The organism is Streptomyces sp. AK08-02 (assembly GCF_033795085.1).
Classification (GTDB): Bacteria; Actinomycetota; Actinomycetes; order Streptomycetales; family Streptomycetaceae; genus Streptomyces; species Streptomyces echiniscabiei.
On record NZ_JARAZV010000020.1, the window covers coordinates 57672 to 173014 of the forward strand.

92 protein-coding genes and 2 pseudogenes (2 of these 94 cut by a window edge) are annotated in these 115343 nt (G+C 71.1%); 38 read left to right on the forward strand and 56 right to left on the reverse strand.

Going from position 1 to position 115343, the window contains the following annotated elements; genetic code table 11:
* Together PV734_RS36085 and PV734_RS36090 are read left to right on the forward strand one after the other, a co-directional pair.
* On the forward strand, positions 1–1198 hold the 3' portion of the coding sequence (locus tag PV734_RS36085; protein WP_319293631.1) for an NCS1 family nucleobase:cation symporter-1. Its footprint begins 302 nt before the window's first position; only the last 1198 of its 1500 coding nucleotides appear in the window; its start codon lies beyond the left edge, outside the window; it ends in the stop codon at positions 1196–1198.
* A gap of 249 nt (positions 1199–1447) precedes the next feature.
* Positions 1448–2791 (forward strand): helix-turn-helix domain-containing protein, encoded by a 1344-nt coding sequence (locus tag PV734_RS36090; protein ID WP_319293633.1) that lies wholly within the window; start codon positions 1448–1450, stop codon positions 2789–2791.
* A gap of 101 nt (positions 2792–2892) precedes the next feature.
* Here the strand turns inward: PV734_RS36090 and PV734_RS36095 are convergent, their stop codons facing one another.
* Positions 2893–5076 carry a S1 family peptidase gene (locus tag PV734_RS36095; RefSeq protein WP_319293635.1) on the reverse strand — a complete coding sequence of 728 codons (2184 nt, stop codon included), beginning with the start codon at positions 5074–5076 and terminating at the stop codon, positions 2893–2895.
* A gap of 160 nt (positions 5077–5236) precedes the next feature.
* Positions 5237–5791, reverse strand: a complete 555-nt coding sequence (locus tag PV734_RS36100) for a hypothetical protein (protein ID WP_319293637.1) — start codon at positions 5789–5791, stop codon at positions 5237–5239.
* A gap of 486 nt (positions 5792–6277) precedes the next feature.
* Between PV734_RS36100 and PV734_RS36105 the strand changes: the two genes are divergently transcribed.
* The 8 genes from PV734_RS36105 to PV734_RS36140 all read left to right on the forward strand — a co-directional run bounded on the left by PV734_RS36105 (position 6278) and on the right by PV734_RS36140 (position 17553).
* Positions 6278–9664, forward strand: coding sequence for an ALF repeat-containing protein (locus PV734_RS36105; protein ID WP_319293639.1), 3387 nt, complete (start codon positions 6278–6280; stop codon positions 9662–9664).
* Positions 9665–9746: 82 nt separating this feature from the next.
* The gene (locus PV734_RS36110) at positions 9747–11681 is read left to right on the forward strand and encodes a DNA/RNA non-specific endonuclease (RefSeq protein ID WP_319293640.1); all 1935 of its coding nucleotides are present in this window, start codon (positions 9747–9749) and stop codon (positions 11679–11681) included.
* Positions 11682–11720: 39 nt separating this feature from the next.
* Positions 11721–12740, forward strand: coding sequence for a hypothetical protein (locus PV734_RS36115; protein WP_319293642.1), 1020 nt, complete (start codon positions 11721–11723; stop codon positions 12738–12740).
* A 134-nt stretch (positions 12741–12874) separates the two neighbouring features.
* Complete coding sequence (locus PV734_RS36120) at positions 12875–14110, forward strand: acyltransferase (RefSeq protein ID WP_319293644.1); 1236 nt, start codon at positions 12875–12877, stop codon at positions 14108–14110.
* Between the two features lie 350 nt (positions 14111–14460).
* On the forward strand, positions 14461–15456 hold the full coding sequence (locus tag PV734_RS36125; protein WP_319093037.1) for a permease: 996 nt from the start codon (positions 14461–14463) through the stop codon (positions 15454–15456).
* Positions 15453–16190 (forward strand): TIGR03943 family putative permease subunit, encoded by a 738-nt coding sequence (locus PV734_RS36130; protein ID WP_415924320.1) that lies wholly within the window; start codon positions 15453–15455, stop codon positions 16188–16190. Before PV734_RS36125 ends, PV734_RS36130 begins: the two co-directional genes overlap by 4 nt.
* A gap of 68 nt (positions 16191–16258) precedes the next feature.
* Positions 16259–16879 (forward strand): sigma-70 family RNA polymerase sigma factor, encoded by a 621-nt coding sequence (locus tag PV734_RS36135; protein ID WP_319293648.1) that lies wholly within the window; start codon positions 16259–16261, stop codon positions 16877–16879.
* The gene (locus PV734_RS36140) at positions 16876–17553 is read left to right on the forward strand and encodes a hypothetical protein (RefSeq protein ID WP_319293650.1); all 678 of its coding nucleotides are present in this window, start codon (positions 16876–16878) and stop codon (positions 17551–17553) included. The genes PV734_RS36135 and PV734_RS36140 overlap by 4 nt, the downstream gene beginning before the upstream one ends.
* 84 nt (positions 17554–17637) lie before the next feature.
* On the opposite strand, the gene PV734_RS36145 is transcribed toward PV734_RS36140, so the two are convergent.
* On the reverse strand, positions 17638–18273 hold the full coding sequence (locus PV734_RS36145) for a hypothetical protein (RefSeq protein ID WP_319093066.1): 636 nt from the start codon (positions 18271–18273) through the stop codon (positions 17638–17640).
* Positions 18274–18539: 266 nt separating this feature from the next.
* Here PV734_RS36145 and PV734_RS36150 point away from each other — a divergent pair, with 266 nt between their 5' ends.
* On the forward strand, positions 18540–19262 hold the full coding sequence (locus PV734_RS36150; protein WP_319093033.1) for an ANTAR domain-containing protein: 723 nt from the start codon (positions 18540–18542) through the stop codon (positions 19260–19262).
* A 33-nt stretch (positions 19263–19295) separates the two neighbouring features.
* Here PV734_RS36150 and PV734_RS36155 read toward each other — a convergent pair whose 3' ends face one another.
* A complete protein-coding gene (locus PV734_RS36155) occupies positions 19296–20321 on the reverse strand; it encodes a hypothetical protein (protein ID WP_319293652.1) in 1026 nt (341 codons plus the stop codon).
* 165 nt (positions 20322–20486) lie between these two features.
* Here PV734_RS36155 and PV734_RS36160 point away from each other — a divergent pair, with 165 nt between their 5' ends.
* Positions 20487–21506 (forward strand): nucleoside hydrolase, encoded by a 1020-nt coding sequence (locus tag PV734_RS36160; RefSeq protein WP_319293758.1) that lies wholly within the window; start codon positions 20487–20489, stop codon positions 21504–21506.
* A 112-nt stretch (positions 21507–21618) separates the two neighbouring features.
* Here the strand turns inward: PV734_RS36160 and PV734_RS36165 are convergent, their stop codons facing one another.
* Complete coding sequence (locus PV734_RS36165) at positions 21619–22566, reverse strand: LAETG motif-containing sortase-dependent surface protein (protein WP_319093031.1); 948 nt, start codon at positions 22564–22566, stop codon at positions 21619–21621.
* 337 nt (positions 22567–22903) lie between these two features.
* Between PV734_RS36165 and PV734_RS36170 the strand changes: the two genes are divergently transcribed.
* Positions 22904–24658 (forward strand): glycoside hydrolase family 13 protein, encoded by a 1755-nt coding sequence (locus tag PV734_RS36170; RefSeq protein WP_319293654.1) that lies wholly within the window; start codon positions 22904–22906, stop codon positions 24656–24658.
* On the opposite strand, the gene PV734_RS36175 is transcribed toward PV734_RS36170, so the two are convergent.
* Positions 24603–25337 carry a DUF4142 domain-containing protein gene (locus tag PV734_RS36175; protein ID WP_415924321.1) on the reverse strand — a complete coding sequence of 245 codons (735 nt, stop codon included), beginning with the start codon at positions 25335–25337 and terminating at the stop codon, positions 24603–24605. The genes PV734_RS36170 and PV734_RS36175 overlap by 56 nt on opposite strands.
* 111 nt (positions 25338–25448) lie before the next feature.
* On the opposite strand from PV734_RS36175, the gene PV734_RS36180 reads away from it, so the two are divergent.
* Positions 25449–25697: a hypothetical protein gene (locus tag PV734_RS36180; RefSeq protein WP_415924322.1), complete on the forward strand. Its 249-nt coding sequence runs from the start codon at positions 25449–25451 to the stop codon at positions 25695–25697.
* Between the two features lie 64 nt (positions 25698–25761).
* Here PV734_RS36180 and PV734_RS36185 read toward each other — a convergent pair whose 3' ends face one another.
* Complete coding sequence (locus tag PV734_RS36185) at positions 25762–26583, reverse strand: IclR family transcriptional regulator (protein WP_319093029.1); 822 nt, start codon at positions 26581–26583, stop codon at positions 25762–25764.
* Between the two features lie 296 nt (positions 26584–26879).
* Here PV734_RS36185 and PV734_RS36190 point away from each other — a divergent pair, with 296 nt between their 5' ends.
* The 8 genes from PV734_RS36190 to PV734_RS36225 all read left to right on the forward strand — a co-directional run bounded on the left by PV734_RS36190 (position 26880) and on the right by PV734_RS36225 (position 33561).
* On the forward strand, positions 26880–27668 hold the full coding sequence (locus tag PV734_RS36190) for a transporter substrate-binding domain-containing protein (RefSeq protein ID WP_319093028.1): 789 nt from the start codon (positions 26880–26882) through the stop codon (positions 27666–27668).
* Positions 27669–27702: 34 nt separating this feature from the next.
* Positions 27703–28437 carry an amino acid ABC transporter permease gene (locus tag PV734_RS36195; protein WP_319293656.1) on the forward strand — a complete coding sequence of 245 codons (735 nt, stop codon included), beginning with the start codon at positions 27703–27705 and terminating at the stop codon, positions 28435–28437.
* Between the two features lie 5 nt (positions 28438–28442).
* Positions 28443–29093 carry an amino acid ABC transporter permease gene (locus PV734_RS36200; protein ID WP_319093026.1) on the forward strand — a complete coding sequence of 217 codons (651 nt, stop codon included), beginning with the start codon at positions 28443–28445 and terminating at the stop codon, positions 29091–29093.
* Positions 29090–29857, forward strand: coding sequence for an amino acid ABC transporter ATP-binding protein (locus tag PV734_RS36205; protein WP_319093025.1), 768 nt, complete (start codon positions 29090–29092; stop codon positions 29855–29857). Before PV734_RS36200 ends, PV734_RS36205 begins: the two co-directional genes overlap by 4 nt.
* Positions 29858–29983: 126 nt before the next feature.
* On the forward strand, positions 29984–30967 hold the full coding sequence (locus PV734_RS36210) for a sugar kinase (RefSeq protein ID WP_319293658.1): 984 nt from the start codon (positions 29984–29986) through the stop codon (positions 30965–30967).
* Between the two features lie 161 nt (positions 30968–31128).
* Positions 31129–31332, forward strand: a complete 204-nt coding sequence (locus PV734_RS36215; RefSeq protein ID WP_006373337.1) for a cold-shock protein — start codon at positions 31129–31131, stop codon at positions 31330–31332.
* A 279-nt stretch (positions 31333–31611) separates the two neighbouring features.
* Positions 31612–33177, forward strand: coding sequence for a DEAD/DEAH box helicase (locus tag PV734_RS36220; RefSeq protein ID WP_319293660.1), 1566 nt, complete (start codon positions 31612–31614; stop codon positions 33175–33177).
* 96 nt (positions 33178–33273) lie between these two features.
* Positions 33274–33561, forward strand: a complete 288-nt coding sequence (locus PV734_RS36225) for an SCO5918 family protein (protein ID WP_006375774.1) — start codon at positions 33274–33276, stop codon at positions 33559–33561.
* 248 nt (positions 33562–33809) lie between these two features.
* Here the strand turns inward: PV734_RS36225 and PV734_RS36230 are convergent, their stop codons facing one another.
* Positions 33810–36914, reverse strand: a complete 3105-nt coding sequence (locus PV734_RS36230; RefSeq protein WP_319293662.1) for a beta-N-acetylglucosaminidase domain-containing protein — start codon at positions 36912–36914, stop codon at positions 33810–33812.
* A gap of 95 nt (positions 36915–37009) precedes the next feature.
* On the opposite strand from PV734_RS36230, the gene PV734_RS36235 reads away from it, so the two are divergent.
* Positions 37010–37942, forward strand: coding sequence for an NAD(P)-dependent oxidoreductase (locus PV734_RS36235; RefSeq protein ID WP_319093021.1), 933 nt, complete (start codon positions 37010–37012; stop codon positions 37940–37942).
* Positions 37943–37976: 34 nt separating this feature from the next.
* Here PV734_RS36235 and PV734_RS36240 read toward each other — a convergent pair whose 3' ends face one another.
* The 6 genes from PV734_RS36240 to PV734_RS36265 form a co-directional block, all read right to left on the reverse strand.
* The gene (locus PV734_RS36240; RefSeq protein ID WP_319093020.1) at positions 37977–38219 is read right to left on the reverse strand and encodes a hypothetical protein; all 243 of its coding nucleotides are present in this window, start codon (positions 38217–38219) and stop codon (positions 37977–37979) included.
* 123 nt (positions 38220–38342) lie between these two features.
* On the reverse strand, positions 38343–38918 hold the full coding sequence (locus PV734_RS36245) for a YdeI/OmpD-associated family protein (RefSeq protein WP_319093019.1): 576 nt from the start codon (positions 38916–38918) through the stop codon (positions 38343–38345).
* A 140-nt stretch (positions 38919–39058) separates the two neighbouring features.
* A complete protein-coding gene (locus PV734_RS36250; RefSeq protein WP_319293663.1) occupies positions 39059–39793 on the reverse strand; it encodes a hypothetical protein in 735 nt (244 codons plus the stop codon).
* Between the two features lie 181 nt (positions 39794–39974).
* Positions 39975–40193: a hypothetical protein gene (locus PV734_RS36255; RefSeq protein ID WP_319293665.1), complete on the reverse strand. Its 219-nt coding sequence runs from the start codon at positions 40191–40193 to the stop codon at positions 39975–39977.
* Positions 40194–40376: 183 nt separating this feature from the next.
* Positions 40377–40565, reverse strand: a complete 189-nt coding sequence (locus PV734_RS36260) for a hypothetical protein (protein WP_319093016.1) — start codon at positions 40563–40565, stop codon at positions 40377–40379.
* Positions 40566–40616: 51 nt separating this feature from the next.
* On the reverse strand, positions 40617–41039 hold the full coding sequence (locus PV734_RS36265) for a hypothetical protein (RefSeq protein ID WP_319093015.1): 423 nt from the start codon (positions 41037–41039) through the stop codon (positions 40617–40619).
* Positions 41040–41277: 238 nt separating this feature from the next.
* Here PV734_RS36265 and PV734_RS36270 point away from each other — a divergent pair, with 238 nt between their 5' ends.
* From PV734_RS36270 to PV734_RS36280, 3 genes are read left to right on the forward strand one after another with little or no spacing between them, the layout of a single operon-like run.
* A complete protein-coding gene (locus PV734_RS36270) occupies positions 41278–42456 on the forward strand; it encodes an ABC transporter ATP-binding protein (protein WP_319293667.1) in 1179 nt (392 codons plus the stop codon).
* Positions 42453–43175 carry an ABC transporter permease gene (locus PV734_RS36275; RefSeq protein WP_319093013.1) on the forward strand — a complete coding sequence of 241 codons (723 nt, stop codon included), beginning with the start codon at positions 42453–42455 and terminating at the stop codon, positions 43173–43175. The genes PV734_RS36270 and PV734_RS36275 overlap by 4 nt, the downstream gene beginning before the upstream one ends.
* A complete protein-coding gene (locus PV734_RS36280) occupies positions 43172–43837 on the forward strand; it encodes an ABC transporter permease (RefSeq protein ID WP_319093012.1) in 666 nt (221 codons plus the stop codon). The genes PV734_RS36275 and PV734_RS36280 overlap by 4 nt, the downstream gene beginning before the upstream one ends.
* Positions 43838–43918: 81 nt before the next feature.
* On the opposite strand, the gene PV734_RS36285 is transcribed toward PV734_RS36280, so the two are convergent.
* The 4 genes from PV734_RS36285 to PV734_RS36300 form a co-directional block, all read right to left on the reverse strand.
* Positions 43919–44518: a GTP-binding protein gene (locus PV734_RS36285; RefSeq protein WP_319093011.1), complete on the reverse strand. Its 600-nt coding sequence runs from the start codon at positions 44516–44518 to the stop codon at positions 43919–43921.
* Positions 44505–44939: a DUF742 domain-containing protein gene (locus PV734_RS36290; protein WP_319093010.1), complete on the reverse strand. Its 435-nt coding sequence runs from the start codon at positions 44937–44939 to the stop codon at positions 44505–44507. Before PV734_RS36290 ends, PV734_RS36285 begins: the two co-directional genes overlap by 14 nt.
* An 80-nt stretch (positions 44940–45019) precedes the next feature.
* Positions 45020–45496, reverse strand: a complete 477-nt coding sequence (locus PV734_RS36295; protein WP_319093009.1) for a roadblock/LC7 domain-containing protein — start codon at positions 45494–45496, stop codon at positions 45020–45022.
* Complete coding sequence (locus PV734_RS36300; RefSeq protein WP_319293669.1) at positions 45493–48744, reverse strand: ATP-binding protein; 3252 nt, start codon at positions 48742–48744, stop codon at positions 45493–45495. Before PV734_RS36300 ends, PV734_RS36295 begins: the two co-directional genes overlap by 4 nt.
* A 493-nt stretch (positions 48745–49237) precedes the next feature.
* Between PV734_RS36300 and PV734_RS36305 the strand changes: the two genes are divergently transcribed.
* Positions 49238–50197 carry an ABC transporter substrate-binding protein gene (locus PV734_RS36305; protein ID WP_319093007.1) on the forward strand — a complete coding sequence of 320 codons (960 nt, stop codon included), beginning with the start codon at positions 49238–49240 and terminating at the stop codon, positions 50195–50197.
* A 581-nt stretch (positions 50198–50778) separates the two neighbouring features.
* On the opposite strand, the gene PV734_RS36310 is transcribed toward PV734_RS36305, so the two are convergent.
* Entirely contained in the window at positions 50779–51192 is a 414-nt protein-coding gene (locus PV734_RS36310) for an SsgA family sporulation/cell division regulator (RefSeq protein ID WP_319293671.1), read from the reverse strand.
* Positions 51193–51397: 205 nt separating this feature from the next.
* Here PV734_RS36310 and PV734_RS36315 point away from each other — a divergent pair, with 205 nt between their 5' ends.
* Both PV734_RS36315 and PV734_RS36320 read left to right on the forward strand, forming a co-directional pair.
* On the forward strand, positions 51398–53347 hold the full coding sequence (locus tag PV734_RS36315; RefSeq protein WP_319293673.1) for a sigma-70 family RNA polymerase sigma factor: 1950 nt from the start codon (positions 51398–51400) through the stop codon (positions 53345–53347).
* A gap of 191 nt (positions 53348–53538) precedes the next feature.
* Positions 53539–55362, forward strand: coding sequence for a lysyl oxidase family protein (locus PV734_RS36320; RefSeq protein WP_319093004.1), 1824 nt, complete (start codon positions 53539–53541; stop codon positions 55360–55362).
* 240 nt (positions 55363–55602) lie between these two features.
* Here the strand turns inward: PV734_RS36320 and PV734_RS36325 are convergent, their stop codons facing one another.
* Complete coding sequence (locus PV734_RS36325; RefSeq protein WP_319093003.1) at positions 55603–56472, reverse strand: calcium-binding protein; 870 nt, start codon at positions 56470–56472, stop codon at positions 55603–55605.
* 299 nt (positions 56473–56771) lie between these two features.
* Here PV734_RS36325 and PV734_RS36330 point away from each other — a divergent pair, with 299 nt between their 5' ends.
* Complete coding sequence (locus PV734_RS36330) at positions 56772–58337, forward strand: carbohydrate-binding protein (protein ID WP_319293675.1); 1566 nt, start codon at positions 56772–56774, stop codon at positions 58335–58337.
* Between the two features lie 270 nt (positions 58338–58607).
* Positions 58608–59210, forward strand: a complete 603-nt coding sequence (locus PV734_RS36335; RefSeq protein ID WP_319093001.1) for a hypothetical protein — start codon at positions 58608–58610, stop codon at positions 59208–59210.
* A gap of 48 nt (positions 59211–59258) precedes the next feature.
* On the opposite strand, the gene PV734_RS36340 is transcribed toward PV734_RS36335, so the two are convergent.
* The 14 genes from PV734_RS36340 to PV734_RS36405 form a co-directional block, all read right to left on the reverse strand.
* The gene (locus PV734_RS36340) at positions 59259–59624 is read right to left on the reverse strand and encodes a hypothetical protein (RefSeq protein ID WP_319093000.1); all 366 of its coding nucleotides are present in this window, start codon (positions 59622–59624) and stop codon (positions 59259–59261) included.
* A 207-nt stretch (positions 59625–59831) separates the two neighbouring features.
* Entirely contained in the window at positions 59832–61172 is a 1341-nt protein-coding gene (locus PV734_RS36345) for an alpha/beta fold hydrolase (protein ID WP_319293677.1), read from the reverse strand.
* 192 nt (positions 61173–61364) lie between these two features.
* On the reverse strand, positions 61365–61922 hold the full coding sequence (locus PV734_RS36350) for a hypothetical protein (protein ID WP_319293679.1): 558 nt from the start codon (positions 61920–61922) through the stop codon (positions 61365–61367).
* A gap of 85 nt (positions 61923–62007) precedes the next feature.
* Positions 62008–63825: a hypothetical protein gene (locus PV734_RS36355; RefSeq protein ID WP_319293681.1), complete on the reverse strand. Its 1818-nt coding sequence runs from the start codon at positions 63823–63825 to the stop codon at positions 62008–62010.
* Complete coding sequence (locus PV734_RS36360; RefSeq protein ID WP_319293683.1) at positions 63822–66023, reverse strand: hypothetical protein; 2202 nt, start codon at positions 66021–66023, stop codon at positions 63822–63824. Before PV734_RS36360 ends, PV734_RS36355 begins: the two co-directional genes overlap by 4 nt.
* Positions 66017–68842 carry a hypothetical protein gene (locus PV734_RS36365; RefSeq protein WP_319293760.1) on the reverse strand — a complete coding sequence of 942 codons (2826 nt, stop codon included), beginning with the start codon at positions 68840–68842 and terminating at the stop codon, positions 66017–66019. The genes PV734_RS36360 and PV734_RS36365 overlap by 7 nt, the downstream gene beginning before the upstream one ends.
* Before the next feature lie 2 nt (positions 68843–68844).
* The gene (locus tag PV734_RS36370; RefSeq protein ID WP_319293685.1) at positions 68845–72369 is read right to left on the reverse strand and encodes a tubulin-like doman-containing protein; all 3525 of its coding nucleotides are present in this window, start codon (positions 72367–72369) and stop codon (positions 68845–68847) included.
* A 100-nt stretch (positions 72370–72469) separates the two neighbouring features.
* A complete protein-coding gene (locus PV734_RS36375; RefSeq protein WP_319293687.1) occupies positions 72470–74845 on the reverse strand; it encodes a VWA domain-containing protein in 2376 nt (791 codons plus the stop codon).
* A gap of 165 nt (positions 74846–75010) precedes the next feature.
* On the reverse strand, positions 75011–75598 hold the full coding sequence (locus tag PV734_RS36380) for a Pycsar system effector family protein (RefSeq protein ID WP_319092993.1): 588 nt from the start codon (positions 75596–75598) through the stop codon (positions 75011–75013).
* Positions 75595–76725: a hypothetical protein gene (locus tag PV734_RS36385; protein WP_319092992.1), complete on the reverse strand. Its 1131-nt coding sequence runs from the start codon at positions 76723–76725 to the stop codon at positions 75595–75597. The genes PV734_RS36380 and PV734_RS36385 overlap by 4 nt, the downstream gene beginning before the upstream one ends.
* A complete protein-coding gene (locus PV734_RS36390) occupies positions 76718–79237 on the reverse strand; it encodes a hypothetical protein (protein ID WP_319293689.1) in 2520 nt (839 codons plus the stop codon). Before PV734_RS36390 ends, PV734_RS36385 begins: the two co-directional genes overlap by 8 nt.
* Positions 79234–79995: a hypothetical protein gene (locus tag PV734_RS36395; RefSeq protein WP_319092990.1), complete on the reverse strand. Its 762-nt coding sequence runs from the start codon at positions 79993–79995 to the stop codon at positions 79234–79236. The genes PV734_RS36390 and PV734_RS36395 overlap by 4 nt, the downstream gene beginning before the upstream one ends.
* Before the next feature lie 150 nt (positions 79996–80145).
* Positions 80146–80898 (reverse strand): Crp/Fnr family transcriptional regulator, encoded by a 753-nt coding sequence (locus PV734_RS36400; protein ID WP_319293691.1) that lies wholly within the window; start codon positions 80896–80898, stop codon positions 80146–80148.
* Between the two features lie 223 nt (positions 80899–81121).
* Positions 81122–84349 (reverse strand): FG-GAP-like repeat-containing protein, encoded by a 3228-nt coding sequence (locus PV734_RS36405; protein ID WP_319293693.1) that lies wholly within the window; start codon positions 84347–84349, stop codon positions 81122–81124.
* A gap of 353 nt (positions 84350–84702) precedes the next feature.
* Here PV734_RS36405 and PV734_RS36410 point away from each other — a divergent pair, with 353 nt between their 5' ends.
* Positions 84703–85353 carry a hypothetical protein gene (locus PV734_RS36410; RefSeq protein WP_319092986.1) on the forward strand — a complete coding sequence of 217 codons (651 nt, stop codon included), beginning with the start codon at positions 84703–84705 and terminating at the stop codon, positions 85351–85353.
* A 133-nt stretch (positions 85354–85486) separates the two neighbouring features.
* Positions 85487–85855, forward strand: a complete 369-nt coding sequence (locus PV734_RS36415; protein ID WP_319092985.1) for a hypothetical protein — start codon at positions 85487–85489, stop codon at positions 85853–85855.
* 100 nt (positions 85856–85955) lie between these two features.
* On the opposite strand, the gene PV734_RS36420 is transcribed toward PV734_RS36415, so the two are convergent.
* Positions 85956–86684: a response regulator transcription factor gene (locus PV734_RS36420; RefSeq protein ID WP_319092984.1), complete on the reverse strand. Its 729-nt coding sequence runs from the start codon at positions 86682–86684 to the stop codon at positions 85956–85958.
* A 205-nt stretch (positions 86685–86889) separates the two neighbouring features.
* On the opposite strand from PV734_RS36420, the gene PV734_RS36425 reads away from it, so the two are divergent.
* From PV734_RS36425 to PV734_RS36445, 5 genes are all read left to right on the forward strand, one after another.
* Positions 86890–87366 (forward strand): GntR family transcriptional regulator, encoded by a 477-nt coding sequence (locus PV734_RS36425; protein WP_319293695.1) that lies wholly within the window; start codon positions 86890–86892, stop codon positions 87364–87366.
* A 4-nt stretch (positions 87367–87370) separates the two neighbouring features.
* Positions 87371–88303 carry an ABC transporter ATP-binding protein gene (locus PV734_RS36430; protein WP_319093061.1) on the forward strand — a complete coding sequence of 311 codons (933 nt, stop codon included), beginning with the start codon at positions 87371–87373 and terminating at the stop codon, positions 88301–88303.
* Positions 88300–89346, forward strand: a complete 1047-nt coding sequence (locus tag PV734_RS36435) for an ABC transporter permease subunit (protein ID WP_319092982.1) — start codon at positions 88300–88302, stop codon at positions 89344–89346. Before PV734_RS36430 ends, PV734_RS36435 begins: the two co-directional genes overlap by 4 nt.
* Positions 89347–89531: 185 nt before the next feature.
* Positions 89532–92879, forward strand: coding sequence for a S8 family serine peptidase (locus tag PV734_RS36440; protein WP_319293697.1), 3348 nt, complete (start codon positions 89532–89534; stop codon positions 92877–92879).
* Between the two features lie 138 nt (positions 92880–93017).
* A complete protein-coding gene (locus tag PV734_RS36445) occupies positions 93018–93392 on the forward strand; it encodes a hypothetical protein (RefSeq protein ID WP_319092980.1) in 375 nt (124 codons plus the stop codon).
* An 83-nt stretch (positions 93393–93475) separates the two neighbouring features.
* Here PV734_RS36445 and PV734_RS36450 read toward each other — a convergent pair whose 3' ends face one another.
* From PV734_RS36450 to PV734_RS36550, 21 genes and pseudogenes are all read right to left on the reverse strand, one after another.
* Positions 93476–94246, reverse strand: coding sequence for a phosphoribosyltransferase (locus PV734_RS36450; RefSeq protein WP_319092979.1), 771 nt, complete (start codon positions 94244–94246; stop codon positions 93476–93478).
* Between the two features lie 13 nt (positions 94247–94259).
* On the reverse strand, positions 94260–95144 hold the full coding sequence (locus PV734_RS36455; protein WP_319092978.1) for a DNA-processing protein DprA: 885 nt from the start codon (positions 95142–95144) through the stop codon (positions 94260–94262).
* A gap of 284 nt (positions 95145–95428) precedes the next feature.
* Positions 95429–96493: pseudogene (locus tag PV734_RS36460) on the reverse strand (arabinofuranosidase catalytic domain-containing protein); the annotation flags it as partial.
* 140 nt (positions 96494–96633) lie between these two features.
* Positions 96634–97512, reverse strand: a pseudogene (locus PV734_RS36465) (alpha/beta hydrolase family esterase); the annotation flags it as partial.
* Positions 97513–97768: 256 nt separating this feature from the next.
* On the reverse strand, positions 97769–98197 hold the full coding sequence (locus tag PV734_RS36470) for a VOC family protein (RefSeq protein ID WP_319293699.1): 429 nt from the start codon (positions 98195–98197) through the stop codon (positions 97769–97771).
* A 276-nt stretch (positions 98198–98473) separates the two neighbouring features.
* Entirely contained in the window at positions 98474–99382 is a 909-nt protein-coding gene (locus PV734_RS36475) for a GlxA family transcriptional regulator (RefSeq protein ID WP_319092976.1), read from the reverse strand.
* Positions 99383–99430: 48 nt separating this feature from the next.
* Positions 99431–100033 (reverse strand): isochorismatase family protein, encoded by a 603-nt coding sequence (locus PV734_RS36480; RefSeq protein WP_319293701.1) that lies wholly within the window; start codon positions 100031–100033, stop codon positions 99431–99433.
* Between the two features lie 69 nt (positions 100034–100102).
* Positions 100103–101191, reverse strand: a complete 1089-nt coding sequence (locus tag PV734_RS36485) for a Rieske 2Fe-2S domain-containing protein (RefSeq protein ID WP_319092974.1) — start codon at positions 101189–101191, stop codon at positions 100103–100105.
* Between the two features lie 75 nt (positions 101192–101266).
* Positions 101267–101983: a 3-oxoacyl-ACP reductase FabG gene (fabG, locus tag PV734_RS36490; RefSeq protein ID WP_319093060.1), complete on the reverse strand. Its 717-nt coding sequence runs from the start codon at positions 101981–101983 to the stop codon at positions 101267–101269.
* A gap of 92 nt (positions 101984–102075) precedes the next feature.
* Positions 102076–103680, reverse strand: coding sequence for an MFS transporter (locus tag PV734_RS36495; RefSeq protein ID WP_319293703.1), 1605 nt, complete (start codon positions 103678–103680; stop codon positions 102076–102078).
* Positions 103668–105125: an adenylosuccinate lyase family protein gene (locus PV734_RS36500; protein WP_319293705.1), complete on the reverse strand. Its 1458-nt coding sequence runs from the start codon at positions 105123–105125 to the stop codon at positions 103668–103670. Before PV734_RS36500 ends, PV734_RS36495 begins: the two co-directional genes overlap by 13 nt.
* On the reverse strand, positions 105122–107245 hold the full coding sequence (locus PV734_RS36505; protein ID WP_319293707.1) for an FAD/NAD(P)-binding protein: 2124 nt from the start codon (positions 107243–107245) through the stop codon (positions 105122–105124). Before PV734_RS36505 ends, PV734_RS36500 begins: the two co-directional genes overlap by 4 nt.
* Complete coding sequence (locus tag PV734_RS36510) at positions 107242–108171, reverse strand: NAD(P)-dependent oxidoreductase (protein ID WP_319293709.1); 930 nt, start codon at positions 108169–108171, stop codon at positions 107242–107244. Before PV734_RS36510 ends, PV734_RS36505 begins: the two co-directional genes overlap by 4 nt.
* Positions 108172–108176: 5 nt before the next feature.
* A complete protein-coding gene (locus PV734_RS36515; protein WP_319092969.1) occupies positions 108177–108764 on the reverse strand; it encodes a hypothetical protein in 588 nt (195 codons plus the stop codon).
* Entirely contained in the window at positions 108761–110479 is a 1719-nt protein-coding gene (locus PV734_RS36520; RefSeq protein WP_319293711.1) for a class I adenylate-forming enzyme family protein, read from the reverse strand. The genes PV734_RS36515 and PV734_RS36520 overlap by 4 nt, the downstream gene beginning before the upstream one ends.
* The gene (locus tag PV734_RS36525) at positions 110466–111314 is read right to left on the reverse strand and encodes a hypothetical protein (RefSeq protein WP_319293713.1); all 849 of its coding nucleotides are present in this window, start codon (positions 111312–111314) and stop codon (positions 110466–110468) included. Before PV734_RS36525 ends, PV734_RS36520 begins: the two co-directional genes overlap by 14 nt.
* Complete coding sequence (locus PV734_RS36530) at positions 111311–112558, reverse strand: beta-ketoacyl-[acyl-carrier-protein] synthase family protein (protein ID WP_319293715.1); 1248 nt, start codon at positions 112556–112558, stop codon at positions 111311–111313. The genes PV734_RS36525 and PV734_RS36530 overlap by 4 nt, the downstream gene beginning before the upstream one ends.
* Positions 112548–112895, reverse strand: coding sequence for an acyl carrier protein (locus tag PV734_RS36535; protein WP_319293717.1), 348 nt, complete (start codon positions 112893–112895; stop codon positions 112548–112550). The genes PV734_RS36530 and PV734_RS36535 overlap by 11 nt, the downstream gene beginning before the upstream one ends.
* On the reverse strand, positions 112892–113167 hold the full coding sequence (locus PV734_RS36540) for an acyl carrier protein (RefSeq protein WP_319092964.1): 276 nt from the start codon (positions 113165–113167) through the stop codon (positions 112892–112894). Before PV734_RS36540 ends, PV734_RS36535 begins: the two co-directional genes overlap by 4 nt.
* Positions 113168–113282: 115 nt before the next feature.
* Positions 113283–114671: a class I adenylate-forming enzyme family protein gene (locus PV734_RS36545; protein ID WP_319092963.1), complete on the reverse strand. Its 1389-nt coding sequence runs from the start codon at positions 114669–114671 to the stop codon at positions 113283–113285.
* A 6-nt stretch (positions 114672–114677) separates the two neighbouring features.
* On the reverse strand, positions 114678–115343 hold the 3' portion of the coding sequence (locus tag PV734_RS36550) for a 3-dehydroquinate synthase II family protein (protein WP_319092962.1). The gene runs 582 nt beyond the window's last position; the window shows 666 of its 1248 coding nt (coding positions 583–1248); its start codon lies off the right edge, out of view; its stop codon occupies positions 114678–114680.

Sequence of the window (115343 nt, forward strand, 5' to 3'; positions counted from 1 at the left end):
GCTGGCCCGCGCCTCCTTCGGCACCTTCGGCGCGAACGTCCCCGCCCTCGTCCGGGCCGTGGTCGCGACCTTCTGGTACGGCGCCCAGACCAGCGCGGCGGCGGGCGCGATCGTCGCGTTCCTGGTCCGCTACGACGGTCCCAAGAAGCTGCACGAGACGACCCACCTCTTCGACCACAGCGGCCTGGAGGTCATCTGCTACCTCGCCGTCTGGGCGGCCCAGTTGCTGATCATCAGCAAGGGCATGGAGACGGTCCGCCGCTTCCAGGACTTCGCCGGCCCGGCGGTCTGGCTGATGATGCTGGTGCTGGCGGTGGCCCTGTCGGTGAAAGCGGGCACGCTGTCCTTCACCGTCGACATGCCTGCCAAGGACCTGGCCGCGCTGGCGAAGAACGCGACCGGCCTGGACGTGACGCCGGGTTCGTTCGCCGCGATAGCGGCCATCGCCGCGACCTGGGTGACGTACTTCGCCGCGCTGTTCCTGAACTTCGGGGACTTCGCCCGGTTCGCGCCGGACGAGAAGACCCTGAAGAAGGGCAACGTCTGGGGTCTGCCGGTCAACCTGATCCTGTTCTCGCTGGTCGCGGCGGTGACAACGGCCTCCGCCAGCAAGGTGTACGGCGAGGTCATCCTCGAACCGGCGGCGATCTCGGCGAAGTTCGACAGCGCGTTCCTCGTCCTGCTGGCCGCCCTGACCTTCGCGGTCGCGACCCTGGGCATCAACGTCGTCGCCAACTTCGTCAGCCCGGCCTTCGACTTCGCCAACGTGGCCCCGAAGCACATCACCTTCAAGCGCGGCGGCCTCATCGCCGCCGTCATCGCCCTCCTCCTCTACCCCCTCCACCCCTGGGACAACGCCCCGAGCTTCGTCAACGCCATCGGCTCGACCATGGGCCCGATCTTCGGCGTGGTCGTCGTCGACTACTACCTGCTCCGCAAGGCCCAGCTGAACGTCCCCGACCTCTACAAGGAGGACGGCGAGTTCCGCTTCCAGGGCGGCTGGAACATACGCGCCTTCGCGGCGGCGGCAGTGGGCGCGATCTTCTCCAGCATCCTGCCGACGTACGGGCCGGCGGGTTACGGGGCGGCGCTCGGTCCGTACTCGTGGTTCATCGGGGTGCTCGTCGCGGGCACGATCTACTTCGGGATCAGCGCCGGGAGGAGCCGGCTGGTGGCCTCCGAGGAGCCCGCCGCCTGACCGGTAACGGCTTGGTGCGCCTGATGTACGGGTCCGGCCCGGTGCGGCTCCGCCGCTCGCGCCGGGCCCGTGTTCGCGGCGAGGATGAGTGTGGCGGCGGCGACGATCGCCGCGCAGATCGCCCTGGCGTGTGAGAACACGGCAACCTCGCAACCTCGCGACAACAGCGACGTATTAAGCACGCTTAACCCGTGGCTTAACGTAGAGCTTGACGGACCTCAACGGCAAGTGGGCGCAGGGGAGTTGGCGATGGTGGAGCGCGACGAGCCGGAGGTCATCGGGCGCAGGGTGCAGCGGCTGCGTATCGAGCAGGGGCTGACACAGAGGCAGTTGGCGGAGCCCGCCTACACACCCGCCTACATCTCCACCCTGGAGGCCGGACGCGTGCGGGCCTCCGACGAGGCGCTGCGGCACATCTCCGAGCGGCTCGGGGTGGCGTACGAGGAGATCGTGACCGGGCGCCCGGCCCGTCTGGCCACGGACGTCCGGCTCCGGCTCACCGACGCCCAGCGCACCCTCGCCACCGGCGAGACCGAGGCGGCGGCCAAGCAGTACCGGGAGCTGAGGGAGGAGGCCGCGCGGCTCGGGCTCCTCGCGGAGGAGGCCGCCGCGCTGCTCGGGCTCGGCGAGTGCGGAGTGGAGACCGGGGATCTCGGCGCCGCCCAGGAGTACTTCGAGCAGGCCGAACGGTGCCTGGCCGACGAACCCCTCACCGGCCGGGTCCCCGCCCTGCGCGGGCGGGCCGTCGCGCACTATCTCGCCGGTGAACTCCGTTACTCCGTATACCTTCTGGAGTCGACGATCGACGAGCTGAACCGCAGCGGACTGCACGACCCGGACGCGCTCCTCCCCCTCTACGCCAGCTCCATCGCCCCCTACATGGACATGGGCGCTCACGCGCGCGCGGCCCAGGCCGCCGAACTGGCCCTCTCGCTCGCGCCGCAGGTGCGCGATCCGGCGCTCATCGCCCGGATGCACCGACAGGTCGCCCGGACGATGCTCGCCGAGGGACGGTACGCGGAGGCCGACGCCTCGCTGGCGAAGGCCGCCGAGCTGTACCGGCAGCTGCAGATCCGTACCGAGCTGGCCAACTGCCACTGGATGCGCGGGTACCTGTACGCCCAGCAGGGCGAACTGGCGCGCGCGGAGGCCGAGTTGCGGGAGGCGCACGCCATGCTGTCCGCCAAGCGCGCCGCCCTCTACAGCAGCCAGGTCACGGTCGAACTCGCCGACGTACTGCACCGGCGCGGCAAGTCGGACGAGGCGGCGGCGCTGCTGCACGACGTACTCGGGGATCTGTCTTCGGAGCGCGGCGCCGTGCACTCGGCCGCCGCCCACCGGCTGCTCGGCATCATCGCCGAGGACGCCCGCGACACGGACCGGGCGGAGGAGCACTACGTCCGCGCCCTCAGCGTCCTGGAGCGCGCGGGCGCCGCCGGAGACCTCGCCGACCTGTGCCGGCTGCTCGGCGATCTGCTGCGCCGCACGGGCCGGGTCGAGGCGGCGCTCGACGCGTACCGGACGGGGCTGGGGCATCGTACGGCCCCCGGCACGACCACCCTGGGCCCGGCGCCCGCACAGCCTCCTCTTTGACAGCCTCCTGTCCGGCGGGCTTCTCTCCGGCGGGGCGGAGCCCAAAGGAAACCGGGTCACGTACGAAGACGTGACCCGGTGAACAGCGAGAGGTGAAGTGGCTAACGCATCACGACGCCGAACGACAGTCCTGCGGCGGGGAGGCCGTTCTGGCCGGGCTGATAGGTGGTGACCGCCCCGGTTGTGCCGACGCCCGCTGCCCACGGGAGCGCGTACACGGCGCCGTAGGTCGCCGGGCCATTGGGCATACCGACGTAGAGCTGGGTGCCGGTGGTGTGGATGGCATTGCCTACGAGCTGGTTCGCACCCGAGGTGCCCGGCAGGCCGCTGCCGGCCGCGAGCCAGGAATCGGCGTCGCCCGGAGCGCCGAGGAGCGAGAAGGTCTGCACAGCGCCCGCGCTCTTCACCGTGCCGATGGCCTCACCCGGTACTCCGACCGCCAGTCGCAGGCCGGCGGTGGTGCTCACCGCACCCGGTGCGGTGTTGACGGCGGACACCTTCGCGCCGAAGCGGTCACCGGTCTCGGTGGCGTCGGCCACATCGACAGCGTCCTGCCCGATGTCGGCGAGTTCGCTGAACGCTCCGGCCGCGGTCACCCGGAGCGTCACCACTCGTCCGGCGTCGGTCCGGTTGGCACCGTTCACCGAGATGGCCTCGCCGGGGGAGCCGACGGCGATGATCGAGTCGGTCGCGGCCGGGGCGCCGGAGGGCCGGTAGGCGACCGCGGAAACTGAATTGCCGAATTCGTCGTCGGCCTCAGCCGAGCCGCTGATGCCCGTGGTGTCCTGGTCGATGGCCGCCACGGGGGCCGGGATGCCGTCCGCACTCAGCGTGTGCTTGAGGACAGTGACGCTACCGGAGGCTGCGTTGGTGCCAACGCTCTCCTGCGGAGAGCCGACCACGATGTGATTGGGCGAGCCGCTGACCGAGGTGCCGAACCGGTCACCCTTCTCCGCCTCTCCCGGCACGCCGGGGCTGTCCTGGCCCACCGAGACGTTGACACTGCCGCGCAGATAGAAGGTGTTGCCCGCGTCCACGTTGGTACCGGTGTCCTCGCCGGGCACGCCGATGAGCAGGTACGGCTCGCCAGATGCGGTGTGACCGGCGGCGATGGCGTGGCCCATCCGGTCGCCGGCCTCCGACGCGGACGCCTTGACGGCTCCCGTGCCAGTGCCCTGCTCCAAGGTCAGGGCGGCCTGGCCCTTCGTCAGACCATCGGGTGCGCCGAAGAGCACGGTCACGCTGCCGGCGTCGGCGGTGGTGCCGATGTCCTCGGCCGGGACACCGACGACAAGGTCGGTGCAGCCGTCCTCGTTGCGGTCGAACACCGCGAGTTCCTCACCGAACCAGTCGCTCGCCTCGGCGGCGCCCGGCACGGAGTCGAGGTCCTGCGTGAGTTCCGCGGTGCCCTTGCCGCCGCCGTAGACCACCCGCACCAGTCCGGCGGTCGTCTTGCCGCCGACGGTCGCCTTGGGGTCCCCGACCGCGATGTCTTCGGCTCCGTCGCAGTTGAAGTCGGTGATGCGCGGAGCGCCTACCTTGGCGTCGACCCAGGCGCGTACGTCGTCGACACGGCTGTCGATCGCGGCAGTGCTGGTCACGGCCGCGTCGATGCCGTAACAACCACCCTGAGCGGAACGGCTGTTGACGGCGACCAGCTCGACTTTCCCGCCTGCTTCGCGTAGTGCGGGTCCGCCGCTGTCCCCCATGCAGACGGCAGCACCGTCCTTGCCGGCAACGCTGATCCGGGCAGCTTCCACCGTGTTCACCGTGAAGGCCCCGGTGTGCAGCTTCAAGGGGGCCCACTCGTCCTTCGTGCGGCCGTATCCGGCGACCCGTAGCTCCTCCCCGGCTGCGGGCGCGGTAGCACTGAGGGCGACCGGCGTGACGTTGGGAACGGGCCTGGCGAGCCTGGCGAGAACAAGGTCGCGGTCGGCGTGGGGCACAAGCTCGACAACGTCCCGCACCTGACCGTTCGTCGTGGTGAGATCCGTGCGGCCGATGGTGGCTGTGGTCTTGAGCGCGGGCTTGCCGGCGGGCACCGCCAGACTCGCGGCCGGGTTCGTGGCGAAGCAACTGGCGGCAGTGATGAGCCACTCCGGGGCGACCAGTGCCCCGCTGCATGCCTTGGTGCCGTTGCCGATGTCGAGGCGGGCGGTGAAGCCCAGCGTGTTGTCCGTCTCTGCCGGCCCGGTGACAGCGTGGGCGGGCAGAGCGGGAGCGCCGATCGCGGCGGCGGTGACAAGGGCCGCAAAGGCGGTTCTGCGCCGAGGATTTGTGCGCATGATGTGGGGTTCTCCGGTTACTTGCTCGTGCGGATCTCGCCGAGTACGAACTCTCGGGCCTGCGGATCAGTGGATTCCCCGACCGGCGTTCAGGCTGGGATTCAGGGGTTCCTTGCTGGAGGCGGGCCGCCTGCTGACCGGGGAGATGCCGGAACTCTGGCTACTTGGTGGTCCGGATCTCCACGAGCATGTGGTCGCGGCCCTCCGGGTCCGTGCTCTCGCCCACCGGGGTCCAGGTGTTCTTGGTGATCTCGTAGGACTTCTCCTCGGTGCCGACGGTCATGTCGATCGTGGTGGAGTAGTCGTTGCCCCTCATCGAGTAGACGGCGGGGATCTCCAGGGTCAGCCAGCCCTCGGTGCCGACGGTTTTGAAGCAGATCTTGTCGCCCTTGTCGCGGGCCAGGATTTCCAACTGCCCGGTTCCTGTCACGCAGTCGGCGAGCGTGATGTGGCCGTCGCCTCGCTTCAGAACAATGTTCTTCTCCGCCAGGATCTTGTCTGCCCGGGGGTAGTTGAAATCCTCCACGGCGTAACCGGGGGCATCGTCCGCTGCCAGCGCGGCGGTGTCGGCGGCCTCCGCGGTGCCTGTGCCTCCGCCCTGCGCGCCGCCGACCATCGCGATCCAGGTCAGCGCGCCAACGGCGGCGGCGCCGAGTACCTGTATCGCGAACCGCGTTCCACGCAGATTTCCGACATTGGTTTTGATTTCCTTCATTGAATCCCCAATTTCGTAGCCACCAGCCGGACTTGAGGACCACCAGCCGCGAAACCGGTCGCGAGCAGGGGGAGTCGCACACACGGAATGAAATCCCCCCTTGCGCGCCAGTGGCGCGCCTCCGCGACGCACTCTTCCAACCCTGGTGATCGTCGTCGGTCTTGGCATCCCAGCACGGCGATGCACCCACGTCCAGCGCCGCGAACAGCTCATATCCGAACATTGAAAACAATCTTTCCGTGACCCGTGTCACGCCGCAATAAGGTTGCACGGGCCGACATCACGATCACATAAAGAATGTGCCGATCCGTCAAATAGCCATGCCTGAATTACCCGTTCCGCTTTCGGCGGGATTAACTCATGCCAAATTCCTGCACAGTTGGTACTGTCTGCGACTCGTGGCGAACGCCGGCCCATGGGTCCACCGTCCGTCACGACGCGAAATCCGACACGTCAGCGCATTACTCGTAGGAGGGCAATTCCCGCATGCAGACAGCTTTCTGGAGCAGACGCCGCGTCCTCGGCGCGGTCGCGGCCGCCACCGCTGTCGCCGCCACCCCCTCGGTCCTGTGGCCGGCCACCGCCGTGGCTGCCGAGACCGCGGGCGCCGGCCCGGTGCCGCTGCCGGACACCGAGCGCGCCAAGGCCGTCCGGGCGTGGCTGACCGGCGGCAGGGGGGTCAAGGCCGCCGCGAGCAAGGCTCTCTACGGGACCGACGCCGAGATCCGGACCTTCCTCGCTCAGACGCTGCCGCAGCAGGTCGTGCAGGACAACCGTGTCGCGATCGTCCGCAGTCTGGACCGAGCGGGCAAGGGCCTGCGACGCGAGGCCGTCGCCGCCCTGGACAACGGCGACGGAGCGATAGCCGGGTTCCTCTCGCAGGGCTTCGCCGCCGCCATTCGGGAGGACCTCCAGGTCGCCACCAACATCGTCGCGTCCACCGGCGACAGGGCCGTGGTGCGCAAGGCCAACGCCGCCCTGAACGCCGGCACCGAGCAGGCCCTCATCGCCTTCCTCGCCGACGAGCAGTACGACGCGCGGCTGGAGGACACCCGGGTCCAGGTCAGCGCCATGCTGGCGACCGGTGGCCCGGAGGTGCAGAAGTACGCGGACCGCGCGCTCAGCGGCACCGCGAACGACGTCGACTGGTTTATGGAGACCGGCCAGCACATCGCGCGAGCCCGTGACCAGGAGTCGGCGACCATCGAGGAGCTGGTGGCCGTCGTCGAGCGCGAGGGCAAGCGCGCCGAGCGCGAGACGAACCTGGCCGTCGAGGCCGGGGCCCGCGCGGAGACCGCCGCCACCAAGGCCAAGGAGGCCGCCGAGAAGGCCGCCGCCGAGGCCGCCGCCGCCCAGAGCGACGTGCAGAAGTCAGGGGCCGCGGCCCGCAAGGCCGCGAGTGCGGCGAAGGGCGCGGCCGACGCCGCCCGCAACGCCGTCAACGCCTCCAACGCCGCTGTGAATGCCTCCCGTCGCGCCTCCTGGGCCGCCGTAGGCGCCGCTCAGGCCGCCGCGAAGGCCGGTAACGCCGCCGCGCGCGCCTACAACGCCGCGATCGCCGCGTCCAAGGACGCCGGCCAGGCGAAGGGCGCCAAGGACGCCGCGGTGGCCGCCCGCAACGCCGCCGCCAAGGCCCGCACCGCCGCCGCCGCTGCCGCCAAGGCCGCCCTCGCCGGCGACGCGGCCTCGGCCGCCGGCCTGGCCGCCGCCTCCGCCGCCCGCAACAGTGCCGCCGCCGCGACCGCCGCGGCCCAGGCCGCCGCCTCCGCCGGTGCGGCCCAGGCGGAGGCCAACGAGGCCAAGCGCCAGGCCGCCATCGCCACCAGCGCCGCCAACCGCGCCACCAACGCCGCCTCCGCCGCCCAGGCACTGGCGACCGCCGCCGCCAAGGCGGCCCGCACCGCCCGCGACGCCGCCAACTCCGCCGCCGACCACGCCGACAAGGCGGCGGACGCCGCCGAGGAGGCCGTGAAGCACGCCGGTCAGGCCGTCGACTACGCCAACAGGTCGACCGCCCACGCCGGGGAGGCCGTGAAGGCCGCCAACGTCGCCACCCAGGCCGTCAGCGACGCCATCAAGGTGGAGCAGGCCGCCCGCGCCGCCGAGGCGCAGACCCTGGAGCAGGACAAGCAGCAGGCCATGGAGGAGGCCCGGCAGCTCGCCGCCATCGAGCAGGACGAACTGTCCGACGTCCGCGAGAAGCGGCAGATGCAGGAGCGCACCACCCAAGCGACCAAGGACCTCATCTCCAAGGCGGAAGAGGCCCTCTACTCCGGCGACATGGCGGTCGCCGCGACCCTGGGCAGGCAGGCCGCGGTCGCTCTGATCGACGCCCGCGGGGCCAACACCCGGCAGGCCGCCCAGCACGCCCTCGCCGGCTCCGACGACGACGTCTGGGCCTGGATCGACCTCGACCGGGTCCTCGCCCAGTCGGAGGACGACCGCGAGACCACCCTCCACGTGGCGACGGTCGGGGGGCCGAAGGTCGCCGCGGCCGCCGCGGCCGCGCTGGAGAGCACCAGCTCCAAGGCCGTCGGCGACTTCCTCACCGGCGGCATGAAGCGTGCCTCGGACGAGGACCTGCGCGTCGGCATCAGCAAGATCCTCGGCGACAGCGGTACCGGCAAGGCCGTCAAGAAGGCCGGCAACAAGGCGCTCGACGAGAACACCACCGAATCCCTCAACCTCTTCTTCGACAATGACTACCCGCTGGCCGTCAAGGAAGACGATCAGGTCCGGGCCTTCGAGCTGATCAACATCGCGGGCGCCTTCACCAAGGCCTACGCGGAGGTCGCGCTCGAAGGACCGGCGTGGATGCTGCGCCACTTCATCACCGTGATCCAGTACCGGACGGCCCAGCTCGACTTCGACACCGCCACCCACGTCGCCGCCGTCCGCGGGGCCATCGCCGCCGCCGCCAAGATCGCGGAGAAGGCTCAGGAGGACGCGGCTCTCGCCTCGAAGGCCGCCGCCGACGCCCGCAATGCCGCCGCCGAGGCTCAGAAGTGGCAGCAGAAGGCGCTCGACTCCGCCGCCAAGGCCAAGGACTACGCCCAGCAGGCACGGGACAACGCCGAGGCCGCCGACAAGTCGGCCGCCGCCGCCCAGGCCTCTGCCACCAAGGCGAAGAACGCCGCAGCCACCGCCCGCGGCGCCGCCCGCTCCGCCAACTACTCGGCCAACAAGGCCGTCGACTCGGCGCGCGCGGCCCTCGCCTCCTCCGCCGAGGCCCAGCGCTCCGCCGCCGCGGCCCGCGCCGCCGAACTCGCCGCCTCCGCCGATGCGAAGGCCGCCGCCGCCGCGTACGCCCAGGCCAAGCAGATCGTCGCCGACAAGAAGCGGGCCGAGGTGATCGCGAAGGCCAAGGAGGCCGCGCGCAAGGCCCAGGAGCAGCGCGACGCCAAGCAGAACCCGGCCGACAACGACAAGAACAACCAGGTCAACCCGAACGGCACCGCGAACGGCGACGCCGACGAGTGGTGGAACGACGCCCAGTTCTACGCGGACGCCGCCAACGTGGTCAGCATCGGCGCCGGGTTCCTGTCGGCCGGCTGCGCCCTCGCGGCCTTCGTCTTCCCGCCGGCCCTCGCCGCGGCCGGCTTCTTCGCCGGCGTCTCCACGGGCGCGGGCGCCCTCGGCACCCTCTTCACGGGCATCGAGCACGGGTTCACCAGCGGCGCCTTCTGGGAGTCCGCCGCCGGCACCGGCCTGAGCCTGGTCTCGTTCGGCGCCTACAAGTGGGTCGGCGCCGCCGACAAGGCGCTCGGCGGCAGCCTCGTCAAGCCCGTCGTCGGCAAGATCACAGAAAGCGGCGAGGACCTGGTCTCCGGCATCACGAAGAGCCTCAGCGACATCTTTGCCAAGGCGGCCTGATCCCGCCCGTTCTCTCTCCCGGGGGCGGCGCACCAGGCGGCGCCCCCCAGCCCCCTTCCCCTTACGGAAAGTTCCTGCCTCCATGCATGGAATACCTGGCGGGCGCGCCGCAACGAGACGCGCCCGCTCGACGGTCCTGACCGTCCTCACCGCCCTGACCCTCGTCACGACAGCCGCGACGAGCCAGGCGGCCGAGCCATCCGCGACGACGAAGGCTCCGTCCACCACCAAGTCCGCGGCGCCCAGCGCGAAGACCACCGCGACCAGCAGGTTCGCGGCCGGCTCCGGTGAGGACTGCACCGCCACCGCGCCGGGCTCCGAAGAACGCCGCGCGGGTGCCGTCGAGTCCTGTGTGACGGTCACCCCCGCCCCCGCGAAGGCGAAGACCCGCGCGGCCGCAGCCGCTCCTGCCGCCTCCGCGGCAGCAGCCGCCGCTGCGGGAAGCTGCGACATCACCAGCCCCGGCAACTACGGCTACGAGCGCTTCTCGTACTGCGTGACCGGCATCAACGTCACCTACATCCTCCGCAACAGCAACGGTGTGGAGATCGGACGCGGCGTCCTGGCGATCTCCACCGGCGGTGACCTCTCCCCGACGGCCACGACCTGGAACGAGCAGGTCTCCGTCACCATGACCCTGGCCCAGGGCGACGTCAAAGCCCTGAACGCCAAGTTCCGCGCCTCGTGCGACGCCGGATGCACGGCCACCAAGACCGCCCCCTGGTTCGGCGGTGCCATCACCCTCAACCAGACCCTCACCGGCAACGTCACCTTCTCCTCGGCGCAGACGGCGGGCTCCTCCGCCTCCTTCTACACGGCCTACGCGATGTACGTGACGTCCCCGGGCGCGACGGCGACCGACCCGAACGCGTCGTGGAAGAACTCGCGTCAGATCAGGTGTGACGACGCGGTCGGCGGCACTTCGGTGGCGGGTTGTGCGATTCCGTCGATCACGGCAGAGCTGTCGATGAGCACGCAGGGCTCGGACCACGGCGGCGCGGTGGCGGCGTATCTGTGGGCCCAGAAGAGCCTCACCGACCGCTGGGGACTCAACAGCGCGCTGACCCGGTCGACGAGCGGCGTGGCCGGCCGTGCGAGCAGCACCTGTGGAAGCGGAGCGTCGGAGCCGTTCGCGGACGCCAGCGACCTCATACCGACCGACACCTGTGCCCAGTTCCCCTTTGCGGAGACGAAGGAAGGCGGAAGGGACGGCGCTGAGTGCGCCCAGCTCATTCCCTACTACGGCTCCGGCGGATGGGTCATCCACGAACTCAACGGGGGTCCGAGCCTCGACACCTCCCAGCGGTGTGTGCGCGCCCACGTCGCCGCCGCCGACAAGCAGTTCGCGGATGGACAGCTCGCCAACGGCTTCGCCGGCCAGCGGGTCATCGACGCCGACCAGTTCAAGCTGACGCTCACGACGTCGCTCGACGGCTCGTACGCGGAGTGCCTGGGGATCTCGCCGCCGGGCGCGCGCCCGGCCGGCAACGGCTGGATCCTGAACACCACCGAAGCAGTCCCGCACGTCAGGAAGAACGACGGGACGAGCGCGGCAGGCTACCGGGCGACCAAGGCCACCGCCTGTCTGGGCAAGGTGCCCGGCCCCGGCAGTGAAGCCGGCGGAGAGATCACCGGCTGGCTGGACGCGGCCGACTACGCCTCCGCGCACCATCTCACCGAGCAGCTCGCCCGGTGTCACCTGGTCGCCAACATTCTCGGCGGGCGGATCTCGAAGAACCTCGTGCCCTGCTGGCAGGTCGGGATGAACACCGGCGCAGGCAGCATGTGGGAGTACGAGGAGCAGGTCCGGGACGAAGTGCGATTGGCCTCGTTCAGTGAGGACGACGCGATCTTCTACGAGGTGACTCCCAGATACACGACCGCCGACAGCACGATTCCGGTGGGCGTTACGATCAGCGCCAAGATCGAGCGCGAGGACGGTTCAGTCGAACCGATGTTTGGGAACGTCTACATCCCCAACACCCAGACCGGCGGAGCGCACAGCCTCGGCAACTGATCCCTCTCCGTACCTCGTTCCGTGCCCTCGGGAGCCAGCATGAGTTTCACCACCCCGCCGCGGTCGGTCGACGTGACCGCGCTCTTCCCTCATCTGGCCCCGCTGGCGCGGACGGCGACCCGGCTGCACCCACGGCCGGGGTCGCCGACGGTGCACGACAGCTCTGTCGGCGGGCCGATTCTGTGGCCCGCCGACGAGCCGTGGCCGCTATGTGACGGACCACACGAGAGGGGTGCGACGCGCAGGGTTCTGTCCCCGGACGACATCCGGCTCCTCCGCCGTACCCACGCGGCGATAGCAAGTCGACGGCACATCGGCAGCCCGGCCTCCCGGCCCACGCCCGAGGAACTGGCCACCGAGAAGCGGATCCTCAAGGGCCGCCCCTGGCCCGAGGGCCCGGTTCCCCTGCTCCCTGTTGCCCAGCTGTACGCCTGTGACGTCCCTCTCCCGTTCAGCCCGCCCGGCACTGACCTCCTCCAGGTCCTTTGGTGCCCCTTCGACCACCCGACCCACCCCCGTACCGCGGTCTTCTGGCGCTCCGCCGGCACCGTCACCCACATTCTGGAAGCGCCGCCCGAACCGCCCGCGATCAAGTCCCAGGGCTATCTTCCGGAGCCGTGCCTGCTGGCACCGGAGCAGATCACGGAGTACCCCGCCTTCATGGAGCTGGACAAGGAGCTGCGGCAGGAGCTGGGAGACCCGAGCCGGTGGGATGGCTCCCGCCCCGCCGGCACGCAGGATTTCTACGAGAACGAGCTGTCCACTTCGCCCGGTTGGAAGACCGGTGGCTGGTCGCGCTGGGGCCTCTCCGACCCCATGCCCCGACACTGCCCGGAGTGCGGCACCGAGGCGCTCCCGCTCCTCACCGTCGCCACCCTCGAATGGGACGCCGGCAGCGACAGTTGGGCCCCCGAGGAGGAGCGGACGAACCCGACTCCACTCCCTCTCGGCACCCCGCCCGCGAACTTCACCCTGATCGGGATCGCCCGCGGCTACAGCCTCCAGCTCCACGCCTGCCCGGCCGACCCGACCCACCCCCACATCGAACTGGTCCAGTAACCGGCACACCAGGAGCCGACAGGACCTTCCAGGGCAACGAGACCTGGCGGCGGGTGATCGGCGAACAGCTGAACATCGACGGGGGAGGACACGTCATCACTGGTATGGGATCCCCACGCCACGCACCTCGACCGATGGAGGAGCTCAGCTCCGTTCGGAGGCCAGTGTCCGTCGCGTCGGCCGGTTTCTCGCGGCTGGGCTGGCTGGACGCGCTACGCGGCCTCGCCGCTCTCGTCGTGGTGTTCGACCACTCCTCGTACTCCTATATGGCGGAGTTCCGACAGGAGTTGATGCCGCAGTTCAACACCAGCCGCTACGGCATCATGGTGTTCTTCCTGGTCAGCGGCTACATCATCCCTGCCTCCCTGGAACGCAGGGGCAGTGTCCGGACGTTCTGGGTCGGACGGCTGTTCCGTGTGTACCCGCTGTGGGCGGTCGCCGTCACCGCTCTCCTCGCCCTCGACATGCTGGGCCTCGCGCAGCGGCGTGAGTTCGACGGGCAGAGCGTCGCCGCGGTCGCCCTCGCTCATGTGACCATGCTCCAGGAGTTGCTGGACACGCCCAATCTCCTGCTCGTCCTGTGGACGCTCTCGTACGAGATGGCCTTCTACCTGCTGGTCGTCGCGCTCTTCACGGTCCGCCTGCACGAGCGGTCGGCGGCGATCTCCGCCACCCTCGCCGTACTCGCCGCCACGAGCGTGACGGCGGGGGTCGCACTTCCGGCCTCCGTGGTCTCCGACACAGTCGGCCGGGGCCCACTGATCGCGCTCGCCGCCGTCGCCATGCTGCTCGCCATCTGCTGCGCGAGCTCGGCATCGCCCGCACCGCGTCTGCTCGGGGGATTGCTGGGCGGCGTACTGGCCCTCGTCCTCGTCGCCTTCAACGGCACCGTCCCCATGTGGGAGGGACTGGTCATCCTCGCCGTGATGTTCCTGGGCACCGCCGTGTACCGGGCCGAGCACGGCCAGAGCACATGGCGGCACGCGGCGTGCACGACGGTCGTGGTGCTGTGCTGCGCCGTAGGCAGCGCGTACTGGCACGGTGACACGTCCAACTTCACCCGTCGCGGCTGGATCACGGCGTTCCTGCTGGCCGTACTCACCTTCGGCGTGGGCCTGGCACTGCGCCACCGCCGGATCCCGCGCCCGCTGATCTGGCTGGGAACCATCAGTTACTCGGTCTATCTGATGCATCCGGTACTGCTGGCGGTGAGCGACGACAGGTTCGGGCGGTGGCGGCAGGACAACGTGGTGGCCGAAGTGGTCTTCTACGTGGCGCTGCTACCGGTGTGTGTGCTGACCTACCACTGTGTAGAGGTGCCGCTGCAGCGGTGGGGGCGTGGTGTGGCGCATCGGTTGGACCGGTTGTGAGGCACGTGACCAAGTGACGCCGGGCGACCCGAGGGCCAAGGAGTTCGGCCACGCGGACGAGTGACAGCCGCTCACCCTGGCCGGGCCGGGTCGAGGCGGCGCTGGACGCGTACCGGACGGGGCCGGGGCATCGTACGGCCCCCGGCACCACGACCCTGGGCCCGGCGCCCGCACAGCCTCCTCTTTGACGAATCGAGGGCAGCGCACAGCGGGGTCGGTTAGCCTTCGGCCGAACTGTGGGCATTTGGGTGTGTGGGTATGCGGGCATTCGACCTGGACGGTACGAGCGGGTGAACGGCGAGCACGACGTCGGCGGCGGAGGGTACGGCCGGCCCGAGGGAGGGTGGAGCGTGGCCGACGGGCTGCGGTCCGTCGCTCGCGCGTTCGTGTACGCCGTCGTCGGTGGTGCCGCGCTGATCGCCATCGCCACCGTCGCCTCCGTACTCGGGCCGACCCTCGCCCTCGACCTCTACACGCCCGCCGTGGCCGCCTGGTGGACGGTGTTCACGGCGGTCGTGGTGCAGGGAGTGCCCTTCCTGCTGCTGGGCACGGTGGTGTCGGCGGCGATCGGGGCGTTCGTGCCGGAGCGGGTGTTCACCCGGCTGCTGCCGCGCAACCAGGCGCTCGCCGTGCCGATCGCGGGCGCGGCGGGGGTCGTCCTGCCCGGGTGCGAGTGCGCGTCCGTGCCGGTCGCGGGGAGCCTGATGCGGCGCGGGGTGGCCCCGGCCGCCGCGCTCGCGTTCCTGCTCTCCGCGCCGGCGATCAACCCCGTGGTGCTGGTCGCGACCTCGATCGCCTTCCCCGGGCAGCCGAGGATGGTGCTCGGGCGGCTGGTGGCCTCCCTGGTCACGGCGGTGGTCATGGGCTGGCTGTGGGCGCGGTTCGGGCGGGACGAGTGGCTGCGGAAGCCCGCACCGGTGGGTGGGCCGTCGTCCTCCGGGCCCTCCGGTTGGCGCGGGTTCTCGGCCGGGCTCCAGCACGACTTCCTGCACGCGGGCGGCTTCCTGGTGCTGGGCGCGGGGGCGGCGGCGACCTTCAACATCGTCGTCCCGAGGTCCGTGCTCGACGTGTTCACCGGCTCGGCGTGGCTCGCCGTGGTGCTGCTCGCCGTACTGGCGGTCGTCCTGTGCGTGTGCAGCGAGGCCGACGCCTTCGTGGCGGCCTCCCTCAGCGGCTTCTCCCCCACGGCCCGGCTCGCCTTCATGGTGGTCGGTCCGATGGTCGACCTGAAGCTGATCGCCCTCCAGGCGGGCACCTTCGGCCGGTCCTTCGCCGTCCGGTTCTCGTCGGTGACATGGGTGGTCGCGGTGACGAGCAGTGTCGTCGTCGGGTGGTGGCTGCTGTGAGGGGGAGAGGGTACGGGCCCGCTGTCCTGTTGCTGCTGACGGGCGGGGCGGTACTGCGCATCGCGCTGTTCAGCGAGCTGTATCTGCGGTACGTGCAGGAGGGACTGCGGCCGTACCTCGTGGTGTCCGGGGTGGTGCTGGTGCTGCTGGGGGTGGTGGCCGCCCTGGCGCGGCGACCGGCCGAGGGCGACGAACACGATGACCATGGGCACGATCAGAGCGACGGTCACGGCCACGGTCACGGCCCCCGGGTCGCCTGGCTGCTCACGCTTCCCGCCCTCGCGCTGCTCCTCTTCCCGCCGCCCGCCCTGGGCTCGTACAGCGCGGACCGCGAGGCGGCTCAGCGGGCCGCGCAGGGCGTGGGTACGTTCCCCGCGCTGCCCGCCGGGAATCCGCTGGAGCTGACGGTCGGCGAGTTCGGCTCGCGCGCGATCTTCGACAGCGGACGGTCCCTGAAGGGCCGTACCGTCCGGCTGACCGGCTTCGTCACCCACGGGGACGACGGCACCTGGTACGTCACCCGCCTCCTCGTCTCCTGCTGCGCGGCCGACGCCACGACGAGCAAGGTCGAGATACGTGACGCCGACGCCCCGGTGACGGACACCTGGGTCACGGTCACCGGAACCTGGATGCCCAAGGGGAAGCTGGGCTCGGACGCGGCCTGGCCACCGGTGCTGGACGCGGGGTCCGTACGGACGGTCGCGGAGCCGTCGAACCCGTACGAGAAGCGCTGACCGTCACTCGTGACCGAGCGATGGTGAAAGGATTCCACGGGTGCCGGACAAGGCAGGTCGTGGAATCGATGACGGAGACGGAACAGAGGGCCACCCGGGATCAGCGGGCCCGCTTCGAGGCGCTGGCGCACGTCGTGACGGAGCCGCTGCACCGCTATCTGCTGCGGCGCGCCGAGCCCGACCAGGTCGACGACGTCCTCTCGGAGACGCTGCTGGTGCTGTGGCGCCGCATCGAGGACGTACCGGGCCTGGAGGCGGCGGGGCACGCCCCTGACCCCGACGCCGTACTGCCCTGGTGCTACGGCGTGGCCCGTGGCTGCCTGGCCAACGCCCGTCGCGCGGACCGGCGTAGACGCTCGCTGCTGGAGCGCCTGACGTGGACGGCGGCGGGCCCGGCGCGGGAGACGGAGGGCCCCGACCACACCGCCCTGCACACGGCGCTCGCCCAACTCCGCGCGCTGGACCGGGAGGTGGTCCTCCTGTGGGCGTACGAGGAACTGACCCCGAGCCGGATCGCCGAGGTGACCGGCCTGAGCGCGAACGCCGTGAGCATCCGGCTGCACCGGGCGAAGAAGAGACTGGCGGCCCAGCTGGAGCGAAAGACCGGCCCACGCCCCGGACATGAGACGGACGAAGGACAAGGAACCGGTACCGGAAACGGAAACGGAAACGAAAGGAGCAGTCGATGAACGACGACGAGTTGCTGGCCCACCTGAAGGCCACGGACCCGGCACTGACCTCGAAGGCTCCGCGACCCGACGTCACCCGTCTTGTGGAGGCCACGATGAACTCCAACTCCAACTCCAACTCCAACACCAACACCAAAACCGCACCTACGGATACGCGTACAAGAACAGTGGGCGCAGGGCCGCGCAGGCGCCTCGTCCCGGCTCTGGCGTTCACCGCCCTGCTGGTGGTGGGAGGCGGTGTCACCTGGGGGGCCGTGAGCGGTGGAAGCGGGACGGCTGACCACGCCGGCTCACGTACGGCGACGGCCGCTCCCCACGCCCGACCCCTGACCCTGACCCTCGCGGACAGCGGTTCGATCGCTCCCGCTTGCGTGGAACCCACGCCGGACTTCCTCCGCCGCCACCAACTCGCCTTCGAGGGCACGGTGACCGCCAAGGGGGGCGACCGCGTGGACCTGCGGGTCGACCACTGGTACCGCGCCACCACCGACCGCCCCGACGAGGTCCGCCTCACCAACGACGAGGGGTACGCGGAGGCCACGATCTTCGAGGTCGGCACCCAGTACCTGGTCACCGCGGACGACGGCGTCGTCCCGATCTGCGGCGGCACGAGCGTGGCCACGACCGAGGGACGGACCATGTTCCAGCAGGCTTTCGGGGCTCCCGCGGGCTGACACACGCCCATACGGACACATCGACGCCCTGCCGGGGAGGCGGGCGTCGCTGTGTCCCTATGGGGTAAGGCAGTTGAGGGGGTCTCAGTGCTTCGCGCCGCTGCGGTACGTCGAGATGCCCAGGGCCAGTAGCCAGTAGCTGAGGATCGCGCCCATCAGGGCCGTCGTGCCCCAGCCGTTCGCCGCGTAGAAGTGGGCCGGGGTGTTGCCGAAGAACAGGGACGGTACGAAGGCCAGGTTGATGCCTGCCAGGACGTACGCCGAGCGGGTGGTCCAGCGGGGGAGGAGGTTCGTGCGGGCGATCGTGTAGGCGGTCGCCGTCAGGAAGAGGGCGAGCAGGAGGCGGCTGATCGAGCCGTAGAGGATGTAGGTGCCGTTCACGTCGATCGTCGGGTCGATCGAGTGGTCGGTGGCGATCACCGCGCCGGCCTCCAGGCCCATGGAGACCAGGGTGATCGTCGCGTAGGCGAGGCCCGTCGAGCAGGCCAGCGAGGCCGCCCACTCGTAGGCCGGGTTCACCCGCTTCGCCAGTTCGCGGAAGCTCGTCACGAAGACGATCAGGAACGCCAGCGCGATGATCCCGGCCAGGAGACGGGCCAGGACGTTCGCGTCCGGGGGTGGGCCCGAGTAGATGAAGTACAGGGGCACTTCGACGATGAGGGCGACGGCGCTGGCGATACCCGCGACGCCGGTCAGGCGACGTGCGGTCCGCTCGCTCATGCCGGTCGGGTGGGGTGTCTCCGTGGTCTGCCGCGTTGTCTGCTGCTGTGTGTTCGTCGTCTTGTTCATGTAAGCGATCGTGCCGGTCGCGGCGCGCTTCGTCCCTGGCCCTGAGTGGCCGATGTGGGGGTGGTGCTACCTACACCTTGCCGCCCCTGACGGCCATGCCGACCTGGGGCGATCGATTTACAGCGGCGTGTGCATGCGTAAAGATCGGGCCGTGGGTACCCGGGGCTTTCGAAGGACTCGAAGGACTCCGGGAGGCGATGTCCGTGCGGTTCGGGGACGGTCGGCGCGACGGGGACGATCGGCGTCGTGAGCGGCTGGCTGACGCGATCTTCGAGCGGGTACGGGACTCCCGACCCGGCGAGATTCCCCGGCGGCTGTGCGATGTCGCCGTCGAGCTGCTGCCGGTGACCGGCGCGAGTGTCTCGCTGCGCGCCGACGGCGTGCCCCTACGGCTGACCGAGACCGACGCGCGGGCTGCCCAACTGGCCGAGATACAGGCGACCTTGGGCGACGGGCCCGGCCCGCGTGCCGCTTCCACCGGCGTTCCCGTGCTCGCGTCCGATCTGACGGCCGGCCGCGACGCGCGCCGCTGGCCGGTCTTCGCCCAGGAGGCGAGCGAACTGGGCGTGTGCGCGGTGTACGCGCTGCCCCTCGGCAGCGGTCGGATCTGCGTGGGCACACTGGACCTCTACCGTGACACCGTCGGGGAGCTGACACCCGGCGAGCTGGGGACCGCCGGTTGCGTGGCGAGGGTCGTGACGGTGTCGCTGGCCGACCTGTCCAGGACGGCCCGGCTGGGCGGGCTGGTCGCGGACCACGACGAGATCCACCAGGCCATCGGGATGCTCATGGTCCAGCTCGGCGTCGACGCGGAAGAGGCCCTCGTACGTCTGCGCGCGCACGCCTACTCCCACAGCCGCACGGTGCTCGCGGTGGCGCGAGAGGTGGTGGGGCGGCGGAGGCGGCTCGACAGGGGTTAGCCGCTGGGGTGGAGTGTCCGGGGCGCGGGTGGGTCAGTACAGGTCCTCCTCCGAGTCCTGCCCCTGGTCCTGGTCCTGATTCTGGTCCTGGTTCTGGCCCGGCACCTGCTCCTGTGCCTGCTCCGAGTTCTGTCCCTCACCGTTGCCCTCGCTCTGCTGCTCCTGGGGCTGAGGCCGGGGCGCGGGCCGGACCGGGCCCCGCGTCGGGCTCGGGCTCGCTGCAGGCGTCGGACTCTGGCTCTCGTCCCGCACCGGCGTCTGTGGCGGGACCGGGGTCTCCTGCCTGGTCTGCTTCAGGCGTTCGGCGCCGACCTGGAGGGCGTGGACCGTGTACTCCGTGCGCGGCTCGGCCAGGCCACCGTTGGTGAGGACGATCGCGTCGTCGCCGACCCGTACGGCGGCGAGATCCAGGGTGAGCGTGGCCGGGGCACCGTCCAGTTCGCCCCTCGTCGAAAGACGCAGCCCCTGCCGGGCGTCCCCCGCCTCGGGCAGCCGGACCTCCTTGACCCGCACCTCCTGGCGGGCGCCGCGCGGCCCGACCGCCGTGAAGCGGGCGCATTTCTGCGGCATCGTCCGCAGCCAGGCGAGCCGCTCGTCGACGTCGGCCCGGTGGGCGGCGCTGACCTGGTAGCGCAGCTGCCCGCCGTCGTCGTAGTCGTCGAACCCGGCGACGGCACGCGCGCCGGCCGGTTCGCCCAACAGCTCCTCCGTGTACACGGCGTCGAGGAGACGTCCGCAGTCGGTGTTGTCCGCCGTCGCCTTGAGCAGCGCGTCCCGCCAGAGCGCGGCGCCCTCGCTGGGCGTCCAGGGCGCCCCGAGGTCGGCGTCGGTGAGGAGCGCGCCCCGGGCCTGCGCGTCGGTGAGGGCCTGCGGGGCGGTCGGGGAGGGGGAGGCGTGCTGTGCGGGAGTGGGGGAGGCGGCGGCTCTGGCCTGCTTGAGTTCCGTGCCGCTCCCGGCGTGGTACCCGTCGTGGGTGCACGCGGCCATCGTCAGCAGGGTGCCCATCCCGAGGGCCGAGGCGAGCAGACGTACCGCGCGGGGCGAGGGCCGACGGGTCATCAAGGGGTTCCTCCAGAGGTGCCGTACGTCAGAGCGCTCCTCCGACGGCACCACCGCGAGCCCGGTCCCACCACCGGGCCGGGCCGTACGGGTGAGACGGCCCGGACTCTGAGAACCTGTGCAGCCGGGAAAGGAGCCCTCACCGTGACGACTGCGGAACCCAACATCCACGCCCAGCCCCATGTCCAGCCCCTTGGCCCCGACGCACAGCCGAGTTCGGATCTCCCCGTGCCCGTCATCATCGACTGCGACACGGGCATCGACGACGCCCTGGCCCTGCTGTTCGCCGTACGGCACCCGGGAATCGACCTCCGCGCGGTCACCTGCGTCGCCGGGAACACGGACGTCGACCAGGTCGTACGCAACACCCTCACCGTCCTCGACCAGGCGGGCGCCCCCGATCTGCCCGTCGCGCGCGGGGCCGAGCGGCCGTTGCTCGAGCCCGCGCGGCCCGCCGCCCATGTGCACGGACGGGACGGCCTGGGCGACCTCGGTCTGGCCGCGTCCAGCACCCGGACGCCCGTCGACGTGGACGCGGTGACCCTGCTGCGCCGCGAGATCCTCGGCTCGCCCCGCCCGGTCACGCTGATCCCGATGGCCCCGCTCACCAACATCGCCCTGCTCCTGCGTACGCACCCCGAGGTGACCGCCAACATCGAGCGGATCGTCTTCATGGGCGGCGCGGTCGAGGTCGGGAACGCCACTCCCGTCGCCGAGTTCAACGTGTGGCACGACCCGGAGGCCGCCGCCGTGCTCCTCACCGCCGGGGTGCCGATCACGATGTACGGCCTGGACGTCTTCCGGCGCGTCGTCGTGCCGTGGGCCGATGTCCAGCGGCTGCGCGCGAGCACGGAACCGGGTGCGCGGCTCGCCGGTGAGCTGCTGGCCCACCGTGACCCGGCCGCCACCGGCGACCCCACCCCCACCGGGAGCCTCGGCGACGCGGGCGCCGTCTGCTCGGTCGCCGACCCGGCCGGGCTGACCACCAGCCTGCTGCCGGTCGAGGTCTCCCTCGCTCCGGGCCCGGCCCGCGGCCAGACGATCGTCGACCGCAGACCGCGCCCCGGCGAGTCCGAGATCCACCACGGCGCCCGTGCGCGACCGCTGGTGGACGTGGCGCTGGACATCGACGTGGACCGGTACGTGGAGCTGTATCTCCGGACGGTGGAGGGCCGGAACCCGTAGCAGCGTCCCGTCGACGACGTCCGCCCCGGTGCCGCTCGCGAGGAGCCGCACCGGGGCGGACGTACATCAGGCCCTGCTCAGGACATGCTCACCTTCGTGAGCATGTTCGTGATCACGAATGGGCGCGACCCGCCTTGCGTCGCTTCGTCGCCATCACGATCGCCGCGCCACCGATCAGCAGCGCGGCGGCACCGCCCGCGATCGGGCCGGTGGCGCTGCCGCCGCCGGTCTCGGCCAGCGGGGGCTGGGTGCCCTCGGGGGTCGTCGGCGTGGCCGGCGGGGTGGACTCCGGCGTCGACTCGGACGGAGTCGGCGTGCCCGGGGTCTCGGAGGCGGGCGGGGTGGTCTCGGACACGGGCTCGGAGGGAGTCGGCGTGCCCGGGGTCTCCTCGGCCGGAGGCGTCGGGGTCGGGCTGCCCGGGGTCTCCTCGACCGGCGGAGGCGTGGTCGTGCAGTCCTTCGTACCGCCGTTCCAGGCGGCGATCAGCTTGTCCTTGATGACCGGACGGTCCGGGCCCTTGGGCAGGTCGCCGTGCTCGAAGCCGTCGTTGGCGTCGAAGTCGCCGTCGAACTTGACCTTGCCGCGGTAGAGGTCGATCTGCGCGAAGCAGCCCGCGTCCGGCACCGCGATGTCGAGCGAGTCGGTCTGACCCTGCGTGACCGTGACGGTGTCGAAGTCGACGAAGACCTGCAGCCCGGAGGTGCCGAAGGTGGGACCGTGGGCGATGTAGGAGGCCAGGGAGGCGGTGCAGGTGCTGGCGTCACCGGCGGTGCGGACCTTGACGTGGACCTTGCCGTCGTCGGTGGGCTTGAGGTTCTGGTCGTCGACGCGTACCGAGTCGAAGAAGTTCTGCCCGTCGAGGGAGAACTGGCAGCGGTCGGTCTCGGTCTTGGTGCCCGCGCCGGCGCCGGGCTTGTAGCCGCCGGTCTTGGAGCCCCAGCCGTCACCGCCGGGCGTGCCCGTCGCCCAGGCCCCCGAGGCCGAGGCCGCGCAGAGGGCGAGTGTGGCCGCGCCCGTTCCAAGGAGGTGCAGCGCGGTTACACGACTCAGTATGGACATGCGGATCCCATCTTCGCGTGTGCGAGAACCCGGGTTCGGCGGGAGGACAGCACGTCGCTGCCAGGCCGTACCGGGGAGAGTGTGGTGGAAGGAACGCCAGGCCCACTGGTCATATGCGCCACAGCGTTCGCACATCGTGAATCGTGCGGCCCGGGGTGTCAACTTGGTGGAATGCAAAGGATGTTCGCGCTTAATTACCATTTCGCCACACAAGGACGGGTGTGTTCCGGGGGCGCGTAGGTTCACGTTCCCGGCGAAGTGGACAGTTTGGGTTCTGGATTCGTCTTCCCGCCGGTGAAGAGCCACAGCAGAAGTGCCACAGCAAAGGAGACAACGAGTGCCCGAACCGACTCTCGACCTTTCCTCCCAGGACCCCGACTGGTGGCGTCAGGCCGTCTTCTACCAGGTGTACCCGCGCAGCTTCGCCGACGCCGACGGCGACGGACTGGGTGACCTCAGGGGCGTCACCCGGCGTCTGACGCATCTGAGCGCGCTGGGCGTGGACGCCCTCTGGCTCTCCCCCTTCTACCCCTCCGAACTCGCCGACGGCGGCTACGACGTCGCCGACTACCGTGACGTCGACCCCCGGCTCGGCACCCTCGACGACTTCGACGCCATGGTCGCCGAGGCGCACCGCCTCGCCCTCAAGGTCATGGTGGACATCGTCCCCAACCACACCTCCCGGCGGCACGTGTGGTTCGAGGAGGCGCTCCGCTCGGCGCCCGGCTCCCCGGCCCGCGACCGCTATGTCTTCCGGGACGGCAGGGGCGCGCACGGCGAGCTTCCGCCCACCGACTGGCAGTCCGTGTTCGGCGGCAGCGCGTGGCAGCGGGTGACCGGGGACCAGGCGCCCGACGGCCAGTGGTACCTGCACCTCTTCACGCCCGAACAGCCCGACCTCAACTGGGCCAACGACGAGATCCGCGCCGACTTCCGCACCACGCTCCGCTTCTGGTCCGACCGGGGGGTGGACGGCTTCCGCATCGACGTCGCCCACGCCCTGGCGAAGGACCTGGACGTGCCGCTGCGGGACCTCGGCGCCCCGGAACTGAGCGGTGAACAGGCCCTCGCCGCCCTCCCGCCCGGCACCCACCCGTTCTTCGACCGCGACGAGGTCCACGAGATCTACCGCGACTGGCGCAAGATCCTCGACGCCTACACCCCGCCGCGTATGGCGGTCGCCGAGGCATGGGTCCCGGGCGCCCGTCGCGCCCTGTACGCCCGCCCGGACGAACTCGGCCAGGCCTTCAACTTCGAGTATCTGCAGGCGGGCTGGGACGCGGAGGAATTGCGCCGGGTCATCACGGACTCCCTCGCCACGGCCCGTTCGGCGGGCGCCTCGGCCACCTGGGTCCTCTCCAACCACGACGTCGTACGCCACGCCTCGCGCCTGTCTCTCCCCCCGGGCACCGACCTGAACGCCTGGCTCCTGTCGGACGGCACCACCCCGCCGGTCGACGAGGCCGCCGCCCTGCGCCGGGCCCGGGCGGCGACGCTGCTGATGCTGGCGCTGCCGGGTTCGTCGTACGTCTACCAGGGCGAGGAACTGGGCCTGCCCGAGGTGGCCGACCTGCCTGCGGCGGCCCTCCAGGACCCGATCTGGGAACAGACGACGCACACGAGCAAGGGCCGCGACGGCTGCCGGGTGCCGCTGCCGTGGACGACGACCGGTCCGTCGTACGGGTTCGGCGCGGGCGGCGCCTGGCTGCCGCAGCCGCCGGTCTTCGCGTCGTACGCCGTCGAGGCACAGGACGGGGCCGAGGGCTCGACCCTGGAGCTGTACCGCACGGCCCTCGGCCTCCGTCGTCGCCTGCTGGACGGCGAGGAGCTGACCTGGGCGGCGGAATCCGTGCCCGGTGTCCTCGACCTGACTCGTACGGACGACTGGCGCTGCGTGACGAACCTGTCGGCCGCGCCGGTCGAACTGCCGCCCGGGGACGTCCTGTTGAGCAGCGCGCCGCTGGAGCCGGACGGACGGCTGGGCCCGGACACCACGGTCTGGCTGGGCAGCCGCCTGGACCTGTCCCAGCCGGTGCTCACCCTGCCGTGGGACTCGGCGCCGGATAGCCGGCGACGTCCGGCGGCGGGGTGAGGACGACGGTCGGGGAGCCCGGCTGCGGGACGGGCGGGGTGACGTCGGAGGCGGGCAGCTTCGGCGGGGTGGTCTCCTGGAAGAGCACCGTGTCGAAATTGACGAGCCCCGTCTTCTCCATGACCGTGATGTGGTCGAGGACGGTGACGTTGGCCTGGTCGGCGAGGGCGCGGACCAGCGTGTTCTTGGTGGTCGACCGGATCTTGGCGACGGTGTTGAAGATCGACCCGTGGGTGATGCGCAGGATGTTGGCGAAGTCGCTGTCGAACTGGGTCCCCCTGCTGTCCGCGGTCAGCGTGGAGATGAACCCCTGCTGCTGCGGACTGGGCAGGTTGGGAATGGTGACCCCGAGCTGCGGGGCGATCCGCCGCACGGTCGCGTCCAGTGCCGCGTGCCCGGAGACGAGATGCTGCCCGGCGGTGATGACCGCCGGTGAGGTCCCCTTCGCGATCGCCATCTGCCCGACCGGGTACTCCCAGAGCCCGGCCGCCCGCACCTTCACCACGAAGTCGCGGTCGGCCTCCGTCAACGGGCCGAACGAGGTCTGCGCGACGATCCGGGTGGGCGAACTGGACACAGTCTGGACACCGAGCATGGCGGGGTAGGCGAGCGCGGCCAGGGTCAGACCCAGCGCGCCACCCACGAAAAGGGTGCCGGTCGAGCTCCGGGTGAAACGCACCTTGCCTCCTGAAGCGACGGGAGTCGTCGAGGAGGTATACGGAGAGGAGCGGTGCCCGGAACCTTTCGTCTCCGTATGGCCCGCGCAAAAGCTGTGCCATGAACTGACAGGATGTCGGGTGTCACGGGCCCGGAACCGAGGGCCCTGGAGCGGGGGAACAACATGGAGATACTCGTACTGGTCGGCATTCTCCTGCTGGTCGTCGGAGGCTGCGTCTGTGTCGTGTGGGCGTCGCGGGGCGGGCCCTGGTGGGTGCGCGGGGTGGCCAGGCTGACGCTGGCCGCGGGCGAATCGATGCGCAAGTCGTCCCGTTCCAGCCGGAGCTCGGGCGGTCAGAGCTCCTCGGACGACGGTTCCTGACGGCTTCGCCCCGCTCCTGACCCTCTCCGCTCCCGCCCCTCCCCGGTCCGGTCTCGCGGCGGCTTCACGCCTCCGCGGGTCGCCCCGCCCCGCCCAGGCTCTCCGTGATCGTCGCCGTGGCCGCCGCCAGCAGTGCGCCCAGTTCGGGGAGGCGGTCGCGGGTGACGCGGGCCGCCGGGCCCGAGATGCTCACGGCGATCGAGACCTCGCCCTTGTGGTCGTACACGGGGGCCGCCACGCAGCGGATGTCCTGCTCGTTCTCGACGTCGTCGACGGCGTAGCCGAGGGCGCGGATGCGGGCCAGTTCGTCGTGCATGCGCTCCGCGGTCGTGATGGTGGCCGGGGTACGGGCGGGCATGCCCGCAGCGATCACCTTGTCCACCATGTCTCCCGGGCCGTGGGCCAGGAACACCTTGCCGGTGGCCGTGCAGTAGGCGGGCTGCCGGCTGCCCACGCGCGAGTGCATCCGGACCGCCTGCGGGCTCTCGACCTTGTCGATGTAGACGATCTCCGGCGGGTCGAAGGTGACGAGGTGCACGGTCTCACCGCTGTCCTCGGCGAGCTGGTGCAGCACCGGTGAGGTGATCTGCCGGGTGTCGCGGCGCTCCAGGTACGCGTGGCCGAGCAGCGCGTTCTGCGGGCCCAGCCGGTAGCGGCCCGACTCGGGGTCCTGGTCCACGAGCCGGGTGTCCCGCAGAGGGCCGACGAGGCGCAGGACCGTGGACTTGCTCAGCTCCAGCCCGGCGGAGAGGTCGGTCAGTGTGGCGCCGTGCGGATGGCCCCGGTCCTCGGCCAGGTACATCAGGATGCCCAGCGCGCGGCGCAGGGACGACGAGGCGTTGCGGCGGGCCGGGGGTGTCTCGGAGGACTCGGGTGTCTCGGTCACCCAGGCATCCTAGCGTGCTGCATAGCAAAACGGGATGTCACATATTGAAATCGCCCATTGACGACCGCGAAGAGCCGGGGCTAACTTCTGCCCAACGTTCCGCATCGCACTATGCGAAATGAAGTTTTGCATAGCAAAACAAGGCGTCCCCGTACGCCCCATCTCCGGTGACCGTCGACGTTCGCCGCCTGTCTTCGTCGCCCGTCCTCGCCGCTCGGCGTCGCAGCCCTCCCCGAAGGAAACCCCTGATGAGCCTTCGTCACCGTACTCGCCCTCTGATGGTGATTTGTGCCGGTGTGACCAGCGCCGCATTCCTCACCGCGTGCAGCTCCGCCACCGGCTCCACCGGGTCCGGAGCCGCCTCCTCGACGCTCCAGGCGGTCATCAAGCGCGGCACGCTGAACGTCGCGAGCTGTCTGACGTTCCCGCCGTTCGGTTCGCTCAGCAAGGACAACAAGCCCCAGGGCTTCGACGTCGACGTGGCCACCGCCATGGCCAAGGCGCTCGACGTCAAGGTGAAGATCGTCGACACGACGTCCGCCAACCGCATCCCCAACCTGCAGACCAAGAAGGTCGACGCGGTGGTCTGCAACTTCACCACCACCGCCGAACGCGCCAAGCAGGTCGCCTTCAGCGATCCGTACATCGTCGCGGGCGAGGTCATGCTGGTGAAGAAGGCCGGCGGCATCTCAACCCTCGCCGACCTGACCGGCAAGAAGGTCGCCGTCACCAAGGGCTCCACCAACGGCGACGCGGTCAAGGCCGGCAACCCCAAGGCCACGATCCAGGAGTACGACACCTCGGCCGCCGCCGTCCTCGCCGTCAAGCAGGGCCAGGCGGACGCCATGGTCGAGGACTCCAACTTCCTCAACTACCAGGCCAAGACGGACCCCTCCCTCAAGGTCACCAAGGACTCCGTCGTGCCGCTGGAGTACAACGGCATCGGCGTCCAGGCGGGCGACCCGACCTGGCTCCAGTGGGTCGACACCTGGCTGCGCGAGTTCAACACCTCGGGCGAGGGCGCCGCCCTCTACAAGAAGTGGTTCGGCGTCGAGCGCCCGTTCCCCCTCAACCCCTCCTACTGACAGCCCCTGTCGACCTGTTGAGGAGGACCCCGACGTGCTCACCGACTGGAACTACGCCCTCCAGGACTGGCCCACCTATCTCGACGCGGCCTGGCTGTCCCTGCGCCTGTCGCTGGCCGCGTTCGCCCTCGCCTGCGCTCTCGGCCTGCTGGGCGCCCTCGCCCGCAGATCCCGGTACGCCGTCCTGCGCGCACCGGCCGCCGTGTACGTCGAGGTCATCCGCAACACCCCCGTCCTGCTCCAGATGTTCGTCGCATACTTCGCCCTCCCTTCGGCGGGCCTGCGCCTGAGCCCCGTCCAGGCCGGCGTCCTCGCGCTCGGCGTCAACGTGGGCGCGTACCTCACCGAGATCTTCCGGGCCGGCATCCAGGCGGTACCGCGCGGCCAGAGCGAGGCGTCCCGCGTCCTCGCCCTCGGCCCGGCCCGCACCTTCGCGCACGTCGTCCTCCCCCAGGCGCTGCGCAACGTCTACCCGGCCGTCGTCAACCAGCTCGTGCAGATCATCCTCGGCTCCTCGCTCCTCTCCGCCATCTCCGTCCCCGAACTCACCGGCACGGCCACGGTCATCAACTCCCGCACCCTGCTGACCGTCGAGGTCTTCGGCATCGCCGCCGTCCTCTACCTCGTCCTCACCAACCTGGTGGTCCTCGCGGCCGGACTGATCGGCCGCGTGGCCTTCAAGCCCCCGCTGCGCCCGGCCGCCGTACGACCCCGCCCGCTGGACGCCGTACGCCGGCTCCTGCCCGTACGTGTGCGAAAGGAGGCCTGAGCCCCATGGACTCGTCGGTCATCTGGTCGAACCGCGAACTGTTCACCTCGGGCCTCTGGGCCACCGTGCGGCTGTCCGCCGCCGCGATCGTCACCGGCACCCTCGCGGGCCTGGTCGTGGCGGCCGTACGGACGAGCCGGGTGCCGGTGCTGGCCCAGCTCGCCCGCGCCTATCTGGAGGTCTTCCGGGGCACCCCGCTCCTCATCCAGATGCTGTTCATCTACTTCGGCGCCGCCTACCTCAACCTCGCCGGAATCACCGTCTTCGGCGCCGCCCTGCTCGCCCTGACCCTCTACCAGGGCGCCTACATCGCGGAGATCTTCCGCTCGGGCATCGAGGCCGTACCGAAGGGGCAGTGGGAGGCGGCCCGGGTCCTCGGGCTCGGGCGGGTGCGGACCTTCGTCTCCGTGGTGCTGCCGCAGACCCGGGCGATCGTGCTGCCGCCGCTCGTCGGGCAGTACCTGTCCCTCATCAAGGACACGTCGATCGCCGTCGTCATCGGCTACGTCGAACTGCTGCGGCAGGGACAGGCCGTCATCGACCGCGCGGGCGACCCGGCCACCACGTATCTCGCGGTCGCCGTCCTCTACTTCGTCATCTGTTACCCGCTGTCGCTCGTCGTGCGGCGGATGGAACGAAAGGCTGTCCTCGCATGACGACCACCGCCGCCCACCCCGTGGAGAAAGCAGCCGCCGGGATCTCCCTCACCGGCGTCCACAAGCGCTTCGGCACGCTCGACGTCCTCAAGGGCGTCGACATCGACGTCGAGCCCGGCGAGGTCGTCGTCCTCATCGGCGCGAGCGGCTCGGGCAAGTCCACGCTGCTGCGGATCATGTGCGACCTGGAACGCGCCGACAGCGGGGAGGTGTGGGTCAACGGCGTTCCCCTTCACGACGGCAAACGCGCGCCGGAGATCTTCGGCCACGTCGGGATGGTCTTCCAGCAGTTCAACCTCTTCCCGCACCGGACGGCCCTCGGCAACGTGACGCTGGCCCTGCGCAAGGTCCGGAAACTGGACAGGGCGGCGGCCGAGGAGCGCGGGCGGGCCGTTCTCGAACGGGTCGGACTGTCGGAGAAGGCCGACTCCTACCCGGCGCAGCTCTCCGGTGGACAGCAGCAGCGCGTCGCCATCGCCCGCGCGCTCGCCATGGACCCCGCCGTCATGTTCTTCGACGAACCCACCTCCGCACTCGACCCGGAGCTCGTCGGCGAGGTCACCGGCGTCATGCGGTCCCTCGCGGAGGAGGGGATGACCATGGTCGTCGTGACGCACGAGATGCGGTTCGCGAAGGACACCGCGGACCGGGTCGTCTTCATGGACGGGGGTGTCGTGCTCGAACAGGGGCCGCCGGAGAGGGTGTTCGGGTCTCCGGAACAGGCACGTACGCAGCAGTTTCTGCACAGGGTGCTGGAAACGTAGGTTCGGGCGGTTGCCCGGCCGCGGGCCGGTGGGGGCGGACCGCGCAGTTCCCCGCGCCCCTTGGGCTCATGAGCCCCGCGCCCCTCTTCGCAGCGACCGTGTCCGCGTTCAAGGAGCACACCCTTCGTGTTTGTCCTGCCCTCGCGCAACTCCTCTCACCGTTCCGATCACCGTTCCGATGTCGTCTGTGTCGGGGAGACCATGGCCGTGCTCAGCCCCGCTGACGACTCGGCGCTCGAACGGCAGAGCCGGCTCTCGTTCGGGGTCGGTGGGGCCGAGTCCAATGTGGCCTGTGGGCTTGTCGCTCTGGGGCATCGGGCGGCCTGGGTGAGCCGGGTCGGGGACGATCCGTTGGGGCGGCGGATCGTCGACGACCTCGCCGGCCGGGGCGTCGACGTGTCCGCCGTCGAGATCGACCCCGACCGGTCCACCGGCGTCTACTTCAAGGACCCCGCCGCCGACGGCACCCGCACCTACTACTACCGCCGGGACTCCGCGGCCACCCGTATGGGCCCCGAACTGGCCCGCCTGCCTCTGCTGGCCTCGGCCCGGCTGCTGCACCTCTCCGGCATCACCGCCGCCCTCTCCGACAGCTGCGCCGAACTGCTCACCGCCCTCCTCGTCCGGCGGACGGTGCCCGGCCCCCTCGTCTCCTTCGACGTCAACCACCGCCCCGCCCTCTGGCGCCACCGCCCCGCCGACGCGGCCCCCACAGCCCTGCTGGAGTTGGCCCGCGCCGCGGACATCGTCCTCGTCGGCCGGGACGAGGCCGAGGCCCTCTGGAACACCGGCAAACCCGAGGAGATCCGGGACCTGCTGCGCCCGGCCGGCGTGATCGTCGTCAAGGACGCCGGGCACGGAGCGACGTCGTACGCGAAGGACGGCACGGAGACCTTCGTACCCACCCCCGTGTCGCGCGTCGTCGAGCGGGTCGGCGCGGGTGACGCCTTCGCAGCCGGATACCTCGCCGCCCTCCTCGAAGATCGGGACGCCACGGCGGGGCTGCGACTGGGGCACCGCATGGCCGCACTCGCCCTGGGCACCCGCGAGGACGTCCCCATGGCCCCTGACCTGGGTGAGCTTGCGCGGCTATTCCCGCCGGACGTGTGACATTGCCGCACGTCCGTGGGGCCAGGTTCTGTGCTAGCGTAGTTTTCAGTTGCAGTTGTGGTTCCCAAAGATTTCCGGTGTTAGTTCCGGCGGGGCGATCATTGCGGCGACGCGGGGTCCGCACGGTGCGGGCCCCCGAGCATGCCCCAAGGAGATTTGACATGGCCACCGGTACCGTGAAGTGGTTCAACGCGGAAAAGGGCTTCGGCTTCATCGAGCAGGACGGCGGCGGCGCCGACGTCTTCGCTCACTACTCGAACATCGCCACCCAGGGCTTCCGTGAGCTCCACGAGGGCCAGAAGGTGACGTTCGACGTCACGCAGGGTCAGAAGGGCCCGCAGGCGGAGAACATCCTCCCCGCCTGATCCGCGTGAACCTGGCGGTCCACTAGTGGACCGGCAAACCACGTGATTGTGGCCGGGGCCCGCACCTAGGGGTGTGGGCCCCGGCTCACAGTTTTTTCGGGACGCTTTCAGTACCGGACACCGGTCGCCGTCCCTGATTCTCGGGGGTATCCCCCCTTCACCGCTCGTTTCCTTTCGGCCCGTCCCCACGGCCCCCTTGTCCTGTGTGCTGCCGCTGTCGCGGCGGACGCTGAGCGCTGCCGTGATTCTGTCGACGTGCCGCATTGAGGAAGGTTCTGCATGAACCGGTCGTTCGCCGACCTGGGCCTGCCGCCCTCGCTGCTGGCCTCCCTCACCGTCGAGGGCATCACCGTCCCCTTCCCGATCCAGGCGGCCACGCTGCCGGACACCCTCGCGGGTCACGACGTCATGGGCCGTGGTCAGACCGGCTCGGGCAAGACCCTGGCCTTCGGCCTGGCAATGCTGGCCCGACTCGCCGGACAGCGCGCCGAGACGGGACGCCCGCTGGCCCTCGTCCTCGTACCGACCCGTGAACTCGCCCAACAGGTCGTGGACGCGCTCACCCCGCACGCCCACGCCATGAACCTGCGGATGACGACGATCGTCGGCGGTCTGCCCATCTCGCGTCAGGCCCGAGCGCTGAGCGCCGGCACCGAGGTCGTCATCGCGACGCCCGGCCGGCTCCGCGACCTCGTCGACCGCCGCGACTGCCGCCTCGACCGGGTCTCCGTCACCGTCCTCGACGAGGCCGACCAGATGGTCGACATGGGCTTCCTGCCGCAGGTCACCTATCTGCTCGACCAGGTGCCGCGCAAGGGCCAGCGCATGCTGTTCTCCGCCACGCTCGACGCGGACGTCGGCCGGCTCGCCCGCCGCTACCTGCACAACCCCCTGGTGCACGAGACCGACCCGCACGCCGGCGCCGTCACGACGATGGAGCACCACGTGCTCTACGTCGACGACGTCGACAAGAAGACGGTCGCCACCGAGATCGCCGCCCGTGACGGCCGCGTGCTCATGTTCATGGACACCCGGCGCAGCGTCGACCGCCTCACCAAGCACCTGCTGAAGAGCGGCGTCCGCGCCGCGGCCCTGCACGGCGGTCGTTCCCAGCCCCAACGCACGCGCACACTCGCCCAGTTCAAGACGGGCGAGGTCACCGTGCTGGTGGCGTCCGACGTCGCCGCCCGTGGCATCCACATCGACGACCTCGACCTGGTCGTCAACGTGGACCCGCCCGGCGGCGCCAAGGACTACCTCCACCGCGGCGGCCGTACGGCGCGTGCCGGGGCGTCCGGCAGCGTGGTCACCCTGGTCCTGCCCGAGCAGCGGCGCGAGATGCGAAGCCTGACGCGGGCGGCGGGCGTCGACCCGAACACGGCCAAGGTCTCCCCCGGTGCCGCCGAGCTGACCCGTATCACCGGTGCCCGTACGCCTTCGGGCATACCTGTGGTCATCCCGGTTCCGGCCCCCACCCCGCCGGCCGCCCCCAAGGGCGACGGCTCCGGCGGCCGGTCCAGATCCTCGCGGTCCCGGTCCGGTTCGGGCGCGGGTTCCGGCTCGGGTTCGGGTTCGGGTTCGCGTTCCCGCCGGGGCTCCGCCGAGGGCGGTTCCGCCACGGCGCGCACCGCGGGCGGTGGCGCCGCGGGCAAGGGCCGTACGGCGGGCGGCGGCGGTGCCAAGAAGGCGTCACGTCCGACCGGTGGCGGTGCCAAGCCGCCGCGTGTGTCGGGCGGTAACCCGTCCGCCCGTACGGAGCAGGACTCCGCCGGTGAGCCTCGCGGCCGCCGACGCAGGGCGCCCCGTAATCGGCGCCCGGGTTCCGACGCCCGTCAGGCCGGCTGACCCCCGCGCCGTCCCAGCTCCACCCCAGCCGGTCGGTTTCAGGCCGATCGGCGCCAGAACCACTGACCCCGGACCCTTCTGACCTGCGGAGGCACCATGCGTTGTGTGATCGCCCGATTCCCGTTCGACCTGATCATGAGCGAGGTCACGCACAAGATGGACGGGGTAGCTCCCGAGCCCATCACCAGTGCGGCCGTCGGTATCGGTGGCGTGGACTACCCCGTCAAGCAGGTCGGCGCGGTGATCACGCGCCTCGACCGGCGGGACTTCACCGAGAAGGAGATGATCGCCGCGCTCAACCGGCTCGGGTTCACCTGCCGTCCGGCCGCCGCGCCGGCACCGGCCCGGCCGGCGGTCATCGACCCTTGGGCCGAGATGCAGTAGCACTCCGTTCGGTTGGGCGGTGTGTTGGCTGGCGTTGCTCTTTGGGTGCGGGTGCGTTGGGGGTTTTGCGCAGTTCCCCGCGCCCCTTTGAGGGTGGTGCGTTGTTGGGTGCGGGCCCGTGGGGGCTTGTCGCGCAGTTCCTCGCGCCCCTTTAGGGGTGGTGCGTTTTTGGGTGCCGGTCTGTGGGGGCTTGTCGCGCGGTTCCTCGCGCCCCCGGACAAGACGGGGGCGCGGGTGGGGCGGTGGAGTCAGGTGACTGGGACTCCCGTTGTCGTTGTGGCCAGGGGGTAGGCGCCTGTTTTCAGGGGGGTGCCTACCTTTCCTGTTGCTGTTGTCACCGGGACCAGGGTGTTCGCGTCGGCTGTCGTGACGTAGGCCGTGGTGCCGTTCCAGTCGAGGGTGACGTCGAAGGCCGAGCGGCCGACGGTGACCGGGGTGCCCGGAGCGCCGGTCACCGTGTCGAGCGGGGTGATCGTGTCACCGTTGCTCGCGCTGACCCAGAGGGTGCGGCCGTCGGGGGAGACCGCGAGACCGTACGCCTGGCCGGTGACCAGGAAGGTCGGGCGGGTTTCGTCCGTGGTGGTGTCGATGGGTGTGATCGTCGAGCCGCCGGAGTTGGACACGTACACCGTGCGCCCGTCGGGAGCCGTGACCACGTTGAACGGGTTCGGTCCGACCGCGATCGGTTCTCCGGCCGTGGTCGTCGCCAGGTCCACCGGGCTCACCGTGCTGTCGTGGATGTTCGCCACGTACAGGGTGGTGCCGTCCGGGGTGATCGCCATGTTCTCCGGGCCGTCGCCCACCGGGATCTTCGCGCCCGCCGTGCCGGTGGCGAGGTCGATCGGCTGGACCGCGTCGTCGGAGTAGTCCGCGACCCAGAGGGTCCGGCCGTCGGGGGTGAGGGCGAGGCCCGCGGGCACGTCCCCGACCGCCACGGTCGACGTGACCTTCGCGGCGGCGACATCGATGACGCTCACCGTGTCCGAGCCCTGGTTCGCCGCATAGGCGGTACGGCCGTCCGAACCGACCACGATCTCCCCCGGGTTGGCGCCGACCGGAATCTCCGTCGACACGCCGGAGGTCAGGTCCACCGAACTGACCGACGCCCCACTGAAGTTGGCGGTGAGAGCGCGTTCGCTGCCGCCGACGACCCCGGTTATCCGTACGGGAATCGCCCGGCTGACCAGGTTGTCTCCGGTGACGGCGACCGACCTTGTGCCCGCCCTCGTCCCGCTCGCCGCCGTGAAGGTCAGAGTCGTGGTGACCTTGCCGCCCGCCGGGACGGTCACCGAGCCCGTGGACGGGGTGACCGTCAGGCCGTCAACCGCCTTGATTTTCCAGGTCGTTGTGCCGGTGGTGGTGGCTCGGGCGTCGGCGATGGTGAGGGTCGCCGTCGTGGTGCCACCGGGGGACAGTGACAGGGACGTGGGGCTGAAGGAGGCGTCCGGGCCGGGGTCGGGGGCGGCTCGCAGGGTCGCGTCGAACAGGAAGCGGTCCAGTACGCCGGGGGCGATCTGCTGCGGGACCGAGTCGAGTTGCCTGCGCTGCGACTGGAGGCGGGCGTAGAGAGTGGCCACCGCGTCCGAGTCGCCGTTCGCCTGCGCGAGCATCAGCCGTACGGCGGTACGGCCCGCCTCTCCGTAGGCGCCGAGCTTGTCGAGCCAGGCCGAAGTCTCGCTCAGGAAACGTGGGTTGGCGAGGTTCGCGCGGAGGTCTGCGGGGGCGGCGGCCATCGCCGCGAAGTAGGTGGTGAGGGCGCGGGCCGCCTTGTCGAGGCCTTCGCCGCTCTCGTACGCCGTCGTGAACGCCTTGAGGAGGGGGGTGAGGGTGGGTGACTCGGTGGCGTCCAGGAGGGAGGAGTAGTTGTTCTCCGCGAAGACGCGGAGGGCGGCGGCCGTGGACGCGTTCGCCGCGAAGTCCTTCACCGAGGCCAGGAAGGCCGCTCTCGGGTCGTACGCCTTCGGGTTCCAGGCGTAGGACGCCGAGGTGAAGAGGGCGAGTTTGCTGGCCTCCGCCTGGATCATCGGGTTGGCGGTGATGCCCGTGACCTGGGTGGCCACGCCTGCCTCTCGGCCCGTGTAGGGGCCCAGGAGGAGGCGGCTGGTGGTGTAGTCGTTCACCGGGTAGTTGTCCCAGATGAGGATCGGGTGACCGAACAACTCCCTTGCCTGGCGGGCCTGTTCGGTGCTGATCGACGGAGCGATGACCCCGACGCCCGTCCATTCGACGATGACCGAGGGGTCCAGCTTCTCCCGCAGCGCGGTCTTGTACGGGGAGTCGGCGAGGTCCGAGTACTCGGTCGGGACCATTTCGAGAGGGGTCACGTCGTCGTGCGCGGCGACGAAGTCCTTGACGACGGCGTTGAGGAGCGTCGACTGAGCGGTGCCGGCCGCGCCGCCTCCGGTGCCGAACTCCCGCTCGTCGGCAGGGCAGTTCCACGCCGTGTAGCTGATGTCGTCCAGCGGTACGGCGAACGAGCGCACGCCGATCGCGTACAGCGACTCGAACTTGGCGACCAGGGCGTGGATGTCGGCGGCCGAGGAGTAGCAGACCGACAGACCGGGGGAGAGGGCGTAGGTGAAGCGGACGTGGTTCGCGGCTGCCCGGTCGACCAGTTGTCTCAGGTTGGCCAGTTGGGCCGGCGGGTAGTCGTCGCGCCAGTTCGCGCGCAGATACGGGTCGTCCTTGGGGGAGTAGACGTACACGTTCTGCTTCGTGCGGCCGTAGAAGTCGAGTTGCGAGAGACGGTCCCGCTGGGTCCAGGGGGCGCCGTAGAAGCCCTCGATCACTCCGCGCAGGGCGGTCGTCGGCCAGTCCCGGACGGTCGTGGCGGGGACCGAGCCGTGGGTGATCAGCTGGCGGAGGGTCTGGGCGGCGTAGAACGTGCCCGTCGCGTCCACGCCGGACAGGGCGATGGTGCCCTTGCCGGTGGCCAACGTGTAGCCGCCGGAGGGGAGTTGGGTGGGGGGCTCGGCGTGCAGGCGCTTGAGTGCCCGCGCTGTCGCCGGGTTCTCGGTGGGGCCGCCCACGTAGACGGTGAGGGCGGCGGGTGGTGTCGGGCGGCCCGCCGTGACGGTACGGATGGTGCGGGCGCCGGCGTCACGCAGGACACGCTCGACGAGGGCGCGGGCGGCGGGGTCGGTGGCGTGGCCGATGACCTCGACGACCTGCTTCGGAACCGGTTGGGCGCCGTGGCCGGGGCGCGACTGCTGGGGGGTCGGCCAGATGTGGGGGACGGAGGCCGCGGTGGCGGAGTGGGGCGTCGCCGCCGCGGCGGGGGCCGGGGCGGTGCCCAGCACACAGAGGGCCAGTGCGGCCAGGAGGCCGCTCGCTGACTTCAGTGCCGGGGTCACGGCCGGCTCCGGTTCAATATTTTATCCATCGTGCGGAATCTTGGTGGATGGATTCACCCGACGGCAAGACCCCGTCCACTTGCTTTACTGAGCCCATGACCGACATCGAGACACCCGCTCTGTCCGTCGCCGTGCTCGGCACCGGCATCATGGGCGCCGCCATGGCCCGCAACCTCGCCCGGTCCGGCCACACCGTCCGGGTGTGGAACCGGACCCGGGCCAAGGCCGAACCGCTGGCCGCCGAGAACGGCGTCCAGGTCTGCGACACGCCCGCCGACGCCGTACGGGACGCGGATGTCGTCCTGACGATGCTCTACGACGGTGACGCCGTCCGGGATGTCATGCGGGAGGCCGCGCCCGCGCTCCGTCCGGGAGCCGCGTGGGTGCAGTCGACCACCGCGGGGGTGGACGCGATCGGCGGACTGGGCGCGATGGCGAGTCAGTGGGGGCTCGCCTTCTTCGACGCGCCCGTGCTGGGGACCCGGCAGCCGGCCGAGGCCGGGCAGTTGCTCGTGCTCGCCGCCGGGCCCACGGAGCACCGGGCTGCCGTCGTGCCCGTCCTCGACGCGGTCGGCGCCCGTACGGTGTGGACCGGTGAGGAGGGCGGGGCGGGCAGCGCGACGCGGCTCAAGCTCGTCGCCAACAGCTGGGTGCTCGCCGCCACCAACGCGACCGGTGAGGTCCTGGCCCTCGCCCAGGCTCTCGGTGTCGACCCGCGGAGCTTCTTCGACGCCATCGCCGGCGGCCCGCTCGACATGGGCTACCTGCGAGCCAAGGCCGGCCTGATCCTGGACGACAAGCTGACTCCGGCGAGTTTCGCGGTGTCCACGGCCGCGAAGGACGCCCGGTTGATCGTCGAGGCGGGCGAGCGCAACGGCGTACGGCTGGACGTGGCCGCCGCGAGCGCCGAACGGTTCCGGCGTGCCGTCGAACAGGGGCACGGGGACGAGGACATGGCGGCGGTGTACTTCGCCTCCTTCGACGAGAAGTCCGACGGGACGGGCGAAGGGAAGGTCGCGGAGAAATAGGCGGGCCTTCGTCCGGCCTCGTGCTGATCCCGCTTCAGCCGACCCGTACCTTGCGGCTGCCGCAGACGCCGCACACGGCGTCGGTCAGGGGGGAGTGCATGGCGCGGCCCTCATCGTCGACGTACTCCAGGGGGTTCAGGCACCCGGCCGGGTCGAGGAGGGGGACGAGGTCGAAGGTGCGGTTCCAGGTCGCGTCGCAGTCGAGGCAGACGAAGGCGAAGGTCTCGGTGAGGGCGTCGGAACCGGGCGGGCCGGGATTCTCGTTCGGGCCGGGCATACGGCTGCTCCCTTGCTGACGGGCGGGGGTCCCGGGCCGGCGACCCCGCCGCCGGGCCACCACCGGCGAGGGCTGTCCGGGCGACGACGGCCGCTCCACCGTCCTCGTCGGACGGCGTGCCGACTACGGGTGGAGTTTCTCGCCCTTCGCCAGCATCTCCACGTACGTCCGGATCCGGCGGGCGCGGGTCTCGGGCTTCTTGGCGTCCTGGATCCGGAACAGGATCGAGAAGCGGTTCTGCCGGTCCAGCGCCTCGAAGAACGCCGCCGCGGCCGGGACGGCCTTCAGGGCCGCCGCGAGGTCGTCGGGCACTGTGGCGGTCCTCGAGCTGTCGTACGCCGCATCCCAGCGACCGTCCGCCTTGGCCCGCTCGATCTCCGCGAGCCCCTGGGGGCGCATCCGGCCCTGTTCGATCAGGACGGCCACCTTGCCGCAGTTGATCTTGGACCATCTGCTGCGCGGCCTGCGCGGAGTGAACCTCTGGAGCCACCACTCGTCGTCGAACGCGGCCTTCTGGCCGTCGATCCAGCCGTAGCAGAGCGCCACGTCGAGGGCCTGGGCGTAGTTCAGGGCGACGATTCCGGGACCCTTTTTGCGCAGCTTCAGCCAGATGCCGGGCGAGGCCGTGTGGTTCTCACCGAGCCATGCCTCGAAGGCCTCGGGGGATTCGAACTCGATGGTCTCCAGGTCCTGAGTCACCCCGGCAGCGAATCACATGCGGGCGAGGTCATGGGCACGGATTCGCCGCGAACCGGGCCCGTCCCGACGACAGTCGACGGGACGGGCCACAGGGTCGTCCGGCTATCCGGCTGTCCAGCCATCGGGCTGGCGCGCCCGAGTCACTGAACCATGTCGGCCATGTCCTCCGCCGTCATGTATCCCGCAGTCTCGTCTTCCGCCGTCAACGGCGCGGGCAGCGGGGCCGGGGGCAGTTCCAGCGGGGGGAGCGCGACCGGGGGCAGGTCCACCGGGAGGGGTGGCAGGCTGCCCAGGAGGCCTCCGAGGAGGTTGCCGAGGGTGTCGAGGAGGCCGCTCACCAGGCCCGTGACCGTACCGAGCAGGCCGCCGACCAGGCCGGTCACCGTGTCGAGGAGGCCGCTGAGCGTTGCCTGGAGCTGGTCCAGGAGGTCCGAGACCGGGTCGGCCATGGCTGCCGCGACCCTGTTCGTCCTGCCGGTGCGGTCCGCGAGGCGCTGCTTGAGGGAGGCCTTCGCCGACTCGACCGCCTCGGCGAACCCGGCCGCCTGGGTCGCGGTCAGACGGCCGGTGCCCGTCTGCCTGGTGAGGTCGGTCAGGACGTTCAGCACCGGGGCGAGCACGTCGCTCCGGTCGGCGCGGTCCAGGGCGCCGAGCCGCTTGAGCATCCGGTCCGCGTACGGGGAGGCCGTGGAGGACGCCACGGACGCGAAGGACCACGAGGTGCGGGCGCCGATGGAGGCGTAGGCGTCCCGGCTCGCGTCGCTGACGGCGACGGCCGTGCCGACCGGACCGAATATGAGTGCGGCACAGACGACGGACGACGGGAGGAGGAGCCCGCGGGAGCGGGGGCCGGAACGGGATACGAGGGCGCGCATGCGCAGTCCTTTCGAGAGCTGCTCTCTTTGGGCCCAGAGTGGGAAGCCCCACCACCGCTCGCAACCGCTCGCCGACCCTCAGTAACCGCCAGGGTGCCCCTGGCACGCTGCTGACCTGCGCGTTTTGCCCCTACAGCCCCTGCTGCCCCGGCCGGCGCCATTCGGCTGTCAGGGGAGGAGTTCAGATCCGCTGCCGGTGCGCCCCGCTCACCCGCCGGTCCTGCTGCCGTCCGCGACCCTTGAAGAGGCTGGCGCCCGCGCCGAGGGATACGACCCCCATGCCGACGGCGGTCATGACGCCCTGCGAGCCGTCGACGACGAACGGCGCGACGGCCGCGACGGCGAGGTTGAACAGGAACAGGAACCAGAGGACCGGCTTGGAGGCGAGCAGGGACTTCATGGGGTGTCCTTCCAGGTGGACCGTAAAAGACCAGGTGGGAGAGGCGAGAGAGGTTGATCTGGGAGGCGTTTGCTTCCGAGGTCAACGATCCCGGGAACGCCGCTCCGCCACGAGGGAGTGGCCTCCCGAACCCGGGGTGTAGTCCGGTACACCTGGTGGGTCGCTTCGTGCCGCGGGTTCCGGCTAGCGTTTCAGCGCCCTGTACCGCTTGAGCAGTGCCGTGAGCCGGTCCTGGTCGGCCGCCCCGTTGAGCTCGGTGAGCAGGTCGTCGGGGCACAGCTCGTACAGGTCGCCCCACCAGCGGCGGCCCCGGTTGTCCCAGATCCGGTAGCCACCGGGCACGCCACGGGCGACGTAGCGCCTTCTGCTCACTCGCTCGCCCTTCCCTCGCACCTCACGCCCCGCACCCTCATGACTCACACCTCACAACTGCCCCCGCCACCAGGGCTCGTCGGGATGGTTCACCCGGAGGATCCTGGCGCGGTCCAGGATCGTTCGGTCCAACGACCTGACGAGCGCGCGCAGTTCGCGGGCGCTCTTCCTGGGCAGGGCGTGCAGTACCTCTTCGAGGTGGTCCCGGAAGTAGCCCGGGCGGCATCCGCATTCGGGGATGCCGCACGCGTCCGCCGGGAACGGCTCCGCGAAGCGGCGCAGCGGGCCGTGCGCCAGGAGCCGCCACTGGGAGAGGGCTGTCGCTGTCGACTCCGGCCACCGGCGGGCCAGTTCGAGCCGGCGGATGTCCGCGACGCAGGAACCGGAGAGGCGGTCGACGGACGGGTCCCGCTGTCGGTTCCGGCTCCGCGCGGGAACCTCGCCCCGCAGGGCGGACGGGCGCCTACGCGGCATCGCCCTTTCGGCTGTCGTTCTCGGTCACGGGACGGAACGTACAGGTCGGGGTGGCCGGTTGCCACGGGATTTCAGCGGTGCGGGGTGCGAGAAGCGGGGTGTCGGCGGGGGCGTGTGTCTCGATGCCTCCCGTGGAAACGTCCGAAACGTACGAGGCTTAGACTCTCCCCGCAACGGCCCGGAACTCGGCTGGTCGAGAGTGGGCGGAAACAGCCAGACCCGAGGGGTATTCGGCGCTTTGATACGGATAGATTCAGTCACCAAGCGATACCCGGACGGCACGGTGGCCGTCGACGGGCTCTCCCTCGACATACCGGATCGTTCGATCACCGTCCTCGTCGGCCCCTCGGGCTGCGGCAAGACGACCACCCTGCGGATGATCAACCGGATGGTCGAACCCAGCGAGGGCACGATCCTCATCGACGGTGTCGACAGCCGTCAGCAGTCGGTCAACACCCTGCGCCGGGGGATGGGTTACGTCATCCAGAACGCCGGACTCTTCCAGCACCGGACGGTCGTCGACAACATCGCGACCGTGCCCCGGATGCTCGGCTGGAGCAAGGACAAGGCCCGCACGAGGGCGCGGGAACTGATGGAACGGGTGGGGCTCGACGCCTCGTTCGCCAAGCGGTACCCCTATCAGCTCTCCGGCGGCCAGCAGCAGCGCGTCGGTGTGGCCCGTGCCCTGGCCGCCGATCCTCCGGTGCTCCTGATGGATGAGCCGTTCTCCGCCGTCGACCCCGTCGTCCGTAAGGGGCTTCAGGACGAACTCCTGCGCATCCAGGCCGAGTTGGGCAAGACCATCGTCTTCGTCACGCATGACATCGACGAGGCCGTCAAGCTCGGCACGATGGTCGCCGTGCTGCGCACCGGGGGCAGGCTCGCCCAGTACGCGCCGCCCGCCGAGCTGCTGTCCGACCCCGCCGACGCGTTCGTCGAGGACTTCCTCGGCGCCGACCGGGGAATCCGGCGTCTGTCGTTCTTCTCGTCGGGCGGACTCGAACTGCTCACCACCCCGATCGTCGCGATCGACGCCACCGCCGAGCAGATCGCCACGCGTGGCGTGACCGAGGCCCCCTATCTCCTCGTCACCGGCCTCGACGGGCGTCCGCTCGGCTGGAGCGAGCCCGGCGGGCTGACGGCAGGACAGGTCGACCCCGGCCGACTGCTGCCCTACGGGCGGCCGTTCGTCGCCGGGCAGGACTCCCTGCGCGCCGCGCTCGACTGCGCCGTCCTGTCGCCCACCGGCTGGGCGGTCGCCGTGGACGCGGAGGGACGGGCCGCCGGAGTCGTGTCCCAGGCGGCCATCGGCGAGGCCATCCGCGGCGCCCACGCCCACGCCGCAGGCCGTGCGGAGACGCCGACCTCAGGCGGCACCGGCGGCAGCGGGGGCAGCGGGCAGAAGGTCGTCAGGTGAACTGGAACCGCTTCTTCGACATCCCCAGCGATCTCCAGCACGACTGGCTCGGCCTCATCGGGCTCCATCTGCGCGAGGCCCTGCTGCCGGTGCTGGGCGGGCTGCTGCTGGCGCTTCCACTGGCCCAACTGTGTGTGCGACTGCGCTGGTTGTACCCGCCCGTGCTGTGGGTGACGACCGTGCTCTACGCCATCCCCTCCCTGGCCTTCTTCGTCGTCCTCATCGACTACACGGGTCAGACCGAACTGACGGTGATGATCCCGCTCACCGTCTACAGCCTGGTCGTGCTCGTCCCGGCGATCGTCGACGGGGTCCGTTCGGTCCCGCAGGAGACCCTCGCCGCCGCGACCGCCATGGGTTTCGGACCCGTACGCCGTTACGTCCAGGTCCAGTTGCCGATCGCGGTGCCCGCCATCATCGCCGGTCTGCGGGTCGCCACCGTGTCCAGCATCAGCCTCGTCAGCGTCGGCATGCTGATCGGCAACCAGGGCGCGCTCGGCAACCTGCTGCACGACGCCCAGATCTACAACCGGCCGGAACTCGCCTGGAACTCCGTGATCACCAGTGCCGCTCTCGCGGTGCTCGCGGACGCCGCGCTGGTCGTCGTACGCATCCTGCTCACCCCCTGGATGCCGAGCGCCGCGCGCGGCGCCAAGTCCAGGCCCGCCGGGGTCCGGCCCGAGCCGGCCGTGCCCGCCCTTAAGGACGCCGCCCGGTGAACGTCATCAACTTCATCCACGACTTCTTCGGCGACAGCGCGCACTGGCAGGGCTACGACGGGATTCCCACCCGCCTGTGGGAGCACGTCCAGTACTCCCTGGAGGCGCTCGCCCTCGCCGCCCTGATCGGGCTCCCGGTCGGCCTGGTCACCGGTCACTACGGCCGTGGCGGCAACGTCCTCTCGCTGGTGGCCACCGCCGGTCGCGCACTGCCCACCTTCGGCCTGCTGGTGGTGACGACCCTCGCGCTCGGGTTCGGGATGCTGCCCGTGATGATCCCGCTGGTCGTCCTCGCCGTACCGCCGATCCTGGTCACCACCTACGAGGCGATGCGCTCCGTGGATCCGTCCCCCGTGGACGCGGCTCGGGGCATGGGTATGGGCGAGTCCGGCATCCTGCTGCGCGTCGAACTGCCCGTCGCGCTGCCGCTGATACTCGGCGGCCTGCGTTCGGCGGCCATCCAGATCGTCTCCACGGCCACCATCGCCGCGTACGTCAGCCTCGGTGGCCTCGGCCGCTACATCGTCGACGGTCTCTACCAGCACGACTACGAGAAGGTGGTGGGCGGCGCCACCCTGGTCGCCGGTATGGCCCTCGCGACGCTGGGGCTGTTCTGGGTGGCGGGCCGGGCGGCGGTCTCTCCCGGCGTACGCCGGGGTTGAGGGGCGCGGGGAACTGCGCGACCAGCCACTACGGGCCCGCAGTTCCCCCACAACCGCAAGTACTCGTATCTGTACCTGTATTTACCCGCCGCTCCGGGCAAGAGCCTGTTCCAGCACAACCAGCAGAGCGTCCCGCACCGAGCCGCGCTCCCGTGCGTCGAAGACGAGCAGCGGTACGCCCTCGGACACGTCCAGGGCCCAGCGGACCTCGTCCAGCGTGTGCGCGGTCTGGCCGTCGAAGGCGTTCACGGCGACGGCGAACGGGATCTGCTTGTGCTCGAAGTAGTCGACGGCGGCGTAACAGTCGTCGAGACGGCGGGTGTCCACGATGACCAGGCCGCCGATCGCGCCCTCCACGATGTCGTCCCACATGAACCCGAACCGCTCCTGTCCGGGGGTGCCGAACAGGTACAGCTTCAGTGTCGGGTCGATGGTGATGCAGCCGAAGTCCATCGCGACCGTGGTGGTCGTCTTGGTCGGGGTGTGGCTGAGGTCGTCCACGCCCGCCGCCACCTCGGTGATGGCCGCCTCGGTGGTCAGCGGCTCGATCTCGGAGATCGAGCCCACGGCGGTGGTCTTGCCCACGCCGAAACCACCCGCGATCACCAGTTTCACCGGCAACGGCGGCCGTACGGCGGCCTGTCCGGCCGAGGTGCGTACCAGCGGTTCAGTCGGTGTCACGGAGTACCCTCCGGGAGTCGGGGATGGCCCGCAGGCCATCGATAACCCTGCGCAGAACGGATGCGTCGTGGGTGATGCCGGAGTCGGGCATGTGCACCGACAACTGCCCCGCCGTCCGGAGGTCCTCGGCGAGGACCCGCACCACGTTCAGGTGCAGCCGCAACCTGGCCGCGATCTCCGCGATGGACTGCGGCACGCGGCAGGCGGCGACGATGTCGTGCTGTTCGAAGGAGAGCCGGTCGAGCGCGGCGAGGCCGCCGGTGGTGGCCACCAGCTGGGTCTCCACGGGCATCGTCCTGCCGGACGACGCCTCGCCCGCGCCGCCCGCCACGCGGCCGGCGGTGACCAGGAAGGGCCGTACGGCGGGTACGGGGACGACATCGTCCTCGCCGGCCCCGCGCGGTGTGCGGCCGTCCGCCATCGGTCTTCGCTCTCTCTATGGTCTCTCCGCGGCTTTCTGCGGCTTTCTGCGACTATCTGCAGCTTTTGTGGTGGCTCGCGTCAGTGCAGACGTGTGGCGCCGACGGTGTTCTTCAGTTCCAGGACGAGCTGCGGGCTGAGCGCGCTGCCCGCGCGGTTGGCGAACACCGTCATCTCGTAGGCGATGTTGCCCAGTTTGGCCTCCTTGCCGGTGACCACGCCGAGCACGGCGCCGCTGCCGATCGCGGAGACCAGGACATGGCCGCCCTCCAGATCGATGATGACCTTGTTCAGGCCGCCCAGGCCGTAGTTGCCGGAGGCGCCGGCGGCCAGGCTCGTGATGCCCGAGACGATCGCGGCCAGCCGCTCGGAGTCGGCGTGCTCGCGCAGCGCCGACACGGCGATCAGCAGCCCGTCGGAGGACACGGCGATGGCGTCCACGACGCCTGCGGTCTCGGTGGCGAAACGGTTTAGCAGCCAGGTGAAGTCGTCTGCGGCGGCTCGCAGATCGGTCGGCCTGGCGTCTCCGGCGGGAGTCTCACCTGTCGACGTGTTCACTGCTCGGCTCCTTCCGGAAGGTGGTTCTGGTGATGCGGGCTGTCCCTGACGGCGATCGGGTCGGACGGCTCTGTCCGGTCGCTCGGGACGGTCGGGTCGGACGTCGGGTCGGGCGAGACGCCGGGACGGTGGTCGCGCTGGTGGTCGGTCCGGCGAGGGGTCAGGGCTTCGGCGAGGCGGGGGTGTTCGCCGGTGTCGCGGTGCGCGCGGGCCACGGCCGCCTCGAACTCCTCCAGCGAATCGCGCACGGCGTCCGCGTCGGCGGGACGGGGGGCCTGGCGCGCGGCCTGCTGGGCGGCGGTGTCGGCGGTCGTCCGCAGGGTCGCGCCGCGCACCCTTCGACGGAGCGGACGGGAACCGTCGGGACCGACGGCGAACGGGTCGGCTGCGGCCGGCGCGGCGCCCTGTCCTGTACCGGCCGCACTGCCTGTATTGGTCGTCCCGGCTGTTCCGTGTACGGAGTCACCGGGGCCGCCTGCCGCGGAGGCGAGGCCGCTCTCGGGGCCGGCCGGATAGGTGTGCGTGGAGGGCTCCGTGGTGCGGGCGGCGGGCCGCGACCCGGCCGGGTGGGCGGGCAACGGCTCCGTCGCGGCGGCGGGGGCGACGTGCTCCGCCGTACGGGAGTGGGCCTGGGCCTCGGTTCCGTGCTCCGCGCGGGCGTGGAACGTCGGCTCGGAGGCGCGGGACGCCGGGATCCCGGCCTCGGTCGAACTCCCCGGCTCGGCACCGGCGTTGGCCCAGGGGGCGATGGAACTGAGCGCGGACGTACGGCTGGTGGAGCCGGTGTCGTCGACGTCGCCGGTGTCACCGTTGTCGCCGGCCAGGGCGGAGAGACCGGGCTCGGCCGGGTATCCGGCGGAACCAGCCGCAGCCGTACGGCTGTTGGGGCCGGAGTCGCCCGTGACGGCGCCGGCGAGACCGGTCGCGTAGGTGTCGGTGGACGCGACGGTCGTGGCCGTGACCGTGTCGCGCGCCGGGTCCGGCAGGTCCGGCAGGTCCGCCGGGGTCGTCAGGTTCCCGGTGGCGGATGCCGAAGGCAGGGGGGCCAGTGGGGCCCCGGTCTCCTGGTCGTCGGGGGTCGCGTCGCGGCGGGGGACCCGGCGGGGGAGGGTGGTCGCCTCGTCGTCCTCGGGTGTGGCCCAGGAGGGGACCGTGGACGGGATCGAGGATGACGGGGAGGGGCCGGCCGCGGGGGCCGACGGAGCGGCGAGCGCGGCGGGCGGGGCAGGTGCGTCGGAGGAGCCGAGACGGCCCGCCGCGGCCAGTTCGCCCGGCGTCAACAGCAGGGTCGACGGGATCAGCACCTCGGCCGTCACACCGCCGCCCGGGGTACGGGAGAGGTTGACGTCGACGTCCCAGCGGCGTGCCAGCGCACCGACCACGAACAGGCCGAGCACCTTCGTCGGGACGACGTCGAGGCGTTCGCGGCGCACGAGGCGCGAGTTCTCCTCGGCGATACGCGCGGCGCTCATGCCCAGGCCGTGGTCCGCGACGGTGATCGACGCGTTGTCGTGGTCGGAGCCGACCACCACCTCGACGGTGCTGTCCTCGGGCGAGAACGACACGGCGTTCTCGAGGAGTTCGGCGATCATCAGCGTCAGGTCGCCGATGATGTCGGGCTCCACCATGGCCTCGGTCGCGGCCCGCAGCCGTACCCGCTGGAAGCCCTCGATCTGGCCCAGCGCGGCACGTACGACGTTGGTGAGCGCGATCGGCCCGGAGTCCAGCACGGTCTCGCGGATGCCGGCCAGCAGCATCAGGCTGTCGGCGTTGCGGCGCAGGCGGACCGCGATGTGGTCGATGGAGTAGAGACGTTCGAGCAGCGCCGGGTCGGTCTCGCCGCGCTCCACCGCGTCGATCAGCGCGAGTTGACGAGTCGTCAGGTTGCTCACGCGGCGACCGACGTTGCCGAACATCTCGGCGACGTTGCGGCGGCTGAGCACCTGGCGCTCCAGCAGCGCGGCGGCGGTGGTCTGCACGTTGTTGAACGCCTCGGCGAGTTCGCCGATCTCGTCGTCCGCGGTGACCGGCAGCTGGCGCAGGCGAGGGGAGCCGGACTCCTCGGCGTCGTCGTCGGCGACGCGGGCGAGCTCGCGGCCCGCCACGTCGGCGACCTCCTGGGCGGCTCCCGTCAGCGCCAGCACCGGGCGGACCACTGAGCGGCGGACCAGGATGGAGAAGGCGATCCACAGCGCGAAGCAGAGCAGCGCCAGGCTCAGCAGCAGGATCGCGCGCCACTGGGCGCTGGAGGCGGTGTCGTCGGCCCGGTCGGCGATCTGGTCGATGAGCGACGCGGTGATCTTCAGCCGGGTCTCGGCCTGCTTGCTGTACTCGGGGTAGGAGGCGAGGGCCGTGCGGAACGCGGCGCGGATCTCGCCCTTGGACTCGGCCTGCAACGCGCTCGGATCCACGGCAAGTTCGGCGTAGTGCTGGTTGATCGAGGCCTGCGAGGCGTTGTGTTCGATGCCGCCGAACTCATCGGTCTGCGCCTCACCGGCGAACCGGCCGAACCGCTCGGCCTGGTAGTTGAACAGGTCGTAGGAGCCGACGGCGCCGGTGAACTCGATGAGCGCGTTGCTGTCGCCGGTCCGCGCGGAGAACACGCCCGTCTCGAACGCGCCGTGCGCCGCGTCGGCGCGCAGCAGCGAGTCGAGGAGGTTACCGGTGAAGGTGGTCGCGAGGTCGGAGTCGCGGTCCAGGCCCAGGCCGTCGATGAGGCCGTCGGCCGCGCCCGAGTACGCCGGGTCGATGTTGCTGGCGGGCAGATAGCCCTGCTCGATGGTGGCCCGCAGACCGGTCAGGCCCTGGACCTCCTTGAGGGCCTGCAGCTCGGTGTCGGGCAGCCGGTCGCCGAAGGCGTCGACCACCTTGCGCACCTGCGCGTCCACGGCGGCCTGTGCCTTGCGATAGCCGTCGGTGGAGGGGGCGACACCGGCCAGGGACGCCTCGTGCCGCACGGAGAGCAGAATGGCCTGCTGGTGTTCGGCCTGGAGTACGGCGACGAGCTGTGCGACGTGGGAGCTGTCGCGCACCAGCCGGGCGGCGTCCTCGGCGCGGTTGGACTCCTGCACCAGGTCGACGATGAGGTACGTCAGCAGCAGCGCGATCACCGTCAGCGGGATACCGACGAGTACGTTCAGTTTGCGCTGGAAGGGCCATCGGTCGGCGAAGCCCCGCAGGCCCCGGCGCGCGTACGTCGGCGCCGAGGATGCCGGCCGGGGGGTCGCGTCCACTTCTTTCGTGGACACCGGGCCTCCTTCAAGAAGGTGTCGCAGGCGTGCAAGGGGGGTTCCCGCGTATGCCGACCTGCTGCACACGCGTGTCCGCATACGAACGAGTCCGACTACGAACCTGTCCGAATGTGAACGATACGGAAGCGGCCCCCGCACACCGCTGCGGCCCCCGCCTACCGCTGTGACGGACGCCAACTCCGGCGAGACTATCCCCTCTTCGAACGGGCTAGCGCGTCGCCCTAAGTCAAGAATCCATTACGAAGCGGTACTCGGAGGCATACGGAGGGCCTCTCGGGCAGTACGCGGGTGATCTCCCGACCGGCCCGGGCGGTCGGCCCGGGTGGTTGGTCCACGTCACCGGCTCAACGATCGTCCCGAGTGGCGAAAGTGATCACGGATCGAAGTCAATCGGTGACCAGGATTCTCTTGACTGATCAAGAAGTGGCTGGATTGGATCAGGGGCAGCGTGTTTGATTCTTCATCAACCCCCAAGCCCGGAACGGGAACCGTGACCACCAACGCCCACAGCAGCAGGTCCCTCAGGAACCACCCAGGTGTGGCGGTCGTCGCCCTCGGGGCGGTGACGGTCCTGCTGGCGGGATGCTCCTCCTCGTCCGACGACAAGTCCGACCCGCTCGCCGGCGACAAGGCGGCCGGTGACACCGTGGTCGTCGGCTCCAACAACTTCGCCGAAAGCATCCTGCTCGCCGACATCTACGGCGAGGCGCTGAAGGCCAAGGGCATCAAGGTGTCCTACAAGCCCAACATCGGCAGCCGCGAGACCACTTACGGCCTGCTCAAGAACGGTTCCATCACCGTCCTGCCGGAGTACAACGGCTCGCTGCTGGCCTACCTGGACGCGAAGGCCGCGCAGACCTCGCTCGCGACCGTGAACGCCGCGGCGAAGGCCAAGCTCGACTCCAAGCTCACGCTGCTCGAGTCCTCGCCGGCCGAGGACAAGGACTCCGTCACGGTCAACGCGGCGACCGCCAAGCAGTACAACCTGACCGCGACCTCCACGCTCGCCGACCTCAAGGACATCGCGCCGAACCTGGTGCTGGGTGGCTCGCCCGAGTTCCAGACCCGCCAACAGGGCATGCTCGGACTGGAGTCGGAGTACGGGCTGAAGTTCAAGTCCTTCAAGGGGCTCGACGCGGGCGGCCCGCTGACCCAGGCCGCGCTGAAGAAGAACACCGTGCAGGCCGCCGACATCTTCACCACGGACCCGACCATCACCAAGGAGAAGTTCGTCGTCCTCCAGGACCCGAAGAACCTCTTCGGATTCGCGAACGTGACGCCGCTGGTCTACAAGAGCGGGCTCTCCGAGGAGGGCGTCGCCGTGCTCAACGCCGTCTCCGCCAAGCTCGACACGAAGGCCCTGCTCGACCTTGACTCCCAGGTACAGCTGGAGAGCAAGGACCCGCTGGACGTCGCCAAGGCGTGGCTCAAGTCGGCGGGCCTGGGCTGACGTTCCGCCGCACTCCCTGAAGCGCTCGAACCGCGAAGGCCGCATCCGTTTTCACGGGTGCGGCCTTCGCCATGACAGGGAGAACCTCGTAAGACGTGCGCCTCGGTGGACATCGTCACCTTGGCCGCGTCGGCCTTCGCGCGGCCGGCGAAGGCCCCGACGATGCGGATGCGCTGCCGTAAGGGAGTTGATGAAGGCGAGGCTCGCCACGGCCTCCTCGTGGCAGACCGGCACGGTTGGGCGTCCTCGTTGAGGCGATGGTGATGGTGCTGGGGGCGCGGCCGCGCGCGATCCGCGGCGCACTGTGCCCGCCCGCCGCGAGAAACGGCTGCCGGCCCGCTCGGGCAACGGCTGCGGCCGGCAACGCGGTGAGCTCCGGCTCGTCGTCGACGATCGGCACACGAACAGTGCCATCGGAAACCACGGCTCCGGAAACCGCGGCTTTGGGGTTCACGATCCTGGGGTCCACGGTCCTTGGGTCCACGGCCTTGGGAGTGTCAGTGATGCCGGCCATACGCCGAGCATTCCTGAGGAAGCCGTTGGGCCGCTGTACGTGAACCGAGCGGCGGTCTACGCGGAGTTCAGACCCCGCCGAGCAGGAGGGCGAGGCCGCGTTCGACGGCCGGTGCCAGATCCTCCATGCCCGGCGCGACAACCCCGTACGAGCGGTGGAGGAAGCGCTGGAGCTGCGCCGTACGGAACCGGATCACGGCCAGCCCGTAGGGCGAGTGGAGTTCGATGACCGTGCGCGTCGGCCCACACGGCCACAGGTGGACCTCACCGATCCCCGCCGGGTTGTCCAGCCCCTCTTCCAGCAGCAGCCGGGAGAAGGTCCACGTCACTCGCTCCCCGTCGACCGAGACGTCCTCCGGGAAGTCGAGGTGCACGGCGAGGGGGTCGGCGGAGTCGTAGCGCAGGGTGACGACCAGTGGAAGCTCCTGGTAACCGGGGGTTATCAGGCGGGCGCGTGCGGACTGCTCCAGGGTTCTGTACATGATCGTCTTCCCGTCCGGGTGAGGCCTTGGGCCGGTTGTGCCGAGCTGCCCCCTCGACCTCCGGTAGTGCCCTGGCATTACGCCAATACCGGAGTTACCCCATGTGACGTGCGTCACTTTCTGTAATTACTTGAGTTTTTTGTCATCTAGCCTTACAAACTCATCCTCAATGTCCCATCCGCAGGTAACTGGAGCGTTCCTGCCCATGATTGACAACACCGCCACCGCGACCGACGCCTACGCCCGTATCTACGAGGAACAGCAACCGCGCCTCGTCGCATACGCGCGTTCGCTCACCAAGAGCAGCTGGGCCGCCGAGGATCTGGTCGCCGAGGCGCACTTCCGCGTGTGGCGACGGCTGTCGGCGGGGCACGAGATCGACAACGTGCCCGCCTACCTGATGACGACGGTCCGGCATCTGGCGGCAACCGTGGGCAGCAACTCGGCGCGCGAGACCCCGCAGGATCCGCAGGGCGGTTCGGAGCGGCCGGAGCGGGTCGTCTCGCAAGGGCGTCACGTCGACGACCCCGCCGAACAGGTGTCCTCGGTCGACCTGTTGGTGCGGGTGCTGGGCCAACTCCCCGACCGCTGGGTCAAGGCTCTGTGGCTGGCGGAGGCGGAGGGCCAGCCTCTGGCGGCGATCGGCCCGCAGATCGGCACCGGGACCAAGGAGGGCGCCACGGCGGTACTCCTCCACCGCGCCCGCGAAGGCATGCGGCAGGCCTTCCTGCGTGAGCAGCCCGGCGTCCCCGACAACACGGCGTGCGAGCCGTACTGGGTCCGCATGCCCGCGTACGTGCGCGGCACCGCGACCCGTCGCCAGTCCGACCAGATCGTCACCCACACGGACACGTGCGACGACTGCCGCCATCGACTCGCTTTGCTGATGCGCACGAACGACCGCCTGCCCGCGCTTGTCGGCCCCGCCCTGCTGGTGCTTCTGGTGGGCGGCACGGGGAAGTACCTGCTGTCGCTCGCGGCGTCGTCCGTCGGTGCGTCGAGCGCGGCCTCCGCCGCGGCCGGGCACAGTGGCGGGGCGGCGCACGCGGTACACGCTGTCCATGCGGTACGTCGTGTCGTGACCGCCGGCACGAAGGCGCCCAAGGCGCTCGCGTTGGCCTCCGGGGCGGCGGCAGCGGCTGTCGCGATCACCATCGCGCTCACCTCTCCGCAGGTCGAAATGCAGGAACGCACCCGGGTTCCGCTGGCGGGCAAGCCAGTGGCACCGGCGCCGGCACCGGTGGCGGACGTGCCGGTGACGGTGCCTGTGCCGCTGAAGGCGGGCCCGGCGCCCGAGGTGATGCCCGAGCGGGCCCCGACCGAGGTACGGGTCGCTGCTTCGGTGGTCACGGTGGCTCGGGGGAGCGGTACTGGTACCGGCACCGGTGTTGGCACGGGTACCGGCACGGGTGCGGGTTCCGGACCTGGGGCTGGTGCGGGCACGGTGACGGCTGTGCCGCCTGTGCCTGCTCCCGGTGCGCCGGTCGAGCACGAGCCTTCGGCGCCGAAGCCCCCGGCCGAGGAGCCGGTGCCGCCGGTGATCGAGACGCCTGGGGTGTATGTGCCTCCGGGGCCGCCTGTGGTGGAGCCGCCTGTGGTGGAGCCGCCTGTCGTGGATCCGCCGGTTGTGGCGCCGCCTGTTGTGGATCCGCCGGTTGTGGACCCGCCGGTTGTGGCGCCGCCTGTTGTGGAGCCGCCTGTCGTGGATCCGCCGGTTGTGGCGCCGCCCGTTGTGGCGCCGCCTGTTGTGGAGCCGCCTGTCGTGGATCCGCCGGTTGTGGACCCGCCCGTTGTGGCGCCTCCCGTGGTGGAGCCGCCTGTCGTGGCGCCGCCGGTTGTCGAGCCGCCTGTTGTGGAGCCGCCTGTCGTGGATCCGCCGGTTGTGGACCCGCCCGTTGTGGCGCCGCCTGTTGTGGCGCCGCCTGTTGTGGCGCCGCCGGTTGTGGCGCCGCCGGTTGTGGCGCCGCCCGTCGTGGAGCCTCCCGTCGTGGAGCCGCCCGTCGTGGACCCGCCGGTCTATGAGCCGCCCGTGGGTCCGGTCGTGGATCCTGCCCCTGACCCGGAGCCCGAACCGGATCCGGCCCCGGTCACCCCAACTCCCGTGGATCCCGGCCCTGTTGATGAGGCCCCGGTTCCTGACCCCGGCGGCTGCTGACCCGGCGATCGAACGAACCGCTTTCGGTTGAATTTTTCCTCGTCGAGCAACCTCGTCACGACTTCCCCTGTCTCACAGGTTGCTCACAGGTCGGACCTGGACGCGTTGGGGTGCGTCCGTACATGGGTCGGCCGGTCGTGGGCTGTCCAGTCCGATGCCACTTGACCATGGCACTGGCAGACGAGGAACCGATGACCACTCAGCAGCACAACACCACCAGCAGTAGCAGTAGCAGTAGCACCAACAACACCAGCACCAGCGGCAGTCGGCGCGACAACAACCGCCTGAAGCACTCCGCACTCGCCGCGGGGGCCGCGCTGGCCGTCGTCGTGTCGGTGGCCGGAGCGGCTCCGGGAGCCGGGGCCGCTCCGAGCGCCGCGCCCACGAAGCCGAAGCTCAGGCTCGTGGCCGCGACGGACTCCGTGACGGGCGAACGCTGGGAGGGGGAACCCGGCGTCTACCTGGACCTCGGTACGTATGTCACGGTGGACGACGTACCGCTGGAGTTCAAGGTGACCCGGAAGTCGTACAAGGACCCGGTGATCGCCGAGCAGATCATCCGCAAGGGCGGCAAGGCGCAGGCGAAGAGACTGCCTCCCGGGATGGTGAAGGACTTCGCGGGTCTGCCGGGCTTCCTGGAGGTGTCGTTCAGGAACGCCGCCGGTCAGGAGGTCGCGAAGAGCAAGGGCGCGTTCTGCCCGAACAACGCCTCCGGACGCATCCGCCCGGACGCCCCGGCCACCTCGCACTTCCCGGAGAGCTGCTCCACCAACCCCTTCACGCTGGGCAGCGTGTGGGGAGTGGAGAAGGGCTGGGCCACCAACGTCAGCTCGGTCGACTACGGCAACCCGGTGGATCTGCAGGCGGGGGAGTACACCGCCAAGGTGTCGATCGGGAAGATGTACCGCGACTTCTTCGGCATCCCCAATGACCAGCCGACCATCAAGGTGACGGTACTGCCGCGGAGCGACGGCGGCGAAAGTGGCGGCGGTGGCGGTGGCGGCGGAGTAGGGCTGGCGGCGCGATCCGCCGCCCAGCAGGGCGGGGGCCACGGCGGTCACGGGGGCCATGCGGGCCACGGGAGTTCCGGGGGTGGCGCAAGCCACGGGGCCCAGCCCTCCACCCCGACCGTGTCGCATCACTACGGTCCGCGCGGCGCGGACATGCCCACCCTGCCGGCCTTCCCCAACGCGCTGGTCGACCTGGGTAGGGCGCACCACCTGGGCGACGGTCCGGGGCACACCGACGGTTCGCGCGTCGCGCCCCCGCTGAAGGCCGCCGCCCAGCGGCCCACGGGCAGGGCGGGCGTACCGGCCAACGTGCCGAAGCCGGACCTGCGTTCGCTGCCGGCGTGGGACATCGCGGTCACGGACGGCGAGGACGGGGACGTAGCCGGAAAGGACTACCTGGCATTCAGCGCGAACGTCTGGAACGCCGGTCCGGCCCCGCTGGTCGTCGACGGCTTCCGCAAGCCGGGCAAGGACCTGATGGACGCCTACCAGTACTTCTACGACGCGAACGGCAAGCAGGTCGGCTACACGCCGACCGGCACCATGGAGTGGGACCCGCGCATCGGCCACGAGCACTGGCACTTCACCGACTTCGCGAGCTACCGCCTCCTGAGCGCCGACCAGACGAAGGAGGTGCGCAGCGGCAAGGAGGCGTTCTGCCTCGCCAACACCGACGCGATCGACTACACGGTGAAGAACGCCAACTGGCACCCCTTCAACACCGATCTGTCGACCGCCTGCGGCGAGAAGAGCTCCCTCTCGGTCCGTGAGGTGCTGGACGTCGGCTCCGGCGACACGTACACGCAGTACCGCCCGGGCCAGTCCTTCGACATCACCGGCCTCCCGAACGGCACGTACTACATCCAGGTCATCGCCAACCCGGAGAAGCGCCTCCAGGAGACCAACCTCAACAACAACGTCGCCCTGCGCAAGGTGATCCTCGGCGGCACCGAGGGCGCGCGGACGGTGACGGTACCGCCGCACGACCTGATCGACGTGAAGTAACCGGCCGGCTCATCCAGACCGGGTGCCGCACCTCCGGGGGGAGACCATCCCCCTCGGGGGTGCGGTGCGCTACACCGCCGCACCACGCAGGCCTTTCATCGCCTGGCCGAGGCCGCGGCCTGATCTCGTACATGGGTCGTACGTCCGACCAGGCCGGCACCTGCACCAGAGGCCCCGGAGATCCGGGGCCTCTCATGTGTGCGCACCGGGCCGACTCAGCCCCGTGACGTGCTACGAACCTCAGTCCTGGCGTACGACGTTGGTGCCCGCGCCGCCCGAGAGGATGTCCTGGCCCGCGCCGCCGTACAGCTTGTCGTTGCCGCTGTTGCCCCAGATGTAGTCGATGCCGGCGTTGCCGTACAGGACGTCGTTGCCCTTGCCGCCGTACATGTGGTCGCCATCGGCTCCGCCGTAGACCGTGTCGTTGCCGTCGTCACCGCTCAGGTCCTGGGCTCCGGCGCCGCCGCGGATCACGTCGTTGCCCTTGCCGCCCTGGGCGATGTCACCGGAGGTGGTGATGGTGTCGTTGCCGTCACCGCCGGCCACGAGCAACGCGTTACCCGCGCTGATGGTGTCGTCGCCTGCCTCACCGAGCACGAAGTTGCCGGCGACGTTGCCCCGGCCGGTCAGCTTGTCCTTGCCCGCGCCGAGGACGAACGCGGTGGTGAGGTAGGTCTCGTCGCTCTCGTTGGTGAAGTCGACCACGTCATTGCCGTCGCCGAGGTTCATCCGCATGATCTGGTACGGGCTCTGGCTGTCCACTGTGACGACGGTGCACGCGACCTTCGTGTGGTCGGTGGCGCTGGGGTAGACGCACCCGCGTCCGACACTGATCGGGACGACGTCGTCGACCACGAAGGTGATGTCCGTGGCGTTGGCGTAGGACTCGGTGACGGTCACCTTGTTGGTCTGGCCGGCGGCGGCCGTGTAGGTGAACTCCCGGTCGTTGAAGCTGACTTCGGCCTTGGCGGACGGTGTCGCGGCACCGGCGGTGCCGGCGGCCAGCAGAAGCGGAACGGTCGCCAGCCCGGTACCGAGGGCCAGCGTCAACGCCAGTGCCGATGCGGACGCGGTGCGGGTCGTGCGGCGGCGCGTGGGGGAAAAGGGCATGCGAGTAACCTCCAGGGCCACATGGGCACTTGAGAAGATTTCAGGAATCAGTGACGCCCTGTGAGACGGCCGAGGTGCGCTTCGGGTTGTGGTCGGCCGCCCAAGCGGAAGGCCAAGCGTTCGGGCAGGCGGAGTAGCCCCAACCTCCACCCCTCGTCCATCCATGTGAACAACGATCAAGTACGCGACTATTGACGTGTCCAGGACCACCCCTCTAACTTCCGAGAGAAAGCGCTTTCCAATCCGGTCCGGCAGCAGATCCTCCGCTTCGTCCAACCGTCTGGAGATGGAGAACCACGATGCAACTGAGACCCGTCATCGCGTGCGTCAGCCTGCTGGCAGGCACCCTCGTCGCGCTCTCCGGCACCACCGCACAGGCCGCGACCACCCGCTACGAGGCCGAAACGTCACCGGCGGTCTGCACGGGCACCATCGACTCCGACTGGACCGGCTACTCCGGCAGCGGATTCTGCAACGGCACCAACTCGGCCGGATCGTATGCCCAGTTCACCGTATCCGCACCCGCATCGGGCACGGCGACACTGGGTGTCCGCTTCGCCAACGGCACCACCACCGCCCGTGCCGTGAACGTCATCGTGAACGGCACGACGGTCTCGACGGCGTCGTTCGAGGGCACGAGCACCTGGACGGCGTGGACGACGAAGACCCTGACCGTGCCGGTGGTCGCGGGCAACAACACCATCCGCCTCAACCCGACGGCCGCCGCGGGCCTCCCCAACATCGACTACCTCGACGCGAACGTCCCGGACGGCGGCACCACACCACCCCCCACGGCCTCCGCCCTCTATGTGTCCCCGGCCGGCACGGACAGCGCGGCCGGCACGTCGTCGGCGCCGACGACCCTCACCTCCGCGATCGGCCGTATCACGGCGGGCGGCACGATCTACGTACGCGGCGGCACGTACAACTACGCCTCGACGGTGACGATCCCGGTCGGCAACAACGGCACCGCGTCCGCCCGCACGGTCCTGGCCGCCTACCCGGGTGAGACCCCGGTCCTCAACTTCTCTGCGCAGACCGAGAGTTCCTCGAACCGGGGGCTCCAGCTCAACGCCAACTACTGGCACATCAAGGGCCTCGTCGTCGAACGGGCGGGTGACAACGGCATCTACGTCGGCGGCAGCAACAACGTCGTCGAGCGCACGGTGACCCGCTTCAACCGTGACACCGGCCTTCAGCTCGGCCGTATCGCCTCCACCACGCCGGCCGCCGACTGGCCCGCCAACAACCTGATCCTCAGCGCCGAGTCGCACGACAACGCCGACTCGGACGGCGAGGACGCGGACGGCTTCGCGGCGAAACTGACGACGGGCGCGGGCAACGTCTTCCGCTACGCCGTGTCCCACAACAACATCGACGACGGCTGGGACCTCTACACCAAGACGGACACGGGCCCCATCGGCCCGGTCACGATCGAGGACTCGCTCTCCTACCGGAACGGCACCCTCACCGACGGCTCCCAGGCCGGCAACGGCGACCGCAACGGCTACAAGCTCGGCGGCGACGACATCGCCGTCAACCACATAGTCCGGCGCAGCATCGCCTACAACAACGGCAAGCACGGCTTCACCTGGAACAGCAACCCCGGCACGATGGCGGTGTCGGACAACGTCAGCATCGACAACACGGAGCGCAACTTCAACTTCGACGGCGGTACGTCGGTGTTCCGCACGAACACGTCCTGCCGCAGCGCCGCCGGCACGAACGACCGGATCGTCGGCAACTCCGACACGTCGAACCAGTTCTGGTCGGGCACGAACGGCGCGCGCTGCTCGTCGTACGCGGGCGCCCTCCACTGGTCGTTCGCGTCGGACGGGCGGCTGGTGGTGACGTTCGGGGGGTAGGGGGCGCGGCGCGTCTCTCGTGCGGGGGTGAGCCGATCGACCAGGACCGCCACCCCCGTCCGACACCCTCAGGTCGCTGACCTGGGGGTGTCTGCCGTTCGCGCCTCCGTGATCCCCTTTTGAGGCAACATCGATGTTAGTAACTCAACGACCGTCCGGCGTCGCCTCACCTTGAGCGTCCGCATGGATGTCGACCGGCGCAAGAGCCGCTGCGACGAGGCCGACCCAATTCAGCTGTCGACGCGACCTACTTGGCGTTAGCGTGCACCGGTGATCAGTGAAGAGGGAATGCGTCTGGGCGCGGAGGCCGCACGGCGGCTGGCGGGGACAGGACGCTACGAGTTCGAGGCGGGACTGTCGGACGCCGAGTTCGCGCGGATCGAGGACGAGTACGGCTTCGAGTTCGCGGACGATCACCGCGGGTTCCTCGCCGCGGGCCTTCCGGTCAACGTTCCGCCTGAGGAGGGGCAGACCTGGTCAAAGCCCTGGCCGGAGTGGCGTAGCGAGGATCCGACCGGTCTGCGGGATCGGCTCAACCGGCCGGTCGAGGGAGTCCTCTTCGACGTGGGGCACAACGGGTTCTGGTACGCGGCCTGGGGTGAGCGTCCGTTGGACGACGTGGTCGCCGTTGCCACAGCACGGCGTCATCTCGCCGACGTGCCGTTGCTCGTCCCGGTGTATGCCCACCGATACCTTCCTGCCGGGCGGGGGAGTTTCGGGCATCCGGTCCTGTCGATGTGGCAGACCGACATCATCTACTACGGGCTGGACCTCGTCGACTACATGCACCAGGAGTTCGACGACGCACGCGGCGACGTCGACGACGGGTGGGACCCCCGAGCGACGGTGCCCTTCTGGCGGGACCTTCTCTGACTGGAGGCCGTAGCGCACCGCCGGGACGGGCCCGTCCCGGCGAGTTCGTCACGGTCGGTCGGTGATGTGGAACTCCATCCATTCGATGCCCGGGATGGTGAAGTGGGCGCCGGTGTTGGCGGCGGCGATGCCCTCGAACTCGTGGTGGGTGCCCGGGCCTTGGGTGCCGAGGCTCCAGGGTGTCGCGATTTTCCACGCGCTCTCCAGAGCGGCCAGCAGCGCTTGTTCGGGAGTGGGGCGGCCGAGCGGTGAGGCCAGTCGCAGCACGGCCAGTTCGGGGAACCTGCAGTATCGCTCGTAGGTCTCCAGCTCGACGGAGCGATCCAGTCGGGCTGCGAGACGCCCGACGACGCGCTCGGCGGCGCTGCGGTCGTTCGCGTGTACGTGACAGCGCCAACGGATCGTCTCGAACATGCCGAAACCATACGGCCAGGCGTGGGGATTTGTGGGCCGAACCGGCGTCCGAGCCCGCCGGGTCGGTTCTGCGCCTTCGCTGACGAGAGCGGGTCTCGTCTCGTCGTCACCTGCCACGCGGGTCACCATGGCGGTCACCCTGGCGGTGGCGGCAGCTTTGTCATAGCCGTCGCCACCGCCCACGCACGGGGCTACCCGTTCACCCGCTCACGGCAGGATCGGCAGCAACCCGCAGTTCGAGGTCGCCGGCTTTCCCGACAGGCGGTCCGTCAGCCAGTCGACCGCGCTTCCCTGGTCCGCGAGCAGGGGGGTGACGTGGTTCAGCAGGGGGCTGATCACGTCCGGCAGGATCACCGGCACGTACGTGATGTCCGCGCCCTTCGCGCACCAGTCCTTGGCGAGGCGGCGGGCCTGCTTGTGCGGGACCAGGTTGTCGCTGGTCCCCGTCGCGACGCGTACCGGGCCCGAGGGGGTGAGGGTGCCGATGCGCTGGCTGTTCAGGAAGGTCTGAAGGGCCGGGGTGGACGCGATGATGTCGGAGAGGGACGCGCCGTCCGTCGTCCACTTCGTGCTCTTCGTGTAGCCGTAGTGCAGCAGGGCGTCGCCCACGCACATCGTCGACAGGTCGGTCATGGCCGCTTTGCCCGCCGCGTTCAGGTGGGCCTCCGCCAGTGGTCTCAGCGTGGGGTCCGACTGGAGGAAGCCGTTGAGGGACCAGCCGAGCGCGCCCGCCAGCTCGCTGCCGTCGATCGCCTTCGTGACCGACTTCAGGTCGGCCGGTGGGGCGCCCGAGTAGGTGCCGGCGAGGGTGGTGTCGGGGGCGTAGGAAGGCTGGAGTTCCGCTGCCGCCGCCGTCGCTCCGCCGCCCTGGCTGTAGCCGAACAGACCCACCCTGGACTCGGACGTGACCGAGGTGCCGGGGAGGGAACGGGCGGCGCGTACGGCGTCCAGTACCGCGTGGGCCTCGTCGAGCCGGTTGACGTAGGTGTGGAGTCGGTCCGTCGCGCCCAGGCCGGCGTAGTCCGTGACGACCACGGCGGCGCCGGTCGCGAGGAGGCGGTAGATCGCCACGTCCTCGTAACCGACTGACACCGTACGGCCGTTGAGGAGCAGGGGGTGCTCCAGGCCCATGGACGCAGCGCACTGGTCGCCCTGGCCCATCGTGCCGGGGGCCACCGCAACGAGCGGACGGGCACCGCCGCCCTTCCAGGCCGCCGTCGGTTCGATGTACGCGCCGGTGACCGCCACCGGGGCGCCGTTCGAGTCGGTGGACCTGTACATCAGGCGGGTCGCCCGGCCGGGCAGCGGCCCGTCGAGGGTGGGGAGGGAGATGGCCAGGGGGAGTGGTTCCGAGCGGACCACCGCGCCGTTGGCGGCGGGGAGCGTGGCCGGGGGCGTGTAGAACGCCGGGATCTCCACACCCCCGGACACGACCGTCTCCGTCGAGGAGGCGTCCGAGGCCGTGGCTGTCGTGTACGAGAGAACCTGAGCGCCCAAGCAGGTCGCGGCGGTGAGCGTCGCGGCCAGGAGCCGTCTGCGTGCGGGCATGGCGAACCTCCTGTGAAGTGGGGCAGGAAGCAGAGAGGAACCGGGAGACGCCAAGAGGCCGCCTCTCCCTACTGATTGGTTCGCCAGGACCGTACCTACTGGTCGGTTACTTCGGGTAGCAGTCGGAAGATTACGGTTGAGTAACTTGACTCACTGTCTAATTGGGGGGAACCGGACGTCACTGGTCGCCGGTCAGCAGCCGGTGGACCTCGGGTCGAACTTCAGGGGGGCCAGCCGGTCGGCGGCGACGGCCTCGTTGTAGGTCGCGTGGGTGACCTGGAACCAGACGGCGTCCTTGGTCTTGTCGCCGTTCACGTCGTCCAGGCTCACGCACCAGCGTTCCTGCCGCACGACCCGCGTGTACGTCTCCGTGCCGCTTCGAACCTTCGTGCACGTCTGCGAGCTCTCGGTGGTGTACCAGGTGCGCGTCTTCTTCTTGCTGCCCGTGCCCGTACGCGAGGTGTGCTTGACCTTCTCGGTGGTGAGCGCGCACTTCTTGACCAGGTGCGGGCGGGTGGCCTTGGCCGTCTTGCGGGTGATGTGGCGGACGTTGCCACGGAGGCCGGAGACGGTCGTCGGCTCCTGAGTGGGCTGCGGGGCGCTGCCGTTGTCGTACTTGCCGCTGCCGCTGCCGTTGTTCCCGCTGGCGGAGGAGCCCCGCGAGGTGTCGTTCCCGCCTCCGCACGCGCCGAGTCCGGCCACGAGGACCATCGTCAGACCGGCCACCATCAGGCGTTTCCTGCTGGGCATGTTGGGTTCCCCGTTCGCTGCTGTCTCAAAAAAGACGGTCAGCGTACCTTCCTCGTCCGGGTACTTCCCTCCCCCGGTACCTCACTCACATGGCGATCACCGCGATCGTGATGAGTACGACGATCACCGTGACGCACGCCCCGATCACACAGCCCACGTCGCTCGTCAGCTTGTCCAGGCCGGACAAGGGGGCCGGGGACTGCGGTGTGGTGGTGGGTGGCGGAGGGAGAACGGTCGGCTGTGATCCGGCCGGGCGGACCAGCGCGTCGCGCAGGATCTGCTGCCAGACCGACGGCGGCAGATCGGGGACCTCGCCGTTCGTCGGCGAAACAAGCGTCCGGGAGAGCCAGTTGGTCCAGACGGGATGCGGAGCCCGGACCATCGTGTACAGCATTTCGTGCAGGTCGTGCAGATACTCCTCCTCGCGGGCCAGTGGGGCCACGGCCCAGGAGAAGAGATGCGCCGCCCGGTCCGCGAGGGCCGCACCCGACATGGACTCCCCGGTCTGTCCGTGCGGTGTCAGGTAGAGATGGTTGCGGAGTACCTGCGCGCACAGGTCCTGTCGCATCTTCCGGGGGCGCGTCTCGCGACGCTGGGGGTTTCCCAGCTCGGTCAGCAGCAACCCCACTGATCTCGGGGGGAGTTCGTCGGCCTGGAGCAGCTCGCGGAACAGTACGTCGTCGGGTGCCTTCTGCAACTGCGCCATCAGGATGCGGTGTTCCACCTGGTCCCCGCGCTCATCACCGCGCAGGTCGTCATGGAGCTGGCGTTGCTGGTGTTGCTGGTAGGCGGACGAGGGTTGGGACTGAGGCCGGGGCGAGGGCTGGGACTGAGGCTGGGACTGGGGCTTCTCGTACGTCGTTTCGCGGTGCGGCTCCTGCTGCGGCTCTGGCTGCCGCTCCCGTTGACGTTCCTGTGGCGTTTCCGTACGGGGGCCGGACGGCCGGTGTTCCGTGCGCAGGATCCTTCGCAGAAGATCCCGTCGCCGCTCCCAGTCCATTGTCGCGCCGTCGCGCAGTTCCTTCGTCAGCTGGGGCACGCCCGGGGGAGCCCCCCGGTGGGCGAGGAGGTGATCGACCAGACGGGACGCCGCCTGGTGTTCGAAACGGGCGTCCACCGTCCTGCCGCCCATCACCCTGGCCAGCGGGCCGGAGCCGCCGGTCTCCTGTTCCCAGCGAGGGACCGACGTCAGGCGCAGGGGGTGGGTGTCGACCGTGTCGTAGGTCGCGAACGTCCAGTCGCGGCCGGGCCAGTCGTCGAAGAGGAGGAACAGGCCCAGGTAGACCAGCGCGGCCTCGTCCTGGTTCGGCCAGCCCGCCGGCCGCTCCTCGCCCACCAGCAGTGACACCCGTTGGGCCGGGTCGCGCAGCCACTCCGCCGTCGCCATCATCAGCGCGCCCCGCACGTTCTCCAGCCGGGCCTCCATCCTCGGCAGCCGTTCGTGCGCGAGGTCGTCGAGGTGCGCGCAGTCGATCACCGGCTTCGGGCCCGCGGCCCGTTCCGCGAACTCCCGGGAGCTCCAGCCGCCGTACGCCAGGCCCAGGCACCGGAGCGTGCTCAGGGTGGCGGGGGCGCCGGTCAGCACGTGGCTGGCTGTGCTGGGTCGGCCCGTACGGTCCGTTGTGGGCCAGCGCCCGACAAGCAGGACCTCGCCGTCGCGGGACAGGGTGCGCACGACGCTGGGGCGGGCCGCGCCCGGGCCGGACACCCACAGCAACGGGCCCAGTTCGCGGCCCAGTTGCTCGGCCCGCTCGGCCGAGCAGGAGTGGGCGACCGCCTTCATACCGGTGCCCTGACGGCCCTGGTTGCCCTCCCACCGGAAGACGACCTGATGTACGGAGGGCGCCGACAGTATCGAGGACGACGTCTCCTGGGATTCGTTGTATTCGTTGTATTCGCTCACTTCTCTTCTCCTCCCCGCTCCCGTTCCTTCTCCCGTTCCCGCTCCCGCTGTCGTCCGGGTCCTCCGGCTCCCCGCGCCCCGGGTACGCGCAACTCCCCGTCCGCCGAACCCTCCGTGGGTACCGCCTCCCAGGCCGCCGCCTCGCCCCTCGCGAACGCGTCGGGGCCGCCCGGGACGTCGATCAGGCCGTGCATCGCGAGCAGCGAGAGCAGCGGTTCCAGCACGCGCCGGGGGGCCGCGCCCGCCGGGTAGCGGCCCTGGTCCTCCTGGCCGCCGGTGGCCGACGCGACGTGCAGGGTGCACCGGCGGATCGCGTCGAAGGGGCGCAGCCAGGCCTGACCCGCGTGCCGGCGCAGGTACGCGTGGACGTCCTGGCTCTCCTCGCGCAGCACGGCGGGGTCGAGGGTGGTGCGGGCTCCCCGGGCCAGCCAGCGGTCGACCGGGGACTGGAAGCGCAGCAGGTCCGCCTTGCCCAGCACCATCGTGGCCGCCACCTCCAGGTAGGGGCCCGTCTTCGGGAGCCGGTCCAGGACCGTCGCGAAGGCGAGGTCGCCGTCCCGGTTCACCTCGACTCCCCCGCGTTCCCTCGCGTGGTCCAACTGCGGTACGGGGAGCGCCAGAAGCGGGTCGACGACGAAGACCAGGGCGTCCACCCCGAGCAGGAACCGCAGGGCCGCGTCCGTCCGTACGAGGTCCTCGCCGCCCAGGTCGAAGAAGGCGACGGGACGCACCTGGCCGTGGGCGTCGGTGATCAGGAGGGACTCGACGAAGCGGGCGAAGCCGTCCAGGCCCACGCCGGTGGTGTGGTCCAGGACCTGGCCGTTGCGCAGGGGCTGCACCCGTTCCCGTACGAACCGGGCATGCTGTTCGGGGTTGACGGACTGCCAGGAGAGGCCGAACGGTTCGAGGCCGCCGTCGGTGATCTCGGCGATCATCTGGGTCAGCAGATGGCTCTTGCCGGTGGAGGACTGGCCGACCATCGCGACCGTCAGCGGGCGGCCGTACGTCAGATACGGCACGGGGATGAAGTGTTCGGGGAACCCCGGGTCGGCCGTGCACTTCTGGACGGCGCCCCGCAGCACGTCCTGGCGGCGCAGTTTGCCCAGGCCCGCGAGGTTCAGGGGCTGGTACTGCATCCGGCTGTCGGTGACGTACAGCGCGCTCAGGTCGAGCTGGATGGTCTCCAGGCAGTACGGGCAGGCGACCTCGCTCTCGGACCGGCCGGTCGCGGGGCCGACCTCCGAGGGGGGTGCCAGGGGGGCCTGTCGTTTGGCGCGCAGGGCCTGCTCGAAGGCCTCCCGGTCCTGGCGGGTCTCGTCGGGGGGCGAGAGGAGGGTGGCCCGGCGGGAGGTTCCGGGGGCCAGCAGGTCGAGGAGCTGGGCGGGGGAGGGGCGGGCGGTCGCCCGGGGGGCGAAGGCGTCGCGCAACGTCTCGTCGAGGACCCGGTGTTCGGCCAGGTCGGCGGGGGACCGGTCGGGGTGGCCGGGGCGGCCGGTCACCAGGCGGTAGAGGACCTGGGCCGCGCTCCACACCGCGTCCCGGGAGTCGACGAGGCCCTCGCCGCGCCGCTGTTCGGGCGAGGAGTAGGGGGCGCGGCCCCAGGCCGTGCGCGGCCGGCCGGCGTCGGCCACGCCCTCCAGTCCCCAGAGTTGGAGGGAGGCGCCGTCCCAGAGCACGGTGGCGGGTGAGATGCCGCGCGGGACGAGGCCCTGGTCGTCCAGCAGGCACAGGGCGAGCATCAGGTCGCGGGTGAGGACGCGTTGGTCGGTCGACGACATGACGTGGGTTCTCGCGGCGGTGGCGCCGCGCGGTGGGTCGTACAGGAGGAACGGCTCGTCGGTGTCCAGTTCGTAGCCGATGAGCCGGGGGAAGAGCGGGGCGAACTCGGTGCCGTCGACCAGCCGGTGGAGTCGCAGCGCGGTGCCCGCCTCGGTGTCGAGGAGGGCGCGGGCGGCCGGGGTCGTCGCGTCGGCGGCGGAGAGCCGGACTTGTACGCAGCGCTGCCCCTGGCGCCTGTCGTCGAGCAGGGCGTTGCGGATGAGCGGGGGGAGTTGCGGGTCGCGCCGGGACTCGGGGCCGAAGCGGACCCGGGCGACGCGGCGGCGGCCGGAGGGGGTGCTGAAGCCGAGCTTGGCGTCGGCGGGGCCCTCGGGGCCCGGCGGACGCTCCGGCCCGGGGTGGGTGGTGCGGGTCACCATCGGTCGCCGTCCGCTCGGTCGTAGGAGCCGTCGTACGGACGGTCGTACGGGCTGTCGTCCATGCCGTCGTGCCCGTCGCTGTCGCTGTCGCCGTCGTCGCGGGGGCGGAAGGTCTCCACCACGCCGGGGCGCAGCGGGGTGAGCCGGAGCAGGCCCGCGTACCGTCCCGACGACGTCCACTCCACCTCCTGCGAGCGGTCCGAACCGTTCGCGCGCCAGGCCTTCTCGACCTCGTCGCGTACGGCCAGGGGCGCGAACCTGATCCAGACCGCCGCCGCCGGGTCGCGGCTGAGCAGTGTGCTCTGGTCGGGCGAGGACAGCTGGACCACGGCCTGCCGGCCGGTCTCCGCGCCGACCAGTTCGGCCAGCCCCTGCGGGTCGGTGCCCAGCAGGTTCGCCGAGGTGGCGCGGGCGCGGCGGGGTGCGGCGAACGGCGGCGGGGCCAGGACCCCGTTGTGGCGGAGATGCCTGCGGGCCGTCGACAGGAGTTCGGCGACCCGTCCCTCGATACGGGTCGCGGCGAGCGTGCCGGCCTGGCCGCGTTCCACGGCGCCCCAGTAGGACCGCATCGCCTCCAGTGCGGCGTCGGTGAGGTCGGCGGCGAGCGTGGCGACCAGTTCAGGCCCGCCCTCGCCGGTCTCCCGGTCCAGCCAACGCGGCGTCCCCCCGGCGCCGTTCGCCGTCGGGGAGTCCGGCGAGTCCGGCGGGGCGGGGTGCGGTGTCCGGGCGGACGGGGACACGGGGGATACGAGGGGCTCGTCGGGGTCGGCGGCCGCGTCCGCCGGGTTGGTGGCGTCGGTGGGGTGGGCCGGGTCGTGGTCCCAGGGTGGGGCGTCCGGCCAGGCGTAGGCGCTCATCCAGTCGTCGTGGCCGTCCTTCTCGTCGGTACCGTCGGCCGTACCGTCGCCGGCCCCCGAGAACGCGTCCGGCGTGCTCGACAGCCAGTCGTCCGCCGCGGAGCCCGGGGCGCCGTACGTCCCGTGCATGCCGTTGCCGCCCCCGACCGTCGTCCGCTCGGGTTCGGGTACCGCCTCGGCCTCCGCCGCCGCCGCGGTCGCCCGCAGCACACCGGCGACGGAACGGGCGGCGTCCGCGCAGTTCAGGCGCTCCTCGACGGCCCAGTGTTCCCGGACGCCCTGGGCCAGCAGGGCGTCGAGGCCGGCGAGGGATTGGCGGAGTGCGGCGGTGGCGTGGCCGGGTGCCCAGGTGTCGGCCGCCGTACGCCAGAGACGGCGGGCCGTCTCCGCCGCCGCGCACAGGCCGAGCAGCAGACCGGACGTGCTCAGCCAGGGCGCCGGGTGGGTCGCGTACGCGAGCAGTGTCCCGGTCAGGGCGCCGCCGAAGGCCGCGATCCGGGGGGCCAGTGCCCAGTGGCCGGGACGGCCGGAGCCGTGCAGGCGGGACGTGCCCAGCTGTGCCATGGCGATGAAGAGGAGGGGGATGAGGAGGGCGAGTGGTTGCAGGGGGGCTTGCCAGAGGGCGCCCAGGAGGGCGGCGGTGAAGGTTGCGGCGGGTGCGCCGGGGGCGACGTCGTATGCCGGGTGCGGGTCCGTCGTGGCTGGTCGCGCAGTTCCCCGCGCCCCTGGGGGGGTGCTGTCGGGTGTCGGGTGCGAGTTCGTTGTGGCTGGTCGCGCAGTTCCTCGCGCCCCTGAGGGGGCGACGTCTGAGGGGGAGCTGAACTCGGCCAGTTTTCTTGCCAGTGCTGAGCTCGGTACTGGTTCCACTCGGCCGGCCAGGGTGGTGAAGCGTTGGGCGACCGAGCGTAGGGGGAGGCCCTGGGCGAGGAGTTTCTCGGCGTACTCGCGCAGGCCGTCGCCGATCCGGTCGCGCATGCCCTCCGCCGTGGGTACCCGCAGGCCCAGGTCGGTGAGGCGGGCCGCCGCCTCGGCGGTCGAGGACGTCGTGCCGGTGCCGCTGCGCAGCGCCCTGCCGACGAGGGACCGGTAGGCGTCGAGGGACCGGTGGGCCTGGTCGAGGTCGGCCTCGAAGGCGCCGCGGCGCGAGGGGCGCAGCAGCCCGGGGAGGGTACGCAGGCCGGCCAGCGCCTCGTCGGCGTAGTCGAGGGCGTCCGCGCAGGCCCGGTAGGTGTCCTCCGCCGTGCCGTTCGGCTGCCGGTGCCGTTGGTCGCGGCCGCTGCGCCCGTTCGCCAACGCCCTCAGCGGGTCCGGGAGATCGGCGCCGGATCCGGCGGCCGTCGGCGGCGCGTGGTCGGTGTCGTGGCCCGCGAACCGGGTGAGGGCGTCGCGCCAGGCCCGGTCGCGTGTCTCCGGGGGCAGGTCCTGCTCCAGCAGACGAACGCCGGGTGCGGCGACGGCGTCGGGCAGCGCCGCCACGTCCTTCAGGACGCGCCGGTAGACGTCCGGGACCGACAGGACGTCGACGAGGACGGCCAGCGCGTCCGGGTCGTCGGGCGCGGGATTCTCCAGTGCCGTACGCGATGAGCGCAGGTCACCGGCCCACAGGACGGCCGCACGGTCGGTGCGCAGTACGGCGGGGCGCAGCAGCCGCCGGTCGGGCCGGAACGCCTCGCCCGCACCGGCGTACGAACCGGGCGCGCTGCCCACCAGCAGGACCAGGATCCTGACCTCCCCCACGGCCCGGTGGGCGGCGAGGAGTTCGTACTGCCGCTGGTGGTCGGTGAGCCCGGCCGGGGTGTCGGTCACCAGGAACATCGGGTCGTCGGGCTCCGGTTGACCTGCCTGGGCGAGACGGCGGGCGACGCGGGCCCGGAGTGCCTGGGGGGTGTCGAGTGCCGCCGCCCCCGAGCGCAGGTCGAGCGGGACCACCACGGGGCCGAAACCCTCGAAGCTCGCAGCCATGCTCACCGGGCGTCTCCGTCCCAGGGCGAACTGTCGTTGTCCCGGCGGCCGTACCGGCGTTCGTCGGGGTCGTCGTCGGGCTGGTCCCAGGGCGCGGAGGGGCGCTCGGTGCCGCGCGGGGAGCCGTTGACGCGCCCGTCGCCACGCCGGCCGGCACCACCGCGTCCGTCGGCGTGGCCGTACCCGTCCGGGTCGCGGTACTTGGCGCCGTACCCGGTGTCGTCCCTGATGTTCCTGTCGTCGTCATCGTTGTCCCGGTCGAGGTCCGGCCGGTTGTCCTCCGCGTCGGACGACTGGCGTGCCGTACCCCAGTCGTCCTCGTCCTCCTCGTCGGCGCGGCGCCTGGGGGCCTTCGGCTGGGGGAGGCGGCGCAGGGGCGGGGTGCCGCCGCGGACGTGTTCCAGGAGGGTGCGCAGGGTCGGCTGGACCGCGCGCTGGTCGCCGAACTCGGTGTCCAGGGCGGCCGGGAGGGTCTCCGCCCAGAACTCCCAGAGGGGGCGTACCCAGCCCTCGACGCGTTCGCCGTCCCGTACGCGGCGCTCCGCGAGCAGCTCCAGCTGGCGCGGGGCGGTCTTCTCGACGAGTTCGACGAACAGGGGGTGCGGGTCGCTGCCGCTTCTGGTCAGGCCGGTCGGCTGGGCGCCCATCAGTTCGCGGCAGTAGTCCTCGACCGTGCGCTCGTCGTCGAGGACGGTCCAGCGTTCGTAGGAGCGCAGGAGCTCCGCCCAGCTCGACACCCCGCCGGGGAAGTCGCCCAACCGCAGCCGTACGCCCGGGACATGGGGCCCCGCCTCGGGGTGCAGGCGCAGCCGGACGCGTTCCGGGGACGCGCTCTCGCCGTCGACGATGTCGACCTGGCCGTTCCACATGCAGCACAGCAGGCGGTGCAGGATGACGCGGCGGTCCTCCTCGCCGCTGACCATCCAGCTGTCCCGGTAGCCGAGCCGCTGGCGCCAGCGCAGTACGTCCTGGGCCTGCTCGCTGTCCTTCGCCCTGGCCCACTGGCGCAGCACCTTGCGGGCCTCGGGGACCTGGGTGAGGCTCATCTCGCTGCGGAACAGGACGACCGTCACCGAGTCGCTCTCGACTCCCCGGTACTCGACGGAGTTCCGGGCGTCGGACGGCAGCCGCAGGGCCTTGCCGAGGTACTGCTCGACCTCGTCCACGGCCTCCACCCGCGGGTAGGTGACCAGCACCCGCAGGGGGCCGGTGCCCTCCGGGGTGAAGCCGACCGGCAGCAGTCCGGCCAGCTTGCGGCCGAACAGGTCGAGGGCCTCCTTGCTGACCTGGTCGGCGGCGTCGGAGTCGCCGGCCGCGGCGGCCAGCAGGGTGCTCATGGACGGCAACAGGGGCCGTTCCTCAAGTCGTTCGCCGCCCTCGGCGAACAACCGGGTGATTCTGCCCTCAAGTTGGGCCTTCACGACCGACACCGCGCCGTCGGGGCTGCGCCGGCTGAGGCCGTGGACGTCACGCCAGGTGTCGCCGGCGACCAGCTTGAGCAGCAGTGCCGCCGCGTCCTCCGTCTCGCGCAGTCCCTCGCGGCGGATCAGCCTGGTCACCACGTCCTCGTAGAAGTGGTTGAGGGTGCGCTGCGGCGGCAGCAGGTACGAGATGCCCGTACGGTCCTCGTACAGTTCGAGGCCCTTCTGCGCGGAGACCTTGCGTTCCTGCTCGCTGTGCGCACGGAAGGCGTTGACGAGCCGGGCGATGTCGGCGCCCGCGGTGTCGGCGGGGGCCCGCCAGTGCTGCTGCTGTTCACGCCAGGCCTCGTGCCAGATGGTCCGGCAGCGCCACTGGTACCAGGCGTCCTGTTCCCGGAGCACGGCAGTCACGTCGTCGTCGCCCCAGCGGGGCGGTGAGACGCCGGCCAGTCTGCCCTTGATACGGGGGATCTTGGGCGGCTGGTCGGTCATGCCGGCGGGGCGCTGCGGGGCGCGGGAGCGGTTGTCCAGCATGCCGAGGAAGCCCAGTTTGGCGATCGGGTCGTCGTTCTCCGGCATGCCCCGGACGACCCGGTCGGCGTGGAAGGGGTCGACACTCAGGAGGAGTTTGTCGATGGCGGGGCGCGGCGAGAACCGGTCGGCCATCGTGGCGGCGGTGCGGTCGGCGATGGACCGCAGGTCGGCGAGGAGCCGCTGTATGTCGGAGATCCGCTCGCCGAGCGCCGCCTCGACGGCCTTGCTGCCGCGCGGCAGCGGGTCGGGGTCCAGGACGGGCAACTGCCTGCGTTCCCACAGTGCTTCGAGGTGCGAGTCGGCGAACAGCTGCCGGATCATCGGCACCGTGCTCTCGCGCAGCGCGGGCCGGGGGCGTTCCACGAGGTCGGTGACCGCCTCCCGCAGCATCCGGCCGGCGACCAGGTCGGCGAGCTGGTCCATCGGCACGGTCATCGACGCGACCAGGCTGGTGGAGACGCCCTGGCGGCCGATGCCGGTGGGGGAGAGGGCGCTGCGGTGCACACCCCGGTTGATGAAGCTCGCGGCGAAGGTCTGGAAGTCGTCGTCGCCGCCCGTGCTCCGGCCCCGGGTGCGGGTGTCGCCCAGTTCGGTGCCGATCAGCGACATCACCAGGGAGACGATGGAGCGGCGCAGGTCGTCGGGGCGGATGCCGGCGGTCGGGCTGAACAGGAACGAGGTGGGCAGGATGCCGGTCCGCAGCCGGATCGGCTGGGTGCCGGGGTAGCGGACACCGAGTCCGGCGGTGTGGTCGAGGTCGCCGATCTCGGCGCCCTCGGTCGGCGCGTTCTGTCCGTCGACCAGCCGGAACAGGTCCACGAGGGCGCGGGCCGCGTTGAGTTCGGCCTCGCGTCCGCCGCCGGTGGCCGAGGAGAACGACGACGGCATGACGACCAGCGGGTAGATCTTCACGCCGTTGAAGCCGCGCAGCTGGAAGGCGTGGTTGATGAGGTGGAGGTAGTCGAGGAAGATCCCGGCGCCGGTGCCGCCGGCCACCGAGAACGCGACGAACACATCGCAGCCGGTGACCTTTCCGCCGCCGAGCTCGGCCAGTTCGCCGCCGGCCCTGGCCATCGAGTCGATCGCCTGGAGCAGCGGGGTGAGAACGGGCCCGAGGCCGTGCCGGAGCGTGGCGAACAGGGCGGCGCGGCCGACGGTGGGCAGTTGTCCGGCGCCGTTGTGGAGCGGGGTGACGCGTGGTTCGTCGGTGCGCGGCGGCAGCCAGCCGGCGACCTCCGCGCGCATGCTGGCCCGGAGCATCTTGGTGACCTCGGGCGAACTGTCGAAGTTCGGCAGCAGGTCGTGGGTGGCCCGTGACGTACGGGAGTAGGCGGCGCGCAGTGACGCGTCGACGTTGAACTGGGGCAGCCGCATCAGGTCCGACTCGCTGTAGTCCGCGTACACGAACTGGAGGCAGTCGGGCAGTTGGTAGGGCGCGTTGCCGCTGAGCCGGCTCAGCGCCGAGCCGTCCGGGCCGCACAGCTCGGCGCGCAGTCTGCGCTCCAGCTCGGCGCCGACCAGGCCGCCGGTGCCGCCCAGGCCGACGAAGAGCATCGGCTGGAAGATCTTCATGGGTTTCCTCCCCGCTCACGGCCGCCGGGCCGCGTGGTCGTGCTCGAAACGTTCGTGTGGGTGGGTGTGGGGGTGGGTGTGCGTGTGGGTGGTGCGGGTGTCACAGGTACGTCTCGTCGTAGGCGCTCGTGCTGCCCCGGCCGTCGGGGTCGGTGCTGTGCGGGGGACCGGCGGGACCACCGGAGGACGGCGAACCGCCCCTCCAATTACGGGAGTTGCGCGGACTGCGGGCGCTGCGGGCCTCCTCGCCGAGGGCCAGGCTCAGTCCCTCGCTCAGCGGGGCAGGGCTGTTGGCGGACAACGAGGCCCGGCCGCCGCCACGACTGCGCAGCACCGCACCGCCGTTGGGGTTGCGCCGGACGGCGTACGGGCCGTGTGTGCGGCGCTCGATGCGGGGGCTGATGTGGGCCTCGGCGATACCGAACTCGTACCACTGCTTGTGTCCGTGCCCGGCGACGTGCGGCTCGCCCGGCAGGGGCTCGCCGTGCTCGTCGAGCAGCCGCAGGACCAGGCCGTACGGGTCTCGGCGGGCGCGGCGCAGCCGGATCAGGGCGAGTACCGTCGCGACGGACCCGGCGATCAGGACGACGCCGGTCAGGACCGCCCACCACCAGACGCTCCAGAACTCCTCCCAGGCACCTGGCGTCGGCGTCACCTCCACCGACAGCGGGCTCTGGACGAGGCGGCGGCCGTCGTCGGTGGTGTCCACGACGGTGACGTCGCCCGCGAGGAGCAGTCCGTCGTCGGTGAGGCGGTCGCCGAAGACGTCGGCGGGGGCGACCTCGACCGTCACCTCGCGGGTCCCGGACTCCCCTGCCTTCAGGGTGAGTTCGGCCGGGGACACCGTGAGCAGACCCGCCTTGAGGTCGGTGACGGACAGCCTCAGGGTGTGCGCGGTGCCGCTCGTGTTGTGGACGGCCAGTGTGCCCGTGACCCTGCCGCCGGGGTGGGAGGCGGCGGCGGGCAGGTCGAGGGCGGTGGTGACGGGCAGCTCACCCGGGGCGACCAGACCGCCCTCGCTGCGGGTGTCGGCGCTCAGGCCGGCGGCGGTCAGCGTGGCGCTCACCTTCAGAGCCCCGTCGGCGGACGCCGGGATCCTGGTGGTGCCGGTGAACGAGCCGTCGCTCGCCTTCGCGTCCCTGCCCCTGCCGTTGTCGGCGAGGGTCAGCGGGAGCGGGTCGAAACCGGCGCCGGTCAGCTCGCTCCGGACGCGCAGCCCCTCGTAGTCGCGCGGGTCGCTGATCTGGTAGCCCTCGCGGGTCTGGAGCCGCATCGTCACGGTGACCTGGTCGCCGGCGCGAGGGGACGGCGGGTCCATGGTGATGGCGCCGCGCAGTTCGCCCTGCCACAGCACACTGACGGCGACGGGCCGAGAACGGTGCCCTTCCGGCGCCTCGGCGTGCACCTTCCACACGCCGGGCAGCGGGTCGACGATCTTCAGCGCCTCCACGGTGCCGGTGCCGCCCGCGAGTTCGAAGCGGGACTTCCGGTAGCTGCCGGAGGTGGGCACCTCGTGTCCGGCCGGGTCGGTGTAGGTGATCCGTACCTCGGGGTCGCCCTTGTCGACGACGATGCTGCCCACGGTCGCCAGCGGGGAGATGCCGATGCTCAGGGTCGCGGGCGGGCGTTGGGCCGCGGGGCCCTCCTCGTGCCGCATGCAGTGCGCGGCGGCGAAGATCCGCTCCAGGGTGACGCCGATCTCCTTCGCCCCCTCGACCTTCTCGGCCTTCGGCCTGGCGGAGGGCAGGGCGACGCACCCCTTCTGGTAGCCGCCGGCCGCGATCCGGGCGAGCTGCTGCTCATCGGGCGTCGGCCCGAATCCGAGCGGCCAGATCTGCACGCCCTTGGCGGCGGCGTTCGCCAGTTCCAGCGCCAACTGCCGTTCGCCCTCGGCCTTCCGGTGCGCGGGGTCGCCGTACTGGGGGCTGTCGTCGACCTCCATGATCCCGTCGGTGAGCAGGAACAGCACCCGGGGCGCCGAGGAGTCCGTCTCGGTGGTGAGTTCGTGGACACCCTGCCGGATCGCACTCGGGAAGTCGGTGCCGGTGCCCTCGCCCTCCTTCCGCTTGCGCAGTTTCCCGACGCAGGCGCCGACCGTCTCGCGGCCCGCCGCGTCCAGCGTGGTGCGCGGGCACACCGGGTCCACCGCGCTCTGGCCCGCACCCTCGGCGGCGGCGAACCCGAAGACCGTGATCCGGGACTCGGAGGACACGTCACCCAGGGCGATCCGTGCGGCGGCGGCCTTCTCGGCGGCCATGTCCGCGTCCGTGAGACTGGCCGACTCGTCCACGGCGACCGCGTAGTTGACCGCCGGGAAGGCTGGTTCGGACTCCGCCACCGGCAGGACGTCCCGCCCGGGGTGCCGGCCGGGGGGCGCCGACAGGGATATGAGCACCGCGGCGGCGCCCAGCACGGCGAGCGCGGTGCGCCGCGCCCGGCCCCTTCTTGTCCTTCGTACTCCGTTGACTCGTCCCACGGCCGTCCCCTGTTTCCCGTTTCTCCGGTGTTCCTGGATCGTCGCTACTAGGTGCGCGCCGGTTGCGTGGTGCGCGCGGATACGTCGTGATAGGTGAAGTTCCGGTCCGTTTCCGGCCCTTGGCGCGCCCTGCCGAGCGCCCCCCCCGAGCGCCCCCGCCCGGCCTCAGCGCGCCGTCAGGCTCCAGGCCAGGGCCAGCGCCGCCGAGGGGGCGAGCGAGCCGACGCCCCAGCGGATGGCCCGGTACTTGGCGGAGAGGATCGCGCTGACGTCGACGGCCTGGACGAGCAGCCACCCCGCGGGATCGCGCCCCGCCTCCGTGACCCGGGCGGCGAGCGTCGCCAGGTCGTGGCGGGCGCCCACCAGATCGCCGAAGTACGTCACCTCGTCCCCTCCCACGTCGCTCTCCCGGACCGTGCCGGTGCGGGGCATGAGCGCCCCGACCAGCGCGGTCACCGACACCGCCCAGAGCAGGCCCGCCAGGATCAGCGTCACGTCGGCGGGTCCGTGCCAGCCGGGGGCGCCCTGCCAGCCGATGAGGAAGGCGGGCAGCGCGAGCGTCCCCGACAGCAGCACCGCCGCCTTCGAGTCGGCCCGCCCGAGGTCTTCCCTGACGGTGCTGAGCAGCCGCTCGGCGACCCGCTCGCTCACACGTTCCCCGGAGCGGTCGGGCCCGTGCCGACCCCCGTACGGCTCGGGCCCGACCTGTCCTGTGGTCCCCCCGGTTCCGCCGACGCCCCCGTTCCCGGTCATCGCCCTGACTCCTCCCCGGCTCCGGCCCCGGCCCCGTGGTCGTCGCCGTCGCCGTTTCCGTCGACCCAGCCCCAGCCGTCGTCGCTCGGGCGCCCCCGGTGCGGCGGTTCGGGGGCGTAGGTGTCACCCGCGTAGGGGTCCGCCGGGTAGGGATCACCCGGGTAGGGGTCCTGGCGCCGGGGGCGGACGGGAGGGTGGTCCGCCACCCAGTCAGGGGTGAACGGTTCGGCGTCGGACGGCTCCAGCTCGGGAGCGGGTGTACCGGCGCGGCCGTCGCGGCGGGCGGGAAGCGAGCCGATCGGCCCGGTGATCCCGCCCAGACGCCCCTGGTTGAGGAGGTTGAGGGCCTGTGTCTCCACGTCGTTGGACTGGATCTGACCGCTCTCCACCATGTCGAACAGCCGGTCGACGCGCTCCTTCTCGTCCTGCCGGCCCTCCTGCCGGATCTTCTCCAGGAAGTCCTTGGCCTCCGTCGGCTCGGCCGCCAGCATGTAGCTGAGCTGCTCCAACTGGCCGCCCTGCAGCATGGATCTGAACCGCGCCTGGTGCACCCGCGTCAGCTCGGCCGAGGCATGCGCGTCCCGCATGCCGTTCATGTACTCGATGGCCCGGTCGTCGACCCGCAACCGGACGTACAGCCGTACCTTCAGGCCGAGTTCGACCCCCAGTTCGCCCCAGCGCCCGCCCGCGCACTCCCGGGTGATGGCCCGGTTGGCCTGCTCGGCCTCGTGCACCCGGTAGGTCGAGGTGACCTCACGCAGGCGCTCCAGAACCGGCGCGGTGAGCCGTTTCTCGACGTCCGTCACGACCTGGACGGCGGCCTGATGCGGGTCGTCCACCGTCCAGTGGATGTCCACCTCGGCCTTGAAGAAACTGGTGCCCCCGGCCGCCGGCAGCTCCAGCTCCAGCGCCGTCTGATAGGTGCCGAGCGCGATCTCGCAGATGTTGTACGGCCGCGCCAGCGCCCGCTTGTCCACGTGCCGGGTCCCGGTCACCGTGACCACGCTGTGGCCGCCGTTCCGGTAGAACAGCACCAGCGCCTTCTGAGCGCTCACCTGCGGCTGGACACCGTTCGGCGCGTACTCGGTCAGGAACGGGCCCGCCGGTCCTGCGTCGTTCTCAGCCATGGCTTCTCTCCTCCTGGCCGCTCCGGTCGCCCGGCCCGACGGCGAGCCACCACAGGGAGCGCGCCAGGGTGTCGGGGAACGGGTCGTCCGGATCGTTCATCATTCGGCGCAGCAGCCAGTCCAGCCGCCGCCGGTCGCTCTCCTCGGCGGCCAGCGCGGGCAGCAGCGCCGCCAGCCCGGGCCGCGTCCACTCCGTGCCGTCCTTGCGTACGGCGGTGCGCAGCATGCTCTCCAGCGCGTCCATGGCCACGTCCTTCGAGCGGGCCGTGTTCAGCGCCGTCCATATCAAGTCGGCCATCGGCGAGGCGAGTTCGGGCCGGTCGGCGGCCAGGGCGAGCGCCAGGGGCCAGTCGCCGCGCGCACCGAGCGAGGGCTCCGGCTCGTCGATCAGCAGCTTGTCCACCCGGGTCGAGGCGAGCCAGACGGTGGCCGCGAGGCCGAGGGTCTGGTATCCCTCGCGCTTGTGCCGGATCCAGTCGCCCATCCGCCCCAGGACCGTCACGGCCCGCTCGCTGTCCGGCAGGGCCAGCAGCCGTACGACGTTGAAAGCGGCGGCGGCACCCAGCGACTGGCCTCCGCCGTCGCGGACCCCGATCCGGGCCAGGGCGTCCAGCGTGTCGTCGGCCGAGTCCGCGCAGTTGCCGAAGCCCAGCGCGGCCGCCGCGGTCGAGCGCCGGCTCCATGTCCCGGACCGGCTCCAGTCCTCGACCAGTTTCCGTACGGCCTTGCGGTGCGAGGCGTGTCCGGCCACCTGGTCCAGCATCGTGGCCGCGAACAGCCTGCGGTGGGCGGTGCCCTCGGCGAGCGGCCGGATCAGCTCGGCGAACCCGTGGTCGAAGTCCCGTACGCACAGCTCCCCGGCGGCGACCGCCGCGCGCACCCACACCTGGGGGCGCCGGTCGTCCGCCAGCAGCCGCAGCCAGCGCACGACGGGCGCCCGTACCGGGAAGTGCCGGTCCCACAGCTCGGCCAGGACCGCCGACGGCAGGGCGCCGCCCCGGTACCAGATCAGCCGCGCCGCCACCCTGGCCCCGGCCACCTCGACCTCGCCGTCGACGAGTTCGGCGCGGGAGAGGGCGACGTCGGCCTGCGGATCGTCGCAGAACAGGGGCCGGGCGGGGGTGTGGTCGGGGTCGCACTGGACGGACAGTTCCCAGGTCAGCAGATGGGCGGCGGAGGACACCGTGCTGTGCGAGGCCCCGCCGAGAACGGCGAGCGCGATCCGGAACGCCACGGGGTGGAACAGGGCCGCGGTGCCCGGCCGTTGCGGGGTTCGTGTCCCGTCCTCGGCACCCTTTCCGGCCGGTGCGACGAGCGCCCGGTCCACACCGGCGAACCACTCCTGGGCCTGGTCGGCGGCGAGAGTGCGACACCCGGCCAGCAGCTCCGGCTGCGACAGATCACCGAGCAGCCGTCCGGCCAGCAGCGAGGCGAGCAGCCCGGCCTCGGCGGGCCGCAGGTCCGTCAGCCCGACCGCGTCAACGACCTCCGCGCTCCGCGCCAACTCCTCGGCACGGGCGAGCAGTTCCTCCCCCGAGGCTGCCGAAGGCACCTGGGGTGCTGGGGGCACCAACCCGCCCTCCAGCCGTTTCTCCAGCTGTTCCCGCAGACGGGTGGTGAGCAGCTCCTGGGTGGGTGCGGGCGGGCAGAGCATGCCGTAGCGCCCGGCGAGCAGCGGGCCGGCCGCCGAGCCGACGGTGACGACGAGCACGGCGAAGGCCTCGAACCGGGCCAGGGAGGCGGCCAGTTCGTCGAGGTCCAGCTCGTCCGGGGGCAGCGCGCCGGGCCGGGTGAGGAGCAGTTCCAGCAGGTAGCCGGTGCGGCCCGGGAAGTCGTCCTCGCCCAGCCTGCCCGCCAACTGCCGTACTCCGCCGTCCGGATCGACCCGGCGCACCGGCGAACCGGCGGCGGCCTCACCGCCGTTGGCCTCGGGGGCGTCGGCGGTGACCTCCGCGAGAAGGGAGAGCGCCGTACTCGTACGGCCGGTGCCGGGGGCGGCGCCGAGCACCAGCAGACGGCGGGCGCGGAGCGCGTTGCGCAACCGCACATAGCCGTCGGGGACCACGTGCGCGCGGCGGAGCGCGCGCAACTCGTCGGCGGGTACGGGGCCGCTGCGCAGGGCGGGGCCGTGCGGCCGGGTGTCGATGCCGAGGAAGATGTCGCCGAAGTGGGCGCTGTTGAAGAACGAGCGGTCGACGCTGGTCAGGTCGCGGCCGGCCTCGAAGAGCGTCCGGGTCGCGCGGCGCGTACGGGAGGCGGAGGCGAGGTCGGTGGGACCGTCCTCGCCCTGCTCCTCGGCGAAGGGGGCGCGGGTGTACGCCTTGAACTGCTCGGCGGCGAGGGCCCGTTCGTTCTCCTTGTCGCCCCGTTCGCCGTCCTGCTGATCCTGCTTGTCCTGCCCGTCCTGTTTCCTGTCCGCCGCTTCGGGGCCGTCCCCGTCGCGGGGCCCGCCCTCGGGCCGGTGCTGGTCGGGAGTCCCGGGGGCGTCGTCCGACTGCTGGTCGTCGCTCATTCGTCGCCGCCCTTGGATTCGAAGCGCACGTCCCGGTAGGTGTTGTCGTGGTGCACCTGGATGTCGCGCCGGGCGTTGTAGGTGGTCCTGGCGTCCGGGCCGCCGACGTGCGGCGGGATCCCGCTCGGCTCGTCGGGGCGGGGGCCCGGGTCGGGCGGGGCGGGGGCGGCGACGGGCGGCCGGGGCGCCGATCTGCCCGGCAGATGGAACCAGGCGGTGGTCTCGCCCTCCTTGAGGGTGAGGCGCGCCGAGACGTAACGCTCGGGCTCGATGAACTTGCCACCGCCGCTCACCACGTCCTCGTACAGGGAGCCGGAGGTCACGAGGACCAGGTCCGCGCCCTCGGCGTCGAGCAGTCGCCGGGCCTCGGCGGAGTCGGCGAGGCGGCAGGCCAGGTCGACGGCGCGTCCGCTGATCCCGCGCCCGTCGTGCCGGACCGGACCGACGTGCATACCGATCCGCAGGCCCAGCGGCACCCGTAGCGCCCGGTTCTCGTCCCGCAGGTTCTCGTGCAGCTCGACCAGCCACAGCCCCAGCAGCCGGGACACCGGAATGCCCGCGGACACCGACAGCAGTACGCCGTCCCCGCGGTCCTCCATGTGCACGGCGTCCCGCGCCACCTTGGCGTGCGTGAACGCCGTCTCCACCACCCGGTATATCCGGTCCCGCATCCGCGACTTGTCGATGTCGTCGTACTGCCCGGACCGACGGGCGTCGATGCTGATCACCAACTCGTAGCGCGCTTCCGTGAGTTCCATGAGATCCATGGCGTCGCCGGCCACCCCGTGCCCCCTGTGGTGCGTGCGATCGTCGTCGATCGCTGTTCGGTCACTGTTCGGTTGCCCCTTCAGAGTCGGGCCCGGGGCGAGGGGCGTCTGTGGCCGTTTACACACGGAGGGCCGGAGGTTCTACGCCTGTTGCGCCTCCGCGTCCGTGTGGCCGTCGGCGAGCAGGGCGAGCAGTCCGGGGTCGAGGATCTCCACGACCCGGTTGCCGGTCCGCACGATCCGCTGGGTACGCAGCAGCCGCAGGCTCTTGGCGACGGCTTCCCGGGTGGCTCCTATGCTCGCGGCCAGCTCGTCCTGGGCCAGCTGGACCACGGAGGAACCGGACCGGGCCGACGGAGCCGAGGGAGTCTGCGGAGCCGGCGGGGCGTACGGGCCACGGGGTGCGCCGCCCGACCCCGACAGTTCGGTGAGCCGTCCGGCCAGGCGCTGGAGGACGGTGAGGGAGGCGAGCGCGGACCGCTCCTGGTCGGCGCTGCGGAGGCGGAAGGTGAGCTGGCGTATGACCAGCCCGCTCACCCGGGGATGCTCGGCGAGGAACCTGCGGAACGCGTCCCCCGCTATGACCTGGGCCTGTGTCGGCCCCAGCGCGCGGACGGTGGCGCTGCGCGGATGCGGGTCCAACGCGGCCATCTCCCCGAGGAGTTCACCGGGACCGCGTAACCCGAGTATCAGCCGGGTGGCTCCCCGGTCCGTCGCGACGGAGACGGTCACCCACCCCCTGACGACGATCAGGACATGGCTGGACCGGTCGCCCTCGGTGAGGAGATGGGCGTCGGCCGCGAAGTGCTTCGGGTTGCCGAGGGCCATGACACCCTCGCGTTCCTGGGCGGTCAGCGCCTGTGCGAACGCCAGCTCATTGCCTAGCAGTCCCATGGCACGCCCCCCCGCCGCGTTCCGGACCCCTGGTTTTGCGATGGCGTTGATGGTGACAGAGCGAAGCCCTGAGTTGAGCGGTTTCCGCCATATTGGGGGTACCGCCCGGTAATCCCTGCTAATCCCCGAACGGCACTTGGAAGGCATGTAAACGACCCGGACGACGGCGGCCCGGCAGTCCCTCGTCGAGGACTGCCGGGCCGGCCGGGGGAAGTGCCAGGAATCAGCTGACGGCCTTGTAGCCCTGCCAGCCCGTCGCGATCCTCGTGCGGGCGCCGAACACACCCTTCCCGTTGCCGTTCGTGCGCCACAGGCCCCCGGCGGTGTCCCGGGACACGAGGTCCGCGCGGCCGTCGCCGGTGAAGTCGCCGACGCCGACGACCGAGTTGTAGGAGGCGCCCCAGTCGGCCGCGACCTTCACCCGCGCCCTGAAGGCACCGGTACCGGTCCCGTCGAACCGCCACAGGGTGTTGGCGCCGTCCTGGGCGACGAGGTCGCCGCGACCGTCGCCGTTCAGGTCTCCGGCGCCGACGATCTTCTTGTAACCGGTCCAGCGGGCGCCGATCCTCGTGCGGGCGGAAAGCTTGCCCGCGCCGGTGCCCTTGAAGAGGTAGACGTCCCCGGTCGAGGCCTGACGGGCGACCAGGTCGGGCCGCCGGTCACCGTCGACGTCGCCCGGCGAGGTCAGCACGTCGTACTGGTTCCAGCCGGTGCCGAGCGAGGTGTACGGCGTCGTGGGTGTCGGCGCCTTGCCGCAGGCCGGCCGGTACGCGCGCAGGGTGCCGTCGCTCAGCCGGACCAGGACGTCGTTGCAGCGGTCGCCGCTCAGATCGCCGTACGGCACGAACTTCGCGGTGACCGGCCAGCCGGCGCCGGTGACCTTGGCGCCCAGGGTGCCGGTGCCGGTGCCGCGCTGGACGGTGAGCGTGCCGTTGGCGGAGAGGGTCAGGAGGTCCCCGACGCCGTCGTTGCCCGCGTAGTCGCGCGGGGCCGCCGAGCCGGCCGTCACCCTGGTGGTGCCGGAGAGGGTGAGGGCGGCGCCCTGGCCGTCGGCGGGCTTCGCGCTGAGCGTCCAGGTGTAGGTGCCGTTGGCGACGAGTCGGCCGGCGGTGTCCTTGCCGTCCCAGGCCGTCGTCAGCAGACCGCGCGCGGTGGCGCCGGCCAGGGTGCGGACGGTGGCGCCGGACGCCTTGTCGCGGACGGTGACCTGCCAGCCTGCGGCGGGCTTGGACAGCCACCAACTGCCGGACCAACCAGTGGAGTTGATGGTGAGGGTGGAGTCGATGGCGGTCAGCGCGGAGGCGGGGACGCCGGTCTGCACGAGGTGGACGCGCTGCTCGTCGTCGGCGTAGGCGACGGGGCCGCCGAAGCGGTCGACGGTCCAGGTGGTGCGTGCCCCGGTGTTGTCCCGGCCGAGGTCGGTCCAGTCGGCGAGCCTGCGGCTCGGCAGATCGGTGTGGGCACCGCCGGCCGGCAGTCCGCCGTGCAGGTCGAAGAGGGTCAGGCCACTGCCCGACGCGGTGCCGGTGACACGCTGGACGAGGTACCCGTCGCCGAGGAGGACCTGGCCGACCGGTGCGGTGACGGCGCGCCTGGCCGTACGGTCGTAGATGCCCGCGCCCTTGACGTCGCCCCAGTAGTCCACACATGCCCAGTACACCCAGCGGCCCACGGCCTGCAGTTCGGAGGGGGTGCAGCCGTTGGTCGTGGTGAAGGACTCCACGGCGGTGCCGGCGGGCAGCCGGGTCGCGGTGACCTTGCCTCCGGTGGCGTCGCCGCTCCACAGGGTGTTGCCCCAGACGGCGGCGGCGACCCGCTCGCGCTTCTGGAGGACCTTCCCGGCGGCCCCGGCGGAGAACTCCCCGATGTACTGCTTGGACGAGGAGGCACCGTCGACGACCGCGTACCGGCCGGAGAGATCCGCCAGTTCGGGAGAGTCGTCGCCCGTGTCGACGGTCGGGCCCCAGTTGGTGGCGCCGTTGGCGTACAGCATGGTCAGGCCCGACTCGGTGGCGTCCTGACGGCCGTGCAGACCGGTGCCGTCGGCGAACATCGGGATGCAGCGGGGCGTGGAGGGGTTGGTGCAGAAGCCGTCCCGCCCGCTGACCAGCCCGTCGACGGTGGCCCTGGTGACGGCCGGGGCGGTGCCCGGGGCGGGGGTGGTGAGCCAGGTGCTGCGGTAGGCGCCGATGATCGTGCCCGGCTCGTAGAGCGTGCTGTTGTCGGCCCTGGTGAGGATGCCGCTGCCCAGGGAGAGACCGTGGAGCTGCGCGGGATACGGCTGGACGGCGGTCAGCCGGTCGCGGGTGACGGTGCCGTCGGCGGCCTGGGAGACGCGGTACACACCCCAGTCGAGGTCACCCTGCTCGACGAACCGTGCGGCGCCCGCCACCAGGACGGAGCCGTCGGGTGCCTGGACCAGCTGATGGGCGGCCGGGTTCATGACCTCGGTCATGTCCGTGTTCGCGTCCGGGTCCGCGGCGTCCTTCGTGAGGGCCCAGAGGGGCTGGCCCCGGTAGAGGTTGTTGCCCGGCCACACCGGCTCCACGCCGAGCAGGGTGTCGCCCACGACACCGAACTCGGCCTGGTAGCTGAGGGAAGCCGTGTCGAGGGTGCGGGTCGGCGCGGTCAGGTCGCCGCGCTCGTACACGTCCGTCTTGCCTCGCGAGGAGCGCAGCCGCACCACCGAGTCGGCGCCCAGCCGGAAGCCGGACACCTCCCAGCCGTCGTCGGAGGAGTCCACCCGGTCCGGCAGCGCACCGAGTTCGCCGGTGGCGAGGTCGACGATGCCCCAGTGGCCGCGGCTCTCCGAGCTGTCGCCCGTGTAGTAGTGCAGGATGACGGACCGTGCGTCGCCGTCCTCGACCACGACATTGCCCGCGCCGTCCGGCAGCCCGGTCACCGGTGTCTCGGTGACTCCGCCGCCGTCCTGGACGCGCCGCAACTGGTAGGCGTCCGGGTTCCCGTCGACGCCGCTGGTGCTGGTGAGAACAGTGCCGCCGAAGGTGCCCTGGTAGGCGTGGCCCTCGGGCACCGGCACCACGACGGCACCCCCGGAGGTGCCGTCGCCCCTGAGCAGGGTGACCTGGCTGTCCTCCTCCGAGTACAGCGCGACGGTGTCGGAACCGTCCCCGTACCAGCCCGGGTGGAACGAGGCGGCCTCGCTGAAGTAGCCGCTGTCGATGTCGTACTTCAGCGGCAGGGGCAGCCGCTGCTCCAGCGCGCTCGTGGCGCCGCTGGCGTAGTCCGTCCAGAGGAGCCGGTCGTCGCCCTCCTGCGCCCAGAGGAAGCCGCTGACACCGGCGTTGAGGATCTGTGTGGCCCTGGGGACGGCCCGCTGGGCGGCGGGCAGGACGAGTTCTCCGGCCGCGGCGACGGCCGAGGGCGTCGCGGGCGCCGCCGCAGCCGGCAGGGCACCCAGCGGGAGGCCGAGGCTCAGTGCCACGGCCACGGCGGCGGTGGTGGTACGTACGGGTCTGTGTCGACGTCGGCCGGGTCGGGCCACCGTTCCTCCAGGAAGGCGAGAGGCATGGTGGGACGGGCGTACGTACGACAGCGCCCCGACTTCTCGCTCGGCCCCCCGGCCGTGCCCCCCATGCACGCGTGTGACCGAGCGTAACACCCTGCCCATGGCTGTCTGTCAACGTTTTCTCGCGGGCCCTGATCCGACTCCGATGAACCCCCCAGGAAACTCTGGGCCACCTTCTGATCGCACATTGATCAACCGAACCGGCCCCGAATGTGGAATGGGCTCAGCCGGTGGAACTCCCCCACAGGCATCAGCTCTCCGGAAGGAAATGGGCCATGGCATTCTCACCTCGCAGCCTCGTGTCCAGGAAGGGCCTGCCCCGTACCGCCGGGGCGGTCGCCGCCCTCGCTGTCGGCGCCACTCTGCTCGCGGCTCCGTCGGCCAGTGCCGCGAACAACCCGACCGTGAAGGAACTGCTGGCGGACTGCAACGTCAACACCAGCCTCTGCGTGTTCCACCCGCAGAGCTTCCAGGAGTACACCGGCCCGAGCCACCACCTCGGACCGACCGTCTACAACTGCGCGTCGAACGCGAACACCCTCACCGTCGGCGGTGAGGAGACGGTCGGGTCCTCCGACTCCGTCGGCCTGACGATCACCGCCTCCGCCGGGTTCGCGAAGGTCTTCGAGGTCGGCCTGGAGACGAGCTACAACCGCACGTGGGAACGCAGCCACATGGACAAGGTCGAGTTCGGGGTGAGCGTCCCCTCCGGCTACAAGGGCTGGGTGGAGCGGGGTACCCCGAAGCGCAAGGCCACCGGCTGGTACGAGATCCAGTACAGGAACCGCCACTGGGGCCACTTCGACTGGTACGTCAACAACTACACCGAGGCGGGCTGGGACGTCGGCAAGTCGAACGGCGGCTACGCCAACTTCAAGGACGCGCCGATGACCCAGCAGGAACGCAACGAGCACTGCGGCCGCTGAATTCCGCCGCTCCAGCAATTCCTCCCCCTGCGTTTCCCCCCGCGTTTCCCTCGCATTTCCCCCTTCTCTTCCGCCGGGCATGCCCGAAAAGGTGTGCCCGGCCCGCGAAACAGACAGAAACGGTGGCAGTTCCATGAACGGAATCAAGCGGAAAGTCACAATGGCGGTCCTCGCCGGCGCAACGGTCGTCGGTGCTCTGGCGATGCCCGCGACGGCTTCGGCGGAGGGCGGAAAGTCCCTCCAGCTCAAGGTCTGCAGCGGGTCGACCGAGACGGTCAAGTTCTACTTCGTCGGCGCCAACGACCACGGTGACTGGGTCGGCTCGCGCTTCTGGGAGATCCCGCCGAAGGGCTGCACCACGGCCTCGGACTACTGGTGGCTGGCCGGCCGGTCCGTCGAGTTCCACCACCGCAAGCCCAGCACGGGCTGGCGCTGGGAGCAGCGCGTGGTCCCGTCGAACGGCCAGAAGAACGGCGGCACCTACCAGCTCTGGATCGGCTGAGAACCCGGACGGACCTGACGAAAAGGGGTCCGCCGGCCGCGTGCGAGACGCGGCCGGCGGACCCCTTTTTTCTGGTTGCTCACCTGCGCCGTCCGTCCGGTCACGTCCCCACCGGGTCCGCGTGCACGATGTACCCCGCGCCGCGCACCGTCCGGATCAGCGACCGGCCCGAGTCGCCCAGCTTGCGCCGCAGGTAGTAGACGTACGTCTCGACCACCCCCGACTCGCCCTGGAAGCCGTAGTTCCAGACCGTGTCCAGGATGTGCGCCTTGGAGATCACCTGGCCGGCGTTCTCCAGCAACACCTTGAGCAGCGCGAACTCGGTCGCCGACAGCGGTACGGCCGTACCGTGCCGCCACACCTCCCGGGTGCCCGCGTCCAGCTCGACGCCCGCCACGCACAGCCGGCGCGAGGGTGCGGGGGCCGAGCGGACCGAACCCCGGGCGCGTCGGATCAGGGCCCGGATGCGCGCGCTGACCTCGGTGAGGTCGAAGGGCTTGGTGACGTAGTCGTCGCCGCCCGCGGCCAGGGCGTGGCACTTGTCCTCGACGGCCGTACGGGCGCTGAGGAAGATCACCGGAGTGTCGATCCCGGCGGCCCGGAGCCGTCCGCAGATCTCGGTGCCGTCCAGGTCGGGAAGGGCCAGGTCCAGCAGTACCGCGTCGGGCTGCCGACGTCGGACCTCGTGGACGGTCTCGTCCCCCGTGGACACGAGATGCGCGTCGAAGCCGAGGAAGCGCAGCGCCATGACCAGCATGTCGGAGGTGCCGGACTCGTCCTCGACGACGAGGACGGAGGGACGCTCGGGTGCGGAAAGATCTTGGTTCACGCCGGAGGCACTTTCTGTGGGGGCGGCCGTCGGGTGGATCACTTTTTTCCCGGCCTTCGGTTGCGAGGCCTGCACCCAGGCTGACCACCGAAACGTTGTCCAAGAAGCCCCTCCGGTCACTTCGGACAACCCGGCCGCTCTCCCGGAGCGCGTTGACAACCGCCCTCGCACCCCTCCATCATCATTCCACTAATCAAGTAGTGGAATGATGATGGAGGTGGTGGTGACCGTGGAGTTCCGGATCGACAGACGGAGCGGGGTCCCCGCCTTCCAGCAGATCGTGCAGCAGACCAAGCAGGCCCTCCGGCTGGGCGTACTGGTGCCGGGAGACCGGCTGCCCACCGCCAAGGAGGTCGCCGAGGTCAGCACGGTCAACCCGAACACGACCCTCAAGGCGTACCGCGAGCTGGAGCGCGAGGGCCTGGTCGAACCACGGCCGGGCCAGGGCACCTTCGTACGCCGCACGCTGGCCCGCCCCGAGACGGGCACCGACTCCCCGCTGTACGCGGAGCTGGTGACCTGGATCTCGAAGGCGGCCGGGGCGGGTCTGGAGCGGGAGGACGTCGCCGCGCTGGTCGCGGCGGCGATGGAGAAGCAGTTCGCCGCCGGGACCACGGCGGCGACGGGGGCCGTGACAACGGGGTCCACGGGGGCCACGACAACTAGGAGCACAGGTGAGTGACGGTATGTACGTGGGGGAGCCGGCGCTTGAGGCGTACGGGCTGGGGATGCGCTACCGGCGGGGCTGGGCGCTGCGGGACTGTTCCTTCCGGCTCCCGGCGGGCCGGATCTGCGGGCTGGTCGGACCCAACGGGGCGGGCAAGACCACGCTGCTGAGCATCGCGGCCCATGTCCTGGAGCCGACGGACGGCTCGATCAGCCTGTTCGGCGAGGCGCCGGGCTCGGCGGAGTCGGGCCGGCGCACCGCGTTCCTCGCCCAGGAGAAGCCGCTGTTCCGGCGCTTCACCGTGGCGGAGACCCTGCGGCTGGGCCGGGAACTGAACCCCGGCTGGGACCAGCGCGCCGCCGAGGACATCGTCCGCGCGGGCAACGTGCCCTTCGACGCGAAGATCGGCACCCTCTCCGGCGGCCAGCGCACCCGCGTCGCCGTCGCCCTCGCCTTCGGCAAGCGGCCCGACCTGCTGCTGCTCGACGAGCCGATGTCGGACCTCGACCCGGTCGTGCGCCACGAGATCATGGGCACGCTCCTCGCCGAGGCCACCGAGCACGGTACGACCGTACTGATGTCCACCCACGTCCTGGCCGAACTGGAGAACGTGTGCGACTTCCTCGTCGTCGTCTCCGGCGGCGGAGTACGCCTGGCCGGTGACGTGGACGAGCTGATGTCCGTGCACACCGTGGTCACCGGGGCCAGGGAGGGCGAGGGTCTGCCCGCCGGCCTCGGGCACCACACCCTCGTCGAGTCCCGGAACAGCGGACGGCAGTTCACCGCGCTCATCCGCCCCGAGGGCCCGGTCACCGGCCCGTGGGAGGCCGACGCCCCGAACATGGAGGAACTCCTGCTCGCCTACCTCCGCTCCCCCGACGCCCCACCGCTGATCACCCCCACCGCCCAGGTCCATGGTCAGGGGTTCGGCATCGGGACGGTGGCGGCATGAGCACCTTCACCCGCACCTCGACCTCGACCGACGCGAAGAACGGGACCATGAACGCGACCACGAACGCGGCCACCGCGGAGGCCACCCGGCGTCCCCGCCTCAGCGGGATGACCTGGCTCGTCTGGCGCCAGCACCGGGCCGCGTTCTGGACCGTCCTCGCCGCCGCCGCGCTCTCCGCGGCCTGGATCGTCTACCAGCGCGGCCAGATGGTCGACTTCCTCGACGGCTACGGCTATCCCGGCAAGGGCCTCGCCGAGGCGGGCGGCAAGTTCCAGCAGTACATCGACGCGTTCTCCTTCGTCGCCTTCGGTCTGCAGGCGATACCCATCCTGCTCGGCGTCTTCCTCGGCGCCCCGCTCATCGCGGGTGACCTGGAGAACGGCACGGCCAAGCTGGTCGCCGCCCAGTCCCTGAGCCGGAGCCGCTGGCTCGCCACGAAGCTGGGGCTGGCCGGGCTGGTGGTCGTGGTGAGCACGGGCGCGCTGTCTGCGGCCTTCGGCTGGTGGTGGAACCCCGTCAAGTCCGAGGTCACGGTCCTGGACTGGACCTCCGGCGAGGCCTTCAACACCACGGGCCCGGTGCCCGTCGCCCTCACCCTGTTCTCCGTGTTCGGCGGGGTGGCGATCGGCGCGGTGCTGCGGCGCACGCTGACGGCCATGGTGGTCACCTTCGGTTTCACCGTCCTCCTCCAGCTTGTCTGGGGCTACTTCATGCTGTCGCTCGGCGACGTCATCACGGTCACGACGAACAAGGGTGTCCAGGCCGAATCGTCCCCGTCCCTGCCCACCGGTGCCTACCAGATCGACGAGTGGTACCGGACCGGTAGTGGGGACCTGCTCGGCTGGAGCACCTGCTCGAACATGCCCACGGACAAGGCGCGCGAGGTGTGCCTGCAGAAGGCCGATGTCGTCGGGTGGTCGGTGGACTATCTGCCGATGTCACAGATGAACGGCATGCAGTGGTTCGGGGCGGCGATCCTGCTGACTCTCACGGCCGCCGTCACCGTGTTCCTCTTCGTCTGGGGACGTAAGCGGCTCGTCTGAGCAGTTGTCCGACCGCGGCGCCCCTCTCTTGCCGCGCTCGCGCCCGCGCCCGTGTTCGGCGCCAGGCGCCAGGCGCCTCCCGCCCCCGTAGGGGCGCGCTTCTCCTCCTTTGTTCCATCGTCTGCTCCACCGTCCCGTCAGCCGGGCTGCTTCGCCGTGCCCGGAAGTCCGAGAGAAGGCATGTCGTGAACCACCGCAGAAAACGAGCAGGTGAGGCCACGGCGCTCACCCTGCTCACCGCCGCCGCCGTCACCGCGAGTCTGCTCGGCGCCCCGGGATCCCAGGCAGCGCAGACCGCCATCGGTACGGCCGGCGCCCCCGGCAACGCGAAGATCGTCACCCTCGTCACCGGGGACCGGGTCACCCTGGACGCCGCCGGGCAGGTCACCGGAGTGCGGGCCGCCAAGGGCCGGGAGGGCACGACCTTCCGAATATCCCGCAACGCCGACCGCACCTATGTCGTCCCGCGCGACGCCGAGCGGCTCCTCGCGAACGGCACCGCCGACCGACGGCTGTTCGACGTGACGCAGCTGGTCAAGTGGGGGTACGACGACGCGTCCCGCCCCGACCTGCCCCTCATCGTGACGTACGCCAAGGGCCGCGCCCTCGCGCCGAGCGCGCTGTCCGCCGCCGGTGCCCGGGTGAGCCGGGACCTGCCAAGTGTCGACGGGGACGCGCTGAAGGCCCGTAAGTCCGAGGGCGCCGACCTGTGGGAGGCGCTCACCGGCAGCGGCGGGACGGCGTCGGCCAGGTCGGCCGCCGCGGACCGGGTCGAGAGGATCTGGCTCGACGGCAGGGTCGAGGCGGCCCTCGACCGGAGCACCGCGCAGATCGGCGCCCCCGAGGCGTGGGCGGCGGGTTACGACGGTGAGGGCGTCAAGGTCGCCGTGCTGGACACCGGGGTCGACGACACCCACCCGGACCTGAAGGGCCGTGTCGACGAGGCGAAGAACTTCTCCGAGGCCGCCGACACCGTCGACCGGGTGGGCCACGGCACCCATGTGGCGTCCACCGTCGCGGGCTCGGGCGCGCACTCCGGGGGCAAGTACAAGGGAGTCGCGCCGGGCGCCCGGCTGATCAGCGGCAAGGTGCTCGACGACGGAGGCTACGGCGAGGAGTCCGGGGTCATCGCCGGCGCGCAGTGGGCCGTGGCTGAGGGCGCCAAGGTGATCAACCTGAGCCTGGGCGGCCCCGACAGCCCCGGTGAAGACCCCGTCGAGCAGGCGGTGAACGAGCTGTCCGCCTCCTCGGGCGCCCTCTTCGTGATCGCGGCCGGCAACGACGGCCCCGCCACCGGCACCGTCGGATCGCCGGGCAGTGCCGCCGCCGCGCTCACCGTCGGCGCGGTGGACCGCGTCGACGCGATGGCCGACTTCTCCAGCCGCGGCCCGACCGCGGACGGTTCCCTCAAGCCCGACCTCACCGCCCCCGGCGTCGACATCGTCGCCGCGAAGGCCGCCGAGGGCACGGAGGGCGACCCGGCCGCCGACGGTTACGTCTCGATGAGCGGTACGTCGATGGCGACCCCGCATGTCGCGGGCGCCGCCGCGATCCTCGCCCAGCGCCACCCCGACTGGACCGGCGAGCGCATCAAGGCCGCGCTCACCGCGTCCGCCAAGCCGACGGCCGGTGTCTCGGCGTTCGCGCAGGGCACGGGCCGTACGGACATCGTCCGCGCCCTCGACCAGCAGCTCACCACCAGCCCCGCCACCCTCGGCTTCCCCGCCCAGCAGTGGCCGCACACCGACGACACCCCGGCCACCAGAACCCTCACCTACCGCAACGACGGCGACCGCCCCCTCACCCTCGACCTGACCACCGAGGCGTACGGCGAGGACGGCAAGCCCGCCGCCGAGGGCATGTTCGAGGTCTCGCCGAAGCAGCTCACCGTCCCGGCGGGCGGCACCGCGACCGCCCAGGTCACCGCCGACACCAGCGCGGGTACGGCCGACGGGGTCTTCGGCGGCGCGGTCACCGCGACGGACGGCGCGGACACCACCGTACGGACCGGCATCGGCGCACAGCGCGAGGTCGAGTCGTACAACCTGACGGTCAAGCACCTCGACCTCAAGGGGAAGCCGGCAAGGCGTTCGGAGACCGGGGTGCAGGGCCTGGACAACGAGATCTGGAACGACTACTCGGACGACACGGACGCCGAGTTCACCGTACGGCTGCCCAAGGGCCGTTACAGCCTCGAAGGCCGTATCGACACGGGCGCGAACCCTGACGCCGGGGGGCTGGCCCTCCTCCTGAACCCGAAGTTCTCGCTCACCCGTGACACCACCCTCGTCATGGACGCCCGCAAGGCCGAGCCGGTCCGGATCACCGTGCCGGACAGCAAGGCCAAGCAGACCGACGCCACCCTCAACTTCGGCTTCGACATCGGCCGGAACCAGAGCATCTCCACGTACATGCTGAGCAGCTTCAGCAAGCTGCGCGTCGGGCAGTTCGGCGCCCGGCTGCCCGCGAACGAGGCGTTCGCGCAGTACAACGGCACCTGGACGCACGGCAGTACGAACTACCGGCCGGCGATGAACCGTACCGGCGATCTGTCCGGCTTCACCGTGAACCTCAAGCGCGCGCAGTTCGCCAAGGTCACCATCCCCGTCGGCGAGCCCGCCAAGGAGCGGACGGGGTCGCTCGTCGCGGCGCCCCTGACGCCGGGCGGCTCCTGGTTCGACTTCTTCCCGACCGAGTTCTCCCTGCCGGCCACCCTCACCGAATACGTCCTGCCGGGCGTGAAGTGGGAGTACTACGTCTCGCAGAAGGGCGGCAAGGACGCGGACGGCGAACCGGTGTGGGACGCCAGTCAGTGGACCGCGAAGCCCCGTGCGTACAGCGCGGGCAAGCAGTACACCGAGCGGTTCAACACCGGAGTCTTCGGCCCGCACCTCACCGGTCCGCTGGACAACAACGAGGACCGTCCCGGCGCGGTCCGCATGGGCGACACCTTCCTCGTCTACCTCCCACTGTTCTCCGACGGCACCGGCCATGTCGGCAACTCCCGCTACAGCAAGGCCAGGAGCACGCTGTACGCGGGCGGCACGAAGATCTTCGCCACGGACACCGACCTGGACGGCGCCTCGCACGATCTCCCCGCCGCCAAGCGCACGTACCGTCTCACCACGGACGTCTCCCGCCCCACCACGCTCTCCTCGGTCAGCACCCGCGTCACCGCCGAGTGGACCTTCACCTCCGCGCACGTCACCGGCGTAGGCCAGCGGCTGCCGCTGTCGGTGGTCCGCTTCACGCCCCGGCTGAGCTCGGCGACCACGGCCAAGGCGGGTACGAGCTTCTCGGTGCCGTTCACGGTCGAGGGCGCGGCCACCGCACGCACCGCCCGCAAGCTGGCCTTCTCCGTCTCGTACGACGACGGCCGCACCTGGCACCCCGCGAAGGCGATCGACGGCAAGCGCCTCGACCTGCGCCACCCGGCGAAGGCGGGCACGGTCTCCCTGCGCGTGGCCCTCACGGACGCGTCCGGCAACACCCTGAAGCAGACGATCCACCGGGCCTACCGGACAGTCAAGTAGACGCCTGAACAAGCGAGTTGACTGAGTGCCCGAGGCGACTTCGGTCGGCCCGGGCACTCCTGCCGTGCACCGGGAACGGCCTCCGTCCGGAGGCCGGTAACGACCTGAGGGCGTGTGACCGTCGGGCAGGATGGCCCCATGACAAAACTCCCCGAACGGTCGCCCGGTTGTGCCTCCTCCGGTTCGGTGCTGTCGTTGTGGTCCCAGGACTCCGTCCTGTCGATCGGGTCCGTGGGCTCGGTACTGTCCGTGGGGTCCGTCGGTTCGGCCCTGTCGGTCGGCTCGATCGGCAGCGCCCTGTCGGTCGGCTCGATCGGGTCCGCCCTGTCCCTGATCTCCACCGGCTCGTGGCTGAGCACGGGCTCGCTGTTCTCCGCGCAGTCACGGTGGTCGGTGCTCTCCTGGCGATCCTCCCGCGGCTTCCTGGCCGCGGGCGCGGCAGGCGCGGCGACGGCCGGAGGCGCCTTGCTACTGGCCCAGTTGCTGTCGAGGACCGAGACCGGCACGGGGTGACCGGCGCGGCCCGCTCGATCGCATGGGGGTGTTCGACCTGACCCTCTGGCAGCCCGGATCTGCCGTACCCAGGTGTACAGGCATCAGACCTGCGGCCCGGCGTTCGATGTATGGCTCCACGGCCGGATCGCGCACAGGTTCCAGGCGAAGCGGCGTAGTCGCGCCTGCTCGACGTACGTGGCCGTGTCACCGAAGCTGATGTTGAGGTGCCGTCCGAGGACGACGGTGGCCACGCTCCCCGCACCGGCGGCCTTCAGGGCTGTGGACGCGGACTGGGCGTGGTTGCCGGTGGTCCAGGTGTCGTCGACGAGCAGCACGTTCTCGCCCCAGAGTGCCGACGACGTATAACGCTCTGCTGAGACGGCGCGGCCGAGCGCTGAAGCATCGGCCGTGGGCGTGAGGAGGTCGCGGTAGCGGTCGCGGGTGACGCCGACCATATCGGCGACCATGTCCCGGAGGGGATGGTCGGTTCGGCCGCTGGTGCTGGGCACGGTGGTGACGGTGTCGAAGCCGGATACCCCACACTGGTCCGCGACGCACTCTTCATGCAGGGCGAGAAAGCGCCATAGGACAGCGGCCAGTCCCATGCGGAAGTACTGCTGCTGGGGGCCGACGGTGTTCTTGTAGCGCCACAGCTCGTTGGCGTACTGCTCGCCTTTCAGGGCCAGGCTCAGGGGGACGACCACATCGGCGACGCCTTCGCCGAGAAGGTCGCCCGCCTGCTGGCATCGCAGGCAGGCGGGGTAGCCGGCGTTCGCGGTGCCGCGGCAGACCTGGCAGACGCCAGGGCCGGGCAGCAGGGGGTGGACGAGGAAGTTGGCGTAGCGGGCGGACAGCCCGACGACGGTTGCCACCCCGGTCCGCCTGTTACGCCCAGGTGAGCTCGCCCGCGGCGGGGACGAGGGAGTCGAGTTCGGCGAAGACGTCGTCAGGGCCGTCGATGACGGTGGTGTTGGGCCTGGTCGCGTACTCCCGCGCCCATTCGTGGGTCATCAGCGAGCGCATGAGGAAGACTCGTCGACCGTGCTCCAGAGCGAGGCGGGCCTGCATGCGAGCCCCGCTGCGGTACGCCGCCTCGACCACCACAGTGGCGAGGCTGTAGCCGCTCATCACAGCGTTACGCATGGGGAAAGAGGTCTTCGAGGGCGGAGCGTCCGGCCAGAACTGGGAGATCAGCATCCCCCGCTCGGCGATCTCCTGCTGGAGCCGTGCGTTCTGCGCCGGGTAGGAGCGCCGCAGACCGGTGCCGATGACGGCGACGGTCCGTCCGCCGACGGCGAGTGCGGACCCGTGCGCGGCGGTGTCGATACCGGCGGCAAGGCCGCTGACCACAGTGACGCCGCGCTCGGCGAGCCCTCCCGCGATGGCGCAGGCGTGGGCGATGCCCTCCGGAGTCGGAGTGCGGGTACCGACGACCGCGACGCGGAGATCGTCACTGACAGGGGTACCACGCAGGAACAGGAAGGGCGGTCGCTGGTGGACCAGCCTCAGGTAGAGCGGATAGTCGTCGTCCAGGATGGTGACCAGCCGCATGTCCTCGCGCTCCCAGGCGGCGATCTCAGCGGCGATCGACTCCAGGTCGGTGGCTGGAGCTGTGTCGAAGAGAGCACCCTGCCCAGAGGCATCGAGCGAGTTCTCGAGTACGTCGCGCGCGCTTCCGACAGTCTCGATCTGGTCGGTCAGTTCGGGCCAGGTGCGATCGCCGCGTCGCAGAAGCGCGACGAGAGCGGCTCGCTCCAGTTCCTGGTCCATGTCGCAAGTATAGGAAGAGCATCCGGGCCAGGCAGCGGAACGTGAGGGGGATCCGGGATCCGCTATCTGCTACTGAGGGTTCTGGCCCGTAACCGGTCTCACCTGACGCGAAGGACCGCCCGGCCGATGACCTGGGCAGATCGTGGTCGGCGGACGGCAGTGCGACCACCGCCACCCGCAATGCGCGGCCGTGGCGCCGTACGAGGCAGGGAGGCTCGGGGACGGGTACGCCGCACGAGATGTGCCGGCCGCCGTCGCCCGGGCCTCCCCCGGTGTCACCTGCCGTAGCCGGCGGCGTTGATGTTGGTCTGTACGGCGTTCTCGGTGGCGTCCGACGGGTAGCCGGACGTCATCACGCCCTCGTAGAAGGTGCCGGCGGAGCCGTGGCTGTTGTCGCCGCCGATGCCGAGGATGATGGCTCCTTCCTTCTTCATGGGGTTGTAGCCGGCGACGTTGGGGCGGACGCCGTTGTAGAAGGTGGACAGGCCGCCGGACTGGGCGTTGCCGCCGCGGATGGCCCAGCGGTTGGGGCCGCCCTTGACGACGGCGGTGAGGTAGCGGTGGCTGATCGAGGGGTCGCCCGCGTTGTAGCGCTGGTTGACGCCGGAGAACAGGCCGTTCTCGAGGTCGGCCATGATCCAGGGGCCGTTGCCGCTGCCGTAGCCCCAGACCTTGATGTTGCCGAAGTAGATGGTCTCCATGGTGCCGTTGCCGTTGTCCCGGCTGTTGGTCTCCGCGTTGCCGTAGTCGAAGCAGCAGCCGCCGTTGTAGTGCGTGCCGTCGAGGACGGCGTACATGCCTTCCGGCTGGTCGCCCTTGGCGACGCCGTTGGTGGCGTTGTTGCGGTATCCGGTGCCGGGAGCGACGAAGACACCGTAGGCCCTGTGCCCGGCGACGGTGATCGGCGCCGCGGTGGCGTTGGCGAGGTTGTCGTAGCCGCCCGCGGCCGGCCCGGAGAAGCCGCCGGGGGGCGCCTGGGTGAGGCGGTTGTTCCGTCCCGACTGGTCGTAGATGACGCTGATGACACAGGACGTTCCGGCGCAGAAGGAGTCCTGCGTGGCGGCGTTGGCGACTCCTTTCGCGCTCAGGACGCCGATGTCCCGGGTGGCTTTGTCCGAGGCGCGGCGCACCTGGTAGAGCGGGCCGTTGTAGGAGCCGTACAGCGCTCGGGTCGTGCTGTGCGCGGCAACGCAGGGGGTGCCCCCGTTGGCGTACAGGTCGCAGGGCAGTGAGCCGGCGGCCTGGGAGGCGGGGGCGGTCGCGGTGAGGATGCCGACGCCGAGCGCGGTTGCCGCTCCTGTGGCCAGGAGGGTGCGTGGGCTGCGGCGTAACCATTGTCGGACGGTCATGGAGTGACTCCTCGGGCTGTGGTGGTGGGGGGTGGGGGCGACGACTGCGGATGGTCGGCCTGGCCTGTCCTGCGGCCGGGACCTGGTGAAGTCGTAACCAGGTGCAGTCGGAACCAGTGGTGTCAGGACCAGCGGTGTCAGAACTGGGTGAAGAACTTCCAGACCTCTGCCGGGACCCAGGTCCTGGGGCCGCTGTCACCCGCGGCGCCGTCCTGCGGTGCCGCGATGTGGCCTTCGTCGAACGCGGCCCAGGCGACCGGGTGTCCGGCCGAGCAGCCCGAGTAGGAGGTGATCCGGTGTGTTCGGCTGCCCTGGGCCGGCTCGGGCGGGTTCTGCGCGGTGCAGCCGTTGTTCCTGACGAACCGGTCGCGCAGCGTGCGTCCGCCGGAGATGCTGAGGACGCTGTCACGGATGCCGTGCACGCCGAGGTAGGCGATGGGCTGCGTGCCGCCGCCGCATCCGCTGAGCTGTCCGCCCGACTGGACCGCGACGGCACGGAAGACGGTTGCCCGGGAGCAGGCCAGGGAGTAGCTCATGGCGCCGCCGTAGCTGAAGCCCACGGCGAAGAGCCGTGTCGTGTCGACGCAGAGCGCTCCCTCGACCTGGTTGATCACGTTGTCGACGAGGGTGACGTCCTCGCCGCCGCTGTTGGCCCAGCCGTTGTTGAGGCCCTGGGGTGCCACGAAGACGGTGCTGTTGTTCGCCAGCCGCTGGAGCCCGTAGTAGGCCCAGGTGCCTGTGTCCACGGTGCGGCCCGTGGCGACGTCGGTGGAGGTGCCGCCGAGCCAGTGGAAGCCGAAGACCAGCCGGTAGGGGCGGTTACGGTCGTAGTTGTCCGGGACTTTCAGGATGTAGCTGCGGGACTTGCCGCCGCTCTGGATCGTGTACGTGCCGCTGGTCAGCGCGGGTGCCTTGCCGCATCCGGCGGTGACCGTGGCGGACGTGCCCGCCGTCGGGGACGCGGCGGCACTGTGGGTGGCCGGGGCGCCCAGGACGAAGGCCAAGATTGACGCGATCATGACAGACCATAATCGGGAACGTGACATCAGCACTCCTTGTTTTGGCGGGGCGTGCGGTACGGACGGTGCCGGTGCGGCTGTGTCATCGCATGTGCGGTGCCGCGTGTTGCCGTGCCAGGTGGGGCGGAGCGATCGGCGCAGGGCGAACCCTCGGCGACTTCGGTCGATATGCCGAACGTCGGCCGGGGGTTCGGACATCCTGGATAATAGGAACCTCACAGGGATCGTCAATACCTCCCGCGTGAATCCTCGACGCCTAGGGGCGGACGTAGGGGCGGGTCATGATCTCCATGTTGTGGCCGTCCGGGTCGTCGAAGTAGGCGCCGCGGCCACCGAACAGGCGGTTGATCCTGACCGGATCGGTGTGGCCGGGGTCGGCGTAGTAGGTGACCCCGACCGCCTCCAGACGGGCGATCGCGACGTCGAACCGCTCCTCGGGCACGAGGAAGGCGTAGTGCTGTGACTGGATCGCCTCGTTCCTCTTCTCGTAGTAGTCGAGCGTCACGCCGTTGCCGAGATCAACGGGCAGGAACGGTCCGAACGGGGCGCCGACCTTCAGGCCCAGGACCGTGGCGAGAAACTCCGCGGACAGGTGTCGGTCGCTCGCGTAGACGGCGGTGTGGTTCAGCTGTACACCGGCCGTCGGCAGCGCGACTTCGTGTGGGTGGCGCTCGTCATAGGGCATCAGTGATGTGTCTCCGGTCTTGGGATCCGCTGGAAAGGGCGCCGCATGCGGGCGCCGGAAGCGAGGACGCGGAGAAGGGGGCGGGCCTCTGGCCCACCTCGGGCTCACGCCGAGGCCGGAGAACCCACTCGTGCATGGCCCAAGGCCGACCCGGCAGTCACCCGGCCGAGCCTAGTGTTCACCGTAGGCGCGGGCAACATCGTTCTCGTACCCCGCGGCCGTGATGTGCCTCCCGAGTTCGGGGACGCTCGCACGAACCTTCGGTCCCCTACCTCGTCACGCCGCCCGGTTGCGCAGGCGGCGCAGCATGCGGGCGTCCTCGAAGCCGACCGAGTGGGCGGCGGCGTCGACCGTGGCGCCGTGGCTGATGAGGTGCTCGGCGCGTTCCAGGCGCAGGGTCTGCTGGTAGCGCAGCGGGGTGAGACCGGTGGCGCGGCTGAAGAGCCGGGTGAGGGTGCGTTCGCTGACGCCGACCGCCGACGCCAGGTGGGGCAGCGGCAGCGGTTCGTCGAAGCGGGTGTCGATGAGGTCCTGGGCGCGGTGCACGGTGTCGTCGAGGTGGGACCGGTGCCGGAACATCGCGCTGGCCTGGGGCTCGTGGCCGTTGCGACGGGCGTAGACGACCATGTCCCGGGCGACCTGGGCGGCGACGGCGGGTCCGTGCCGGCCGGCGACGAGGTGGAGGGCCAGGTCGATGCCGCTGGCGATACCGGCGGAGGTGATCACCCGGTCGTCGACGGTGAACAGGACGTCCCGGACGACGACCGCGCCCGGGTGGCGCAGGGCCAGCTCGTCCTGCACGTCGTGGTGGGTGGTGCAACGGCGGCCCCTGAGCAGGCCGGCCCGGCCGAGTGCCTCCGCGCCGGCGCAGACGCTGGCGACCGTTCCGCCCCTGGTGTGGTGGTCCCGCAGGACCTTCAGGGAGGCGTCGGCGATGGCGGGCGAGCCGGCCAGGGTGACGGTTCGCCAGCCGGGGACCACGATCAGGTCCTCGGGCCCGAGTTCGGGCCATTCGGTCTCGGCCACCAGGGGCAGTCCCTGGGCGGTGGGGACCTGCGGCCGCTCGGCGACGTAGGTGAGGGTGTAGGGGTGTCCGAAGTCGGCTGCGGTGGAGAAGACCTGCGCGGGGCCGGCCAGGTCCAGCAGATGGACTCCGGGCACCAGGAAGAAGACGATGCGGTTCACGATTCGGTCATCATGCCGGAAGAGGTTGTCATGCCGGAAGACCGGTCATCATGCTCGCGGATCCGCCGCGGCCTCCACCTCGTCGACCGTCGCGATGGTGGCGAAGCGGCCGGCGAGGGCGTACTCGGTGCGCCGGATGATCTCGTCGGCGGTCAGGGTGCGGGGGTCGGAGAGCAGTTCGGCGACGCTCTGGTCGGCGGGGGCGTCGCGATGCGGGATGGGGTTCGTGGCGGTCGCGTCGACGACGAAGGTGACCTGGTAGCCGAGGTCGCTCGCCACGCGGGCGGTGGTCTCGACGCACTGCTCGGTACGGATACCGCAGACGGCGATCTCACGGACCCCGTGCTCGGTGAGGAGTTGCTGCAGGTTGGTGGTGGTGAAGGCGTTGTGCGAGGTCTTGTGGATCACCGGCTCGCCGTCCTCCGGCTGCTCCAGCTCCGCCAGCAACCGGACGTCGCCGAGGGCCGGGTCGAAGACACCGCCGCTTCCGGGCTCGGTGTGCAGTACCCACACCACCAGGTCTCCGGCGCGCCGGGCCGGCCGTACCAGTCGGTTCACCTTGTCGGCGATCTTCGGGTCGGAGATCGTCTCCCACAGCGGACGGGCGCGGAAGGACTCCTGGACATCGATGACGATCAGTGCTCGGGTCATGCCCCAACCCTCGTCCCTCCGTAGGGCGCGGGGACAGGCCGCATCGGGTCCCGAAGCGGACCGATCCGGTCAGTCAGCCGTCGTCGTCATCACGGATGAGGGGGCGTCATCGGCCGAGGTGCTCAGCCGGGGCGCCGGGATCGTCACGTCCGGCACGTCCGGCACGTCCGACGGATAGAACTGCGCGTACCACCGTCGCAGCGCCCTGATTCCCTTCTCGTGCGGGAGGAGGACCGGGCGGGCCTGGTGGATCTTGTGGTCCCAGATCCCGACCTCCTCGCGCACCTCGCCCAGGGCTTCCGCGCGGAAGACGAGCTTGAGGAGGGGAGTCAGCGACCGGAGGGGGAACCGGGCCGGTTTGCGGACGTAGTACAGCATCCGGAGTTCGCTCGTGCTGTCGTCGACCGGGGTGGTGAGGGCGACCGCTGTCACCGACAGGACGGGACCGTGGACGCGGACGACCATGACGCCGGGCCCGTACATGAACGCGTCGAAGGTGTTGTTGATGTCCCAGCGCAGAACGCGTCGGGCGATCCGACCGCGGGCCTCGGCGTACGGGCCGTCCTGGCGCCAGTCCTGGACCGGGGGCTCGGGCTGGCCGTGGATGAAGTGGAAGTGGGACTCGTCGACGATGTTCTCGCGCATCTCCTGGACGTGGACGCGCGCCCGGCAGGTGTCGTCGATCGGGGTGGCGTAGTCCTGGGACGTGGTTTCCGGGATCTCCGGTACCTCCCAGGAGGGTTCGCCCGGCCCGGTGTGGACGAGGACGAGCCCGCTGTGCTCCCGGACCGGGAATCCGCCGAGGGACACCTTGGGAGTGCGGGTGGCGAAGGGCGCCTCCACACACCTGCCGTCCGTACCGAACCGCCAGCCGTGGAACGGGCACACCACCGTGCCGTCCACGACCTTGCCGCCGGCACCGAGGTGCGCGCCGTAGTGGGGACAGTGCGCGTCCCGGACGGTCGCCTTCCCGTCGATGCCCCGGAAGGCGATGAGCGCGCGCCCGAAGTAGTGGAGGCTGACGACCTTCCCCGGCCGAAGTTCGGAGCTGCGGAGCACGGCGTACCAGCCGTACGGGACGAACGGCATCGGATACTCGTCGGCCCGGGGATCGCGGGGGAGGGACGCGACCGTGTCATGACTCCGCCATAAGCGCATGGGCTGATGGTAGGGGTGTTTTACGTGGGACTGTAGAGGGCCGACAGGTCGTCGGGTACGGCCGGACGTCTCGTCTCAGTGACCCAGCCCCGCGCCCCCGTCCACCGGAATCACCGCCCCGCGCACGTACCCCGCCTCAGCCAGGAACACCACCGCGTCCGCCACCTCCTCGGGTCGGCCGAGTCGTCCCGCCGGTGTTCGGCGGAGGAGGTCGCGGCGCTGGTCGGGGGTGAGGGCGCTGCTCATGTCTGTTTCCGTGAGGCCGGGGGCCACCACGTTGCAGGTGATGTCCCGTGGGCCCAGTTCGCGGGTGAGGGAGCGGGCGAAGCCGATCAACCCGGCTTTCGACGCCGCGTAGTTGGTCTGGCCGGCGGAGCCGTGCAGGGCTGCCGTGGAGGAGATGAGGACGATACGGCCCTGGCCTTCGCGGAGCATGCCGCGCACCGCGCGCTGGGTGACGCGGAAGGCCCCGGTGAGGTTGGTGTCGACGACCGAGGTGAAGTCGGCCTCCGTCATCCGCACCAGAAGTCGGTCGTGCGAGGTGCCCGCGTTGGCGACCAGGACCGTCACCGGGCCGTGTGCGGCTTCGGCCTCCGAGAACGCCCGGTCGATCTGCTGACTGTCCGTCACATCACAGCGTACGGACAGGAATCCCGCCGAATCCGGGGGTGGCTCACTTCGGTAGGTCACCGCGACCCGGTCACCCGCTGTCGCGAAACGCTGGGCTATCGCCAGGCCGATCCCCCGGTTCCCGCCGGTGACGAAGACCGAACGAGGCGTCGCCCGCGCCATCATGGCCTCACTCTCCATGTCCCTCTCCTCCTCGCTCATCGTCTCCGCACCCGTCGTCTCCGGCACTCATCGCCTCCTTCGGCTCGGCTTCGTCATTTCCCGGTCCGGGTGCGCAGACCCACCACCGACACCGCGAAGCCGATCAGGGCCAGGGCGGCGACGGAGAGGGTGGCGGCGTACATCGCGTCGAGGAAGGCCCGGTCGGCCGTGGTCGCCAGTTCCGGCAGGCGGAGGGATTCGGCCAGTGAGCGGGCCGACTCGGCGGACGTACGGGCCTGTTCCGCGGCGGCTGGTGACAACTGGCCATCCTTCATGGGGAGTTGCGCGTCCGACATTCGGGCCCGGTATACCCCGGACAGGATCGACCCCGCCATCGCCACCCCCAGTGTGCCGCCCACCTGACGGGTGACGCTGTTGACGGCCGAGCCGGCGCCCGCCAGTTGCGGTGGCACCCCGCTCATCATCACTGCCGTGACCGGCGTACCGACCAGGCCCATGCCGAAGCCCTGGATCCACAGCAGCGCGGCGATGAACCAGATCGGCGTTCCGCCGTCCAGCCACGCGTACGCGACGTAGGTGACCGCCGTGGCCAGGACTCCCGCCGCCACCGTCCAGCGCGCCGTCAGCCGGCGGCTCAGCGCGGGGGACGCCTGGCTGCCGAGGACGATGCCGATCGCGGCGGCGATCATCACCAGTCCGGCGTCGGAGGGGGAGAGGCCGCGGGGGCCCTGGAGGTAGAAGGCCGCGTAGAAGAGGTGACCGGCCAGTGCCATGAACGCGATCAGCAGGACCACGCTCCCGGCCGTGAACCCGGGTTGCCGGAACAGCCGCACGTCCAGGCTGGGCGCGGGCGACCTGCGCTGGGCGGCGACGAACGCGGTCAGCAGCGCGCCGCCCACGAGGAGGGGGAGGAGGACGTGAGAGCCGTACCAGGCCTGGCCGTTGCCCAGTTCGATGATCCCGAACACGACCCCGCCGAGTCCGGCGACCGACAGAGCCATGCCCGGCAGGTCCAGCTGTCTGCGCCTCGGGCCCTTCGACTCCGGTACGACCGCTGCCACTCCGGCCATGCACAGCGCCACGATCGGCACGTTGACGAGGAACACCGAGCCCCACCAGAAGTTGCTGAGCAGCGCCCCGCCGACCACCGGGCCCACGGCCACCCCGAGCCCGCTGGAGGAACTCCAGATCGCGATGGCCCGGGTGCGCTTCTCCTCCGGCGTGCTCTGCACGATCACCGAGAGCGTCGCCGGCATCAGCAGCGCGCTGCCCGCGCCCATCACGGCCCGCGCCACGATCAGCCAGCCCGGCGACGAGACGAAGGCACCGGCTCCCGAGGCCACGCCGAACAGCGCCAGGCCCGCGAGGAGCGTGGTCCTCGGGCCGAAGCGGTCCGCCAGCGCACCGCCCGCGAACAGGGCGCCGGCGAAGACGAGGGTGTAGGCGCTCGCCACCCACTCCAACTCGGCCGGGGTCGCGCCCAGTCCGTCCACCGGGTCCGCCAGGGTGGTGACGGCGACGTTGAGGACCGAGGTGTCCAGCCAGATCAGCATCTGCGCGCAGACCACGACCAGGAGAACGGGCCACGACGGCCGCCGATCGGCCTTCCCCGTGGCGGTGACGCCGGTAGCGCCTGCGGCACCTGAACCACCGGCATCACTGGCGTCGCTCGTGTCGCTCGTTCTCACTTCGCCCATCGGACGACGCCTCCGTTGCCCTCGTAGGTACGCAGTACTCGGTCGATCAGCGCGTCCGCCGCGCCCGTGTAGCGGGTCGGGTCGAGCAGGTCCGAGAGCTGGGCGGAGGTGAGTCCGTCCGCCGACTCCGGCTGTATGGGGAGGAGTTCGGCGAGGAGTTCGGTGAGGGGGCGGCCCGTGGCGGCCGACTCTGCCGAGGCCGTCGACAGGAGCTTCTTCGCCCGTGCCTTGCCGAGCACCGGGGTCAGCGCCACGGCCAGTCGCTCGGTGACGACGGCTCCGCCGGTCAGTTCGAGGTTGGCCAGCATGCGGTCCGAGTGGACGACCAGTCCCTCGGCCAGCTCCACCGCCGTGTGTGCCGCGCCGCCCGTCAGCCGCAGTGCCTCCCGCAACGGCTGCCACTCGGCATGCCATTCTCCGGCCGGGCGTTCGTCCTCCGCCAGCAGACACTGGGCCAACACCAATGCGTACGCGGGGACTTGGCGAGCGGCCGACACGATCAGGGTGGCGAGTGCGGGGTTGCGTTTCTGCGGCATCGCGGACGAGGTGCCCCGTCCCTTCGCCGCCGGTTCGGAGACCTCGCCGAGCTCCGTACGGGACAGGGTCCGCACGTCCAGTGCGAACTTGCCGAGCGCCCCGGTGACCAGCTGAAGTACCGCGCCCAGCTCGGCGATCGGCGTGCGTACGACGTGCCACGGCAGCGTCGGCTCCGCCAGGCCCAGGGCCTTCGCGAACGGGGCCAGCAGCTCGACCCCGCCCCGCGATGCCCGTTCCGGACCGCCGTCCAGCGTCGCGTACTCGCGGTATGCCGCCAACGTGCCTGCCGCGCCGCCCAGTTGGGCGGGGAGGGTCGATGCCACCGCGCGCACTCGGGTCAGGGCGTCCATGACCAGTTGGAGCCAGCCCGCCGCCTTCAGTCCGAAGGTCGTGGGGACCGCGTGCTGGGCCAGGGTGCGGCCCGCCAGGGCGGTGTGGCGGTGGGTGTCGGCGAGGGCGGCCAGGGCGTCGGCGGTGCGTTCCAGGTCGGCGGCGATCAGGGTGAGTGCACGGCGGGCGATCAGCATCGCCGCCGAGTCCAGGATGTCCTGGCTGGTCGAACCCCGGTGTACGTACTCCGCGGCGGCCGGGTCCTTGGCGGCGACCGCCTCGGTCAGGGCCGGGACGAGCGCGACCACCGGGTTGGCGGCGGCCCGGGCCGCGTACGCCAGGGCGACCAGGTCGAAGCGGTCCGCGTGGGCCTCCGAGGCGATCGCCGCCACCGCTGCGGCTGGTGTCAGCCCCACCGCGAACTGGGCTTGTGCCAAGGCCACTTCCACGTCCAGCATGGCCTGCAGCCAGGCCTCGTCGGTGACCGCCGCTGCCGCCGGCGTACCGGCCCAGGTGGGCGCGAGCAGCCCCGCGTCCGTGCCGGCAGACGCCGGGTCCATCATCCCGTCCACGCTCATCGACTCCCCGCGCCCGAGGTCTGAGGTGCGAGCAACTCGGCTTTCACCAGCGGCATTCGGCGCTCCCCGGCCAACCCGGTCAACCTGGACCCCCTTGACTCCACGGACTCCTGGGACTCCACGGCCCCCTCCAGGCCCAGCACCGCCCGTGCGATGGCGTCCGAGTCCTCCAGCGTCACCGAGCCCACGCCCGGTCTGATGCCGACCGCCGTCACCCAGCGCACCCCCTCCGTCGGCACCCCGAAGGCGAACCTGCGCGGGTGCGGGCGCCCGGACGCGTCCAGCAGCCGGGGCGCACCGCCGGTCACCGCCATCCCGCCCGTCTCGTGCGGCCCGTCTGCCTCATGCGTCTCACGCGCCTCGTGGCCGCCCGGCCGGTACGGGACACAGCCGCCCTCCGCCAGCAGCCCCCGCAGCAGTGGACTGGCGCTGCGCCGCAGGTCGATGTCGGGCAGCCGCGCCTCGACCAGGGCCCGCACCGGCACCGGCGCCTGGGACACCCCCTCCGCGTCCACGAGGAAACCCGCCTCGCCAGGGCCACCCGCGTCGCTCGTCGGCCGTATCCGCATCCCCGGGCCGACCACGTGCAGCACCTCGGCCTCGATCAGTGCGATCAGCTGCTCGATACGGAACGCGGGCGGGCCGATCGACGTGAACGCGTTCAACGGCGTGTACCAGCCGTCCAGTTCGGCTCGGTACGACTCCCCGACGACACCGCCGTGATCGACCACGAGCCGGACCTCGTTGCGCAGGTCACGCAGCGCGTCCAGCGCCGCCTTCAGCGGGCCGTTCACATTGCCGAGGCGGGCGGCTGCGACGTCCCGGCGCAGATACCCCAGCAGCCAGCGCCGGAAGTCGGCACGGGACGTGAAGTGCCGGTCCCCGTACGGGCGTTCAACGCGCCGCCAGTCCCAGCGCTCGTCCGGGGGCACCTCGTACCGGTCGAGCAGGACCGGCTCCGGATCGCGGCCGGCGAAGCAGCACCGTACGAACTCCGCCGCCGCCCAGGGGCCTTGGGCGGCCCGGATCCACGCCTCGTAGTAGACGGTCCGGACCTCGCGGTCGATCAGGGGCCAGATGTCCGCACGGAAGCCGACGGGACGTCGCCGTAGTCCGGCGATGACCTCCGGGGTGAGGAAACGGGGGTGGTGGCGGCCGAGCGCACCCTTCTCGTTCTCGCCGCGCGCGTGGTACGGCACTCCGCGTCGTGAACCGGCGTACAGCAGTGGCTCGTTGCCGCTCGGGATGTACACGAGCCCGCTGCCCTGACCGCCTTGGTGGGTCTGCTTGAAGGTGCCGCCGCGGCCCTCGGTGAGGAGGGCCAGCTGGTCGAAGAAGTTCAGCCCGAGTCCGCGCAGAGCGACCGGGGTGCCGGGCCGCAGGGCGCTGAGATCGGCGTCGGCCGGGTTCGCGGGGCCCACGTAGGTCACGCCGGAACCAGCACGGTTGGGTGCGTGGCGGGCGGCGAAGGAGCGCAGTTCCCGTTCCTCCCCGGTCGGGGTCGACTGCCCGTGGCCCAGGGCCAGTACGACCGCGTCCAGGCCGGTGAGCCGTGCGCCGTCCGCCAGGGTCACCGTCTGGGTGCTGTCCGGGGCATCGGCAAGCTCGGTGGCGGTCGTCCGGTGTGTGTGGACCGTGAACTCGGGCGGTGCGGTGTGCGTCAGGTGCTGGAAGACCCACTCCAGGTAGTGGCCGTGGAAGGCGCGGGTCGGGTAGGTGTCCGGGCCGAGCCGCCGCGCCTCCGCCAGGACCCGGGCCGGGTACGCCTCGGGTCCCAGAGTGAGCGCCCATTCGTACAGACTCGGGCCCGGTACAGCCGGGCCCGCGCACGGCACGCTGTCGTCGGTGAACAGGGTCACCTGGGAGGCGACCGTGTTCATCAGCAGCTCGGCCGGCTGGTCGGTGCGCCACACCGCGCCCGGGCCGGGTGGGTACGGGTCGACGAGATGCACCACGACCGGGCCGCGGGCCTGGGACGCGTTGGCGCGGAGCCGCTCCAGCACCGAGAGCCCGCGCGGCCCGGCGCCGATGACGCACACGGTGAGAGCGTCACGGGACTCCGGTGGGGACGCGGGTTCCGGTTGGGACACGGGTTCGGGTTCGGGTTCGGGTTCGGTCATTCCTGGCCCAGCCCGTCGCGCCAGCTCGGCCGCAGCGGCTTCCAGCCAAGTTCCGTACGGGCGAGGGAGTTGGAGGCGCCGGCCGCCGAGGTGAGCTGGTGGGCCATGAACCAGCCGAGCAGCCGGGGGGCCATCGTCGCCGGGATCGTGCGCGGTGGCGGGGCGTCCAGTGCACGCGCGAAATGGGGCAACCACTGTGCGGCCGGGGCCGGTTCGTCGTCCGTGATGTGAAAGGCGCCGGTGACCTCGGACTCCACGGCCGCCACCGCCGCCCCCACGGCGTCCTCCACATGCAGGAACGAGGTGATCCCGGCCCCGCCCTCGGGCAGCGGGAACCTCCCGGCCAGCACCCGTTGCGCGGTCCCGCCGCCGGTACGGGCGTACGCGGTGCCGGGGCCGTACAGCGTCCCGTACCGCAGCACCAGCCCGCTCAACTCGGCCGAGGAGTCCAGTACTTGTGCCTCCAGCTCGGAGACCGCCCGTACGGTGGCCGCCCAACCCGGGTCAGGGGCGTCCACGTACAGCGGGGCGCTCTCGTCGACGACCGTGTCCCCGGTCGGCGCGGCGGCGAAGGCGATGGACTGCGCGACCAGGCGTCCGGCACCGGCCGCGCGGGCCGCCGCGATCAGGTTGCCGGTGCCCTCGGTGCGCAGCCGGGCGGTCCGCGCGAAGGCCTCCGGCGGGTCGTCGCGCAACAGCCGTAGCGCCGACAGCTGATGGACGACGACATCGGGGCGTACATCCGTCACGGCGGCGATGAGTGCTTCCCGGTCGAGGGCGTCGGCGACCACGATCGCGTCCGCTTCCGGAGCGCGGGACCGGGACTCCTCCCGTACCAGCGCGCTCACTTGGTGGCCCCGAGCCCGTAGCGCGGCCACCAGCGGATGTCCGACCACTCCGGTGGCTCCGGCGACAAGTATCCGCACGGTGCTCAGTCCTCCGTACCGTCGTGAGTGAGGGGAGTCGGGGGAGCAAGGGGGGTGCGTACGCGCATCAGCAGACGGCACGCCTTGTCGCCGTCGCGCAGGCAGGTCTCGGCGCGGTTCTCGGTCAGGGTCACACCGAGGCCCTCGGACCAGCCCGTGTGGATGTCGGTGCAGGGGCACTGGTAGCCGTCCAGTGTGCCGGCCATCCGCACCATGGTGACGGCGAAGCTACGGCGCAGGGTGAGGACGATCAGCCCGTCCTCCTCGGCCACGTCCTCGACCTCCGTGGAGGCGTTGCGCAGTTCCGGGGGGAACATCCGGTCGCCGCAGTCGTCGTACCGGCGGCGCAGTTCCTCCAGGTCCTTGCGGGTGTCGCCGGTGTCGGGGAGCGGGCCCGAGAGGCGGCCGACGCGTTGTCCGACGTGGGTCGCGACCTTGCGCAGCGCCTCGGCGTTGAGCTCGTTCGCGGCCTCCTGCCCGAACCGACTCGCCACGCCCTGGTACCAGTTGGCGTCGTGCTGCCACCACAGCCGGTACGCCTCGCTTGCCCGGGCACGGTGGTTGACGTCCTCGGTGCCGGTGCCGGTGTTCATCGTTGCTCCTTGGCCACGGAAGCGGCGAAGCGGTCCCGCATCACTCGTTTCAGCACCTTTCCGGTGGCGCCCTTGGCGACGTCGTCGGGCTTCATACGCAGGGCGCGGGAGACCGGGGGGAACCCGGCCGACCTGAGGGCCGTGTTGACCCGGTCGGTCAACTCCTGATCGCTCAACTCGCCGTCGGGCGAATCCCCGTTGGTCAGGTCCCCGTCGGTGAGCTGGAGCAGTGCGTATGCGTGCGCCACTCCGTCGCCGTCCCAGTCCGCGCGTACACCGTTGTCGGCGACTCCGACGACCGTGCAGTCCGCCAGTTCGGGCAGCTCGCGGAGCAGGAGTTCCTCGGTGCGGGTGCTGAAGACGACCCCGGCCGGGGTGCGGATGGCGTCGGGGGCGCGGTCGAGGTGGTAGAAGTTGCCGTCCTCGTCCTGGTGGGCGAGGTCGCCGGTGAGCCAGTAGCCGCCGAGGCGCATACGGTTCCAGGTCAGCGAGTCGTTCCAGTAACCGGGCGTGAGGGTAGGGGACTTGAGGCCCAGGCGTCCGATCTCGCCGGGCGGCAGCGGGGTGCCGTCCTCGGCGAGTACGGCGGCCTCGGCGAAACTGATCGGCCTGCCGACGCAGCGCGAGTAGGCCGAGGTGTCCTTGGTGTGCCGGTTGTGGAAGACGGAGTAGCCGGCCTCGGAGGAGCCGAGCCCGTCGACGAAGACGGAGCCGTCGACGCGGGTGCGCCGCAGGTCCTTGCCGATCGTCTGGTGGCTGCCGTGCCGCACGAGGGCCCGGATGTGTGCCTCGTGGGCCGCGTCCCCGGTGTTGAACCACACCTGCACGCTGGACAGGTCGCGGGCCGAGAGGTCCTCGGCGGCCATCTCGCCGAAGGTCCCGGCGAAGGCCAGCACGGTGGTGGGCCTGAACTCCTCGATGGCGTCCAGTACTTGGGTGCCGCGCTGGCTTGAGAGGAGTTTGATGTCGGTGCGCAGGAGGAGGCAGTAGAGCAGCGTGGCGACCATCGCGTTGTGGGCGCCGGGCAGTCCGACCAGGGTGCGTTCCATGTCGGTGCCGGTGGAGTAGCGCAGGCGGTGCAGCTGCGCGTACATCAGCGTCCGGTGGGTGTGCGGAACCCCCTTGGGCATACCGGTGGTTCCGGACGAGTGCGAGATGAGCACCGGGTCGGAGGGGTCGTGACGGTAGGGGTGGGAGGAGGGGAGCGAGGCCCGGTGTTCGGGGCGGATGTCGGCGGCGGTCGCGCAGAAGCGAAGTCCCCCGGCGACCGAGGACGCGGACCCCGACTCCGGCGCCAGTACGTCGTGGTGCTCGGCGTCCGTGAAGGCACCTACGGCGCCCTGCCGTCGTACGTACTCCCGCGCGATGTCGGCCGGCAGATTGCCGTTGACGAAGGAGGGGATCGCGCCGAGGGAGGTCAGCGCCAGGAAGTTGACCGCGAACTCGGCGCTGGAGTGGGAGTGGAGGGCTACCGGGTCGCGGGGGCGAACACCCTGGGCGGCGTACCAGCCCGCGTAGCTCTCGACGGCCTCCCGCAACTTCCCGAGCGTGAGCTCGGTGGGGTAACTGCCGTCCGGTGCAATCCAGTTGCCGTCGGTGCGAAGAACGACCTCGTCGCGTGGACGGTCGTACGCGGCCAGCCTGGCCAGGATGTTGCCGGCGCCCAGTTCGGTGTCGGAGCAGATCCGGGCCCGCTCCTGCCTACTGATGAGCATGAGTGTGGGTCTCCGTCTCGGTACTTGGTTCGGCATGGGCGGCGTGGCCGGCGTGGGATGTGCGGGAGTCGTGGGCGGTGGCCAGCTCGAAGAGGCTCTGGATGCTTCCGAGGTGCTGGGACGCCAGGGCGGTCTGGGTTCGCCTGATCGGCGCCCGCGCCCCGTCCGCCCCGTCCGCGTCGCCCGCCCCGTCCGCGTCGCCCGGTCGGCCGAGGAGTACCGCCGCCGCCAGGCCCGCGGACGCGGGGAGGTTCGGGACCGGGCGGCGGTACTCCTCGGCCAGTTCGTGGTGGACGGCGGAGACGCGTTCGCCGCCGCCGAGCTCCACGGCCAGCACCAGGACCCTGTCGAGTTCCGGTTCCTCCAGCAACAGCTCGGCCATGGCGAGGAGTTCGTCCAGCGGGTCGTCGAGGGTGGAGAGGCTGAACATCTGGCCCGTGATCCCGAACTCCCGACTCATGTGCCCCAGCACGGAGTTGGCGGTGGCCTGCATGAACAGCAACGGGTTGTGGACCCGCCCGGACACCATGCGCCGACTGGCCAGGTCCGCGGTCGTGGTGTCACCCATCAGGCCGGCCAGCGCCACGGCGGTACGGTCGCCGTCCCCGGGGCGCGCGGTCAGACATCTGCTGCCGACCTCGTACGCCAGCGGACTGAACGCCGACTCCACGAAGCCGGGCAGCTTCGGGAGGGCGATGTCGTCGTCCCGGCCGGTGCCGTGGGTAGCCGTGGCGGCGGCGAGGACCGAGAGGGAGGACAGAGAGGAGAGAGAGGAAGAGGAGGAGGCGAGGGAGGAGCGCTGGACCGTGGGGTGGGTCTCGTCGATCGGGGTCACGGCCGCTCCAGGACGAGTGCGGTGTTGGCGCCCCCGAAGGCGGCGTTGATGGTGAGGGCGCGGCGCACGTCGGCGGGGCGCGGGTCGTTCGGCACGTAGTCGAGGTCGCACTCCGGGTCGGGGCTGCCGTATCCGGCGGTCGGCGGGAGTACGCCGTCCAGCAGGGCCAGCATCGTGATCACGAACTCCACGACACCCGCGGCTTCCAGGAGGTGGCCGGTGGTGGACTTGGTCGAGCTGACCGGTATCGACTCGGCGTGCTTCGGGAAGGCCGCGCGCAGGCCCCTGGTCTCGGCGCCGTCGTTGTACCTGGTGCCGGTGCCATGGGCGTTGACGTAGTCGAGGGACACGCCGTCCGGATCTCCGGCCCGCCGTAACGCCTGTTGCGCGGCTTGGGCGAGGCCGGCGCCCTGCGGGTGCGGCTGGGCGATGTGGTGGGCGTCGGTGGCGGCGCCCCACCCGATGACCGACGCGAGTGGCCGGGCACCGCGCCGCCGGGCGTGTTCGGCGGACTCCAGCACGACGGCCGCGACGCCGTCGCCCAGCAGCAGCCCGGTCCGGTCGGCACTGAACGGCCGCACCACGCCGTCCCGCGACAGGGCCCGGCCGGAGTCGAACTTGCCGAAGGTCTCCTCCTCGACCAGATAGCCACCCGCACAGACGGCGACCTCGATCCGCCCCGAGGAGATCAACCGGCAGGTGTGCAGAATCGCGGCAGCGGACGCGACACACGCATTGGTGAAGGTGAGCCGGGGTCCGACCAACCCCATTTCCCCGGCCAGCAGTTCGGCGAGCCGAGCGGGCACGGCATCGGCGAACCCGCCAGGGGCGCGGGGAACTGCGCGACCAGCCACAACGGACCCGCGCCCTCCATACGCCGATCCCCCCGGAGCGACCGGCACGAAATCCCCGGCACCCCGCCAGTACCGGGTGACGCTCCGATGATCCCCGGCCACCCCCAGGATCACCGCGGCCCCCGATCCCGACCCGAGCCCGGCCATAGCCAGCGCAGCGCCCCCGCACCGGCCGAGCGCGTCTCGCAACGGCCACCCCTCGACCGTCTCCGGCCCGTCGGGCTCGGCCGCGGCGACCGCCGTCCGGTACGGCCCCGTGTCGAACCGTGTCGTGGGCCGGAACGCCGGCACTCCCGCGAACACCCCGCGTCGCAACGCCTCCGCGCCCTCACCGAACGCGGTCCGTACCCCGTATCCGGTCACGGTCACTTCACGCACTTCACGCGTCATCCCGGGCGCCCCCCTTCCGGGCGGTACGCAGGTGTTCGGCACGCAGATAGTCGGTGAGCCGCCGGAGCGAGGTCAGTCCGGCGATGTCCTCGTCGGTGGGCTCGACGACCAGGCCGTACCGCTCCTCCACCACATGCAGCAGCCACACCAACCCGAGGGAGTCCAGGACCAGTTCGGCATCCTCCCCGAGGTCGTCGGGCAGCCCCGGGAAGACCTTGCGGTCCGACAGCAGCTCCCGTACGGAGTCCGTGGTGAGGCCGGTGACAGGGATGGCGTCGGCGCCGGTGTCCGTGTCGGTGGCGGTGCTGGTGCCGGAGGCCCCCGTGCTCGTACTCATGCCTTCGCACCGCGTCGGACGACCTCGGTGACGAGCTCGCCGAGGGTCAGGGTGGCCAGGGGTTCGATGTCGGTGTCGGGGATCTCCACGCCGAACCGGGACTCCAGGCGCAGGGTGAGTTCGATCAGGCTCAGGGAGTCGACATCCAGCCCGCCGACCGTCACCGGGCTGTCGTCCGTGATGCCGTCGCGGCTCAGCAGGATGTTCATCTCGTCGATGACCGATGTCAGGACGAACTCGCGGATCTCGTCTTCCAGAATCGACGTACTCATGATCACTTTCTCCAGTGGGGGAGTAGAGCGCCCCTTCAGGGGCGGGGAACTGCGCGACAAGCCACAACGGACCCGCGGACAAAGGACAACCGGCGACAACCGGCCCGACCCCGCCCTACCCGGCGGAGCGCAACGTCGCCGCCTGTCGCACCAACTTGCCGTTGGACGTGCGCGGCAGCGCGTCCAGCAGCCGGATCACCCGGGGCACCTTGTAGTCGGCCAGCCGCTCCCGGCACCAGCGCGACAGCTCCTCGGGGGAGGGGGGTTCGACGCCGGCCGTGACCGCGACGTACGCCTCGGTCACGTCCTCGTGGACCAGGACCGCCTGTTCGACGGCCGGGTGCTCGCCGAGTACGTTCTCCACCTCGGTGAGGTCGACCTTGAGGCCGCCGACGACGACGAGGGAGTCGGCGCGCCCCCGCACCAGTACCGCGCCGGTGGCGTCCAGCGCGGCCCGGTCCCGGGTGTGCAGCCAGCCGTCCGTGTACTGGGTGCCGCCCGAGTCGAAGAGGTACGGCGACTCGTCGAGGGCGACGTCCAGTTCGCCCTGTCTCACGCGGATCGAGACACCCGGCGCCGCCCGGCCGACCGAGGGGCGCAGGGTGCCGCCGACGTCGATGGCGACGATGCCGGTCTCGGTGGTCCCGTACGCCTCGCCGACCTCGACGCCGTACCGCCGCGCGAACCGGGCCGCGACCTGCGGGGGCATGATCTCGCCGCCCGACACCGCGAGCCGCAGGTCGGGCAGCGCGAGTTGGTCGGTGGCGGCGGCGAGCAGTTCGAAGTGCGTCGGCACGCCGAAGACGGCGGTGATCCGGTGCTCCAGCGCGGCCCGCAGGATGTCGCGGGCGGACACGCGGGGCGCGAAGACGACGGAGACGCCGGCCGCGAGGGAGTACAGCAGGCCCCCGATCAGGCCGAAACTGTGCGCGGTCGAACTGAGCAGCAGCAGCCGGTCGCCCTCGACGGGCATGCCCGGGACGCCGGCGAACCGGTCCACCTCGGTGGCGAGCGACCGGGCGGTCCGGCCGATGACTTTCGGCCGTCCGGTGGAGCCCGAGCTGAACTGGACGAGGCGGTGCCCGGTGGTGGCCGCCAGACCGGTTCTGCGCCGCTCGGTGACGACCTCGTACTCCGAGCGGAAGCCGAACGTGGCCCGGACGTTGGAACCGGCGCTGACCATGAACTGCGGTCGGCAGGAGGCGCAGAGCGCCGCCACCTCGGGTGGTTTGAGCCGGAAGTCGAAGAGCAGCACCTGCGCGCCGAGCCGCCACAGGGCGAGCAGCACCTCGATCTGGGTGAAACTGGGCGGGGTCCGCAGCCCCACGGTGCTGCCCGGCCCGATCCCGTACCCGGCGAAGACGGCGGCCTGTTTGGTCACCCGCTCCCGTAACTCACCGCGTGTGACCGTCTCCTGTTGGTGTGTCAGATATGGCAGCCGGTCGTCGTGCGCGTCGAACAGCCGCCCCACCAGCGGGGCGAGTTCTGATTCGGGTTCGCCCATCGGACCTCAGACCTCCTTGCAGAACTCGCCGATGGGCAGCCCCACATGACGCTTGTCGGCGGCCAGATACCCGAGCAGCTCGTCGCCGGTCCGCAACTCGGTCACGTTGAGAACCTTGCCGCCGGGGCCGAGCACCCGTACATGCCAGTCGTCCTGCACGGTCAGGCTGACCAGCCGGCCGTCCTCGGCGTGGGTACGGATCTCCAGGAGCGGCCGGGATTCGAGTTTCGCCCGCCCGACGACGACCCGTCGGGTGCGCCCGTCGGCGCCGACGGCGAGCAGCGCGCTGCCCGAGCCGACCTCGCTGAGGTAGTTGGTGCGGTTGTCGGGGCCGAGCGTGTACGAGTGCAGGGCACCCGCGTTGACCCGGAACGGCCTGGTCGGCATGTAGGGCAGGGGGTGGGTCTCGCTGCAGCACAGCACGAACCCGGAGGAGTAGGAGCCGACGAGGATGCCCTCGTCCTCCTCGAAGTGCGAGCAGGTGTCCACACAGACCCGGTCGCCGAGTCCGACGTGCCGGATGCTCTCCACGGTCAGTGTGGACAGCTCCAGTTGCGGTGTCGTCGCCTCCAGCAGCCGCGCCAGCGCGAACACCTCGTCGGCGCTGCGGGGCGTGAAGAGGATGCCGTCCGAGCCGCGCTCCAGCACGTCGAAGACGATGGCCGCCTCCTC

Bases quoted from the DNA above. Each gene is read 5' to 3' on its own strand.
- PV734_RS36090 (WP_319293633.1), top strand. From the start codon at position 1,448: ATGGTGGAGCGCGACGAGCCGGAGGTCATCGGGCGCAGGGTGCAGCGG.
- PV734_RS36095 (WP_319293635.1), bottom strand. From the start codon at position 5,076: ATGCGCACAAATCCTCGGCGCAGAACCGCCTTTGCGGCCCTTGTCACC.
- PV734_RS36100 (WP_319293637.1), bottom strand. From the start codon at position 5,791: ATGAAGGAAATCAAAACCAATGTCGGAAATCTGCGTGGAACGCGGTTC.
- PV734_RS36105 (WP_319293639.1), top strand. From the start codon at position 6,278: ATGCAGACAGCTTTCTGGAGCAGACGCCGCGTCCTCGGCGCGGTCGCG.
- PV734_RS36110 (WP_319293640.1), top strand. From the start codon at position 9,747: ATGCATGGAATACCTGGCGGGCGCGCCGCAACGAGACGCGCCCGCTCG.
- PV734_RS36115 (WP_319293642.1), top strand. From the start codon at position 11,721: ATGAGTTTCACCACCCCGCCGCGGTCGGTCGACGTGACCGCGCTCTTC.
- PV734_RS36120 (WP_319293644.1), top strand. From the start codon at position 12,875: ATGGAGGAGCTCAGCTCCGTTCGGAGGCCAGTGTCCGTCGCGTCGGCC.
- PV734_RS36135 (WP_319293648.1), top strand. From the start codon at position 16,259: ATGACGGAGACGGAACAGAGGGCCACCCGGGATCAGCGGGCCCGCTTC.
- PV734_RS36140 (WP_319293650.1), top strand. From the start codon at position 16,876: ATGAACGACGACGAGTTGCTGGCCCACCTGAAGGCCACGGACCCGGCA.
- PV734_RS36145 (WP_319093066.1), bottom strand. From the start codon at position 18,273: ATGAGCGAGCGGACCGCACGTCGCCTGACCGGCGTCGCGGGTATCGCC.
- PV734_RS36150 (WP_319093033.1), top strand. From the start codon at position 18,540: ATGTCCGTGCGGTTCGGGGACGGTCGGCGCGACGGGGACGATCGGCGT.
- PV734_RS36155 (WP_319293652.1), bottom strand. From the start codon at position 20,321: ATGACCCGTCGGCCCTCGCCCCGCGCGGTACGTCTGCTCGCCTCGGCC.
- PV734_RS36165 (WP_319093031.1), bottom strand. From the start codon at position 22,566: ATGTCCATACTGAGTCGTGTAACCGCGCTGCACCTCCTTGGAACGGGC.
- PV734_RS36180 (WP_415924322.1), top strand. From the start codon at position 25,449: ATGTCGGGTGTCACGGGCCCGGAACCGAGGGCCCTGGAGCGGGGGAAC.
- PV734_RS36200 (WP_319093026.1), top strand. From the start codon at position 28,443: ATGGACTCGTCGGTCATCTGGTCGAACCGCGAACTGTTCACCTCGGGC.
- PV734_RS36205 (WP_319093025.1), top strand. From the start codon at position 29,090: ATGACGACCACCGCCGCCCACCCCGTGGAGAAAGCAGCCGCCGGGATC.
- PV734_RS36215 (WP_006373337.1), top strand. From the start codon at position 31,129: ATGGCCACCGGTACCGTGAAGTGGTTCAACGCGGAAAAGGGCTTCGGC.
- PV734_RS36220 (WP_319293660.1), top strand. From the start codon at position 31,612: ATGAACCGGTCGTTCGCCGACCTGGGCCTGCCGCCCTCGCTGCTGGCC.
- PV734_RS36225 (WP_006375774.1), top strand. From the start codon at position 33,274: ATGCGTTGTGTGATCGCCCGATTCCCGTTCGACCTGATCATGAGCGAG.
- PV734_RS36235 (WP_319093021.1), top strand. From the start codon at position 37,010: ATGACCGACATCGAGACACCCGCTCTGTCCGTCGCCGTGCTCGGCACC.
- PV734_RS36240 (WP_319093020.1), bottom strand. From the start codon at position 38,219: ATGCCCGGCCCGAACGAGAATCCCGGCCCGCCCGGTTCCGACGCCCTC.
- PV734_RS36250 (WP_319293663.1), bottom strand. From the start codon at position 39,793: ATGCGCGCCCTCGTATCCCGTTCCGGCCCCCGCTCCCGCGGGCTCCTC.
- PV734_RS36255 (WP_319293665.1), bottom strand. From the start codon at position 40,193: ATGAAGTCCCTGCTCGCCTCCAAGCCGGTCCTCTGGTTCCTGTTCCTG.
- PV734_RS36265 (WP_319093015.1), bottom strand. From the start codon at position 41,039: ATGCCGCGTAGGCGCCCGTCCGCCCTGCGGGGCGAGGTTCCCGCGCGG.
- PV734_RS36290 (WP_319093010.1), bottom strand. From the start codon at position 44,939: ATGGCGGACGGCCGCACACCGCGCGGGGCCGGCGAGGACGATGTCGTC.
- PV734_RS36310 (WP_319293671.1), bottom strand. From the start codon at position 51,192: ATGTACAGAACCCTGGAGCAGTCCGCACGCGCCCGCCTGATAACCCCC.
- PV734_RS36315 (WP_319293673.1), top strand. From the start codon at position 51,398: ATGATTGACAACACCGCCACCGCGACCGACGCCTACGCCCGTATCTAC.
- PV734_RS36320 (WP_319093004.1), top strand. From the start codon at position 53,539: ATGACCACTCAGCAGCACAACACCACCAGCAGTAGCAGTAGCAGTAGC.
- PV734_RS36325 (WP_319093003.1), bottom strand. From the start codon at position 56,472: ATGCCCTTTTCCCCCACGCGCCGCCGCACGACCCGCACCGCGTCCGCA.
- PV734_RS36330 (WP_319293675.1), top strand. From the start codon at position 56,772: ATGCAACTGAGACCCGTCATCGCGTGCGTCAGCCTGCTGGCAGGCACC.
- PV734_RS36340 (WP_319093000.1), bottom strand. From the start codon at position 59,624: ATGTTCGAGACGATCCGTTGGCGCTGTCACGTACACGCGAACGACCGC.
- PV734_RS36345 (WP_319293677.1), bottom strand. From the start codon at position 61,172: ATGCCCGCACGCAGACGGCTCCTGGCCGCGACGCTCACCGCCGCGACC.
- PV734_RS36350 (WP_319293679.1), bottom strand. From the start codon at position 61,922: ATGCCCAGCAGGAAACGCCTGATGGTGGCCGGTCTGACGATGGTCCTC.
- PV734_RS36360 (WP_319293683.1), bottom strand. From the start codon at position 66,023: ATGGTGACCCGCACCACCCACCCCGGGCCGGAGCGTCCGCCGGGCCCC.
- PV734_RS36365 (WP_319293760.1), bottom strand. From the start codon at position 68,842: ATGGCTGCGAGCTTCGAGGGTTTCGGCCCCGTGGTGGTCCCGCTCGAC.
- PV734_RS36370 (WP_319293685.1), bottom strand. From the start codon at position 72,369: ATGAAGATCTTCCAGCCGATGCTCTTCGTCGGCCTGGGCGGCACCGGC.
- PV734_RS36380 (WP_319092993.1), bottom strand. From the start codon at position 75,598: ATGACCGGGAACGGGGGCGTCGGCGGAACCGGGGGGACCACAGGACAG.
- PV734_RS36385 (WP_319092992.1), bottom strand. From the start codon at position 76,725: ATGGCTGAGAACGACGCAGGACCGGCGGGCCCGTTCCTGACCGAGTAC.
- PV734_RS36390 (WP_319293689.1), bottom strand. From the start codon at position 79,237: ATGAGCGACGACCAGCAGTCGGACGACGCCCCCGGGACTCCCGACCAG.
- PV734_RS36395 (WP_319092990.1), bottom strand. From the start codon at position 79,995: ATGGAACTCACGGAAGCGCGCTACGAGTTGGTGATCAGCATCGACGCC.
- PV734_RS36400 (WP_319293691.1), bottom strand. From the start codon at position 80,898: ATGGGACTGCTAGGCAATGAGCTGGCGTTCGCACAGGCGCTGACCGCC.
- PV734_RS36410 (WP_319092986.1), top strand. From the start codon at position 84,703: ATGGCATTCTCACCTCGCAGCCTCGTGTCCAGGAAGGGCCTGCCCCGT.
- PV734_RS36415 (WP_319092985.1), top strand. From the start codon at position 85,487: ATGAACGGAATCAAGCGGAAAGTCACAATGGCGGTCCTCGCCGGCGCA.
- PV734_RS36425 (WP_319293695.1), top strand. From the start codon at position 86,890: ATGATGATGGAGGTGGTGGTGACCGTGGAGTTCCGGATCGACAGACGG.
- PV734_RS36430 (WP_319093061.1), top strand. From the start codon at position 87,371: ATGTACGTGGGGGAGCCGGCGCTTGAGGCGTACGGGCTGGGGATGCGC.
- PV734_RS36435 (WP_319092982.1), top strand. From the start codon at position 88,300: ATGAGCACCTTCACCCGCACCTCGACCTCGACCGACGCGAAGAACGGG.
- PV734_RS36445 (WP_319092980.1), top strand. From the start codon at position 93,018: ATGACAAAACTCCCCGAACGGTCGCCCGGTTGTGCCTCCTCCGGTTCG.
- PV734_RS36455 (WP_319092978.1), bottom strand. From the start codon at position 95,144: ATGGACCAGGAACTGGAGCGAGCCGCTCTCGTCGCGCTTCTGCGACGC.
- PV734_RS36470 (WP_319293699.1), bottom strand. From the start codon at position 98,197: ATGCCCTATGACGAGCGCCACCCACACGAAGTCGCGCTGCCGACGGCC.
- PV734_RS36480 (WP_319293701.1), bottom strand. From the start codon at position 100,033: ATGACCCGAGCACTGATCGTCATCGATGTCCAGGAGTCCTTCCGCGCC.
- PV734_RS36485 (WP_319092974.1), bottom strand. From the start codon at position 101,191: ATGCGCTTATGGCGGAGTCATGACACGGTCGCGTCCCTCCCCCGCGAT.
- fabG (WP_319093060.1), bottom strand. From the start codon at position 101,983: ATGGCGCGGGCGACGCCTCGTTCGGTCTTCGTCACCGGCGGGAACCGG.
- PV734_RS36495 (WP_319293703.1), bottom strand. From the start codon at position 103,680: ATGGGCGAAGTGAGAACGAGCGACACGAGCGACGCCAGTGATGCCGGT.
- PV734_RS36500 (WP_319293705.1), bottom strand. From the start codon at position 105,125: ATGAGCGTGGACGGGATGATGGACCCGGCGTCTGCCGGCACGGACGCG.
- PV734_RS36505 (WP_319293707.1), bottom strand. From the start codon at position 107,245: ATGACCGAACCCGAACCCGAACCCGAACCCGTGTCCCAACCGGAACCC.
- PV734_RS36515 (WP_319092969.1), bottom strand. From the start codon at position 108,764: ATGAACACCGGCACCGGCACCGAGGACGTCAACCACCGTGCCCGGGCA.
- PV734_RS36520 (WP_319293711.1), bottom strand. From the start codon at position 110,479: ATGCTCATCAGTAGGCAGGAGCGGGCCCGGATCTGCTCCGACACCGAA.
- PV734_RS36530 (WP_319293715.1), bottom strand. From the start codon at position 112,558: ATGACGCGTGAAGTGCGTGAAGTGACCGTGACCGGATACGGGGTACGG.
- PV734_RS36535 (WP_319293717.1), bottom strand. From the start codon at position 112,895: ATGAGTACGAGCACGGGGGCCTCCGGCACCAGCACCGCCACCGACACG.
- PV734_RS36540 (WP_319092964.1), bottom strand. From the start codon at position 113,167: ATGAGTACGTCGATTCTGGAAGACGAGATCCGCGAGTTCGTCCTGACA.
- PV734_RS36545 (WP_319092963.1), bottom strand. From the start codon at position 114,671: ATGGGCGAACCCGAATCAGAACTCGCCCCGCTGGTGGGGCGGCTGTTC.